Origin of the sequence: Intestinimonas butyriciproducens (assembly GCF_004154955.1) — a bacterium.
Taxonomy (GTDB): Bacteria; Bacillota; Clostridia; order Oscillospirales; family Oscillospiraceae; genus Intestinimonas; species Intestinimonas butyriciproducens.
This window is the reverse complement of the sequence record NZ_CP011524.1, coordinates 1,187,254-1,302,596: the sequence shown is the minus strand read 5'-3', so window position 1 is coordinate 1,302,596 and position 115,343 is coordinate 1,187,254. Positions and strand designations below refer to the sequence as shown.

Genomic DNA, 115,343 nt, shown 5'->3' with positions numbered 1-115,343 from the left:
AGGGTATCCTGGCGTTCGGGGCGGAGGTAGCGGGAGCTGATCTGCTGTCCGTCCACCTTCATCTCCTTGAGCGCGTACCCCAACAACGGACAGCGGGCGGGCACCAGGCGGTCCATCTTCATATTGACGCCGCCCCGGCGCGCCAGATACTCGCGTGAGATCCACTCGGCGGAGAAGCCGATCTGATAGACGCCGATATGCTGGTTGGGGATCAGCACATAGCGGGTATTCTTGCAGCGCAGGATCTGTTCCAGCAGCAGGTTGGCCTGACGGACCCGCTTGCCTGTGGCAAAGGGCCAGTAGGAGCCCACGCCCTCGCTGGCCAGCTTGGCGCTGCCGCTGATGCTGGGATTATTGAAACCGCGGGGCGCCACCAGACGCCACATCCAGGCCAGAGCCGGCGGGATGATATGCATCAGCCCCATGATGCCGTAGCTGGGATGCTCTTCCGTGGCGGGGGGCATGCGGACACCAAAGCTCCGCACATCCACCTCTACCGGCTTGTTTACGATATGCTGGATGGTGCGGCGGGGAATGATGACTCTGGGGTTGGGACAGGGGGTACCGTCGGAATCCAGCGTGTGCTCCCAGAGGAGGCAGGTGGCCCTGGGCACGCCCTCAATGTTGAAGAACATCAACGGCTCTTTCGTGTGGATGGAGATGCGCTCATAGAGCGGGTCGGACCCGTACTCCGTGATGCCGTCCACCCGGATGAACCAGCCGTCCTCTCCGTCAAAGAGGGCCAGCTTTCCGCTCTTGCTTTGAAATCCAGGCTGGCAGATGGCCATATCATCGGTGACGGGCTCAATGGTACAGGTGTCGCTCATGCTGATGTAGGTTTTTTCTCCGGTCTCTATATTGGTCCCCAGCAGAACACGGCCGTCGGCAGCTCTCTGCACATCCTGGAGCAGCTCGCTTTTGCCGCCGCCGGAGGCCCCTTCGTGCATCATCACCATTTCATTTTCGTATGGGGTTATGATCCGGGCGGCGGAGGCGTGCGCGGTGACCCACCCCTCCTGCTCCCCTATGTCCAGCAGCACGCTGTAGATCCCTTTTTTGGCGGAGGGACCTGGATACAAATTGTAGGCAAATATCTCATGCAGGTCCGGATGGCGGCTGTGGACCACCACCTGCTTGCCTGCAAAGTGTGTGTGCCGGAAGGGCGGGGCCACATAGATCACGGAGCGGGGCTTGAAGTGGTCCACCTCCTTGGCATTCACAAAGGCCTGGAGCTGCGAGAGGGCAAAGGCAAAGAAAGCCGCATTCCGGGGGCAGACCAAAATAGAGTCATAGCCATAGTCATAGCCGCCGGCCTTGAAGGGGACGATGATCAGCTCCTGCCGTGCCAGCCATCGGAAGGTCTCCACCCGCAGGGCGCCGAAATCGTAGCCATAGACATCCTCAAAGCGCGGCTTGTCGGTGGGCTCTTCATCCGCCACCCGCATACAGTCCGGGTCCCGACGGCGCATATAGTCCTCCATATAGTTGACCACCGCGCCGTTTTTGCAACGAATCACGGTAGCCTCTTTCACCGGCTTGCCGTTCACATCATAGAGCACCTCAATCTTATCGGTATGCCCGTTGCCGAAGATGAGCTCGTACAGCGTTTCCTTGCTGTCCGGTACGATCACGCTGGGGCTACTGTTGATGATTTCGGTCAATTCAGGCGTAAAAGTGAATTTTTCCAGCAAAACATTCATTTGAATGGCGCCTCACTTTCATTTCGCTCTTCGTTTACCATCGAAGCAAAGTATCATTTGAAACTAACTTTACCGTAAGATGCACGCTTTGTCAAGGGGAGCACCGCAAACTTCCGTTGCTTCCGCGTGTAAAATTTTCGGTCCTTGCAAGGGGTTTCTTTGCCGCACCGCAAAATCCCATCTGGACCGCACCAAAAATTTTCTTTCCCTTTTTGCAATATAGGGCTTTGACGGTTTCATAATCCCGTCTCTATCTATGCGTCGGCATGGAAAAGCGTCCCGTCTCTTTCCAAGAGACGGGACGCCCCGGTGTTCTATAGGCTTTTACGCGCCGCTTTTTACAGGATGGCCTCCATATCCCGGACGTGCACCGCACACCGCTCCTTCCACCTGCCCCGCAGGTAGACCGTACCGCTGATGATCACGCCAAGGACCCACCCAATGGAGTAGGACCAATAGAGCTCCTCCGGGCCGAAAAAATGGGCCAGCAGATATGCCGCCGGCACCCTGGCCGCCCATAGCGCCACGACGGAGGAGAGCATGGGGACGATGGCCGCTCCCGCACCCCGAAGCGCATTGTTGATGGGATACATAATGGCCATTAGAAACATGGGGCTCACCACCCGCAGCAGGTAGGCGCGCCCGGAGGCGACCACCAGTGGGTCCGTGTTGAAAAGCATGATCAGACGATCCGCATTGAGCACGACCAATGCCGACATGACAAGGCATACTCCCACGCACAGAAGAATCGCCTTGCGCACTCCCTCCCGCACACGGTCCAGCCGATCGGCGCCCACGTTCTGTCCCACATAGGTCGTAACAGCCAGACAGAAGCTGTCCACAGGCATAAAGGCAAAGGTATCCACCTTGTTGGCCGCCGAAAAACCCGCTGCGAACTCCGCGCCAAAACCGTTGATCAGGGCTTGGAGCACCAGGATCGCCACAGAAAACTGGCACTGCTGGATACCAGAGGGGACACCCAGCTTCAGTACTCGTTTCAAAAGTACGTTGTCCACCGAAATATGCAGCGGCCTGATGGCGATAAAATCATATTTCCGGTTGACGTAGCACACGCCGAAGATCCAAGAGCAGAGTTGGGCGACGATGGTGGCAAAAGCCACGCCGAAAACGCCCCAGTCAAACACAAGGACAAACACCAAGTCCAGAACGATGTTCACCACGCAGGCCGTGGCCAGAAAGAGCAGGGGCGTCTTACTGTCCCCCAGGCCCTGGAGGATACCCGCATTGATGTTGTAGCCCAGGCTTCCGATGATACCGGCAAAAATCACTTGGAGATAGACATGGGCCTGATCGTATACATCCGCGGGCACCCGGATCAGGTGGAGGATCGGCCCGGAGATGAGCACCCCAAAGAGCGTCAGCGGGACGACGCTCACCATCACCGCCCCATACACCGTGTTCACAGACCGCCGGACGGCCTCCCGGTCCCCCGCACCCATAAACTGCGCGATTACCACGCTTCCGCCGATGGAGAGCCCCATAAAGAGAGAGGAGAGCAGGTAAATGACCGGGAATCCGATGCCCACAGCGGCCAGTGCGGTGGTACCTACGAAGTTGCCCACCACCCAGGAATCCACCATGTTGTAAAGCTGCTGGAAAGCATTGCCCGCCAGCAGCGGCAAGGAAAACCGCACCAGAAGTCCCAGCGGATCCCCCTGCGTCATATCGACCGCTTGATGCTGTTTCGGCAAACGCTCCTGCCTCCTCTCTTTCCCTATCTTTTAAGATGATCCTCCTTGTACCGCTGGTAAATGATTCGCAGGCCGTCCAGAATCAGGCGGCCGTCCACTGTGTCGATCAGGCCCGTATTGTCCGCGATCAGGCGTGCCAAGCCTCCGGTGGCGACCACGTGGGCGTCGGGCGCGCGCAGTTCCTCTTTGGCCATCCGGATCAGATACTCCATGGCTCCGATGTAACCCAGCACCGTCCCGGCCTGGATCTGCCCCACCGCAGTACAGCCCAGCACAGTCTCCGGCTTTACCAACTCCACCTTGGGGAGCATAGCCGCCCGCATAAAAAGCGCGTCGGCGGAGATGCGAATCCCCGCGGTGATGCATCCGCCCATATAGGCGCCCTCACGGTTGACCGCATCCACGGTGGTGGCTGTCCCAAAGTCCAGCACCACCAGCGGCGCACCGTATTTCTCCAGCGCTGCAATACAGGCCACGGAACGGTCGGCGCCCAAACGCTCATCCCCGCTCACGCCATAGGGAAGGCCGGGGTCCACATCCTCATCCACGATGATGGGCGTTTTTCCAAAATACTTCACCATGGCATTGGTGAGCGTATGCATTACCTGGGGCACCACCGAGGCAATGATGACATTCTCCACATCCTCGGTTTTGAGCCCGAATCGCTGAAAATACTCCCAGGCGGACAACCCGATCTCATCGGAAGTCCGGTTGGTGTCGGTCATGAGACGGAAGCTCCCGGTGAAGGTCTCCCCCTCAAACATGCCGAACACCATATTTGTGTTCCCCACATCAATCGCAAGCAGCATTTCAAATCCCACCTCTTGTCGGAGCAGTCGCTCCAGCCGTTATCGTTCAGGTGCTATTCCGACAGTATAGCACATTACCTCTCCATTTTCCAGAGAAATTACGCCATACGTGGCACCGCGGCCCCCACAGCTCCCCGGATTCAGCATCCACAGGCCGTCCACCTGTTCGCAGTAGGGGATATGCGTGTGCCCAAAAAGGAGGATATCCGCCTCCGCCTCCCGGGCGGCATAGGCTGCGGAGGCATAGGTCAGCTTGACATTGTAGCGATGGCCGTGCATCATGAGGATCCGTTTCCCCTCTACGCGTAAAATGCGCTGATCCGGTGTCTCGGTAAAGCCGTCACAGTTGCCGCATACGTTCTGGATGGTCTGCTGGGGGAAGCGGCGCTGGATCTCCTCGATGTCCCGGCAGAGGTCGCCCAGGTGGAGGACCAGTTCCGGGTGCTCTCGCCGCATGACGTCCTCCATATTGGAGACCGCCCCGTGGGAATCAGAAAAAACGACGATTTTCATATCAGTCACCTTGTTCTGAAAGTCACATATAATACTTTGAGCCCATTCATAGAATCAATGGAGGGATATCCTATGGCAAAACAGCAACAGCCCGGAAATGTCCTCAACAGCCCTCAGGCCGCCAAACTGCTCAAGGATAAGGCGGCTGTGGAGAGTTTGGTCAAATCTCCCGACACACAGGCCCTTATGACAATGCTCAACCAGGGAGGCGGTCTGAAAGCGGCGGCCGAGGCTGCCATGAAGGGCGACGCCTCCCAGCTCCAGGGACTTTTGAACCGTCTGATGCAGGACCCCAACGGGGCCAAGGTAGTGGAACGCATCAACAAATCCGTTCCAAAATAAGGCCGCTGGCCGGCAAAGCGTTGCATTGACAGGAGGGAATGTCCATGGCCGACGAATTCGCGGATAAACTGAATGCCGTCCTCGGGAATCCTGAGGCCATGGGTCAGATCATGTCCCTCGCCCGCTCCCTCACCGGGGACAGCGGCGATGAGGGAGGCTCTCAGCCCCCAATACAGCCGCCCGTGGAGTCTATGCCCGCCCCTGCGTCCCCCGCCTCTGCCGCGCCCTCCACACAGCTTCCGGACCTCTCCGGTATCATGAATATGCTGGGCGGTCTCACGGGCGGGGGCGGGCATCAGGGGGGGGGGCCCACCTCCAATCCCCTGGCCGCTCTGGGGGATCTGGACCCCCGGGTCCTGCAGGCCGGGATGCGGCTGCTCTCTGAGCTGGGCAGCACCGACGACAGGAAAACCGCTCTTCTTACCGCCCTGCGCCCCTTTGTCAAAGAGGAGCGCTTCGCCAAAGTAGACCGCGCCATTCAGGTTGCAAAACTGTCCCGTGTGATCCGGGTGGCCTTCCAGCTCTTCAAGGAAGGAGGCGGACAAGAGCATGTATAACCGATATATCCCAAACGGCACAGCCTATACCCGTGTTCAGGAGGAGGACGCGCCTCCGTTCCGCCATCCCGGTCCGGAAAGCAGTCCCGTACCGTCCCCGGAGCCCCGCCGTCAGGCGGAAACGCCGCCGCCCCGCGCGGAGGAGGCGCCCCGCCATGATGGGAGGAATCCCCATCAGGAGCATCAGCAGAGACAGCAGCCGCCGCCCACATGGGGGGCGGCGGTCGGCGATAAAAAGCCCTCCTGGCTCTCGGGACTCATGAAGAGTTTCAAGCTGGACGATCTGGATACAGGAGACATCCTCCTGCTCCTCATCATCCTTTTCCTCTTTATCGACGGCGACGATCTGGAGATGGTCATAACCCTGGGGCTCCTGCTTCTCCTTGGCCTGGGGGGCAAGGACAAGAAGGATCAGCCTGAGTCCGGTTCATAGAGGACCGTTCCGTCGGGCAGCGTAAAGTTTCCCTCCTGTTGCAGGACGTCCGCTTCTGTGGAGGTCATACTCAGGACGATCTGTCCCTCCTTCTCCGTCTCCGCGCCCACCAGCAGCCCATTGTCTGTGGAGATCCAGTAGCGTTCCAGATAGCCCAGTTCATCTATGTCGGTTTCCACATAGATGCAGGACATCCCATCCCGCTCTCCGAATCCGGCCTCCACGATGCGCTCCGGCTCCAGTTCCAGCACCTCTTCATAGGTGGGGATGTGCTGGGCAAGGTCGGCTCCCCGCTCATCCACCGCCCAGCTCTTCACACTATTATTTCCCCCATACCACCGGTAGAGCATGCCCTTCCCCGTATCCTTGTCCAGGTATATAATGGTGTACTGCAGCCCCATGGCGCGCAGCGGCTGTGCCATCTCAACCCGGGTCCACGCTCCGTCCACCCATACCTGGGCATAAAAGCTGCCGGTCGTATCGCCGCCCGTGGCCACCTCAATGGTAATGGCCCGATAGTAATTTTCCGGGCGCTCCAGCGTGGCAATGACGCTCTGGACCGTTTCAGGCGTCACATCCACCGGGAGAAAGCCGCCTCCTGCCGTGGGGTCGTCCGCGCTCTGTTCTCCAGAATCGGTGATTACAGGCGAGGGCAGGACAATCTCCGGCTGGTCCCCCGAAAAAAAGTTGAGCCCAAAGCTGGAAAGGATGGCAACCACCATCACCAGGGCGATGAGCAGTGCAAGGAACACCTTGTTCTTCTGTTCCATGCCCATTCACCTCCCTTTCCACCGGCTGGGGGCTATTTCTCCCCCGCTGTGAGCCCATGGATTCCACTGGTCCCGCCGCTTACGACCGACCGCTGCGGCATTCACGTCCCGAACATCTCCGGCGGCTCTCCGCGCAGCCCGAATTTCCACTCGATGGCGTCCGCGATGCGCCTGCACGCATGCCCGTCGCCGTAGGGATTCACCGCATGGGCCATACGCTCGTAAGCCTGCGGTTCCTCCAGGAGCCGCGCCCCCAAGCGAAAAACGGTCTCCTCCTCCGTCCCGGCCAACTGAACGGTACCGGCCGCAATGGCCTCGGGCCGCTCGGTCTCCCGCCGCAGGACAAGCACCGGCTTTCCCATGGCTGGCGCCTCCTCCTGCAGTCCGCCGGAGTCGGTCATAACCAGGTAACACCGCGCCATCAGATTGTGCATCTCCTCCACATCCAGAGGATCGATGAGATGGATGCGCGGATGGCCGGCCAGATATTTTTCCGCCGCCTCCCGCACCACCGGGGAGAGATGGACCGGATAGACCAACTCCACCTCCCCGTGGCTCTCCGCCAGACGGCGCAACGCCGTCATGATGTGCTCCATGGGCGCCCCGTAATTTTCCCGTCTGTGGCACGTCACCAGGATCACTTTTTTTCGGTCATAGTCCAATTCATTGAGCAGTCTTGTTGAAAAGTGATAATCCTTTACAACAGTGGTTGTCATTGCATCGATGACTGTGTTCCCCGTAATGAACACGCCATCTGCAATGCCCTCCCGCGCCAGATTCTCCCGGTTGGCCCTGGTGGGACAGAAGTGCAGGTCTGCGATATCTCCCACCAGTGTCCGATTCATCTCCTCTGGAAAGGGAGAATACTTGTCATAAGTCCTCAGTCCCGCCTCCACATGCCCTACCATGACCCGCTGGTAAAAGGCCGCCAGCGCGCCCGAAAATGTGGTGGACGTATCCCCGTGGACCAGAACCAGGTCGGGCTTTGCCTCCTGAAGGACCTGCTCCACGCCCAGCAGGCACTTACTGGTAATGGTGGAGAGTGTTTGCCGGGGTTCCATGATATTGAGATCGTACTGCGGCGTGAGTTGGAAAATATGCAGCACGGAGTCCAGCATCTCCCTGTGCTGGGCGGTCACACAGCACAGGCTCTCAACGCCCGCCCTGCCCTCCAGCTCCTTCACCAGCGGCGCCATTTTGATGGCCTCCGGCCGGGTGCCGAAGATGGTCATCACACGGATTGTTTTCACCGCTCTTCCCCCTTGTCGGCCGTGTCCGGGGACTCCGCTTTGTCCTCAGAACGGCGCTTTTCATTGTTGCTGAGGAAAATACGCCCCGATACCGCACCCGCGGCGCAGAGTGCCAGCAGCAGCAGCATGGCCTTCAGCTCTCCGCTGGTGGTGAGCACCACCGCGCACAGGCCCAGAATGGCGCTGATGATATAGAGTACGGCCACGGCCTGCTTCTGGTTAAAGCCCATATCGATGAGCCGGTGGTGCACATGGCTCCGGTCAGGGTGCATGGGGCTCTGTCCGTGGGCGATCCGGCGGATAAATGCAAAGCAGGTGTCGAAAATGGGCAGGCCCAGCATAAGAAAAGGCACTGCGAAGGAGATGATGGTATAGAACTTAAAGAGGCCCTGGATGGACATGACCGCCAGGACAAAGCCCAGGAACGTGGACCCGGTATCTCCCATAAAGATTTTTGCGGGATTCAGGTTATAGGGGAGAAAGCCGATGCATCCCCCCGCCAGTGCGGCCATAATGACGGCTACCGGCCCATCTGCCACCGCCAGGGAGATGACCAGCATGGTCATAGAGCTGATGGTGGAGACACCGCAGGCCAGTCCGTCCAGCCCGTCGATCAGGTTTACTGCGTTGGTGATGGCCACGATCCATAAAACGGTGGCGGGCACCGCCAGCCAGCCCAGATCCCAATAGGGATTGGGTGAGAGTACGTTGGGATTGGAGATGATCTGGATCACATTTCCAAAGTGGACCGCCACCAGGGCGGCCACAATCTGGACCAGCAGTTTGAATTTCGCCCCGAGGGCATAGATATCGTCAAAAATACCCAGGACCACGATGATCACGGCCCCCAGCATCATCCCCTGGAACTGAGGGGTGATCTCCACATAGATAATGGCGCTGAGGATAAAGCCGAAGAAAATCGCCAAGCCGCCCATCCGCGGGATTGGATGGTCGTGCATCCGGCGGCTGTCCTTGGGGACGTCCACCGCCCCCACGCGGAACGCCAGGGCACGGACCACCGGCGTGGTGATGAGGGCCACCACCATAGCGGTGACCAAGGCCGCGGCCACCCAGCCGATGGCCTGCAAATCAGTATTCATTGGTAAACCTTGCTCCTTTTTGGACGGCAAAGGCCGCGTTCCGCCTCAGCGGGCCACGAAGCCCACCTTTTTATAGACTTTCCGCAGCGTCTTGTTGGACACATAGCCCGCCTTCTCGGCGCCTGCACGGTAGACGGACTCCAAATAGGACTTGTCGGCCAGAAGCCGTTCAGTCTCCTCCCGGATAGGGCGGAAGAGCTCCACCACGGCCTCTCCCACGGCGGGCTTGAACGCGCCGTAGCCTTTGCCGTCGAACTCCCGCTCGATCTCCTCATAGGTCTTGCCGGTGGCGGCCGAGTAAATGGCCATCAGGTTGGCCACGCCTGGCTTCTCCGCCCGGTCATAGCGCACACACCGCTCCGTATCGCTGTCGGTGACCGCCTTTTTGAACTTGCGCATGATGTCCTCCGGCTTTTCCAGCACATAGACGCAGCCGTTGGGGTCCTTGTCGGACTTGGACATCTTGTTCCCGGGGCTGGTAAGGGACATCACCCGCGCGCCCACCTTGGGGATAAAGGGCTCAGGGATCCGGAAGGTCTCGCCGTAGACACCGTTGAAGCGGTTGGCAATGTCGCGGCAGATCTCCACATGCTGCTTCTGATCCTCTCCAACAGGCACCAGATCGGCCTGATAGAGCAGGATATCGGCGGCCATAAGGGCGGGATAGGTAAACAGTCCCGCATTGATATTGTCGGCGTTCTTGGCGGACTTGTCCTTGAACTGGGTCATGCGGGAAAGCTCCCCGAACATGGTGTAGCAGTCCAGCACCCAGCCCAGCTCCGCATGGGCGGGGACGTGCGACTGGATAAAGATGGTGTTCTTCTCCGGGTCCAGGCCGCAGGCGATATAGGCCGCGATCTGTGTCAGCGTCCGCCGGCGCAGGTCCGCCGGATTCTGACGGACCGTGATGGAGTGGAGGTCCGCCAGCATGTAATAGCACTCATATTCATCCGACAGCTTCACCCAGTTTTTGATGGCCCCCAGGTAAGAGCCCAGTGTCAGTTCACCGCTGGGCTGAATGCCGGAGAGGATGACTTTTTTCTGATTCTCATTTTCCATATTGCACACCCCTAAAAAGGTCGTCTGTACACAGTTGCATACTAAGGTATCATACCACATCCATCATTGCTTGACAAGTTTTCCCCGCACGATTAAAATGGAGGGACATCAGGAAGCTTTTTGGAGGAATTTACTTTGGACAGACAGTGGTTCGACGATATGGAGTCCCGCATCCCCCGCGGCGAGGTCCGCACCCGCTTCGCCCCATCCCCTACCGGCTATATGCACGTGGGCAATCTGCGCACCGCCCTTTACACCTGGCTCATCGCCCGCCACGGCGGCGGCAAGTTCATTCTCCGCATTGAGGATACCGACCAGGAACGCCTGGTGGAAGGCGCCACCGAGGTCATTTACGCCACACTGCGCAAATGCGGCCTCAACTGGGATGAGGGCCCGGACTTGGGGGGCCCTGTCGGCCCCTACATCCAGACCCAGCGCCGGGATCTCTATGGAAAGTATGCTCAGCTTTTGCTGGATACCGGTCACGCCTATCGGTGCTTCTGTACCAAGGAGCGGCTGGACGCCCTCCACAATGAGAATGGCCTCGGCGGCTACGACGGGCATTGCCGGACCCTTTCTCAGAAAGAAATAGACGAAAAACTCTCCGCCGGTGTTCCCTATGTGATCCGTCAGAAGATCCCCCGCGAGGGGCATACCACGTTCCACGACGTGGTTTTTGGCGACATCACCGTGGAAAACGCCACTTTGGACGACCAGGTCCTGATCAAATCCGACGGATTGCCCACCTATAACTTTGCAAACGTGGTGGACGACCACCTTATGGGGATTACCCACGTGGTCCGGGGCTCCGAGTATCTCTCCTCCGCGCCCAAGTATAACCTTCTGTACGAGGCCTTCGGCTGGGAGGTGCCCACCTATATCCACTGCTCCCCCGTCATGCGGGACGCCCATAACAAGATGTCCAAGCGGCATGGCGACCCCTCCTATGAGGATCTGCTGTCCATGGGCTTCCTCTCAGAGGCGGTGGTCAACTATGTGACTTTGCTGGGCTGGTCCCCCAGGGGCGAGAACGTGGAGCGGGAGTTCTTCACCCTGGACGAGCTCTCGGAGATTTTTGATATCGAGGGGATCTCCAAGTCCCCCGCCATCTTTGATCTGGAAAAGCTCAAATACTTTAACGCCAAGTATTTGCGGGCCATGGACCCCGAGCGTTTCTACGCCGTTGCCGAGCCCTATCTCAAAAAGGCGGTCCAAAACCCGGCCATCAACCTGAAGCTGATCGCCCCCCTGGTCCAGCCCCGCTGCGACACGTTTGCGGACATCGCCCCTCAGGTGGACTTTTTTGACGCCCTGCCGGACTACTCCACCGAGCTCTATGTCCACAAGAAGATGAAGACCACCGAGGAGAACTCCCTGGAGGCCTTAGGGGAAACCATCCCCGTTCTGGAGTCCCTGGAGAGCTGGACCTATGAGGCCATCCATGACGCCCTGATCGGTCTGGCGGAAAAGCTGACCCTCAAAAACGGCCGTATCATGTGGCCGGTCCGTACCGCCCTCTCCGGTAAAGCGGTCACCCCCGGCGGCGCAGTGGAGCTGTGCCAGATCCTAGGCCGGGCGGAGACGCTTCGCCGCCTGAAAATCGGCAGGGACAAGCTGAGCAGATAACCCTTATCCCGCCCTCCTTCCCGCTGGGGATGTTTCCGGTGCAGGAGTCGGGTGTTCCAAGTGATATGGTAAGGCCGCCGTCCTCCGGACGGCGGCCTTTTTCTATTTTGTTCACATAAAACTGCTACATTTTATACAAATTCTCTTCCATTTCCCATTGAAAAGTGGTATACTTTAACCACAAAGGACATTGGGATCCAGAATGGATTTGGCTGTTTTGCCAACCGCATACAGAAAGGAGTATTTCTATGCTGACGCTGCTTCAGTCCGTTTTTTACTCCGGTATCTGCCTGGTTCTATTCGCCCTCCTGTTCTTGCCCGCCCTAGTGAGCTTGGTCGTCTGCGCGGTCTACTTTCTCTCCGACCTCTTCCAGCGTTTTCAGGGGCGGGGCTGGCCGCAATGACCGCCCCTGTCCGGCAGGGCAAAGGGAGACGGCCTTTGTCGCGATCCGCTCTGAGAAGGCCCTGTCATGCTCCACAAAGACCATGGTGGGCTGGCACTCCAGCAGCAGGGACTCGATCTGCATTCTGGAATAGACATCGATAAAATTGAGTGGTTCGTCCCACAGGTACAGATGGGCGTCCTGACACAGGCTGCGGGCAATGAGGACCTTCTTTTTCTGTCCTCCGCTGTAGTCCGCCATGTCCTTTTCAAACTGCGCCCGCTCAAAGTCCAGCTTCCGCAGTATCGCCTTGAAGAGGCTCTCGTCAATCCCGCTCTCCCGCGCAAAGCTCCGCAGATCCCCCCGCAGGAAGGCGCCATCCTGGGGGACATAAGATACCTTGAGTCCCCCTGCGCGCCACAGTGTCCCGGTGTGTGGAAGCTCCTGACCCTGCATCAGCTTCAGAAGGCTGGACTTGCCCGCTCCGTTGGGCCCCTGCAGGGACACCCGCTCCCCCCGTTCCACCGTGAAGGAGACCTCCCGGCACACAGGCCCGGAGCCGTAGTCCGCGCTCAGCCCCTCCGCCTCCAGCAGCCTCCTCTGGGGGTGACGCAGCGGGTGGAGCTTCAGCTCCTCCGCCGTCTCCAGATCTTTGAGGAGGCGGGACTTCTCCTCCGCCGCACTCCGGCGCCTCTCCTCCACCGCTTTGGAGCGTCTCATCATCTTGGCCGCTTTATGCCCAATGAATCCGCGGTCCGGGCGAAGGCCGGAATTCCGGCTCCCCCGTTTGGTTTTTTCTGCCGCGTCAGACCAGGCGGCCGTCCGCCGGGCCGCCTCATCCAACCGCCTGACCTCTTTTTTCAGGCGGTCCTGCTCGGCCAGTTCAAATTGGTCCTGGCGCGCTCTGTTTTCCCACCAAGTAGAAAAATTCCCTTTCTGTACCTCCAGCCCGGTGCGGTTGAACACCAGCACATGGTCCACGCAGCGATCCAGGAAAGCCCGGTCGTGCGAGACAAGGATGAAACCCTCTTTGCGGGCCAGATAATCCGCCGCAAGCTCCCTGCCCGCCATGTCCAGGTGGTTGGTGGGCTCATCGATCAGGAGGAATCGGTGATCCCGCAGAAAAAGCAGTGCCAGCAGGAACCGTGTCTGCTCTCCGTTGGAAAGCGTGCGGAAGGGGCGGTACAGCACCCCCTCATCCAGCTCCAGCATCCGCAGCTCCCGCAGGAGCCGCCACTGCTCCAGACCCGGGCGGAGCACCTCGGCCACCGCCTGTCCATCCTCTTCCGGATCCGGGAGCGCAAAGGGGAAATAGTCGAACCCTTCGGGTGCAGAGATCGTTCCGGTATACACTCCCTCTCCCATCAGGAGCCGCAGGAGGGTAGTCTTTCCCCTCCCGTTGCGCCCCAGGAACCCCAGCCTCCAATTGGTGTCCAACTGAACGGACACATCCTCAAACACCGGGTCGCAGCTGCCTTCATAGGTGAAGCTCAGATGCGAAATATGGATCAAAGACATCAAGATCGCCCCCAAAAGCATAAAAATAGGCGCGGAGCGGCCACGCTCCGCGCCTATTTTTGATGCAATGGCGCAAAACGTGAGAGGAGCGCAGTCGCTTGCCGACGGGCACAGGGAACCCGGCGGCCACGGCCGCCTGTCCAAACTGTGCAGCAGTTCAGCAAGTTATTTGCGCATCTTCCCACCTCAAATCCTGTTTTTTCTTTCTCATCCTAACACCGAGGAATAGCTTTTGTCAATCGGGTTATTCTACAGGATACGAGTAAACTATGCCGGAAATGAGGAGGCGTTTTTATGAGACAATGGACCTGGGGACGGCGCTGGACGGTCCGCGCAGTCAGCTTTCTGCTGGCCGCCTTCGCCGTACTGGGCGGCCTGGCCATCCAGGGGCACCAGAAGGCGGCGGCCTATCAGCGCTATCTCGCCAACAGCCGCCGCCACGCCTTTGCCGAGCTGTCCACCGGTCTGAACGAGCTGGATGCCGATCTCCAAAAGGGGATCTACGCCACATCTCCCGCCATGCTCACCTCCCTATGCACACAGATCTTCGGGAAAGCCATGTCCGCCCAGATGGCGCTGGGAGAGCTGCCCTACGGCAGCATTGAGCTGGAACAGACGGCCGCGTTCCTTGCCAAGACCGGAGACTATGCGGCGGCGCTCTCCCGGTCCGCTGCAGTCAACGGCGGCTGTACGGAGGAGGAGCGTGAGGGGCTCCGCGGCCTTTCCGCCGCCGCCTCGGCCCTCTCCGCCCAGGTGGCCGCCCTCCAATCCGACCTGTGGGCCGGTGCGGCCACTCTGGAGGATGTGGAGGCCGCCGAGGCCCGCCTCTCCGCCGCCGAAGGCGGCGGGCAGGAGGTGGCCGGCTCGGTCTATCAGACCATTGAGAGCGACTTCCCCGAGCTTCCCTCCCTCATCTATGACGGTCCCTTTTCCGAACACATCGCCGGACGTACCGCCCGGGTACTGGAGGGGCGCCCCATCGTCACACAGGACGAGGCCCGCCTAGCGGCCGCCAAATTTCTTGACTTGAAGCCCGACATCTTTACCCTGGTCTCCGCCGGGGAGGGCAAGCTCCCCACTTATGGCTTTTCCGCTGCCGTGGATGGAGGCGAACTCTATGTGGAAGTGACCCAGGCAGGCGGACTCGTCATGCAGGTCATCAGCTCCAGAGCCGCCGGGACCCCTGTCCTGTCCCGGGAAAAGGCCGTGGCTAAGGCCATAGAGTTTCTGGAAAAACGCGGCTATCCCGCGATGCGTGAGAGCTATTTCATCGACCAGGGCGGCATACTCACCATCAACTTCGCTGCGGTTCAGGATGAAGTGATCTGTTATCCGGACCTGGTAAAGGTCTCCATCGCACTGGATACCGGCCGGGTGGTGGGGTTTGAGTCCGAGGGCTACCTGATGAACCACACCCTCCGCAGTTTTCCGGTGCTCTCGGTCAGCGGGGAGGAGGCCCGCGGCGTGGTCTCTCCCGCCCTCACCGTGCTCTCCCAGCAACTCTCTCTCATCCCCACCGGCGGAGAATATGAGGTCCTCTGTCACGAGTTCAAGTGCCGCAGCGAGGAGGGGCAGCATATTCTGGTATACGTGAACGCACAGACCGGCCAAGAGGAGAAGATATTGATCCTTCTGGAAGACGAGAGCGGCACGTTGGTCATATAAAAGAGGAGGGCCTGCCGCAGCTTGCGGCAGGCCCTCCTCTTTATAGGTCTTTTTCGTAGTAGTAATGCCCATAAGCCCGGACGCTGGGTTCTACCTTTCCGATCAGCCGATAGCCCATCTTTTCATAAAACCCGGGCGCCTGGAATCCGAAGGTGTTGAGCTCTACCCGCCTGGCCCCCTGTCGTCGGCCCTCCTCCTCCACGTGGGAGAGGAGCCGCTGCCCCAACCCCTGGCCCCGGCGGCTCTCCGCCACCCAGAGGACATCCACCATAATCAGTTCTCCGATCCGAAACGTATCGGTCCCCGCGATACAGGTCCCCTTATCGTCCCGAATAGCAAAGGAGAGGTCCTGAACATCGCCGCAGAAGCCCGCGTTATAGGCTCTGAGGCCGGTGTGGACCACCTCTGCGTCCGCTTCACTGGCGGGCACGATCCTCTCTTCCATTTCTCAATCCTCCAAATCAAAGGGAGGCAGTTCCCGGCTCTGGGGCACCGCATCCCCCTCGAACTCCAGTTCATCCGGTACGGGCTCCGGAGCGGCGTCCACCAGCCCCTGCTTGAACTGCATCTCCTGCCATTGCTCCTTGGTAATGAGCAACTGCCGCGGCTTGGAGCCCTCAAAGGGGCCTACGATCCCCTTCTCCTCCATCTGATCCACCAGCCGGGCGGCGCGGGAGTAGCCCAGCTTCAGGCGGCGCTGGAGCATGGAGACCGATGCCTGCCCCGTCTCTACCACCACCTCAATGGCGGCGGGAAGGAGCTCATCGTAGTCGTTTCCCACCTCTTCGGGGGCCGAGCCTCCCACCCCCTTGCCCTGCTTGTCCTTTTCGGCGGCGTGCTGCTCGATCTCGTGAATGACCTCTTCGTCATACTCGGCAGTGGATTGCCTCTTGATGAACTCCACCACGGACGCCACCTCCTCATCGGAAATGAGACAGCCCTGGACACGGAGAGGCTTTCCGGAACCCAGCGGGAAATAGAGCATATCGCCGCGGCCCACCAGCTTTTCCGCCCCCGTGGTATCCAGAATGATGCGGGACTCCAGCGCAGAGGCCACGGCAAAGGCGATCCGGCTGGGAATGTTCGCCTTCATCAGGCCGGTGATGACATCGGCGGAGGGCCGCTGGGTGGCGATGATGAGGTGCATTCCGGCGGCACGGCCCATCTGGGCCACCCGGCAGATGGATTCCTCCACCTCCTTGGCGGCCACCAGCATCAGGTCAGCCAGCTCGTCGATGACCACCACCACCTGGGGCATCTTTTCCATCCCCTCGGTCTTGGCTGCATGGACATTATAGGACGCCAGATCCCGGACACCCACCTCGGAAAAGGCCCGGTACCGCTTCATCATCTCGCTGACCGCCCATTGCAGGGCGCCCGCCGCCTTCTTGGGATCGGTGACCACGGGAATCAGCAGGTGCGGAATCCCGTTGTAAATACCGAGCTCCACCATCTTGGGGTCCACCATGATCAGGCGGACCTCCTCCGGCGTAGCCTTGTAGAGGAGTGAAATGATCAGGGAGTTGGTACACACCGACTTACCGGAGCCGGTGGTACCGGCAATCAGCAGATGCGGCAGCTTTGCGATATTGCCTACGATGCAGTTTCCGCCGATGTCCTTGCCCACGGCAAAGGCCACCTTGGAGGCGTGATCCCGGAATGCCTTGGAGTCGATGACCTCATGGATATGGACGGGAGAGACCAACTTGTTGGGCACCTCGATGCCCACCGTCGCGATCTTGTCCGGGATGGGGGCGATGCGCACGCCGGTGGCCCCCAGCGCCAGGGCAATGTCGTCGGCAAGGTTGGTGAGCTTGTTGAGCCGGACGCCCTGATCCAGCTCCACCTCGTACCGGGTGACCGAGGGGCCGCGGGTCACGTCTGAAATCCTCGCCTCGATGCCGAAAGAGCGGATCGTATCGGACAGCCGCTCCTGGTTCATTTTCAGCTCATTCTGCGCGCTGGTCCCCACCTCGCCGCCGCCCTCCGTCAGCAGAGAGACCGGCGGATACTGGTAGGCCGCAGGCACAGCCTCCACCATGCCTTTTTCAATGTCCCGGCTCACCTCGGCCGCCGCCGCCCGCGCCTCCTTGGGCGTCACCTTCTCTACGGCCGGTTCCCGCTCGATCTCCGGCATCGGGGGGACCTCCGGTTCGGCCTGAACAGGCGCTGGGGGCTCAGCGGCTGCGGGTTCCGGCACAGGGATCGGCTGCACCTCAATCCCTGCCTCCTCGGACGCGGGGGACTGCGTCTCGGGTGCCGCCTCAGGTGCTTTCGCATCCATGGGCTTTCCGCCGGTCAGCACCTGGTCGGGCGGCAGCACGCCGGCTTTCCGATTGAAAAACCGCTCTTTTTGGGGTGTGAAGGGGCGTTCAGGGTGTCGCTCAGGCGGGGGGACCGGTCCGTCATCCACCGGGATATCAATGGCGGCGCGTCGCCGCTCCTCCACCGGAACCGGCTTTCGCCGCGCCGGCTTCGGCTCAGGCGTCTCCTCTTCCTCTTCGTATTCGTACACAGGACGGGGGCGGTTCCGGAACGCATCCACGATGTCCACCACCGACAGGTGAAAGGCTCCCAGGAACATCAGGCATTGTCCCAAAATGAGAATGACGCCGCCGCCAACTCTGCTGAATACCAGCACCAGCGTCTCGGCAATGAGACCGCTCACCACACCGCCGCACTTGACCTCCAGCCCTTGGGTCCAAAGTCCCTGTATCCCCTCCAGACCCATGGCGAATTCCCCCTTGTAGAGGAAGAGGTGCAGAATCGCGCCCATGACCAGCGGGGTCAGAAGGGCGCACCACAGCCGCAGCCGTACGGGCCGCCCCCGATGGAAGGCCAATATGTAACTGGCCACCGCCAGCATGGGCGGCACCAGCCAGAAGCCGTAACCGAAGAGTCCCTTGAGCAGGCTGCAAAAGAGGTCAATGAAGAGGGCCTTGATGTTGAAATAACCGAAGGCGGCAAAGAAGGCCAGCAGCAGACAGACCACTGCCCCCACCTCCCGGCGGATGGGCTTGGGCTGAGGCGCAGCCGACGACCGGCGGCCCCCGCTCCCCTTCCGGGCCGTGGCGCCGCTTGTCCGCTTTCCGGAAGAGGAGGCAGCGCGCTTCCCTCCTGTGTTCTTCTTTTGTGTAGAGGCCATGGAATCATCCTTTCAGGGGCCGGCGGCCGCGGATCTGCCGTGGCCGCGCTGTGATTTCATCTTTATTTTACAAAAAAGCTGGCAACCAGGGAGATCAGGCCCACCGCCCAGCAATAATAGGCGAATTTTCCGAATTTACCTTTGTCCGCCAGCAGGTTTACCAGCCGGATCGCAAAGTATCCCACCACGCCGGAGACCGCCATGCCCACCAGGTACATGGGCAGCAGCTCCATCTGAAAGCCGCCCTCCTTTGCCACGTCGATGAGCTCCAGCAGATTGGCGCCGAACACGGCGGGCAGAGACATCAGGAAGGAAAAGCGGACGGCGAAGCTGCGCTCAAAGCCGCAGAGCATCCCGGCTGAGATGGTGGAGCCGGCCCGAGAGATGCCCGGCAGAGTTCCCACCGCCTGCGCACAGCCCACCAAGAGCGCGTCTTTTATAGTCGCAGTTCTGGCTGTCTTTCGGCCCTGTGCGACCCGATCGGAAAAAAACAGAAGAAAGCCGGTGGCTATGAGGGCGACGGAGACGAAAATCACGTTGGTAAAAGCAGCCTCCACCTTGCTTTTCACGGGCAGGACCGCGAACAAGGGCAGGGTCGCCACAACGATCATCAGCACCAGACGACGGGCCGGCGGGGGCGGCGCGGCCCTGCCGCCCTTTTGGGAAAACAGAGATCCGATTCCCAGGAAAAACTCCCGGATCATATCCACAACATCCTGCCAGTAGTAGACGCATACGGCCACCAGTGTTCCAAAATGGAGCAGCACCGTAAAGAGGAGGTCGGTCTCCTCCGGATTCTGTCCGCCGAAAAAATACTGGAACAGGGCCAGGTGGCCGGAGCTGGAAATGGGCAAGAACTCCGCCACGCCCTGAAGAAAGCCCATGGCAACGGAAAACAGGTAACTCACAACGGTTCCCCCTAGGTAAATAAAGTCCCGCCGGACATGTCCGATGGGCATACAAAAGTATATTACCACACGGGGCAAAACATTTCCAGCATTTTATGCGGAGCTCCCACACGATTGGGAGGCCCCGCCTGCCTGACCATCCGAAGGAGCTCGCGTGTCCTGCCTGCGCTGCCGCGCGCCGGGCTCACACGCGGCTTTTGCCAGACCCCAGAGGCGTCTGCTTTTCCCGCCGCTCCTCTTCGATCATGCCGTGCAGGCACTCCAGCGCGTCGGCAAGGCCGCCGATGCGGTCGATGAGACCCAACTGCACCGCCTGCTCTCCATAGATCACGCTGCCTATGTCGGCCGCCAGTTCCCCCGTCTGGAGCATCAGCTTCGTAAAGTCCTCCCGCTTCACGCGGCTATTACGGGTGACAAACGTAATGATCCTGTCCTGGATCCGTTCGAAATAGTTAAAGGTCTGGCTGACACCGATGACCGTCCCGGACAGGCGGACCGGGTGGATGGTCATGGCCGCGGATGGCGCAATGAAGGAGACCTTGGCCGACACCGCCAGGGGCACCCCGATGGAATGCCCGCCGCCCAGGACCAGGGAGACCGTGGGCTTCCGCATGCTGGAGATGAGTTCTGAAATGGCAAGCCCCGCCTCAATGTCTCCCCCTACCGTGTTGAGCAGGATAAGCAGTCCGTCCACCTCGTCGCTCTCCTCCACCGAGGCCAGCAAGGGCATAACATGTTCATATTTTGTGGATTTGCTGGTGGGGGGCAGGATCTGGTGCCCCTCGATCTGTCCCACAATGGTGAGCGTGTGGATGGTCCCCTTTTCCGTTTTGATGGTGGCGGAGCCCATATCCACGATCTGCTGCTGCCGGCTGTCCCGCTCCTCGGCGTCCTCTCCCCCGGTCTCCTGCCTCTGTCTGGTCTCGTCCATAGAAAAACCTCCCAAATCTCATTTGGGTCAGTTTGTACCGTTTTGCGAAAAAATAACCGCCGGCGGTCTATGAAAAGGGCGGGCCGTTTTTCGGCCCGCCCTTTCAGCGCTACTTGTCATCCAGAGGAAGGGGCTCCGGCGCCTTACAGCCGGTACACTCCCGGCAGGACTGGAGGAGACGCTCCAGTGCCGCGTCGTGCTCAGCAAACTCGGCGCGCACCTGCTCCAGCGCCCTGTCCACCCGGTCCATCTCGCCGGAGGCATGGGTAATGGTGGCATCCACATCTCCCCGCAGGCGTCCGTAGCCCGCCTGCACTTTATACAGGATCTGTTCCGCCGCCGTACGGACCTTTTTCGCCTTTTCCTCGGCCTGGCTCTCAATGGCCCTGGCCCTCTGGTGGGCCTCCAGCTCAATGGTGGCGGTGCGGTCCTTGAGCTCCGCATAGGCCTTCGCGCCGCTCTCCCACCGGGCCGCCTTGTCCTTAAGGGCACCCAGTGCTTCCCGCAGCTCCGCCAATTCCCGGCGCACCTGCTCCAGATCGGACTGGGCGCTCTCCAGAGAGGCGCTCTTTTCTGCCTCCGCCTTCTGCAGCCGCTCCAGGTCCCGCTTCAGCACATCCTCGCGCCCCTTGGCGGCATCGGCCTCTCTGCGGGCAGCCTCTCCGGCCTGTTTGGCCTCCTCCGCCTCTTTTTGCAGCGCGGCGACCCGTTCCTTGGACTCCCTTGCGCTGGACTCGATATAGTTCAGGACGTCCTGACGGTTAAACCCGCCCACAACGGCGGTCCGAAAGGAGTTTTCGGCTGGATTCATAGGACGTTACCTCCCGTTTCTTCTGATTTTGCTATTTTACCACATTTCCCGCCCCAACTCAATGTTTTCTGCGGGATTTCCTCGTTGCGGTAAGAATTGACCCCCTCCTTTTTTTATGATATAATCAAGCGATTTGCATGGAAACAGGGAGGACCAGAGGTATGTGGGTCTCGGATAAATGGCGCGACTATGAGCTCATCGACTGCGGCAGAGGGGAAAAGCTGGAGCGATGGGGAGACTGCATCCTGGTGCGGCCCGATCCCCAGGCCATCTGGGACACTGCCAGAGAGGACCCGCTGTGGCGCCGTCCCGACGCCCGATATGCCCGTTCCTCCACCGGAGGCGGCCAGTGGGAAAAGAAGGATGTGCCCCAGCAGTGGAAGATCGCTTATCGGGACCTCACCTTTCAGGTCAAACCCATGAACTTCAAGCACACCGGCCTTTTCCCTGAGCAGGCCGCCAACTGGGATTTCTGCATGGAGCGCATCCGCAAGGCAAACCGCCCCATCTCCGTGCTCAATCTTTTTGCCTATACCGGCGGAGCCACCGTGGCCTGCGCGGCCGCGGGGGCCTCGGTGTGCCATGTGGACGCCGCCAAGGGCATGGTGAGCTGGGCCCGTGAGAACGCCAAGCTTTCCGGCTTGGAGGGCGCGCCCATCCGCTGGATCATCGACGACTGCGGCAAGTTTGTAGAGCGTGAGATTCGACGGGGCCGACGGTACGATGCCGTCATCATGGACCCCCCCTCCTATGGGCGCGGCCCTTCCGGCGAGGTCTGGAAGCTGGAGGACAACCTCTATCCCTTTGTGGAGTTGGTGGCGGGCGTACTCTCCAAAGAGCCCCTTTTCTTTCTGATCAACTCCTACACCACAGGGCTTGCTCCGTCGGTGCTCACCTATATTTTGGAAACGGTGGTCACAAAGCGCCACGGCGGCCATACCGACAGCGGTGAGCTGGGGCTCCCCGTTACCGACAGCGGCCTGGTCCTTCCAGCCGGGGCCACCGGGCGCTGGGTGGCCGACCGCTAGGCTGCATATCCGGCAGGTCCCCATTCCATCAAAGGAGTCTTTTTATGGGCAGTATCATTCAAACACAGGACCTTCACTTCTCCTACACCACTGCCGAAGGCGTCTCCCCCGTGGTGCTGGACGGCGTGAATCTGGAGATCGAGGAGGGGTCCTTTGTCGCCGTGCTGGGGCATAACGGCTCCGGCAAGTCCACATTGGCCAAGCATATGAACGCCATTTTGCTGCCGTCCGGCGGCAAGGTATTTGTCAGCGGCATGGATACCGCCGACGACAATCTGCTGCTGGATATCCGCCGCACGGTGGGTATGGTCTTTCAAAACCCGGATAACCAGATCGTCGCCAACGTGGTGGAGGAGGACGTGGCTTTCGCCCCCGAAAACCTCGGCATCCCCCCCGCCGAGATCCGCCGGCGCGTGGACGACGCGCTGAAGGCGGTGGGTATGTATGAATTTCGGGAGCATGCCCCCCATCTGCTCTCCGGCGGCCAAAAGCAGCGGGTCGCCATTGCCGGCGTCATCGCCATGCGCCCCCGCTGCATCGTGCTGGACGAGCCCACCGCCATGCTGGACCCCGTGGGCCGCAAAGAGGTCATGGATACCGTCAAGCAGCTCAACCGGAGGGCCGGCGTCACGGTGGTCCTCATCACCCACCATATGGACGAGGCCGCCCAGGCGGACCGCCTGGTGGTCATGGCCGGCGGCCATGTGGTGGCGGACGGCACACCCAAAGAGGTCTTTGCCGACGTGGAGGGCCTTAAGGCCGTGGGGCTCACCGTCCCCGAGACGGTGGAGCTGTGCTATGAACTCCGGCAGGAGGGGCTGGCGCTGCCCCTGGACGCCCTCTCCGACGAAGAGTGTGCCCAGGCGCTATATCGCCTTCTGGAGAAGGAAGGAGCGAATCCCCCATGCTGAGCGACCCAAGCTTTCACCCGCTGGCCGGAATCTGTATTATCCTTTTTCTAACATTTATATTTGTATTTACCATTTGCGGCTACACCTTTGAACTCTATCTCTCCCTAGGCGCCAGGATATTCTTCAGCCTGATTCTCACCGCTGTCGGCGGGCTTATCGCCGCTCTTTGGCGGCGTGTCCGCCTCTTGGAAGCCCAAATCTCCTCTCTGCGTGAATGCGTGAATCAATTGGAACAACCGTAACCACTGCGCATTTTCTCGTTCTAGGGCGCGACCCATATCCGGGCGTGCACCACTATAACGTTAGGACTGATTTCCTTTGGAAGCGATCATTCAGACGGAAAAGCTCAGCCACATCTACTCCGCCGGCACCCCTTTCGAGCACGGCGCCCTGGTGGATGTGGACTTCACCGCCTACCGCGGGGAATATCTCGGCATCATCGGCCGGACGGGTTCCGGCAAGTCCACTCTGATCCAGCATTTGAACGCCCTGCTGAAGCCCACCTCGGGCCGGGTCCTCTTCGAAGGGCGCGACATCTGGGAGACCAAGGAGCGCACCCGCCAGACCCGCTTTCAGGTAGGCTTGGTCTTTCAGTATCCGGAGTACCAGCTCTTTGAGGAGACGGTTTACAAGGATATCTCCTTCGGCCCCCGCAACATGGGGCTTGACGAGGCGGAGATTGACCGTCGGGTCCGGGACGCCGCAGCCTTTGTGGGGCTTGCCGACCCGGTGCTGGAAAAGTCCCCCTTCGAGCTCTCCGGCGGCCAGAAGCGCCGGGTCGCCATTGCCGGCGTCATCGCCATGGAGCCCGCCGTTTTGGTGCTGGACGAGCCCACCGCCGGTCTGGACCCTGTGGGCGTGGAATCCATTCTGGGCAACATCCGCGACTATCACAGGGCCAAAAACGCCACCATTATCCTGGTCTCCCACTCCATGGAGGAGGTGGCCCGCACTGTGGACCGCCTGGTCGTGGTCAGCGGCGGGCGTATCCCCTTCTCCGGCCCGCCCAGAGAGGTCTTTGCTCACGGGGATGAGCTGGAAGCGATGGGTCTGGGCGTTCCCCAGGTGACCCGGGTCTTCCACCGGCTCAAGGCCATGGGCGTAGACGTCGATCCCTCCGTCTATACCATCGAGCAGGCCAAGGCCGCCGTTCGCGACTGCCTGGCCCGAAAGGGGGCGAGGTAATGGCGCTGAAGGACATTACACTGGGCCAATACTTTCCTGGCTCCACCGTCATCCACAAGCTGGACCCCAGGACCAAGCTGCTCTTCGTGGTGCTCTATATCGTGGCCCTCTTCACCGCCAAGGGACTTCTGGCCTATGGGCTCCTTCTGGCGGTACTGGCCTGCGCCATCGCCGTCTCCAAAGTGCATCTCAAGACCATTCTGCGTGGCATGAAGCCGATCCTTTTCATCATCGTGCTCACCGCCATCCTCAATATCTTCTACACTCCCGGCGACCCCATTTGGCAGTGGAAGTTTCTGAAGATCACCGTGGAGGGTCTGTGGGCCGCTTTCTTCATGATCCTGCGCATCACCCTTCTCATCACCTGCACCTTCCTGCTCACCTATACTACCTCTCCCATCATGCTCACCGACGGCCTGGAAAAGCTGCTGGGCCCCCTCAAAAAGGTTCGGGTCCCCGTCCATGAGCTGAGTATGATGATGTCCATCGCCCTCCGGTTCATCCCCACCTTGATCGAGGAGACCGACAAGATCATGTCCGCCCAAAAGGCGCGGGGCGCCGACTTCGACACCGGAGACCTCCTCCAGAAGGCCAAAGCCCTGGTCCCCCTGCTGGTCCCCCTCTTTATCTCTGCCTTCCGGCGGGCCGACGAACTGGCCGTGGCCATGGAGTGCCGCTGCTACCACGGCGGCGAGGGCCGCACCCGCCTGCGTCAACTCAAGTTCGAGGCGCGGGATTATCTCACCCTGGTGGGGAGCGCCGTCCTGGTGGCCGTCGTCATCCTGCTGCGCCGCACGACGCTTTTTTGACGGGAGGCGCCATGCAGGAGAGAAATATTGCCCTGAAATTGATGTACGTGGGCACCGCCTACCACGGCTGGCAGGTGCAGAAGAACGCCGTCTCCGTGGCCGAGACGCTGGAAAAGGCCCTCTCCACGGTGGTGTGCCACCCCGTCAAGTGTACCGGGGCGGGGCGCACGGACGCCGGCGTCCATGCGGAGGTGTATATCGCCAATTTCCACACCCGTTCCTCCATTCCTACGGACCGCATCCCTCTGGCGGTGAACACCCGTCTTCCCGACGATATCGTGGTGGTCAAGGCCACCGAGGTACCGGAGCATTTCAACGCCATTGGGTCCTGTCTCAGGAAGGAGTACACCTACCGCATCTATAACTCCAGGCTGGGAAATGCTTTTTATGTCAACCGAGCCTGGTTCTATCCCAAACATCTGGACGAATCCATCATGCAGCGCGCTGCGGACTGCTTTGTGGGCACCCACGACTTTTCCGCCGTCCGCGCTGTGGGCACGGAGGTCAGGTCCCCGGTGCGTACCGTCCACTACTTCAACATCACTCGCACCGGCGATCTCATCGAGTGCCGGGTATGTGCCAACGGGTTCCTCTACAATATGGTACGGGCTATGGTGGGTACCTGCGTTTACGCCGCCGAGGGCAAGTTTGCCCCCGAGGACGTGAGCGCCATCCTGGAAAGCAGGAATCGGACCGCCGCCGGCCCCACCGTCCCACCCGGCGGACTCTATATGACCCAACTGTGGTACGACGAAGACGTACTGTAATCCCGCCGCACAGGAGCGCATAACATGGAAGAGCTGAAGCCGGTCCCTCCGGCGCCGAAGAAAAAACCGAACATTTTTGTCCGCCTGCTGGCCTTTCTGGTCACACTAGCCCTTCTGCTGGGCGCGGTAGCGGCGGTGGTCTACCGTGACAGGCTGAACTTCGATTCCATCAGGCGGTGGTTCGTCTACCGCTCTCTGGAGAAGAGCGATTCGGGCCAGACTGAGTCCTTCCAGTATGACAGCGCGGGCAAGGGCGGTTATTCCCAGGTGGGAGACGATCTGTTGGTATGGTCCACTGCCGGGGTGCGGCTCTACTCCTCCGGCGGCGTTGAATACCTCAATGAATCCCTCACCCTCAACAGGCCCGTGGCGGATACCTGCGGCTCGGCCGCGCTGATCTATGACGCGGGCGGCAATGTTCTCCATACTTACGAGGACCGCTCCACTTCCTTCGTCTTGAACACGGAGCAGGGACACGAGATCCTCTCCGCCCGAATGGGCCCCGGCGGCTCCTTCGCGGTCACCACCCGGGAGTCCGGCTATAAGGGCGTGGTCACCGTTTACAGCAGCGGCGGACATCCGGTGGTGGGCATCCGGATTTCCACCCGGTTTGTGACTGACGGCCTCCTCTCCGACGACGGCAAGACCGTGGCCGTACTCACCGTGGGACAGAATGAGGACGTATTTGAAAGCGGTCTGGATCTCTATGCGCTGGATGGCGACGTCCCCTTCGCCTCCTATTCTCTGGGCAACAACGCCATTCTGGACCTCCGTGCCGACGGCTCCGCCTTTTGGGCGTTGGGTGAGAGCAGTCTCTCCGTGGCCCGGGCCGACGGTTCCGCCGCCGTACACTACGACTATGCCGGGCGCTACCTCAAGGACTACGCCTTGGATGGCGATGGCTTTTCCGCCCTGCTGCTGGGTAAATACCGTGCCGGCAGCGGCGCCGCGCTGGTCACAGTGGGCGCTGACGGCCAGGAGCTGGCCTCTCTGGACCTGGAGGACCAAGTGCTGGACCTGGACGCCTCCGGCCGCTATGTGGCCGTGCTCACCGCGGCAGGGCTCACCCTCTATACCAAAGATCTTCAGCTCTATGACGCGCTGGAAAATACCATGGGCGCCCGCAGCGTGGTCCTCCGCAGCGACGGTACCGCCTTTCTGGTGGGCGGCGAGACCGCCCGGCTCTATATTCCGGGCTGATCCGTCCCAGTTCCTTCCCCTTTCGATCGATACCGAGGTGTAATCATGACAACCACTGCGATCCTCTTTGACGTCGTTATCCTGCTCATCCTCGCCGGTTTCGCCCTCCACGGGGCGTCCCGCGGCCTCCTGCTATCCCTGTGCGGCCTGGTTGCCGTCCTGGTGGCCTTCATCGGCGGCAACTTTCTTGCTGATCTGCTGGCCCCCAAGGTGGCCGACTACCTGGAACCCAAATTTGCCTCCGCCATCGAATCCCGGCTGGAGGAGCAGATGCAGGCGGCCCTTCCCTCCTCCGACGGCGCGCTCCCCGAGGCATCTGTTGACGTTCCCCTCGCAGACATCCTGGATATCCTCAAGGATATGGGGCTCTATCAGAGCGCGGTGGACGCCATCGACAAGGCGGTGGAGCAGGGCATGACCGACGTGGCCGCCAGCACGGCCGCCGCCGTGGCCGCTTCCATCGCCGAAACGGTGGCCTACATGATCCTCTTTGTCGCCGGCTTTGTGATCGTCCTGGTGGCCTGGACCGTGTTCAGCCACGCCCTGGATCTGGTCGCCCGCCTCCCCGGCCTCCATTTTCTCAACAAGACCGGAGGGGCGCTCCTGGGCCTCGTCAAGGGCTGCGCCATTCTCTTCCTGTGTGCGTGGGTAATACGCTACCTGGGACACATCATCCCCGAGGAGACGGTGGAGCAGACCACCCTTCTCAAGTTCTTCCTCACCACCAATCCGGTGGCCTTGATCTTGGGCGCCCGCGCGGCTTGATCCCTTGTTCAAGACCTGTAAGCGCATCCGATCGACGGGTCCTTTCCCGCTCCCAGACTGCCCGTCGGTCAAAACGCCCGGTAGCCGGCCATTGTCCCGGTTCTCAAACATACCCTAAATGTTTTCACACGAAATTCATCACTAGTTCACAATTCCATGCTACTTTAGCTACACTGGAGGGTGTATGCAGTGCGACCCATCCTCCAAAAGGAGTAACAAAATGCAGCCTACACTTTGTTCCCGATGCCATAAAAACGTGGCCGTGATTTTCGTCACACGCATCGAGGGCGGAGAGACCAAAAACGAGGGTCTCTGCCTCAAGTGCGCCAAGGAACTGGGAATCAAGCCCGTGGAAGATATGATGCAGAAGATGGGCATCAACGACGAGGACCTGGAAGGTCTCACCAACGAGATGATGTCGGCTTTTGGCGGCGCTGAGGGTATGGAGGGTCTTCTCCCCCAGGAGGACGGCGATCCCGACGAGGACGACGAGGGCCGGACCGCCACGTTCCCCTTTCTCAATAAGCTTTTCGGCGGGCAGCCGCCCGCCGACTCCGGCGGCCCCGCTCCCGGCGGGGAACAGACCCGCCAGCAGCGGGAGGAAAAGCCGGGCAAGGACCGCGCGCCAAACGGAAATTTTTGGAGAACTACTGTATCTCCCTCACCAACCGCGCCCAAGAGGGCAAGCTGGACCGTATCGTCGGCCGCGACTCCGAGCTGGAGCGGGTGGTCCAGATCCTGAATCGCCGTCAGAAAAACAACCCCTGCCTCATCGGCGAGCCCGGCGTGGGCAAGACCGCTATTGCCGAGGGGCTTGCCCTGCGCATCGCGGAGCGGAACGTCCCCTACAAGCTGTTGGACAAGGAGGTCTATTTGCTGGACCTCACCTCTCTGGTGGCGGGCACCCAGTTCCGTGGGCAGTTCGAGAGCCGGATGAAAGGACTCATTGAGGAGATCAAGAAGCTGGGCAACATCATCCTGGTCATCGACGAGGTCCACAATCTGGTGGGCGCCGGCGATGCCGAGGGCTCCATGAGCGCAGCCAATATCCTCAAGCCCGCCCTCTCCCGGGGCGAGATCCAGGTCATCGGCGCCACTACCCTTACCGAGTATCGCAAATACATTGAGAAGGATTCCGCCCTGGAGCGGCGTTTCCAGCCTGTTATGGTGGATGAACCCTCCCTTGAGGACTCCGTGGCCATCCTCAAGGGTATCGCCCCCTACTATGAGAACTACCACCATGTGACCATCTCCCCCGAAATGTGCCGTCTGGCCGTTACGATGTCCGAGCGGTACATCACGGACCGCTTCCTCCCCGACAAGGCCATTGACCTCATCGACGAGGCCAGCTCCGACGTAAACCTCCACAACAAGGCCCTCACCCGGGTCATGCAGATCGACAAGGAGCTTGCCGACATCGCCAAAGAGCGGGAGGTCATGCTGGCGGCCGCCAATGACAAATCCGGCGAAGCCTTTGACAAACTCCGCCGCAGGGAGACCACCCTTCTCCAGCAGAAGGAAAAGCTGGACTCCACCCCCAACGACGCCGAGCCCGAGCTCCGGCAGGCCAAGCTGACGGAGCTCCAGCAGCAGCTCAATCTGGTGGCACAGGAAAAATCCAACCTGGAGCGGGCCAACAGCGAGCGCGCCTACCAAAGGCTGGCTGTACTGAAGAGCCAGGAGCTCCAGCTCAGCGCAGAGAAAGACGGTCTGGCCGACCAGTGCACCCCCGCCCTCACGGTGGAAAACCTGGCCCGGGTCATCGAGCTGTGGACCAAGATCCCCGCCAGCCAGATCCAGGAGCAGGAATACGAACGCCTGGCCCACCTAGAGGAGCGGCTCAAAACCCATATCATCGGCCAGGACGAAGCCGTCCATGAGGTGGCCAACGCCATCCGCCGCGGCCGGGTGGGCATCGCCTCCAAGCGCAAGCCTGTCTCCTTCATCTTTGTAGGCTCCACCGGCGTGGGAAAAACCGAGCTGGTCAAGCGCCTGGCACAGGATATGTTCAATTCCCCCGAATCTCTCATCCGTTTGGATATGTCGGAGTTTATGGAGAAATTCGCCGTCAGCCGTATCATCGGCTCTCCTCCGGGCTATGTAGGCTACGACGAGGCCGGCCAGCTGACCGAAAAGGTGCGCCGCAAGCCCTACTGCGTCATTCTCTTTGACGAAATTGAGAAGGCGCACCCGGATGTCCTCAACATCATGCTCCAGATCCTGGACGACGGTCATATCACCGACGCCCAGGGGCGTGTGGTGAACTTTGAGAATACTGTCATCGTCATGACCTCCAACGCCGGCAGCGACAAGGGCATGGGGTCCCTGGGCTTTGGCCGCACCGCCAATGAGCAGGGCAAGGACAAGGCCATGAAAGCTCTGGAGGGCTTCCTGCGTCCTGAGTTCATCAACCGCGTGGATGAAGTGGTCTATTTCAACCGCCTTACGGAGGGGAACTTCAAGTCCATCGCCCGGATCATGCTGGGCGAGCTCACCGATAACCTCAGGGAGAAGGGGATTTCCTTCTCCTGGGACGAGAGCGTGCTGGAGCACTTGGTCAAGACCTCCTACTCGGTGGCTTACGGCGCCCGAAACCTGCGCCGGCAGGTTCAAAAGGACTTGGAGGACCCCATCGCCACCAAGATCATCGAGAGTTATATGTCCCCCATTACCCAGTTAAAGGCCTCCGCCAATGACAGTAAAATCGAACTGTTGGCGCTGTAACCAGCTCTTTCCGCGTGGCGCACGGCCCAGCGGTCTTTCACTTGTGTGAAAGAGGGCCCCGGATCATAAGGTCCGGGGCCCTCTTGCTATTTTCGTTCGATATCCAGGATCAGGGTCTCCAGCCCCTGCCGCATGGCATAGGTCAGGGTATACATGGTCCCGCCCAGCGTCATGCCGTCGTAGGCTGCGATCAAAAGTCCGGCGTGGTCGACCATGTACCGGTCCCGGCGCTGCATACAGCCGGAGGTGTACCGGTGCTGGACCATGGTCTCAAAATCGCACTGCTCCATCAGTCTGAAATAGCGGCTCCGGTCCCGCTCCCGCCAGCGGGCCGCCTGCTCCTCACAAGGGATGGCGGCCTCCAGCGTGATGCCCGGACGGCGGCTCCGCAGCTCCAGCACGGCCTCGCAGAAGTAGAGGTCACACCCCCGGGCCATACCACAGATGAAATGTCGGTACCCACGATTGTATACCTGCGTCAATTCCCCCTCCAGCCGCCTTTTCAGCGCCAGACAACGGGGATCGGACTCATTCTCCCCCCATGGAAGTTTGTCCGGCCTGTGGCCGGTAAAACAGCAGCTCTGCTCTCTCTTCACATCATACCTCCCGGGGCGCCCCGCCCTTATTTTGTTTCTTTTATTCTAGTATATCCCGGCTGGCAAGTCAATGTTTATCGAACATTTGTTTTTCAAAAATACAAAAAAGGGGGTTGCATTTTTGCCGGACCCATGTATAATAAAGGAAGAGAAAACAACTGAATCGAAAATGTCTTCAGGGCAGGGTGAAAATCCCGATCGGCGGTATAGTCCGCGACCTGTGTTTCTGCACAGTTGATCCGGTGGAACTCCGGGACCGACAGTGACGCGCTTTGAATCGGCGGCGCGAAGTCTGGATGGAAGAAGATGTGTTAAAACGCGCACCTTTCCCCATGTTTGTTTTTAACACCTGGAAGACATTCCGTCTTTCAGGTGTTTTCTACTACATGGGGGCGCGGCCGGGAGAAAAGGCCGCGCCTGAAAGGAGCGCATATTTTTATGTCCGAACCCACCCTGACCAAAACCAGCGCCCGTCCCGCAATGAACACCAGGACGGTCACCACCCTGGCCATGCTCTCTGCCATCGCCTATGTGGTGATGCTGCTCTCCAAGCTGCTACCCAGTGTCAACGGTTTCCTGGATTTCGATTTCAAGGATGTCATCATCTGCATCGGCGGCTTTACCTTTGGCCCTGTGGCCGCCGCCGCGGTGTCCATTGTGGTGGCCTTCGTGGAGATGGTCACCATCAGCCATACCGGTCCCATCGGCTTCGTCATGAACGTGCTGGCCACCTGCAGCTTCTGCTGCACCGCTTCTTTCGTCTATAAGCGCCGCCACACCATGCGGGGCGCAATCCTGGGGCTGGGGCTGGGCGTACTGATGCTGACGGGCGTGATGCTGCTGTGGAATTACCTCATCACCCCCATCTATCAGGGCCTGCCGCGGGAAGCTGTGGCCGCCATGCTGGTGCCTGTCTTCCTCCCCTTCAATCTGGTCAAGGGCGGCATGAACATGGCCACTACCCTTCTGCTCTATAAGCCCGTGGTCACCGCCCTGCGCCGCGCCAATCTGATCCCGGCCTCCGAGCACTCTCAGCCCCGGCGCTCCAGCGCGGGCTATCTGCTCTTCTCCCTGGCCCTGATGGCCACCTTTGTCCTGCTGGCGCTGGTGCTGATGGACGTCATCTGAAAAATGCAGCTCCCCACAAATGGTGGGCCCGACCGCAGTCGGGCCCACCGTTTTTGTCTTGCCTATCTGGAGTTTTTTGGTATAGAACATTCGTTTGACCATTTCTCGTCTTTGTGCTATACTCTTACGGGGAGGGAGCGCCATGGAGCGGACCATACTGCACTGTGATCTCAACGGATTTTATGCCTCGGTAGAGCTACGGGACCGGCCCGACCTCTGGGACAAGCCGGTGGCCGTATGCGGAGATCCGGAGAGCCGGCACGGCATTATCCTGGCAAAAAACGAAGCGGCCAAACGCTTCCAGGTCAAAACGGCGGAGACCATCTGGCAGGCCCGGAAAAAGTGTCCCGGCCTCATTCTCCTTCCCGCCCACCATGAGGAGTACCGCCGGGTCTCCCGACGGATCAACGCCATTTATGAGCGCTATACCGATCTGGTAGAGCCCTTCGGCATCGACGAGAGCTGGCTGGACATCACCGGCTCCATGCACCTCTTCGGCGGTGACGCACGGGATATTGCAGACAAGCTCCGGGCGGTGGTCCGCCGGGAGGAGCGCCTCACCATCTCGGTGGGCGTCTCCTTCAACAAGGTCTTTGCCAAGCTGGGCAGCGACATGAAAAAACCCGACGCCACCACGGTCATCACCCGGGCGGACGTACCGGCCAAGGTCTGGCCCCTTCCGGTCACGGACCTCCTGTTTGTCGGCCGTGCGGCCGACAAGGTGCTCCAGGAATATGGCGTACGCACCATCGGCGATCTGGCGGCCTTCGGCCGTGAGGGGCTGGTCCGCCTGCTGGGCAAGCAGGGAGGGCAGCTCTACGACTACGCCGCTGGATTGGAGCATAGTCCGGTCACCCGCGCCGGGGAGTCCCCTCCCCCTAAATCCGTGGGCAACGGCATTACGTTCCGCCGCAATCTGCTGGGATGGGAGGACATCCACACCGGCGTAGCCCTCCTTTCGGACAGCGTGGCCATGCGCCTGCGCAAATATGCGCTGAAATGTTCCACCGTACAGGTGACCGTCCGGGACCCAAATTTCAGGGATATCTGCCGCCAGAAACGGCTGGGCTCTCCCAGCTATGTTTCCCGGGATATCAGCCGCGCGGCGATGGCCCTCATCCGGGAGGCCTGGAACCCCAAGGCACCTATACGCGCCCTTACCATCACCGGGCAGAATCTGGTCCCCGAAGGGGAGGTCACAGAGCAGCTGGACCTGTTCCGCACCGACACCACACCCCAGCGGCAAAGGCGGGAGCGCTTGGAACATACGGTGGACGGGATCCGCAGCAAATATGGCAAGGCGTCCATTCTTCCCGCCGCCACAGTGGGCGAGGACATCGATCATCCTCCCGGTCACGCCGGGAGCATCCCTCCCCCGGGCGGCAGCCGGGGGAGGGATGGACATTGAACCGGGCGGAGGGGAGGCAAATTGCCTCCCCTCCGCCCGGTTCAATTAAAATCTTTCGCAGAGGTGGAAATCAGCACGCCCCGTTTCTCCTCAGGAGATCTGGTAGCTTCCCCGCACCAGGACCGTCGCGTCACTGCCCGCCTGGAGCCCCCGGCCCTCTGCGGTGGAAAGATAGAGGTGGTTGGGCTGTATAGCGCCACCGCTTGCCAGGGTAGCTCCATCGGTGGAGTCGATAAGCCCCGGCGCCGAAGCCGCCACACAGACGGCGCTCCCGCTGCGGAGCAGGAATTCACAGCCCACACCGCCCAGCAGCTTCTGCCCGGCCTTCACCGTCACCACGGCAAAGACGGCGGAAGAGGACGCCGTTCCTCCGCCGGCGGCGGCCAACTGCTCCTCCATATCCTTTTCATACTGGGAAATGGAGGCGTTGAGCTTGTCCACCAGGGCCTGCTCCCTCGTGTCCAGCCTGGCGTCCACCTCTTTGAGAATGGCGGGCGTATTCACATCGTTGAGATAACTCAGGGTGACCAGCGGGTCTGTCTGGGTTCCGGCTGCGGCCCCGAGCAGGAGCGACAGGGCGCCCGATACAGCGACTGCGGTCAAAACGGGGTTCATTGGCTTTCTCATATGTAACCTCCAAGTCAGGGGCAGAGGGGGCCGCCCGCCGGGGACGGCCCTTTCTCCTCATACCAATTGTTCGGGGTGCAGGCCGAAGCTCACTGCGATGGCGGAATCCACCTGATGCATCAGCTTGTCGTCCAGCCGACCCATCTTCTCTCTCAGCCGTTTTTTATCCAAAGTCCGGATCTGCTCCAGCAGGACCACGGAATCCTTGGGCAGGCCGTAATTCATGGCGGCCAGCTCAATGTGCGTCGGGAGCTTGGCCTTGCCGGTCTGGGATGTGATGGCGGCGGCGATCACCGTAGGGCTGTGCCGGTTGCCTGTGTCGTTTTGGACGATAAGGACCGGACGGACACCCCCCTGTTCGCTGCCCACCACAGGGCTCAGATCGGCGTAAAAAATGTCACCGCGTTTCACGCTGTTATCCACTCATGCTCACACTCCGCTGGAAGATAGTTACCAGCGTCACCTCAGGCGGAAGCCTATGTAACGCCGTCACTATGATTCTCCCACGGGGCGGCGGGATTTATACACTTGTCTTGAAATATCAGGAAGCGGATGGTCTTCCCGCCGCCTGCCCGATGCTATGCCTCCCGGTCCATTGTATGCGCGCCAGGCGCTTGGGGACCCTATTCTCCCCTATAGACCCTCGGCACACGGGGGGACACGTCGCACAGGAGCTCGTACGGAATGGTGCCTGCCAGTTCCGCGCCCGCTTCCACCGGCGTCTTGTCCCCGTAGAGGGTGGCCACATCACCGGGGACCACGCCGGGAATGTCCGTGACGTCCACCATGCACAGGTCCATACAGACCCGTCCCACCAGGGGGGCTCTCCGCCCCCGGAGCTCCACTGCAAGTCGGTCGGAGAACAGGCGGAAAAAACCGTCTGCATAGCCCACCGGCAAGACCGCCAGCAGGCTGTCCCGTTTCAACGTGTGGGTGCGGCCATAGCTCACCTGTGTACCGGCGGGCAGCGCTCTGACAGCCGCCACTCTGGATTTGAGGGAGAGCACTGGTAGCAGCGGACAAGTGTGCTCCATATCCGGCGCCGGATAGTGGCCGTAAAGGGCGATGCCGGGGCGAATCATATCCAAGTGGGTACAGGGGTAGTTTAACACAGCGGCGCTGGCCGCGCAATGGCGAATCTCAAAGCGCACGCCCCGGGCGGCGAGCTTGTCCAGCGTATCGAGAAACCGTGTGAACTGGCACATGGTGTATTCCTCGCTGCCGTCGGCATCGGAAAAATGGGTAAAGATTCCCTCCGCACGCAGGCCGGACAGCGCGCAGATCCGGGCAATGTCCGCCACGGAGGCGTCCATGGACGCCTCGTTGCAGAGAAAGCCCAGCCGGGACATGCCCGTGTCCACCTTGAGGTGGACCTTCAGCGTCCCGCCCCGGGCCTCGGCGCCGCGGGCAAAAGCCAACCCGGTCTCCACATCCCCCACCGTCTGGGTGAGATCCCGGTCCAAGAGCTCGCCGGTATACTCTGGCGCAGTGGGGCCCAGGATCAGGATGGGCGTCCTCACCCCCGCCTCCCGAAGCTCTACGGCTTCATCCAGGCAGGCCACGGCCAGGTAGTCGCACCCCAGCTTCTCCAGCTTGCGGGCCACGGGGACCGCCCCGTGGCCATAAGCGTTGGCCTTCGCCACCCCTAAAAATTTGCATTTGGGCCCCGCCAGCGCCCGCAGCGCCCGGTAATTGTGCTCCAGACGGGAGAGATCGATCTCCGCCCACGTCCGCTTCTGTACATCGTCCATTTCTCTGGCCTCTTTCTTATGTCGTCATGCTGAATTGTGTAAAAATACAGGCCACGATCCGGGCCCCGTCTGAGAGGATCTCCCCTTGTTTCAGGGCATGGGTGCCCGCATCGAACCACAGGGAGACCTCTGTTCCCGTGCCGGGCTGTACCTCCGGGTCTCGGCAGACCACTTTGAGGCACTCGCTCTCTCCCACCGTCTCCAGGGCGCTCTCCGCAATGAAGCCCTCCCTGGCACAGCGGAGCAGGGCCGGAGCCGCGCTGAGCGGAGAGAGCCCGGTATCGTCCAGCGGCCCTGTCTCCAGGCTCACGCCGTCGAACTCCAAGAAGGTCTCCTCCCCGCTCAGCCGCGCGGTCACACCCGCCACTTCCTCAGGCGCGACTACCGCAAGCGTGGTGTCCCCGTCCTTCTGATAGCTGAGGTCCAGGGTATATGTGTAGACTCTTTCCCCATAGTCTGCGGTGACGTCCATCCGGGCGGTACAGCCGGACATAGAGAGGTAGTCTGCCCGGATGTCCAGCGCCAATTCATCGGTGTTGTTGCCTGTTCCCGCTTCTCCGCCGCAGGCGGCCAGCAGGCACAGGGTCATCATTAGTGCGCACACAGTTCTCTTGCGCACTTTTTTCTCCTCCTGAATCGTTTTGACCTGCGGGATGCCTCAGGACCGGCGCTCAAAGGTCTTCATGACCAGAGGCAGCCGCTCGATCATATCGCTGGGCGTCATACCATACTCCCCCAGCTCCCGGGCGCACAGGTCACCCGCCATGCCGTGGAGGCATACCGCCATGGGGATCGCCTCCCGGGCCGTCAGCCCCTGCCCCAGCAGAGAGATGATGATTCCCCCCAGTATGTCGCCGCTGCCCCCCTTGGCCATGCCCGGATTTCCCGTGGTGTTGATATAAGCCGTGCCGTCGGGGAAGGCCGCGATGGTACGGTGTCCCTTGAGCACCAGCGCGCAGCCGTGCTCCGCGGCGAACGACCTGGCCGCCGCCAGCCGGTCCCCGCCGGAAAGATCTCCGCCGATGCGGACAAATTCTCCGTCGTGGGGCGTGAGCACCGTGAAGCTGCCGCCGCGGGCATCCAACACATCTATATGTCCCTCCAGAGCGTTTATGCCGTCGGCGTCCAGCACCACCGGCAGATGGGTACTCCTGAGGATATGCCGCACCACCGAGGCCACGCCGTTCCCCCGCCCCAGTCCCGGACCGATGAGACACACATCGCAGGTATCCAGACGTCTGAGGGTCTCCTCCGTCGCCTCCAGAGAGAGCATTCCCTCTTTCCCGGATGGGAGGGGGTGGGCCATGGCCTCGTCCAGTTTGGCGGCCGCAATGGGCCAGAGAGGGGCGGGTACGCCCAGGGACACCAGCCCCGCGCCGGTGCGCACCGCCGCCCGCGCCGCGAACACAGGGGCGCCACTGTACCCCACGCTGCCCCCCAGAATGTAAACCTTTCCGTAGTCTCCCTTGTAGGAGTCCCTTGCCCGGCGGGGCAGATGGATGTCGCCGGGCCCCACGGCCCGGAGCGTCTCGTCCAGCCCCCGGATCAGCCCGGCGGGGATGCCGATGTCCGCCACAGTCAGACGTCCGCAGCACAATCCCCCCTGCCCCAAAACATGCCCCGCCTTCGGGCAGGTAAAAGTAACGGTCTCGTCGGCTTCCACGGCGACCCCGAGGATCCGCCCCGTGTCGGCCTCCACCCCGCTGGCAATGTCCACCGCCACCACGGGCACAGGGCAGGTGTTCATCATCTGCACGGCGGTGTAGGGGTTTCCCCAGAGAGGCGTATTGAGCCCGATACCGAACAGAGCGTCCACCATCACGTCGCACTCCAGACACCAGGAGGCAAAGGCGGCGTCCGGCGCAAAGTCCTCCAGCGCGCCGCCCGCCTTCCGGAGACGACTCTCCATCTCCCGGCAGTCAGGGGTCATCTTCTCCCGCTTTCCCACCAGAAAGGCCCGGACCTCCAGCCCGGCCTCCATCAGGAATCGGGCCGCGGCCACGCCGTCCCCTCCATTGTTTCCCGGCCCGCAAAAAACAGCGGCCCGGCCCCCCCGCCTCCGATTCACCAGAGAGATGCATGCCTCGGCCACGGCCTTTGCGGCGTTCTCCATCAGCAGTGTGGAACAGATCCCTCGGTCCTGAATGGCCGCGCGGTCGATCTCTCTCATCTGCGCGGCGGTTGCGATCAGCATAGCCATATCTCCTCAGTCAGCGTTCTTTTCTTGCACAGGCAGCGCCCTCCGGTCGGGGCGGCGCGCTCCCCGTTGCCTGACATTGTACCACTCGGACGCGTATTTGTCTAACTCCGTATGAAAAACCATCTTGCAATTTTCCCGCCAATGTGATATAAAAGACAATTGTAAACGCGAGGAACGGGAAAATAGCGTCAAACCGCCGCCAAGAGAGGTCTGGTCACCGGCTGAGAGCCAGACTGCGGACGCTGCGCTTGGTTCGCCCGGGAGCGGCTGCGGGGAAAGACGTGGACGGCTGCCCGCCGTTAGAGGGGGTTGAGTGCGCGCCGGGTGCGGTGCGAATCGTGGGTGGTACCGCGGAAGGTTTGCCTTTCGTCCCTTGTATGGGATGAGGGGCCTTTTTTATTGTGAAAATACGCAAAGGAGCTGCGATTTTATGAAGGAAAAACTGGAACAGATCAGGCGCGAGGCCCTTGCGGCCCTCTCCGAGACCAAGACGGCCCAAGACTTGGATGCGCTGCGGGTCAAATACCTGGGGAAGAAGGGTGCGCTCACCGCCGTCCTCAAGCAGATGGGCGGCCTGTCCGCCGAGGAGCGGCCCATTATCGGTCAGCTCGCCAACGAAGTGCGTGAGGCCCTGACCACCGCCCTGGAGCAGGAGCAGAAGCGGATCGAGAAGGCCGCCCTGGACGCCCGGCTGGAGCTGGAGCAGGTGGACGTGACCATCCCCGGCAAGCCTGTGGAGCTGGGCCACCGCCACCCCATGTATATCGCCCTGGACGAGATCAAGGATATCTTCGTGGGCATGGGCTTCCAAGTGCTGGACGGCCCCGAGGTGGAGCTGGCAGAATATAACTTTGACAAGCTCAACGCACCTGAAGGGCATCCCTCCCGCGACTGGTCTGACACCTTCTACTTTGATCAGGACAGCCGGGTGATGCTCCGCTCCCAGACCTCTCCCATGCAGGTGCGGGCTATGGAGACCATGCCCCTGCCCATCCGCATCATCGCCCCCGGCCGCGTCTACCGGAAGGACGAGGTGGACGCCACTCACTCCCCCATGTTCCATCAAGTGGAGGGCATGGTCATTGACAAGGGCGTCACCATGGCCGACCTAAAGGGGACGCTCAACACTGTGATGGAGCAGCTCTACGGAGAGGGCACCGTCACCCGTTTCCGCCCCCACCACTTCCCCTTCACCGAGCCCTCCTGCGAGATGGACGTGCAGTGCCACAAGTGCGGCGGTGCCGGCTGCCCCACCTGCAAGGGCGAGGGCTGGATCGAAGTGCTGGGCGCCGGCATGGTCCATCCCAGAGTGCTGGAGATGGCCGGTATCGATCCCGAGGTCTACAGCGGCTGGGCCTTCGGCATGGGTCTGGAGCGGCTGGCCCTGCGGCAGTTCAAGATCGCCGACATGCGGCTCATCTTCGAAAATGATGTGCGCTTCCTGGAGCAATTCTGAGATACCGAGGCCGGCGCGGCGGACCTACATCCGGTCCGCTCTGCGACTATGGACGATAAGCAAGGAGTTTTGACATATGAAATTATCCCGTGAATGGCTGAACGAATTCACCCCCGTCTCGGCCCCCGACCGCGACTTTGCCGAGGCCATGACACTCTCCGGCTCCAAGGTGGAGATCACCGAGGTGGAGGGCGCCGAGATCGAAAACGTAGTGGTGGGCAAGGTTCTCTCCCTGATCCGTCACCCCAATTCCGACCACATGTGGATCTGTCAGGTGGACATCGGCGGGGCCGCCCCGATACAGATCGTCACCGGCGCACAGAACGTCCGGGAGGGCGACTTGGTGCCCGTGGCCAAGGACGGCTCCACCCTCCCCGGCGGAGTCCACATCACCGCAGGAACGCTCCGCGGAGAGGCCTCTGTGGGCATGCTCTGCTCCTACAAGGAGCTGGGCATGACCGACCATGACTGGCCCCTGAGCATCGTGGACGGCATCTTCATTTTAAATAGCGACCCCGACCTGAGCGCCAGGGACCTCCGCCCCGGCGACGATCTTCGGGCGGCCATCGGCTATCACGACCACGTAGTGGAGTTTGAGATCACCCCCAACCGTCCCGACTGCCTCTCCGTCATCGGTCTGGCGCGGGAGGCGGCCGCCACCTTCGGCACCCCCCTCACCCTCCATACGCCGGAGGTGAAGGGCGGCGGGCCCGGCGCCCTCCGCGACTTGCTGGACGTGGAGACTCCCGATGCGGACCTGTGCCCCCGGTACACCGCCCGGATGGTACGCAACGTAAAGATCGGCCCCTCCCCCCTGTGGATGCGCCAGCGGCTGCGGGCCATGGGCGTGCGTCCCATCAACAACATCGTGGACATCACCAACTACGTCATGCTGGAGTATGGCCAGCCCATGCACGCCTTTGACTACCGCTATGTAAAGGGCGGAAGGATCATCGTCCGCCGTGCAAAAGACGGCGAGACTCTCACCACCCTGGACGGAACCCCCCGCAAGCTCAATCCCAGCATGCTGGTCATCGCCGACGCACACAGGGCTGTGGGATTGGCTGGCATCATGGGCGGTCTGAACAGCGAAATTGTAGACGACACCGTGGATGTGGTCTTTGAGTCGGCCAACTTCGACGGCACTACCATCCGCCGCACCGCCTTGTCCTTGGGTATGCGCACGGAGGCCTCCGCCAAGTACGAGAAGGGTCTGGACCCCATGAACACCCTCCCCGCCGTAAATCGCGCCTGCGAGCTGGTAGAGCTCCTGGGGGCCGGCGAAGTGGTGGATGGCGTCATCGACATTCTCAATCACGTTCCTCAGCCCACCGTTCTGGATCTGGAGCCGGAAAAGATCAACGACCTGCTGGGTACCGACGTCTCCGGCGAAGAGATGGCCTCCATCCTCCGCAAGCTGGATTTCCAGGTGGAAGGAGACCGCATCACCGTCCCGTCCTGGCGTGGGGACGTGCTGACCATGGCCGACTTGGCCGAGGAGGTGGCCCGCTTCCATGGCTACAACCGCATTCCCGTCACCCTGATGCGCGGAACCACCACCCAGGGCGGCTATTCCCCCGCGCAGCGCCTGGAGCGGCGCCTGGGACAGACCTGCCGCAGCGCCGGCTACGACGAAATCATCACCTACTCTTTCATCTCTCCGACCTATTATGACAAGATCGGCTGGGCGCCGGAAGATCCCCGCCGCCGCAGCCTGAAAATCCTCAACCCCCTTGGAGAGGACACTTCCATCATGCGCACCACCACTCTGCCCTCCATGCTGGAAATTCTGGCCCGCAACTATAATTTCCGCAACAAGAGCGCGCGGCTCTATGAGCTGGGCAGGATCTATCTCCCCAGGGCCGACGGCCTTGCCGACGAGCCCAAGGTACTCTCGCTGGGCGCTTATGGGGACATAGACTTTTTCGGTCTCAAGGGCGTGGTGGAGGCTCTGCTCCACAGCATACGGGTTGGGGGCGTATCCTACCAAGCCTGCCGCGACAACGCCTCCTACCATCCAGGCCGCTGTGCCACCGTCTGTGTCGGCGGGGAGCAGATCGGCGTCCTGGGGCAGATCCATCCCACCGTATGCGCCAATTATGGCGTGGACACCGCGCTCTACTGCGCCGAGCTCTCCTTCGAGGCCCTCATGCGCTTCCAGGGGCCCGAGCCGGAGTATGTCCCCCTGCCCAAGTTCCCCAGCGTAGCCCGGGACATCGCCGTGGTCTGTGACGCCTCTATCCCCGTGGCCACCCTGGAAAACTGCATCAGCCGGGGCGCCAGGGGCCTGCTCAAGGAAGTAGAGCTCTTCGACATCTACACCGGCGCTCCCATCCCCGCGGGCAAAAAGAGCGTGGCGTTTAACCTGACTCTCCGCTCCGATGAGCGCAGCCTCACCGCCGCCGAGGCCGACGAGGACGTAAAGAGCGTGCTGGAGCTGCTGCAAAAGGAACTGGGCGCCGTTCTTCGCTGATCCGGACCTCTTTTTCATTTTTTCATTTGTACAAATTCCTCCAGTGCCCCGACGCATGCGCCGGGGAGTCCTTAATTAAACATAAATTTTCTTCTTCTCCCCTTTACACCATGCGTAATTTCAGCTACAATTGGTAACAGTAACGGGCAGTGCCCCAGGAGGTGTACCGACGTGAACCAGCAAATGGATTTTACGCGCAAATTCAATCTGAACGAGGACAAGGGCGACGAGATCAAGGCCATTCTGACCTCTGTGTACAACTCGCTCCAGGAGAAGGGGTATAACCCCATCAATCAGATCGTCGGATATATCCTCTCCGAAGACCCCACCTATATCACCAACTACAACAACGCCCGCTCCCTCATCCGCCGGCTGGACCGGGATGAGTTGCTGCAAGAGCTGGTGAAGAAGTACTTGGCCGATTAGGGCTTGTCTGAACATTGCCGACAGGCCGAGTTCCCTTGCCACCGGACCTATTGCAATATACAAACAGGCCTTGGGCTTTGCCTGTGCGTGAGGGGAAGGTTTTCTTTCCCGCCGTGCCGCCCTTCGGACTTTGCCGGCAAAGTCTCTGCGTTCGGCTTCCTTGTGAGGATAAAAAATCGCCCCGTCCGCTGGACGGGGCGATTTTTTATCCTTGATACCGCTCACTGCTCACCCATGAGCAGATACATGACCGCCTTCTGGGCATGGAGGCGGTTCTCCGCCTCGTCAAAAATCTCATCTGCGTGGGCTTCGAATACCTCGGCGGTGATCTCCTCTCCGCGGTGGGCGGGCAGGCAGTGCTGCACCATGGCCCCGGGGTGTGCCGCCTTCATCAGCTCCGCGTTGACCTGATAGATCCCCTCAAAGGCCAACCGGCGCTTCTCACGCTCCTCCTCCTGCCCCATGGAGGCCCACACATCGGTGATGATCACATCGGCGCCCTCCGCGGCCTCCCCGGGGTCCCGGCAGAGGGTAAACTTGGCGTCGGTGACCGTCTTTGCAAAGTCCAGCACCTTGGCATCGGGATCATAGCCCTCCGGGCAGGCCACGGACACGTCCATGCCGCATTTGAGGCCGCCCACAATCAGGGAGTTGGCCATGTTGTTGCCGTCGCCGACAAAGCAGAGCTTCAGCCCTTCCAGGCGGGTCATCCGCTCCCGGACGGTCATGAGATCGGCCAGGACCTGGCAGGGATGGGCGAAGTCCGTCAGTCCGTTAATGACGGGAATGGAGGCGTATTTTGCCAGCTCCTCCACCTCGTCCTGGCCATAGGTGCGGATCATGATGCCGTCACAGTACCGGGACAGGACCCGCGCGGTGTCCTCGATGGGCTCCCCACGGCCAATCTGGCTCTCCTTGCCGGAGAGGAAAAGGGCGTGTCCCCCCAACTGATACATGCCGGTCTCGAAGGAGACCCGGGTGCGGGTGGAATTCTTCTCAAAGATCATGGCCAGCGTCTTGCCCTGGAGATAGTTGTGGGTGAGGCCATGCTTCTGGTTGTACTTCATCTGGTCGCCCACATTGAGAATCCTAGTGATATCCTCCCGGGTGAGGTCCAGCAGCTTCAAAAGGCCTTTCTGCATCTTACATTCCCCCCAGCGTCTGCTTCATGATGGCAAGGCCCTTGTCCATTTCGTCCTTGGTGATGGTGAGCGGCGGTAGCAGGCGAAGGGCGGGGCCCGCCGTCAGCACCAGAAGCCCGTTTTCCATGAGCTGCACCGCCACGTCCCGGTTGGTCCGGCCGGGCTTCACCTCGATACCGATCATCAGTCCCAGTCCCCTTGTCTTCCCCAGACACGGCAGCTCCAAGGATTCAATGGCCCCCCGCAGATAATTTCCCTTGTCGGTGATCTCCCCCATCACATCCTCGCTGAGAATTTGCAGCGTCGCCAGCGCGGCGGCGGCGCAGACGGGGTTGCCGCCGAAGGTGGTGGCATGGGTGCCCGGCGTAAGAACGCTGCGGCACTTCTCGCTGACCAGAAAGCCGCCGAAGGGCAGCCCCCCTGCAATGCCCTTGGCAAAGGACACCGCATCGGGCAGAATACCGTACTGCTGATAACAGAACAGAGTGCCGGTGCGCCCGATCCCCGTCTGGACCTCGTCCACCAGCAGCAGCCAGTCCCGCTCGGCACAGAGGACTGCCAGATCGTGGACAAAGCCCTGGTCCAGCGGATAGACGCCGCTCTCCCCCTGGATCAGCTCCAGCATGACCGCGCAGACGTCGTGGCCGGAGACCTCGGCGATCCCATCCATGGTGGGCTCGGCAAAACGGAACCCATCGGTGAACGGGAAGAAATAGTTATGGAATACATCCTGGCCAGTGGCCGACAGAGTGGTGACGGTGCGGCCATGGAAAGAATTTTTCAGGGTGAGGATGGTCCCTCTCCCCTTCCCGTACTTGTCGAAGGAATATTTCCGGGCCAGCTTGATGAGGCCCTCGTTGGATTCCGCGCCGGAATTGGCGAAAAAGGCCGCCGACATGCCGGCCCGGCGGCAGAGCTGTTCGGCCAGCTGGCCGCAGGGCTGGGTATAGAAGAGATTGGACATATGCCCCAGCCTGGCGGCCTGGACGGCGATGGCGTCCACCCATTTGGGGTTGGCGCAGCCGATAGAGTTCACCCCGATGCCGGAGGTGAAGTCGATATACTCCCTGCCCTCCGCACTATAGAGCGTAGCGTTCTTGCCATGGTCGACGTCTACCGGGAAGCGGGCATAGGTGTTGAGGACATATTGGTCGTCCCGGGCTTTGATGGTCTGAAAATCCATGATATCACCTCACAGAAGCATAGTGCCGATGCCCTCGTCGGAGAGCATTTCGATCAGGATGGAGTGGGGAATGCGCCCGTCCAGAATGTGAGTGCGCTCCACTCCGCTGCGGACCGCCTCCACACAACAGTCCACCTTGGGGATCATCCCCCCTTGAATGATCCCATCCTTGACCAGTCCCGGGACCTCCGGGAGCTCCACCACATGGATGAGCGTCTCTTCGTTCTTGGGGTCCCGCAGCAGACCCCGCACATCGGTGAGAAGGATGAGCTTTTCCGCGTGGAGGGCCACCGCCAGCTTGGCGGCGGCAGTGTCGGCGTTGATGTTGTAGGCCGTCTCCCCGTCCACACCCTGGGCCACGGTGGACACCACCGGAATATAGCCGTCGGCCAGAGCGTCCTCTACGATGGAGGGGTCCACCTGGGTGATCTCCCCCACCAGGCCGTAGCGCTCGCTGAGCTTCCGGGCCTGGAAAAGCCCGGCATCCATCCCGCACAGGCCCAAGGCCCGTCCGCCCATGCGGTTCAGGGTGGCCACCAAGTCCTTGTTCACCTTGCCGCACAGCACCTGCTGCACGACCTCCATGGTCTCCTCATCGGTATAGCGGAGGCCGTCCACAAACCTGGACTCCTTGCCGATCTTCTTCAGCATGGCGGATATTTCCGGCCCGCCGCCGTGGACCACCACCACCTGGATCCCCACCAGATGGAGCAGGATGATGTCGCTGATGACGGCTTTGCGCAGCGCTTCGGAAATCATGGCGTTCCCGCCGTATTTGACCACCACGGTCTTACCGCTGTATTTTTGAATGTAGGGGAGCGCCTCGGCCAGGACCTGTGCGCGCTCCACATGGGAACTGGACATTTTTTGTACGCCTCCATTGACCGCGGGCGGCCAGGGCCGCCCCCGCGGGGATCTCTCTTTCCCGGGGCTCTCCGCCTCTCAGGTTCTGTAATCGCCGTTGATCTTTACATAGTCGTAGGTGAGATCGCAGCCCCAGCAGGTGGCCTGCTGGTCGCCCTCGTGGAGGTCCACATCGATGACCACCTCATCCTGGCTGAGGATCGTGGTGGCCTGCTCCTCGTCGAAATCCACGCCGGCACCCTGCCGGCACACCAGCACCTCGCCCACCACAGAGCGGAACTTCACATCCACAAACTCCGGGCGGAAGGGGGCCTTGGAGTAACCCATGGCGCACAGCACCCGACCCCAGTTTGCGTCAGAGCCAAACATGGCGGCCTTTACCAGAGAGGACCCCACCACGCTCTTGGAGAGCCGTTCGGCGCTCTCCTCGCTGCGGGCGTTCCGCACGGTGCAGGTGATGAGCTTGCTGGCCCCCTCGCCGTCGGCGGCAATGCTGCGGGCAAGCTGCTCAAAGACGCTGTAGAGCGTCTTATAGAATACGGTATAATTGTCGTCCTTCCACTCAATAAGGGGGTTCTCCGCCATACCGTTGGCCAGCACCACGCACATATCGTTGGTGGAGGTATCCCCGTCGATGGTAACGCGGTTGAAGGTACGGGGAACGATCTCATGCAGGGCGTCGGAGAGCATCTCCTGTGTGACGGCGCAGTCAGTGGTGACAAAGCAGAGCATTGTGCCCATATTGGGATGGATCATGCCGGAGCCTTTGGCGATGGCCCCGATGGTGACAGTCTTTCCCCCCACCATGCAGGAGACCGCCAGCTCCTTTTTCACGGTATCCGTGGTCATAATGGCGTTGGCGGCCGCGTCGGAGCCATCCTTCGAAAGCTGTGCCGCCGCCTGGGGCAGCCCCTGCTCAATGGCGGCGATGTTCAGCTCCTGCCCGATGACGCCGGTGGATGCCACCACAAAATCACCGGCCTTCAGACCCGTGGCTGCGGCGGCCAGCTCACACATCCGCTCCGCGTGCTCATGGCTGTTGGGGGCACAGGCGTTGGCATTGCCGGAATTGGCCACGATGCCCTGGGCCTCTCCGTTTTCCAGATGGTCCATGGTGACATACAGCGGGGCCGCCTTCACCCGGTTGAGGGTGTACACGGCGGCGGCGGTGCACTCCCTCTCCGAGAGGATGAGGGCCAAGTCCTTTTTGCCCTCCAGCACCTCGGGCATTTTGCTCATGGGGGGCTGATTGCCGTCCCCCTTGCCCTTTTTGACGCCGCAGTGGACGCCGGACGCTTGGAATCCTTTAGGGGCGGTGACTCCGCCGGGAAGCATTTTCATATCCATATCCTCCTCATCACAGGGCAAGCCCTGCGGTTTCATCAAAGCCGAGCATCAGATTCATATTCTGAACCGCCGCGCCGGAGGCTCCCTTGCCCAGATTGTCAAAACGGGCCACTACGATGGTCTGCTTCTCATGCCCCCAGACGGACAGCTCCAGCCGGTCCGTTCCAGCCAGCGCATTGGCGGCCAAAAAACTGCCTTCCTTTTCAAAGGGCGCCACGCGCACCACCTGCTGGTCCTCATAATACCGGGCCAGGATCTCGCAGAGATCCTCCGCCGTGGGCTTACCGGTGAGACGGGCGTTGTGGAGCATCAGGCAGGAGGCCATGCCCTTATAATAGTCGTCCACGATGGGGCAGAACACCGGCGGCTCGTCCAATCCGGAGAGGGCCTTCATCTCCGGCAGATGCTTATGCCGGAGCGTGGTTCCATAAATGCGCGGGCTATCAAGCGCCTCGCCCTTGCCCTCCCCCTCATATTCGGCTATCATCTTTTTGCCCCCGCCGGAATAACCGGTGAGGGAGTAACATGTCACTGGGTAATCCCTGGGGAGCACACCCGTGGCCACCAGAGGGGCGGCAGCGGAGAGAAAGCCGGTGGCGTGACACCCCGGGTTCGCCGTACGCTTGGCAAACTTCACCCGCTGACGCTGCCCGGCCAGCAGCTCCGGAAAGCCATAGACCCAGCCGGGCGAGGTGCGATGAGCGGTAGAGGCGTCGATTACCTTTGTGCGGTCGTTCTCAATGAGCGCCACAGCCTCTCTGGCCGCGGCGTCGGGCAGGCACAAGAACACCAGATCCGCATCATTCAGGAGCTTTTTCCGCTCCTGCGCGTCCTTGCGCTTTTCCGGATCGATGCGCAGGAGCTCGATATCCTCCCGGCCGCCCAGGCGCTCATATATCTGGAGCCCCGTGGTCCCCTCCTGGCCGTCGATAAACACTTTGGGTCTCATTCCGTCCTCGCCTCTACAAACTCCTTGATGTGCTCGATCTGCGTTTTGACCGAGTCGGGCGCGGGACCGCCGTAGACTTTGCGGCCTCCCACGCATGTCTTGAGCTCCAGCGCCTGGTATACATCGGGCCCAAAGGCCCCGGAGACCGACTGGAAGTCCTTCAGCGGCAAGGTGTCCAGGGTCTCCCCCGTCTTGATGCACATATGCACCAGCCGGCCAACGATCATATAGGCGTCCCGGAAGGGAAGCCCCTTCTTCACCAGATAATCGGCGCAGTCTGTGGCGTTGATAAAGCCGCCGGCAGCCGCCTTCTGCATGTTCCGGTTCTTTACTGTCAACGTATCCACCATGGCGGCAAAGACGGGCAGGCACTGTTCCACTGTATCGATGGCGTCGAAGACGGGCTCTTTGTCCTCCTGCATATCCTTGTTATAGGCCAGGGGCAGACCCTTCATGATGGTGAGCAGCGTAATGAGGGAGCCGTAGACCCGGCCCGTCTTGCCCCGGACCAGCTCGGCCACATCCGGGTTCTTTTTCTGCGGCATGATGGAAGAGCCGGTGGAATAGGCGTCGTCCAGCTCCACGAATTTGAACTCCCAGGAGCACCAGAGGATGATCTCCTCCGAAAAACGGGAGAGGTGCATCATGAGGATGGACAGCGCCGAGGTAAACTCAATGGCAAAGTCCCGGTCGGACACGGAGTCCAGAGAGTTGTCGGTGGGCTTCCGGAACCCCAGGGCCTGGGCGGTCTGGAACCGGTCCACCGGATAGGTGGAGGTGGCCAGGGCACCGGCGCCCAGCGGACACTCGTCCATACGCTCCAGGCAGTCCTCCAGCCGGGTCACATCCCGCTTGAGCATGTTGGCATAGGCCATCATGTAGTGGGCAAAGGTGGTGGGCTGTGCCCGCTGGAGATGGGTATAGCCAGGCATCACGGCATTCAGATTGGCCTCCGCCTTTTTAACCAGTACCTTCTCCAGGTCCAGGATCATGCCGACGATCACAGGGATCTCCTTTTTTACATAGAGCCGGAAGTCCACAGCCACCTGGTCGTTCCGGCTGCGGGCGGTGTGGAGTCGCTTGCCCGTGTCGCCGATGCGGGAGGTGAGCTCGCTCTCAATGTTCATGTGGATATCTTCGTTCTCCTCGGAGAATTCCACTGCCCCGGCCTCAATGTCCTTGAGAATCGCTTGGAGACCCTGGATAATCTTTTCCGCCTCATGCTCCTCGATGACGCCCTGTTTTCCCAGCATGGTCGCATGGGCGATGGAGCCCGCAATATCCTCCTGATAGAGCCGGGCGTCAAAGCTGATGGAGGAATTGAAATCGTTGACCGCCGTATCGGTCTCCTTCTGGAATCGTCCTGCCCAAAGTTTCATAGCAACTATCACTCCAAATAAACAGAGACGGAACGCATAAATGCGTTCCCTACGATTTTTGTAGGGAGCGGATTCACCCGCCCCGTCTCCGAAAGATGTATTTGATTTACTTCAGCTTGCCCTGCTCCCGCAGCGCCTGGACCGTGTCGGGCAGTCCCCAGAGGTTGATGAATCCGGCGGAGTCTTTCTGGTCATAGTCACTCTCCTCAAAGGTGACCAGATCCTCGGAATACAGGGTCTCGGGAGAGGTGACGCCGGCGGTGATGATATTTCCCTTATACAGCTTGAGCTTCACGGTACCGGTGACGTGCTCCTGCGTTTTGGAGGCAAACGCGCTCAGGGCCTCCCGCAGCGGCGTGAACCACTTTCCGTTGTAAACCAGGTCGGCAAAGTCCACCGCCAGCTTGCTCTTCATATGGGCGGTGTCCTTGTCGATGGTGATCATCTCCAGCACCTCATGGGCGCGGTAGAGGATGGTGCCGCCCGGCGTCTCATAGACGCCCCGGTCCTTCATCCCTACCAGACGGTTCTCCACGATATCCAGCAGGCCGATACCGTTGGCGCCGCCCAGCTCATTGAGCTTGCGCACCACGTCGGATGCCTTCATCTTTACGCCATCCACCGCCACGGGCACACCCTGGGCAAAGTCGATGGTCACATAGGTGGGCGCATCGGGGGCCTGGACAGGGCTTACACCCATCTCCAGGAATCCGGGCTTCTCATACTGGGGCTCGTTGGCGGGGTCCTCCAGATCCAGGCCCTCATGGGAGAGGTGCCACAGATTCTTGTCCTTGGAATAATTGGTCTCACGGCTGATCTTCAGGGGGACGTTGTGGGCCTCGGCATAGTCGATCTCCTCATCACGGCCTTTGATATCCCACTCCCGCCAAGGTGCGATGATCTTCATCTCAGGCGCAAACCGCTTGATGGCCAGCTCGAACCGGACCTGGTCGTTGCCCTTGCCGGTGCAGCCATGGCAGATGGCATCAGCGCCCTCCTTTTCGGCGATCTCCACCAGACGCTTGGCGATGATGGGCCGGGCGAAGGCGGTGCCGAGCAGGTAGTCCTCATACTTGGCCCCCATCTGCATGGAAGGGATAATCACCTCGTCCACCATCTCGTCGGTCAGGTCCTCCACATACAGCTTGGAGGCCCCCGTCTTGATGGCCTTCTCCTCCAGACCGTCCAGCTCGGTGCCCTGTCCCACGTCGCCGGAGACGGCGATGATCTCAGGGTCACCGTAATTCTCTTTCAGCCAGGGAATGATGATGGATGTATCCAGTCCGCCGGAATAGGCGAGAACTACTTTTTTGATCTTTTTCTGCTCAGCCATGGTGAAAACCTCCGTGTCCTTCAAATGTTGTGGCTAGTGTACCACGTCTTGCTGTAAAATGCAAGTAGCAACTCGCATAAATATGCGAGTTGCTACCTATTTTTCTGATTCAATTTTACGAACTTGCGCATAATATTCAAATATTTATGAATATTCATGATGCGTGCATCTTCTGTCCCTACATATGGAACCTCCGCCGCGCCTCATCCCTGAGGGCAGGGCGGTGGCGGACGACCAGCAGAGGGATGATCAGGGCAATGCAGACCGTTGCCACCACGATGGACCAGCCCGGTTCATAGCTCCCGCCCATCCAGCGGTCCACAAAGAGTTCGATCCCCACCACAAAGAGGCCGACGGCGCCGATGATCAGCGTAACGCTGCTGAGAATGGAGCGACCGCGGCTGAGGATCAGTCCCAATGCGGTGACGATGGCTCCGCCGGTCAGTATGATGGGCAGGGCCAGCCCCAGAAACCACCGCTGTCCGTGGAGGTCGATGGAGATCAGATAGACATATACCCCCACCGCGCAGGAGTCCAGCAGCAGCCGCACCCACAGGGGCATCCCCCGCAGAAGGAGCGGCGGCACCAGCCAGAGCCACAGCATCACAGCCGCGCCAACGACGTAAAGGGACCAGGGCCGCCCGGAGTGCAGGAAGAACAGGTTGAGCACCCCGCACAGCACGGCCACCGAGGCAAACATCGCGGAGATGAGCAGGGCCAGTTCCTTTTTGCTGGTGGGCTGCACCTCCTTCCGTCGACTGGGGAAGGGCGGCGGAAGCTCGGCATCCACCGGCTGATTGGGGTTCTGGACCGGCGTGTGACAGAGCGGACATGCTCTGGCCGTGGCGTCCAGCTCCACACCGCAGTTGACGCAGTAGGACATGGTTTCACTCCTCCCGATTGGAGATCACCTTGACATGGATTCCCTCCCGCACCAAGTGGCGGAAAAAATCCCGCTCCACTTCGGACTCCTTCACCGTACCGGCGAAGGTGATCTCCATGGTATTGCCGAAGCTGAGGGAGGCGCAGTTGGCCCGGGGCGTGTAAGACTGGCCCAGAATGACCTCCATGCGCTGGATGTGGGGCTCCATCACCGCCGGCACCTGAAAGGCGCCGGGGTTGGTGAAGGTGGTGGAATAGGGGTGGCAGCCCGCGATCTTGTAGCTCACCGCCATGGCCAAATTTTTCAGCGGGGCGGGGACGATCTGAAGCAGGCGGTTCTTCTGGAGCATCACGTTGCGGGTGATCACCGCCTGCATTTCCTGGCGACTGATGTGCAGACGCATATGGTGATGGACTTGGGCGACAATCTCAGGAAAAGTGTAATCGCCCAGCTCGGGATCGATGGATGGCCGGACCGTCAGGATGAAGTTCCGCAGCGTTTTGGACGGAAAGTGGGGCCGCAGATTGATGGGGACTGCCAGAGCCACAGGCAGCTCTCTCCGCCGCCCCTCCCGGCGCTGCTTGGCCAGTATGGCCTCGATAAGCACCGCCGCCAGATACTCCGTCACCGACGCGCCATAGCCATGGGCCGTCTCCCGGAGCTTGTCCAGTGGCACCAGACCCATGGTCACGTTCAGCGTGTAAAAGGGCTCCGGCGTACCATTCCCCTGATAGGCCCGCCGATCCCCCATCCCCTTTCGGACCCGGGACTTGGCATAGCGGAAGTAGGCATCCTCCTGCTCCTCCCGCGGGGGCGGCTCATCGATGTCCAGGACCCCGTCGGTGTTGGGGATGTCGTGCCCCAGCTCTCGGAGATAGACGGCCAGCAACGTACGAAGCAGCGTCAGGGACCCGGCTCCGTCGGCCAGGGCGTGAAAGACCTCCAGCGAGATCCTGTGTCCATAGTAAAAAAAACGGATGAGCCAGCCATCATCCTCTCCAAAGCGCACCGGCTGGCATGGATTTTTCATATCCTCCTTGACAAAGGGGCCCGGCGCGCCGTTGGGCTCAAAGTAATACCAGAAGGCGCCCCGCTTAATGCGGACTCGGAATCCCGGGAACCGGGGCAGGGTCTTGTCGATGGCCCTTTGCAGCGCCTCGGGGTCCACCAGCTCTGTCATCACGGCGGAAAAACGGTAGATCGCCGAGTAGTTCTCCTTTTGAATGGCGGAGTACATCATGGCCGCATTGTCCAGCTTGTACCAAACCGGCTTCTGCCTCTTCTCCCTCGGCATCCGACCGCGCCTCCTCTCCGTTCACGGATGGTATTTTATCACAGCGCGGACGCGAAGACAAGGAGAACTGCGGGAACTCCCTATCTGGATACTGCCCCATCCCTTAACCTTTTGTTCGTAAGCGGCAGGGGGTTGCACATTAATTAAAGTGTTCTTGACTATTACAATACCCCTTCGAAGTTTAGCTATCTTGTGTAAAACAATTTACAATTTTGATAATTTGGTCTACATCCCCATCCGTCAGCTAAAGATTTAGCGGCAGTGTAATAATATGCCGAGAAATTTCATGGGCATGAGGGCAGGTGCCATGGTCATAGGCATACATAGCATACTCCGTGTTATCCCGGTAGTGCACACCACCATAGATTTCGTGCTTTGCCAGCTCGTCCAAAAGGGCATCGCGATCAGGCACCGCAATTTCATAAGTATGGTAAGAACACTCGTCCGCGTGAGGCGCGCTGATAATTTGAATGTTGGGATTTCCGGCAAAGGCGTCATTGGACTGCTTAACCGCTTTGCGGCGAAATATATTTTCCTCATCCAAATATTTAATTTGTACCAATGCGATGGCCGCCATAATTGAATTTCCGTGATCTTTTTGTCCCACGTACTCTACGTCATATTTCCACTTATAGGTGCCCTTCTCTCCTGTGCGGGCATAGGTGTCTTTATTGATACCCAGCCAGCCCAATTTACGGGCAATGGCGTCATACTTTTCGTCAGCAAAGCAAATCATACCACTATCGGCAGTGGACAAATTTTTTACTGCTTGGTAAGAGTAGACAGCCACATCTACGCCCTCCCAAGTTCCTGGGCGGACACCGTTCACTTTTGTGTGAAGAAATGCGGAGATTTGGGAGCAGGTAACTGTAATCAGCGAACCGCTTGTGCTACAACCGTTTCCTGGGCGGCAAATTGCTGAAGCTGTATGATTTTGGGGCTTTTACAGCAATTGTGCGCCCGACAAATAACACTTCCAGTTATTACCTGACACAAGCTAAAATCAATCAGCATTTTATGCCGCGCAGAGAAGATCATTCCCCTGGGAAGAAGCAAAAGACCGCTTAACCAGGTAAATTACAGGTTGACCTTGCAAACAATACAGACATTTCAACCGTATCATCAACAGCCAGAAACATCTGCTCAACAACTGTTTCCATTGTAATCTCACCGACTGGTACATTCGCTTCGCCGCTTTGAATCCCGATGACTATTTCTTCGTGCGTTCCGAAAGTATATGTCAGGCCAGTCACTATAAAATAAGCCGTGAAGTTAGCCAGTAATATACTCCCCAATCGATTCCAGTATTTCTTTTCCTTCATCTCCAATAATTGCCTTTCCAGCTCACCGGTAGTTTTTGGACCAGCACTTTTTCTCCAGTCGCCTTTTATGTATTTATCTCTTTACCATATTCGACGAATGTGCCCTTCTATCCTTGCTGTTTCGATACAGTCTGCTACCGAAACTACTGTTTACCGTTTTATTTTCCAAAGTGTTCTTTTCAAAACAGCAAGCCAGACTCGTTTGCCCAAACAGACCGCCCGTATCCAAAGTTTCTGCAATGTATAAAGCGGCAAGTTGCTTTCCGGCTGACGACTGGTGCCGCACTGCTGCAGCTGCTCCAGCAGCTCCATGGCAGTCCGCTCAATCGAATAAGTCTCTCCCGCTAGCCGTAAACAATTTTCCTGCATGGACTTGCGCAAAACGCCATCCTCCACCAGACGCGAGATGGCAGCAGTCCATGCGTTTTCTGTATCTTCACACAGTAAGCCGGTCACTCCATCCTCTACCGCATTAGAATAAGGGATCACGTCAGAATAAATTCCAACGATTCCAAATCCGGCATACTCCACCAGCTTGTTGCAATGCTTGCAGCGGTGAAAGGCTGAATCCGGCATGGGTGCCAAACCAATATCCCAGTGCAGTTCCTTCATCAGAGACTGATACTCGCTGTAAGCATCCAGATAAGGATACGTTTTTAATTCCAGCCGCTTCGACAATTCTGTCTCGGGTCCGAAAATCTCCACGATCACTCGTTCCGGATATTTCCGAATGACCGTCTCAATCGCTCCGCCGAGGATCTCATCAAGATCCTTTCCGCGATCCGCAGATCCGGCAAAGCCAATATGCACGCGTCCGTCTTGGTGCGGTGTTATTTCCGTGACCTGCATTACAGACGGTTCAATGACCCGGAATACCCGCGAAAACCGCTTTCCGTATTTGGCTAACAGCACCTCGGACGGAGACATAAAGCAGTCACAGAGAGACATCATTTGTTTGATCTGCTCCCGAACTGAAGGATTCTGATAATAACGCGCGCTTGAAATATAGGAAGGAACATTCAGCAGATCATCATCCAAAACATAAATCAAATATTTCCCGGCTTTGCGGCATTGCTTTGCAAGCCATACATCCTGTAGCGAATCATTTCGAATAAAGAGCACGATATCTGCCCGTAATACATCGTCTTTTGTTATATCCGCAAAACGCTTCGCCTCAAATTCAACAAATCCATGCTCGCAAAGATACTGTAATTGTACATAGCCGCAAAGATAAACAGAGGGAATGAGTGCTGTATAGACCAACATAATCCTTTTAGGTTTTGTCGACATCAAACGCTCCTTCCCTCCGAAATCCGGATTGTATTATTTTGCAAAATAGTCGTAGGCAGCGCACACCTGCTTACGGAAAGTATCTCCGGCATAGGTATCCAGGCAATACGCTTCCGCTTGCTCCGCTGTTTGTTTCCGCAGCTCTGGCTGTTGATAGAGCATGGCAATTGTGTCATACCACTGTCCCTGCCTGCAGAGGAAGCCAGTCTCCCCCTGACGGATGGAATGCTCATATGTATAGGTGGGGGTTGCTACGGTCACCGTATCCACAGCAGCAGCCTCGAAAAATTTAAGCTCAGACTTGCAGTTGGTGAAGGTGTTATGCACCAGCGGAACGATATTCACATCCACCTGAGCAACAAGACGCTGAAGCTCCATGAAATCGACCAGAGGCGTAAATGTAATCCTTTTCTTCTGGATCATGGGCTGCATCTCTTGGGGAAACTCCATAAAACCGACTACCTGCAGCACCATTTCAGGATAATCCTCCAGCAGCTGCAGCAGTTCCCGATATACCATCCGAAAGTCGTTGATATGAGACGGGGTGCCGCTGAAGTACCCGATGGTAAATGGTTCGCTGTTGTTCTGCTGGCTCTTCTTCTTCCGGCACTGCTCCGAAATCCGAAGCTGCTCTTCATTCAGCGAGTTGATGATGACCTGATAGGGTTTGCCGAACCGCTCACTCAGCTTTCCGCCCAAAAACGGGTTCGTGGTAATGAATCCGTCTGCCAGTATCGCGGCCGCTTCATTACGGGCAACATATGCAAACCAGAAATCATAGTCTACCTCTGCTCCAAAGTGGACGTTGAGCGTGTTGGTCAAAAGAGGCAGATACTGCGTGTTACAGACTAAGTCATCTACGTCGAACAGCACCGGAATACCCGCTCTTTTCGCTCTACCAACGAGGTTATTCAGCGGATAACTCCACTTCACACGAGTCAGGACCAGAAGTCGGCACTTTCCCAGCAGCTTCTCCACGGCATCCAGTTCATGCATGAAAAAATACACGCTTTGCCACGAGCCACAGCTTGTGATTTGATACACATTGTAGCAGCGATAGCGGAAAGTAGACGTATCCTCCCGCTCATACACCATCAGAGCAACATTTCTGCCTTTGTTGACGGCGGAAAGCACGGTCTTGATCCTCTGCTCCAACGGAATGTTCCAGGGCTCCCGGTTCACAGGCAATTCACATGTGATCTTATACATTCTCGCACGCCTCTCCCATAAAGGTCATGGTATCATCCAATACGGCGCTCCAACTGCGCGGAATCGTATTGCTCTCGTAGTTCTGCTTTCTGTGCTCCATATCCTTTGCCAGCGCCACAGCCTTCTCAAAGCCCTTCATAAAGGCTTCCTCATCCAGATCGGCCATAATAACATTCCGGCACATATCAAATGTCTGCTTATTGAGCATTTTATTGGTCAGTACCACACCGCCGGAACTGGCCACATCAAATGGCGGATAGCTGGGGTGCGGCGTATACATCAGGCACAGACCCAAATCTACATCAGTGAGGAATTTTGCGTATTCCGTCCAGGAAAGCTGTCCCATGTTGATTGAGTCTTTTCCCGTCGAGAAGTGAATGACCGGCGCATTCTGTCCGACACAGTAGACATCCCATTCCGTCAGGTCAAGGACGCCGCGATCCACCGCCTTTTGCAGCAATTCAACACCCACGGTATAAAGATTGCGGGGGTTATTGGGACGCGCATAGAAAAACAGTTTATATTTTTTCTTGTCTGCGAACGCCTTCTTGCTGTACAGCTCACTCGGAAAGGCCGGTTCGAAATAGCAGCCGTGATCGGTGATGTGAGGATTGTTTTCAATGAAATAATCCTTCAGATAGTGCGAGTTGATAATGTAATCAATGTTGGGATCCTCCATGATCTTCTCGCACAGCAGCCGCTCACCGCCGTAATTGTAGAAGAAAGTTTCCACTTCTTGAATAATGTAAAAGAAACGCGGACGGATCGTAGTATTTTTGATCGCTTCAGCGCTCCACCAGGACGTCGCAAAGAACAGATCGTTGGGGCTGATCTCCATACGAAAATCTACAGGTTTATTGAAACGTTCATAATCGCTGTAAAAGCTCAGCTTCCTCGCCGGCTGAACCCCGCTGATCTTCATGATATTCGCGTAATTCACGGGATTTGTCTCGGTATTTCGGGTAATGATACGCAACTCATAATCATAGCGGTTTGCGAACTCTGTTGCTACGATCAGTGCCGTCGCCACGCCGCCCAGCAAAGAGGATGCATCGATCGTGTCCGTCACTAGATTAAGCCGCTTTACATCCTCATCGACCAAAATCGTCTGAATACCATCCACCGGATTTCCAGTAGTAGGATTCCTTCTGATATTTGTGGGCGAAACAGCAGGCATCTGTATTACAGGCTGAAGCTGCGGCTGCGGCTGTCCGGTCAGTTTTCGCTTGATCTTTTTCAGAGTCTCGCGCAGGCCAAATGCTCTCAGTGAAGAAAATACTTTTTTTATCGGTCTGAAGAAAACCTTTTTCAAAATATCTACGATGACTCGTCCCGGCTTCGTCAACTTCCAAAACGTACTGGTCGAGATCACACGATAAGCCTCCGCGACCTTTGCGGCCTCCTGGCGCTCATAAGCAACCAGATTGCTGTAATCTTGAATTTCCGCATTGCGCGCGTCGACTTCCTGCTGCAGGGCGAGCAGCTCCTTTTGGAGCGTCTCCGTATCAGCAGCAAAGCGATCTGACTGCTCTTTCAGCTCACGGACAGCCTGCTCCTGCTCCTCCTTCAGCTCACGGGCGGCCTGTTTCTGCTGCTCTCTTTGCAGCTGTTTTTCTGCTTCGGCCTCTGCCTGCCAGCGTTCAAATTCCTCATTGCGTTCACTGAGTTCTTTCTCTTTTTGCCGGAGGTCTGCCCGCAGTTGTTCTCCTTTATCCAGCACTTCTTCCACGGACTCGCAAAAACGCATCCAGCCGTCCTGCCCTAGCGGCAGAATTTCCGCACTGAGTTCAAGATATTGGTGCTGCTGATCAAACTCTTTAAAATATATCTGGGGATCGTTAGGTTTGCACGCCAATACATCGTCCAGAACCGTACCATTGCAGTACTTTACCGGCACAAACATATTCTCGGTTCTGGCGTTGATATTCCAGACCAAACACCCCATTCCCTCCACAGGGTCGAAGCGAACCGCTTTGCATCCTTGGGGCAGGGAAATTCTCTGCGAAAATCGAACGCCCATTTCGGTTAGAAAGGAAGTGCAGAATTTCTCGCTCATTCCGCTCCCCATGTCAAAATATACCTTGCTGATCCATTCCTTGTTTTTCATCGCAGGACTGCTTTCGCAGCGTGCGATAACACGCTCATAACTCTCCACCTGCCGCAACCAATCCGACTTCTTCACGAAGCAAGACGCATAGGCGGTTATATAGGTCGGCCGATATGACAGATCATTTAAAAATCCATTTTGGGCAAACAGGCAGGCCCAATACTCCTTTTGCTGAACATTTACATGCGTTTCTTCTTTAAAATCATTGGGTGTTGATGAGAAAAGAATGGTATCAGACAGCGTGCATAAGTTTTGAATCGCCTTTTCGCCTTCTTCCGCATGCAGATGCTCCAGGACTTCAATCGTTACCACCAAATCATACTTTTGCGGCAGCTCCTTCGGCAGCGACTCGGTGATCGATCCCACGACGCAATACGGCCGTATATCTTCGCGCACTTTGGAAATCGCATATTTCGATATATCGATTCCATACGCTTCTACACCCCGGTCACGCAATGCTGCGACCAAATATCCCATCGCGCATCCGGCGTCAAGCACCGTCCGCGGATGAAGATCGCGTACGATCCGATCCGCTATCGCGCCAAAAAAACTGACCCAGTAGTCTGCCTTTTCATACGCAATCGGACCGCAGCAATTGTGATAGTAATCAAAATTATAAGTTTCACTCATCCGTCATTTCTCCCCGCTTCATACGCATCGCAAACTTCCTGCGTATTTCCATGCATTTTTACCTGCCCGTGATCCAACCAGATGACCCGATCGCACATCTCCCGAATTTGCTCCAAGCTATGCGATACAAACAGCACGGTTGTGCCGCCGCCCATCATCTCTTTCATCCTCGCTTTGCTCTTTTCCTGAAAGTCGGCGTCGCCCACAGCCAGAATCTCATCTACAATTAAAATATCCGGATCCACCACGGTTGCAATGGAAAACGCCAAGCGCATCAACATTCCCGATGAATAGTTTCGTATCGGCACATCAATGAATTTACCCAGCCCTGAAAACGCTACGATCTCATCATACTTGGCTTTCAGGTATTCCTCGGAATAGCCCAGAATAGCGCCGTTGAGAAAGATATTTTCCCGGCCGGTCAGGTCAGTATCGAAACCGCTGCCAAGCTCCAGCATCGGAACAATATTCCCATGAACCTCCAGTTCTCCACCGGTGGGTTTCAGAATGCCCGAAATGACTTTTAATAAGGTGGATTTGCCCGCACCGTTATGGCCAATGATGCCGATGACCTCTCCTTTTTGCACTTCAAAGCTGACATCCTTCAGTGCCCAGAATTCTTCATACTTGATTTTGCCCTTTATCAACTGCACCATATATTCCTTGATGCTCTTGATGCGGTCATAGGTCATCATATAACACATGGAGATATTTTTTGCACGAATTATCATGAGTCTTACACCTTAACCAATTAAATATTGAGCACAAATCGATCCTGCGTTTTCTTGAATACCGCGGCACCAATCAACAGTGGAACTATCGAAGCGATGAGGGCCAGTGCATATGCCTTCGGTTCAGGGGAGACACCGTTAATCAGAATAATCCGGATAAACCGAATAATGTGATATAATGGATTGCACTTAAACAGCAACACAAACTTTTCCGGTATGATGCTCTCGGGGTAAAAAATCGGTGTTGCGTACATCCACAGCATACTCAAAACACCCCACAAAAATTGAGTATCCCGAAAGAATACCATGGCGGCTGCCAGCAGCATACCAATGCCCAGCGCCAGCGCAAACAGGCAGAAAACACCAAACGGCAATAATAGGATAGCAGGACGTATCGGTGTCCGCGTAATAAGTAACACCACCAGCAACGGTATCAATGACAGTCCAAAGTTGATTGAGGATGATGTTACCCGAGTCAGTGGGTAAATATATTTCGGCACATATACTTTCGTGATCAGCGAAGCATTACCTACAATGGAAGTCAAAGACATAGTCGTAGCTTCGCTGAAAAAGCTGAAGCACACAATACCAGTCAGTAGATACACCGAGAAATTTGGGATGTCTGACTTAAACAGCGTGGAGAACACGATGTACTGCACCATCATCGTCAACAGCGGATTTAGAAAGCTCCACAAAATGCCAAGTACTGATCGCTTATATTTGGTTTTAAAATCCCGGGAAACCAACTGCTTCATCAGATAACGATATCTGGTAAACGCCGCACAGACATTCAGCATCATCCTCTGTTTGCCGCGTTTCAGTCCATTTACCAAATAGCCGCAGTAAACCAACAGGCAAACCAATACAGCACCTGCCAGATACCAATAGTAAGTACCAAACCATAAATGTTCCCGGCTGCGGATCACCATGCACAGGGCGCCATCCATCGCTGTTCCGTTGACATAGACCCTCTCCGTTTCAGACAGCTGCACAGTTACCTGGTTCCGAACCGTGGACATAGTATTGCCGCTGTATAGGGTCACTGCATTCCCGGGTACACACTCTGGTGCAGTGATACGCAGTTCTGCCGTATGATTCGGCAATTCGACCGTCGGTTCAAAAGAAATATTAAATTCAGCGTTGTCTGCCATCGCAGAAATATCGAAGCTCTGGCTTGCCAACACTTGTCCATCAGAACAAACTTCAATGGCCAAGTTCCCGCTGTTCTGCCGGGCATAAGTGCCTCCCCGGAAAGTCAGGCTCGCCAGTTCTTCTCCTTCTACAGAGATTTGCTGCGTGAGGACTGTATCTTTTGTAATCTCCCCCACTGGATTGCTTGCCGTCAGCATATCCGAGGAAATATCCCGATAGCGCAGCTGATCGCCGCCAATCCAATAAAACAGTATCGCCAGGGTCACGTACGCTGCCACAACCATGCAGCAGCCTTTTTTTAACGATTGTATACTCATGCGTTTTCCGTTATCTCCTTCAGATATCGCTTCAACGCGTTGTGCCACCGAGGAAGGCATACAAATCCTCTTTCTTGTAGCTGCTCCTTGCTCATTCTGGAATTCAACGGCCGGACGGCCCGGGTGGGGTATTCACTGGTAGGAATCGGATGCACAGTCACCTGTTTTCCCTCCAGTTCAAAAATTGCCTTAGCAAACTCCGCCCAGGAACAGGTTCCCTCATTAGTCACATGGTAGACACCATATTTCTCCGTCTGCACCATATCGCACAGCAGAGGCGCCAGATCCGCTGTATAGGTCGGAGAACCAATCTGATCCGAAACCACATTCAGCTCCGTTCTGGTTTCAGCCAGACGGAGCATCGTTTTCACAAAGTTATTCCCGTTTTTCCCGAACACCCAGGAGATTCGAACGATGAAATACTGCTCCAACAGGCTCTGCACAACCAGTTCTCCAGCCAACTTACTTCTGCCGTAGGTATTCACCGGCCCCACTGGGTCTGTCGGCTCATAGAACTTCTCGCCAGTTCCGGGAAACACATAATCCGTGGAGATATACACCATCTTCACGCCCAGTTCCCGGCACGCAGCGGCAACATTCCTGGTGCCATCCACATTGACCGCCCAGCACTTTTCCTGCTCATCCTCTGCTAAGTCCACCTTGGTATAAGCCGCACAGTGGATGACGGCATCCGGCTGAAACTCCCGCATCAGGGCTTCAACCGCGGCCTTGTCCACAATATCCAAGTCCTTGGAAGCAGTTCCCAGATGCTCGATATTCCGCTTGGTCAATTCTTTGCAAACGTCATAGCCCAGTTGGCCGCTGACGCCTGTCACCAAAACTTTCATACCATACCTCATATATAATTCTTCCGTGCCAGCTGTATCGTCTTCATAAACAAGCTGTCCGGAACATATTTCAAAACCATTTCGGAAACGGACGGAAGGATGCTGAACCGCCGGTATTTCCATACCAGCCTAGTCCCGCCGTGATGTTCCCAGTTTTGCTTCCTGGCCCGCGCCCAGACAAGCGCATCATTGATTGTCTGTTTTAATTCCTTGCTGCACGGGAAATAGTCTTTCAGCCATTGCATCCTTGCTAACATCAAGTCGATCCGCACTTTTCCATAGCTGGCTTTGTCCTTCACGCCAGCCATTAAATTTGTCTGGTTTCCGGCGTGGAGCCGGTAATTTACCAACTGCTGCGGCAACGAAATGACTTCTCCCCGCTCCGCGCACCACAGGGCAATATAATGATCATGCACCATATACGGGCAAAATGGAATCGCTGCTTTAGCCATGGCAGCTTGTACCAACATCGTACATCCTGTTACAAAGTTAGAAACCAGCAAATCCTTGGCGAGGCCCTTGCCACTCATGAACTTATGATGTCTTCTCACCTTTGTAATGCTGTCCGCAGTCTGATCACCGTTGCTGTCGATGATGTGCATATCCGAACAAACCAGCAAGGCGCCGCTTCCCGTAATGGTCTTTTCCAGCACCTCCAACTTTTCCGGCAGCCACACATCGTCCTGATCGCAGTAGGCAAAGCAATCGCCCTCCGCCTCCTGCGTCAGCCGCTCAAAGGTGCCGTTGGAACCCAGGTTTTCCTCGTTGCGCCTGATCTCATAGGGAAACGCACGGATACAGTCCTGCACGCAGGACTGTATCTCCTCAAACGGCACCGCGGGAGAGCAGTCATCCCGAATATAGAGTTTTAGGTTTGGATATGTCTGTGCATTTAGCGACAGCAACTGTTCTTTCAACCAGTCCATGCGTGGCTCATAGACCGCCATGAGAACAGAAATCTGCGGTTTGCCAGTTTTCATACATCCGTTCATAGTAGTTCTAATCCTTTACCCTCTCCGAAATGTTCACATGAGAAGATGTCAAAAAGTCCGGCGTTTCTTGGTCATTCATCTTCCCATAGACATGAATGATCAGCTCATCCGGTATCGTCCTACAATGGTCGGAAATGTTTACCGTCATTTTCCATGTGCCGTCACTGCTTTTCTCCGGGCAATACCATACCAGATCATCCTGGTCGTCTGCCACACTCCAAATCGGAAACAATATCTCATCGTAATCTCCGGCCTGACTGAGAGAAACATCAACGGTTTTTCCGCCTTCAGAGACTGTTGCCTCAAGATGGTACGGCGGATACTGTGATACATACACACTCGTTGCCGCAATCCGCTTCTCTGGCTTAGTATCACCGGTATATGCGTGGATCAAATAAGTACCCTTACTGCCGTGCTGCGTCAGATTAACAGTGCAGCGCCACTCCCTGGCCGCTTCATTATACTCGGCCTTATACCATGTCAGATCATCTTGGTCATTTTCTTCACTCCACACAGGGAACCATATATTCGCACTCTCATCGTCTGTTTTCAAAACAACATTTAGAGTGCTGCAATTCTCCGAAACACTCCCTGAAAGATATTTTTCACTCAGTTGCACAGCAATTTCATCAGAACCTTTCACCGCAGTATACGCCATAAGCTTTTCATAAAAGTCTGCATACTGCTCCTCGTTCAGTCCTTTAATTACTGCTCCCTTTGTGCTCACCACAAACGATGGATGATGGTATATCGTGTCATATTCTATCCCCGTCTCAGCAATCGAAGCGAACAAACTACTTCCAAGGAAATAATTTGGGGCAGACATATCCAGATAATCCAATACAGTTGGCGCCAGATCCAACGAGTTCCGTCCACATGCATTGAAAGCCTCCGCCTTCACTCCCTTATGGTAAATACATAGTGGGATCTTATCCAGCGTTGGTAACTGTCTCTCATATTCGGAAAATGTCTTCAAAAAGTCATCATCTTCATAGGTTGCATGATCTGCCGTAAAAACGATCACTGTATCATCTAAGAGCTCGCTTGCTTTGAACCTCTCCAGGAATTTGCCGAACTGAACGTCTGTATTATAAAATTTGTTTAGCAGCGCGTCTTTTCCGTCCCCATACTGTTCATGCGGGCTATCCAGAGACACATGTGTTCCAAATGTGTAGATTGCTGCGAAAAACGGTTGTCCAATTTGATGCTGGTCCATCACAGTATCAAACAGCAACTCATACGCATCTTTGTCTTGAATATAAATATCCATCGTTCCTGCTTCATTGGCAGAAACTTCACCCGTAATCAAATCGTCAAACTGAAAGCCTGCCAGATAATCCGAAAACTCTACATTTGATGGCTCAGTATTGATAAAGGATGTGTGATATCCGTTTTCCTTGAAGATGCTTTGCAGCGAAATCAGTCGATTACTGTCCAGATCATCAAATTGATATCCAGAATAAAGCTGCCCGATCAAGCCTCTGAAAGTCGCGAACGAATGGTTATAATAGTTCTCGAAATGCAACGATTCCGATTCGAATTGCCGCACATTGGGCATAATGTTCCTGTCATCCAATATGACATTCCTCGATAAGCCCTCTGTAAATATCAGGATCACATTTGGCTTTTCGGGCAATTCATCCGGTTTCTGCATTCCATTTTCAATTCCCGACCTGTAAAACTGCATACTGTCCGAGGTCAGATTTTCAATCTGCGATACTGTGTTTTTATAGTCTTTATAGCTAACTGCAAGCTGACACAAGTTGTACACGGGTGAATATTTTCCTTCAAATACGCTCACAGAAACAACACTAATCACTATGATCAAAGCTGATCCGGCCATCATCGCGTTCTTTTTCATCGGAAACTCCCTGCCCGGAATCAATGTGCATATCACCAACGGTATCGCAACTAGGATATAGTCTCCGAACTTTCCTTTCAAATCCCGAAACATCGCAAGGTTTGTCACCATGATGAGCGATGTAAATGAACCTCCAAACTTCATTACAATGGTCTGGAGATTATAAATAAGCAGCAATAGAAAATGCGCAATATGTCCAATTGTTTTTTTGTATGCAAGCAATATATTCGAGAGTAGGATAATCGCGCACAACTCGAGCAGGCTTAATGCAAAGTAATATGGGTCCTTGTTAGAAAAGTAGGTATAAAAGGTAATTATAATCGAAAAACCATATTTAATCGCCAATGGCAGATATTGTTTGATACGTCCATGCTGATCATTTGTTTTACTATACATTTTAACAATCCGTCCATCGACTCTTAAATTCTTAATGTTAGAATAGTACACAAGCTGGATCTAGATATTTCTGCACATTCAGGCTCAGCAGCTGCTCCCGCAGCCAGTCCATCCGGGGCTCATACACCGCCATCAGAATGGCGATTCGGGGCTTACCGGTTTCCGTACATCCGCTCATAGTAATTCTGATACTCTCCGCTGATGATGTTCTCCCACCACTCCCGGTTCTCCAGGTACCACCGGATGGTCTTTTTGATGCCGTCGGCAAACTTCGTCTCCGGCAGCCAGCCCAGCTCGTTGTGGATCTTGGTGGGGTCGATGGCATAGCGCATATCGTGGCCCTTCCGGTCCGTCACATGGGTGATCAGGCTCTCTGGCTTGCCCAGCTCCCTGCAGATCAGCTTCACGATGTCGATATTTCGCATCTCGTTGTGGCCGCCCACGTTGTAGACCTCACCCACACGGCCCTTCCGGACGATCAGATCGATGGCCCGGCAGTGATCCTCCACATACAGCCAGTCCCGGACATTCAAACCCTCGCCGTATACCGGCAGGGGCTTATCCGCCAGGGCGTTGGCGATCATCAGCGGGATCAGCTTTTCGGGGAAATGATAGGGGCCATAGTTGTTGGAGCAGCGGGAGATGGTCACCGGCAGGCCATAGGTCCGGTGGTAGGCCAGCACCAGCAGGTCCGCTGCCGCCTTGGAGGAGGAATAGGGGCTGCTGGTGTGGATGGGGGTCTCCTCGGTAAAGAACAGATCCGGTCGGTCCAGAGGCAGGTCGCCGTAGACCTCGTCCGTGGAAACCTGATGATACCGCTGGATGCCGTATTTCCGGCAGGCGTCCATCATGACGGCGGTGCCCAGGATATTGGTCTGGAGGAACACCTCCGGGTTCTCAATGGACCGGTCCACATGGCTCTCCGCCGCAAAGTTAATGGCCACATCGGGATGCTCTTCCTCAAAGAGGCCGTATACCGCCTCCCGGTCGCAGATGTTGATCTTACAGAACCGGAAGTTGGGATGCTCCATGGCCTCTTTCAGCGTGGACAAATTGCCCGCGTAGGTCAGGCAGTCCACGCAAACCACCCGGTCCTCCGGGTGGTTTTTCAGCATATAGTAGATGAAATTGCTTCCAATAAAGCCGGCGCCGCCGGTCACGATCACAGTCATAGCGTCCTCCTTAAAAGCCGGTTTCGGCGTCCTTCAGCCAGGGGGAATTCTGATCTTTTTGGGACAAAATGGGGTTCTCAATACCCCATTCAATGGCCAGTTCCGGGTCATTCCAGCGGATGCCGCCGTCAGCCTCCGGCGCATAGTAGTTATCCGCCTTGTACAGAAACTCCACATGGTCCGTCAGCGTCACAAAGCCGTGGCCGAAGCCCCGGGGGATCAGCAGCTGCCGCTTGTTTTCTTCAGACAGCTCCACCGCCACCCACTGCTTGTATGTGGGGCTGGCGGGCCGCAAGTCCACCGCCACGTCCAGAACGGCGCCCCGGGCACAGCGCACCAACTTGGCCTGGGCCTTGTCCCCCTTCTGGAAGTGAATGCCCCGCAGGGTCCCCTTCACCGTGGAGGAGGAGTGATTGTCCTGCACGAAATCGTAGAACAGCCCCGCCTTTTCAAACTCCCGTTTGGAGTAGCTCTCCATAAAGAAACCCCGGTGATCGCCGAACACCTTGGGTTCTACAATGACCACACCGTCAATTTTTGTCTTGATAAAATCCATGATGCACCTCAGTAGATGTACTTGCCGCTGGCCACGTTATGCAGATGCTTGCCGTAGGGAGATTTGCCGTACAGGGCGGCAGACTCCTCCAGCTTTTCCTTGGTGATCCAACCGTTTCGATAGGCAATCTCCTCGATGGCAGAGATCTGGATGCCCTCCCGGGATTCGATGACCCGGACAAACTCCGCGGCTTCCGCGAGAGAGTCCACCGTGCCGGTGTCCAGCCACGCATAGCCTCGGCCCAGCGTAATGACATTAAGGGCGCCCTCTTCCAGATAGATGCGGTTCAGGTCCGTAATCTCCAGTTCCCCACGGGCGGAGGGCTTCAGCGCCTTGGCACGCTCACAGACTTTTTTGTCGTAGAAATAAAGCCCAGTGACAGCGTAGTTGGACTTGGGCTGGCCAGGCTTCTCCTCAATAGACACCGCACGGCCTTCCTTGTCGAACTCCACCACACCGAACCGTTCCGGATCTTCCACATAGTAACCGAACACTGTGGCACCGTCTTCCTGAGCCACCGCTTTCCTTAGGTGGGCAGTCAAACCGGCACCGTAAAAGATGTTGTCGCCCAAAATCATGGCACACCGGTCATCACCGATAAACTCTTCACCCAAGATAAATGCCTGAGCCAAGCCGTCGGGGGAAGGCTGCACCTTATAGGAAAGCCGAATACCAAATTGGCTGCCGTCCCCCAGCAGACGCTCAAAATTCGGTAGGTCATGAGGAGTAGAGATAACAAGAATATCCAGAATGCCTGCCAGCATAAGCGTGGACAGCGGGTAATAAATCATTGGTTTGTCATAAATGGGCAACAACTGTTTGGATGTGACCATCGTCAGCGGATACAACCGCGTCCCACTGCCACCAGCCAAAATGATGCCTTTCATCGACCTTCCCCCATTTTTGTATCACCTAAAAACTGCAACCTTTAATAAATGTGTCAAAAGTATAACGGGCATGATGATAGTATAGCATATATTTCGAAGAGATCATAGACTTTTTTTTTCCAAAAAGAAAGGCCACAGGAAGAAACCAGTGGTTTGCTTTATTTGATTACTTATGCGTTTTAAATTATTCTTTTAAGAACAATGTATCCAAGGATACTTCATCTATCCAGAAGTTTCGTCCCAGCGTAGCTCTGCTCCTAAGGGTTTACACCTCCCATTGAGGCAAAAGGGATATTTCTGCAAGTGCGTCCAACTTGCCTTCCAAAAATATGGGTGCAAAATGACATCGTCATATGGTAGAATACTCTCTACAGGGGCGGAGCAAGTTTGTCCTCGGTCCGCTCTTTGGGGAGGATCTTATGAATAAAGAACACACCAAGTTGAAAAAACTGGCCGTCCGCACCCCGGAAGAGCGCCAGGCCGCCGAGCAAAAGCGGACCACAGCCGTCATGGGCGCCCTGAAGGCCGTCCACTCTGCCGCCTCCCCCGACTCCATGGAGCCGGAGGACCTGGAGCGCCAGCGCAAAGGCCAGGAGCTGCTGGGGCGTCTCATAGCCCCCATGGTGGGGCTGAGCTGGGAGCCTTTTGACCTGGAGGGGATGCCTGCGGCCTGGGTCCGCCCGGAGCGGGGCCACGACAAACACCGTGTGGTTTTATACTGCCATGGCGGCGGCTATACCAGCGGCAATCTGGGCTATTCCCGTATTCTGGCCTCCAAGCTGGCCAATGTCACCGGATATGAGGTGCTCTCCTTTGAGTATCGCCTGGCCCCCGAGCACCATTTCCCCGCTCCGTTGGAGGACGTCACAAAGGCCTGGGACTACCTGATGCACCTTGGCTATGGCGCACGGGACATCGTGGTGGCCGGCGACTCCGCCGGCGGCAATCTGGCCCTGGTGCTCACTATGCTCCTCAGGGACGCCGGCCGGCTTCTGCCCAGACGGCTGGTGCTGATGTCCCCCTGGACCGATATGACCGCCAGCGGGAAATCCTATCGCGAGCGTCGGGACGCCGATCCCATGATCACCATGAACTATATCCAGGCCGTCCGTGCCGCCTACGCCCCCGGGCGCGAGCTTTCCTCGCCTATGCTCTCTCCTCTCTTCGGGGATTTCGACCGTTTTCCTCCCGTCCTCATACAAGTGGGAACCAATGAAATCTTAATGTCGGACTCGGTCCGCCTACGGGACCGCCTGGTACAGGCGGGCATCCCCTGCCGTCTGGAAGTCTGGCCGGATATGTGGCATGTCTTTCAGATGTTCCCCATGAAAAAGGCCTCCCAAGCGATGGACAGTGTGGGCCGTTTCCTTCTGGAGACATGAGCACAATAGACTTTGCATCCAAAATGAGCGCGAGGCCCGCAGAATTCTGCGGGCCTCGCGCTCATTTTCTCATTCCGCCGGCGCGATGCTGCCCAACTCCAGCACGGGGGTATCCCCCAGAAAGCCGGGCCGCCCCTTGGCCTCCTCTATGGTCCTGCAGAAGTAGGCGTAGAGGTCTGACTGCCGGTATTCTGTGTAGGGATAGCTCTCCAGGGGATAGTCATAGTCCAGGGTGAGATATCCTTTTTCTTCCAGCCCCAGCAGCATGGCGCCGGTCTCCTTCACCCACTCCATGGACTCCTCCGGGCCGCGCAGATAGACCGGCGCCAGAGCCACCGAAGAGAAGTCGTCCTCCCGGCTGCTCTCTATCAGGAATCTCGCCACCGGCAAAAAGTGGTGGTGTTCCAGCTCGTGGAGGAAAGCCGTCTGGGCCTCCGTCAGCCCTCCTCCGTGAGGATGCAGGGAATGGTGTTCCTGGTGGTGCCCACAGCTGCAGTTGCAGTGCTCCTGGTGTTCATGCATAGGGATTCTCCTTTTTTGTTTTTTCCATCATACCGGCCTTTTCTCCCGCTGTCAAGGCGCCTGAGACGCGAGGCCACGGTCCGAAGCGGCTTTCGCCTGCGGGAGCCATCCGTTTTCACCGGCGGTCCCCTTGACATAGCCCGCAGGCCATGGTATGATAGCCGTCCTCTCAGTCCTCCTACTCTTATTTTTCTAGGAGGTGTTTTTTTTGATCTCACATTGGAAACGCAAGTTCGTGGTGTTATGGGTGGGCCAAGCCTGCTCCATCTTTACCAGCATGCTCTCTCAGTATGCCCTCATCTGGTATCTGACCGACCGGACAGGCTCTCCCGCGGTACTCTCCATGGCCATGCTGTGCGGCATGCTTCCCCAAGGGGTCCTGTCGCTGTTCACCGGCTCCTTTGCCGACCGGTTCGACCGCCGGTATATCATGGCCATTGCCGACGGAGCCATCGGCATCGTCTCCCTGTTCCTTGCGCTGGCGGCAGCGGGCGGGACGCTGTCCACCGGTCCCATTCTTCTGGCACTGGCCCTCAGGAGCGTGGGCAGCGCCTTTCACAGCCCATGTATTCAGGCGGTCACGCCTCTGCTGGCGCCGCCCGACGCCTTATCCAGATGCGCCGGCTGGTCCCAGGGGATTCAGACCGTATCCATGCTCCTCTCTCCGGCGGCGGCCGCAGTCCTGTACGATTTGGTCGTCCGGGGAAGCCTCCCCCTCTCCGCCGTTCTCCTGCTGGACACGGCGGGCGCCGCCTTTGCTGTCCTGGCGCTGGCCGCCGCCCGCCTCCCCGTCCTGCGTGTGGGAGATCCCGGCCGCAGGCTCCGCATCTGGCGGGACACCCGGGAGGGCTTCGCCATCCTCCGCGCCAAGCGATGGCTGTGGGAACTTTGCCTCATCTGCGCCCTTTTTTCTGTGGCCTTTCTTCCGCTGTCCGCTCTCTTTCCCCTCATGAGTATGGACTATTTCGGCGGAGATTCCGCCGCGGCCGCCCTTGTGGAAACGGCCTTCTCCGTTGGGATGCTGACGGGCTCCGTCATTCTGGGCGTCTGGGGCGGTACAAAGGATAAAATCGTCACCATGGTCGCCTCAGAGCTGGTTCTGGGTGTGGTTCTGGTGGCTGCCGGGCTGCTGCCGCCCACCGGTTTCTGGGTCTTTGCCGGGCTCTCCCTGCTCATGGGGCTCTCATGTCCCTTTTTCAACTCTGAATTCATGGCCTTGATCCAGGAGAAAGTGGAGCCGGAATACCTGGGCCGGGTGTTGGGCCTCTCAGGCGCCATCATGACACTGGCCTCCCCTCTGGGCCTCGTGGCTACGGCTCTTTTCGCCGAATATACCGGCATCACCGTATGGTTTCTCATCGGCGGAATCGTCACGTTGGTCTGCGGCGGGCTCACCCTCGCCCTGCCCGCCGTCCGGACATGCGACCGGGCATAAGGCCAACCCCTCCGGCTAAGCCAGAGGCCAGAGGCTTGAGTAGGCCCTATAAGGGCCTACTACCGACAAAGCCCTTAAGGAGCCCCGAAATGTTTGCCGACTGCGTTTCTTTCTTGGGCCACCTTTTAAGGGGTTTCTTTACGCCTTCTTGTTCTCGCGCCCCGTAAACGGGTCAACAAACTCTTTTAAGCCTGGTCTTCTATTTGGTCCGAGGCCGACTGATTACGGATTTACTCTGCTATCTGCTTTTTATTCTGTCCCACCGTATCTATATAATATCCTCTGGCCCAAAAGTGCCGGTTTCCATACTTAACATTCCAAATTCGCATGCCGATCAAATGTCATCAAGGCTGCTTCTCCCGTTCAAATATCCCATTATCTGCGATATACTATATTTTTTAAGCTATTTTTACCCCCGGCATAGACGCGGCATGTCTTTGGTACCGCCAATTCAAAAAAGGCCCGCCGCTCCGATGAGGAGCGGCGGGCCTTTTCCAGTTTTCTGTTATCCTGTCAGCCACCCGCCGGAATAAACGGCTCATCTGTCCCCTCGCCGGGCGTCACCGTGGGCGATGCAGCCGGCGGCACAGGCGTGACTTCCGGTGTCTCCTCGGCTCCTCCGGAGGGAGTCGGCGTGGGAGTGACCTGGGCGCCGTGATTGGGCCAGGTGCTGGGGTCAAAGGGATTAAAGTTGTTGTAATCCTCTACGCTGTCAAAGTCCTCCACCCCGGGCCAGGTGGTCGGATCATAGGGATCGATCTCCACAGGCGTGGTTTCCTTCGGCTCTTCCGTGGACTGTGCGGTGGTATGGACATCGCAGTAAGCCGCCGCGCCAAGGGCATCCAGATGCCCGGTGGTGAATTCATTGTCTTTTACGGTGACCGAGGCTGCGGCCCCCTCCCGGGCAATGTCCAAGATGCTGACCACCCGCTTGCTCTCCTCCGGGCAGAATTCTCCGGCCAAATGGTACATGCCGGTGGGCTCTCCACTGGCATTCAGCAGAGGGGAATCCAGGCAGACGGTCCGGTCCACGTGGACGTCGCAGAACTCGGCGGGCTCGTCCCCCCGGACAAAGGTGAGGGTCGTCAGCCGTGCGTCCTCCCCCACCCGCGCATCGTGGCGGCAGGCATCGGTGGGCAGAAGCCCGCTGTCCAGACAGACGGTCTTCTGCACCAGCCCGGCTGCGGGCTCCGGGAAGCTGGCGTTCTCCAGTCCCTGGTGGATCGCGCTCATCACCTTGTTCCAGATCACGGCCGACTGCTGCTGGAGGGATGAACTCATCCGCTCCGGCTGATCGTAGCCGCTCCAGACCGCCGCAGTATAATAGGGCGTGTAGCCCGCGAAATAGAGGTCCTTCCGGCTGCTGGTGGTGCCGGTCTTACCCGCCATGGTCATGCCGTCGAAGCGGGCATAGGTGCCAGTACCGTTGATCATGGCGTTGCGGAGCATATAGTTGATATACCAGGCGGTGGAGTCCTTCATGGCAATGGAGCTCTCCTGCTCATTATCCAAAAGCACAGTCACACCGTCGTCCGCCACCACCTTGGTGTAGGTCCTGGGGGCGATATAGACTCCGCCCCTGGGGAAGGAGGCATAGGCCGCCGCCATTTCCAAGGTGGTGATACCATCGGTAAGACCGCCCAGGGCCAGCGGCGCGATGTCGATGTCGGAGTACACCGTTCCGTTGGACTCGCGCCGGATCACCAGATGATCCGTGCTGAAGCCGAGGTTCTGGGTCAAAAAGTCAAAGGAAAGCTGAGGGGTGATATAGTCCCCCATGATCTTGACCGCCAGTGTATTCACCGAGTTCTGGAGTCCCGTATACACATTGGTCAGGCCCCGGTAGGCGCCGAAGGAGTTCACAGGCCAGGCCGCGCCGTTGGTGCCGTTGTTGTTGTAGGGTGAGTCGTCAATGACGGTAGCCGGCGTGATCAGGCCGTATTCCAGCGCCGGCGCATAGACCGCCAAAGGCTTGATGGCCGAGCCGGGCTGCCGCTGGGAGAGGGCGCGGTTGAGCAGCAGGCTCCCGCTCTTTTCTCCCACACCGCCCGCCACAGCGACCACATTCCCGGTCTCATTGTCGATAACGGTAATCGCCGACTGGAGCTGCTGGCCAGTGCTGGAGTCATGGTTGAAGTTCTCCAGATTCTGATACACCTCATCCACACAGGCCTGGACCTTGGGATTGAAGCAGGAATAGATCTTCAGGCCCCCGCTGTAGACCATCTGGGTGGCCACCTGTTCTGACCAGTCCTGGCTCGCCTGGAGGTCGGCGATGACATCCCGGATGAGCTGATCCTCGTAATAGGTATAGGCCGTAGTGGATTTTTCACCGTCTCCCCGGACAAAGACCAGCTCTTCCGCCGCAGCGGCCGCCTTCTCCTCCTCGGTGATATAGCCCAGCTCACACATCTTGTAGAGGACCAGTTCCTGCCGCTCTTTGTTGCGCTCCTTGCTTCGCTCCGAGATATAGGGGTCGTAGGCGGAGGGGTTGTTGGTGATACTGATGAGGCTGGCGCTCTCGGCAAGGCTCAGTTCAGACACCGGCTTGCCGAAATAGGTATAGGAGGCGGTACCCACACCGTAGCAACTCTCTCCCAGATAGATGTAGTTGAGATACATCTCCAGGATTTCCTCCTTGGAGTAATTCCGCTCAAATTCCAGGGCCCGAAAAATCTCCAGGATCTTCCGCTTCACCGTCACCTCGTCGTTATCGGTCATGTTTTTGATGAGCTGCTGGGTCAGAGTAGAGCCTCCGTAGGTGTCCTTCATACCCAGGAACATATTGACGAAGGCACCGGCGGTCCGCTTCCAGTCCACACCGTGATGGGTCCAGAACCGCTCATCCTCAATGGATACGACCGCCGCGATGAGGTGTTCGGGGATCTCGTCATAGTCCACCAGCACCCGGTTCTCCTCGCCGTGGAGGGTCCGCAGTTCTTTCTCCTCGCCGGTATCCGGATCGGTATAGTAAATGGTGGAGGACAGGTTCATAGTGAACGCCCGGGCGTCCACATAGGTCTGGGGTAGGATCACCGTTTTGATGTAGACCGCTGCAAAGCAGGCCAGGATAGCGCCGGTGGTGATGGCGATCAGGAGCAGGGTGCCCAGCACTTTTCCCACCCCGAGGGCAACGCCTGCGCCGCTGACCCTGCGCTGTCTGCGCCGCCGGTGCGTCTCCCCGCCCGCGCTGCTGTTGTGATTCGTCGTTTCTGCCAAATGAAAAACCTCCGTTCCCGGCCCGCGGGCCGCACGGTCATCTGTATGTCTTCTCCGTCCATCGCTCCCCCCGCCACGCCACAGCGGCTGGGGATCATACGAACCTGCCCTTGGCGCGAAGCGGCGCTCCAAGGGCATGACGATTATCATTATAGTAGAATTTTCGTCATTTGTCCACCCTAATATTTTACATTTTTTGGTCTTTCAGGCATTGATAAAAATTTGGCGTGTCCCTCTCTTGCATTTTTCCTGCGCGGAGGGTACAATAAGGCCAGACAAAAGGAAGGACGGTGTCCAATCCATGAGTGAAGAATTCGGCGGCAATTTCGTCAGCCTGACCGATGAGGACGGCAACGAAATCGAGCTTGAGCACCTGGATACCATTGAGTACAACGGCTCGGTCTACATGGCCTTTTTCCCCGTGGAAGAGGCCGACGAGGAGGGCGAGGCTCCCCAGGATGAGGATGAGGAAGCCGGTCTTATCATCCTGAAGGTGGTCATGCAGGACGGCGAGGAACAGCTCTCCACACTGGACAGCGAAGAGGAGCTGGAGGAGGTCTATCAACAGTTTATGGAGTCCCTGTTCGAGGAAGAGGACGGGGAATAGACGGGCATTCCCAAGTTTCTCCTGCTCGGTGCGTGATGGTTTCTTTTTAAACCCACATCTCTGAAACGGGACGCCCCCACTCGTGCCGTGGATTGCAGGCCTCCCGGCGCGCCCTTTTGGGGCGCCGCCGGAAGTTGGAAGCAGTAAAGCGGCGCGGAGGCGACCCACCTGCCATTTCGTGCAGGTTTTAATCAGGGCCACACGGCCAGAGCGGGAGATTTTCATAAATGACTGTCCGCCCTTCTCATCGGGAAGGGCGGATTTTTATTGTCCGGACGGCGCAGAATAACCGTGAACAAACTGTAAAAAGTGCGCGGGTCGAAGACCGTGCCGTGTGTCCCAAGTAAAAGAGGGGAAATCCATGTAAGCGGTGGAGAACGGCCCCCGTTTTCATGTTCTCTCTGGCCTTCCGTGGGGAAGGGGCACCCTTTTCAGGATTCCAAAAGGCTGCAAAGGCCCATTTTTGATGTGACGCGCAGGTGTGCGAAAACCACCTGATTTGCCTGTTTTCCGCCTGTAGACACCAGATTGGGACTTGCAAGCCGCGGCGCTTTCCTGTATAATGCAACATTGAGTCACAAGCATTTAATGAGAGGACTGAATATTGAAATGAGCGCTTCCAGAGAAAAGAAACAGCGCCAAGTCTCCACTGCCAACGGCCCCAGCGACAAGCAGCGCCGTGAAATGGAGGAGGCGCAGAAGGTCCGCAGCAAGACCATCCTCTATACGGTGGTGGGCATCGTCATCGCAGTGCTGGTCATCGCCCTCCTGGTGTGGAACTCCGGCATCTTTGAAAAGAACAAGGTCGTCGCCACCGTGGGGGACCAGGATTACACCGTCACCGAACTGGGCTTCTATTTCTACCCCAGCTATAACTATATGGCCAATCTGTTCGGCGGCACTGTGGACGCGGATACCGCCGCCTCCATCCGCCAGCAGGCCCTCGACTCCCTCCATCAGTACGCCGCGCTGTACACCGCTGCGCTGAAGGACGGCTACACCGTCGACGACAATATCCAGGCTCAGGTGGACGGCTCTGTGGAGCAGATCCGCAACTATGCCGCCCAGAACGGCACCACTTTCTCAGTCTATCTCCGCAGCTCTTACGGCCCTTATATGACGGAGAAGGTCCTGCGGGAATGTCTGACCCAACAGGCCGTGGCCAACGCCTATTACAGCGACCACGCAGACTCCCTCACCTATGACAAGGCCCAGCTTGAGAGCTATTACGACGAGCACAAGGACGAGCTGGACAGCTTCACCTATTCCGCCGCCTTCATCAATGGAGAGGCCGTCTCCTCTACCGATGCCGACGGTAACACCGTCGATCCCACCGACGCCGAGAAGGCCACCGCCATGTCCGTGGCCAAGGCCACAGCGGAAGATCTTGCCCAGCAGGCAGAGGCCGGCGGCGATTTCGACGCGTTGGCGGAGGAGTTTGCCGGTCGGGACGACAAGTCCTCCTTCAAGGCGGAGACGACCGCCCTCGGCTCCGCCTTGACCAGCGCGCTCAATGCCGACTGTACCGCTTGGCTCACCGACGCCGCCCGCGAGAGCGGGGACATCACCACCATCGAGGTTGCCGATAGCGGCTACTGGGTGGTGAAGTTCGTGGACCGCTTCCTGAATGAGGACAGCTACGGCAGTGCGGATATCCGCCACATTCTGGTGCTTGCCGACGTGGCCGACGGCGAGACCACACCCACGCAGGAGGCTATGGACGCCGCCAAGGCGGAGGCACAGCGCATCCTAGATGAATTCGCCGCCGGCGAGCAGACGCCCGAGACCTTTGGCGAGCTGGCAAAACAGTACTCCGAGGACCCCGGTTCCAAGGATAACGGCGGTCTCTACGCCGGCGTGACACCCACCACCTCCTTCTTTACCGGCTTCCTCGACTGGATCTTTGCCGACGGCCGTCAGATCGGAGACACCGGTCTGGTGGAGAACACACAGGAGGGCCAGAGCGGCTGGCACGTCATGTATTTGCAGGATCACACCGTGGCCTGGGCCGCCACCGCCAACAGCACGCTGAAGAGCAATGACCTGAGCGCCTGGCTGGAGGAGCTGCAAGCGACCTACGCCATGACCACCAACGACGCCAACGCGGCTCTGGTGGGCTGAGAACATCGCTTTTTCCCCGGAGGCCTCCGTCTCCGGGGAAAGTTTTATTCTGCGGGGCCGGACGGGAGGCGCTCGGACCGCCTTGCGGCGGCACAGCCGCGGGCCCGCGGCGTGCACGGCCGGGCAGCCGGCCCGCGAACACGTAGATTTCATCTGCTTCTGTCGCGCATGGATGCGCGCGAAGCTTTCTTTAGGAGGCTTTCTATGGACGACCGCTTTCTTCGTATCCAAATGCTTCTGGGCAGCCCTGCCATGGAGCGGCTCGCCGAGGTCCATGTCTGCGTCTTGGGCCTCGGCGGCGTGGGGAGCTGGTGCGCCGAGGCGCTGGCCCGCTCCGGCGTCGGAGCGCTTACCCTGGTGGATCAGGATACCGTGGACCGCTCCAATCTGAACCGCCAGGCCGAGGCGCTTGAGTCCACCCTAGGTATGCCCAAAGCTGAGGCGATGGCCGCCCGCGTGCTGGATGTAAATCCCCACTGCCGGGTCAGACCCATCCGCGGGCGGTACGAATCCGCTTCCCGCGAGGCCTTTTTCTCCGTCAGGTACGACTATGTGGTGGACGCCATCGATTTGGTCTCCTGTAAGCTGGACCTGATCGAAACCGCACTAGCCCGAAACTTCCCCATCATCTCCGCCCTGGGGACCGGAAATAAGCTGGACGCCTCCCTTCTGCGGGTGTCCGACATCTCCAAGACCGAGGGCTGCCCCTTGGCCAGGGTGATCCGCAAAGAGCTGCGTGCCCGCGGGATTCACCACCACAAGGTGGTCTGGTCTCCTGAGGAGGCCCGCAAGCCAGATCAGCCCGAGGCGCCCCCTCCGGGCCGCCGCAGCGTCCCGGCCAGCGCGGTGTGGGTCCCCGCCACGGCGGGGCTTCTGCTCGCCGGCGAGGTGGTCATGGACCTGACCGGAATCCGATAAAAGGAAAAATCCCGTGGATCGCGGCGGGCCGTCCCGCCTCATGTCCCTGTTTCTCGTATAGCGGACCATACACTCCCCCCCTCGGCTGTCTCTGTACCCCATCCGCGGCCCCGAGCCGCAGGGCGCTTGGCGCCGTATCACTGCCAGAGCCTCGTGAAACGCGGACACAGGCATAAAAACATCCCTTCACTGGCAAACTAAAGCCAACGGAGGGATGTTTTTTATGTCTAGGAGACAGGTCTGGCTTGCCCCTGCCGTAGCCGGTGGGCTGGCGGGGATTGCCAACGGCTTTTTCGGCGGAGGAGGAGGAATGGTCCTGGTGCCTCTGCTCACCGCGCGGTGCGGTCTGGACCAGCGCAGGGCCTTTGCCACCTCAGTGGCCATCATTCTGCCCTTATGCGCCCTCTCATCGGTGATCTATCTCTTTCGCGGCGGCCTCGACCTGGCGGTGGCCCTCCCCTATCTGGCCGGCGGGCTGGCCGGTGGCTTTCTGGGCGGACGGCTGTTTCAAAAGCTGAATATGGACTGGCTGCGCCGCGCCTTTGCCCTACTCATTCTCTACGGCGGCTTCAAGTCGCTCTTCGGCCTGTGAGCTGGTTGATGTCCGCCCTGGCCGGAGCCGTGACCGGCGTGCTCTCCGGCTTCGGCGTGGGCGGCGGCACACTGCTGCTGATCTATATGACCGCCTTTGCCGGTGTGGAGCAGCACCAGGCACAGGGGATCAATCTGCTCTATTTTCTCCCCACCGCCGCCACGGCCCTGCCCGCCCACATCAAAAACGGCTATGTGGACAAGAAAACGGCGATGCCCGCCATCCTCGCCGGACTGGCTGGCACCGCCGCTGCGGCCTGGGTGGCAACCACCCTGGACGTTCATTTGCTGCGGCGCTTTTTCGGCGCCTTTCTGATCTATATCGGAGTACGAGAGCTGTTCCGCCGCCCCAGAGCTTAGAATCGCCTGCAATCAGACGAAAAACTTCTCCACAACGGTCTCTTCGATGTATTTCGCCTTGACCGCTTTCACCTTTGCCATGTTGGGATTGGCCACGTGGCCGCTCAGGCACTCTTTATCCCGCCACTTTTCCAGCAGAAAGAGATTCCCATCGTCCTCCTCAGGAATGAAATAAGCATACAGGAGACAGCCCTCTTCGCTTCGCACGGCCTCCAGCAGTCCGCTCTCCCGCATCTCCCTGAGAAAGTCCGCCCGCTTACCCGGTTTCATGGTGTACGTCACATTGTTTACGATGCTTCCCTTTTCCATTTCTGATTGCTCCTTTATTTTATTTCTCAGGCTCTGTATGCCTCAGCAGGGTGCGCGCGCTTTCCGTCAGCCCTGCGTCCGCTTCCTCGTCAGATATCCCTCTAAGATCAGCGACGCCGCCACCGCATCCACGGTTTTCTTATGGCTCTTCATTTTTTTCCCCGCTGTATGGAGGATATCGTGGGCCTCGATGGTGGTCCGCCGCTCATCCCACAGCACCGGCTCCAGCCCCGTTGCTTCCCGGAGCCGCTCGGCAAAGCCGCGATATCGCTCCGCCCGCGGCCCCTCTGTGCCGTCCATGTTCCGGGGGAACCCCATAACCAGCTCTTCCACCCCATACTCGCCCGCCAGCCGTGCCACCTCCGTCGCCACAAGGTCCGGCTTCCGGCTCTGGATGACGGTGGTATATCCCGCCAACAGCCCCGTAGGGTCTGAAACGGCCACGCCTGTTCTGGCATCTCCGTAGTCAATCGCCATGATCCGCATCTGATCACACGTCCTTTCCCTATATCACTATAGCGTCTTTCCCGTTTCCCTGTCAATCTCCAATTTCCCGCTTGACTTTCTGAAAAGCCTGTGATAATCTATCTATACCTATGAAAAAGGGCTCTTTTTTTGTGCGCATTTTTACGGTGTAATGGGCACAAACCCTTCCCCTCCTCAGGAGGACATAGGGAGGCAGACGATGCCGAAACCTACCGTGTTTTTAGATTGGGCGCGCAGACGCGCGTCTTGGGGAAAACGCTGCTGGGATTCGGTATAGCCGGACCCCGGCATTTTTGTTGGGTCCGAACGATTGAAGGAGGTGCCGAAACATGGCAAAAGCCGGTGCGCGGGTGAAGATCACCCTCAGATGCTCCGAGTGCAAACAGCGCAACTACGTCACCAATAAGAACAAGAAGAACACTCCCGACCGTCTGGAAAGAAACAAATACTGCCCCTTCTGCAGGAAGCACACGCTCCACACCGAGACCAAGTGATGATCATTGCGGAAGTGTCACAAGAAAGAAGGGTGAAACTGTATGTCTGAGAACGAGAAGATCGAGAAGACCGGCGCGGACTTGGAGGCTGCTCAGGCCCCCGCAAAGCCTGCCAAGGCTGCGGATAAGAAAGCTGCCAAGGCTGACAAGAAGGACGCCAAGCCCGGCTTCTTCCAGCGTATCGCCCGGTGGTTCCGCGAGATGAAGAGCGAACTGAAGAAGGTCGTGTGGCCCACGCCCAAGCAGACCGTCAACAACACCGTGATCGTCATCATTTGTGTCATTGTCGTCGGTATCTGCATTTGGGTCTTCGACTGGCTGGCCGGTGAGATCGTCAGAGCCCTGCTCCGCCTGTTTGGAAAGGTTTAAGGGGCGCGGATCATGGCTGATAGCGCGAAGTGGTATGTGGTCCACACCTATTCCGGGTATGAGAACACCGTAAAAGCCACCATCGAAAAGCACGTGGAAAACCGCAACATGCACGACCTGATCCATGAGGTCAAAATCCCCCTGGAGACTGTCACCGAGATCACCGACAACGGTCCTAAGACCGTGGAGCGCAAGGTGTTCCCCGGCTATGTGCTGGTAAAAATGGTGATGACGGACGAGACGTGGCACCTGGTACGCAATGTGCGGGGCGCCACCGGCTTCGTGGGCTCCGGTAACAAGGCTATCCCCCTCACCGAGGAGGAGATCGCCGCCCTCGGCGTGGAGAAGCGCGAGGTCGTGGTCTCCTATCAGGTGGGCGACACCGTAAAGATCACCGACGGCGCCTTGGAGTCCTTCCTGGGCACGGTCGAAGAGATCGATCTGGATCACAGCAAGGTCCGCGTGGTCGTGTCCATGTTCGGCCGGGAAACCCCGGTGGAGCTAGAGCTCGATCAAGTGGAGCTGATCCAGCAGTAAGTTCCGGGCGGCCAAAGTGCCGCCGCGCTACTCCCCCGAATCTGTATGGCCGGCCCCGGGCCGGTCGCTCCCCCAGCACGTGGGAGGGATCTGAAACAGGGTCCCGTCCAACCACATTCATTCGTAGGAGGTGCTCATTGTGGCACAGAAAGTAACTGGTTACGTAAAACTGCAGATCCCGGCCGGCAAGGCGACTCCCGCTCCTCCCGTTGGCCCCGCTCTGGGACAGCACGGCGTCAATATCGCCGCCTTCACCAAGGAATTCAACGAGCGGACCAAGAACGATGCGGGCCTCATCATCCCCGTCATCATCACCGTCTACGCCGACCGTTCCTTCACCTTCGTCACCAAGACCCCTCCCGCTGCCGTCCTCATCAAGAAGGCCTGCGGTATCGAGTCCGGCTCCGGCGTACCCAACAAGACTAAGGTCGCCGTTCTGAAGAAGGACGATCTGCGCAAGATCGCCGAGACCAAGATGCCCGACCTGAATGCCGCCACCATCGAGGCGGCCATGAGCATGGTCGCCGGTACCGCCCGCTCCATGGGCGTGACCGTGGAAGAGTAAGGGAAGGAGGTAGAAACGATGTTTAGAGGCAAGAAGTATACCGATTCTGCCAAGCAGATCGACAAATCCATGCTGTATGATACCGCCGACGCCATGGAGTTGATCGTAAAGACCGCTCCGGCCAAGTTCGACGAGACCGTGGAACTCCATGTGAAGCTGGGCGTTGACTCCCGTCATGCCGACCAACAGGTCCGTGGCGCCATCGTGCTGCCCCACGGCACCGGCAAGACGCAGCGCGTGCTGGTCTTTGCCAAGGGCGACAAGGCCGAGGCCGCCAAGGCCGCAGGCGCCGATTTTGTCGGCGAGATGGATATGGTCCAGAAGATCCAGTCCGAAAACTGGTTCGACTATGACGTCGTGGTCGCCACTCCCGATATGATGGGCGTGGTTGGCCGTCTGGGTAAGGTCCTGGGCCCCAAGGGCCTGATGCCCTCCCCCAAGGCCGGCACCGTGACCCCCGATGTGGCCAAGGCCATCACCGAGATCAAGGCCGGTAAGGTCGAGTATCGTCTGGACAAGACCAACATCATCCACTGCCCCATCGGCAAGGTCTCTTTTGGTGCGGAAAAGCTCACCGAGAACTTTACCGCTTTGATGGGCGCTATCATCAAAGCCAAGCCCGCCGCCGCCAAGGGCCAGTATGTCAAGAGTTGCGTCGTCGCCTCCACCATGGGCCCCGGCGTAAAGGTCAACGGCGCCAAGCTGATGTAACCCTTTTGGGGAACATCCCCGCGCAGGACGACAAAAAATCGGTCCCGGACAGGTTTTGCTTGACAAAGCCTGTCCGGACTGATATAATGTTTTTTGTATTCAGAGACAGCAGGTGGCTTTGCGCCATAATTCCTGCCGAGAATGCAGTATATGTGTTTGCTTATGCTGTTTTGTGTCTTTGGATGCAAAGCAGCATTTTGTTTTGTTTTTTCCGCCGGTGCGGAAAGAACGGGCATCTACCTGCTGTAGATTTTTTCTGGAGGTGAATTCCACATGCCTAACGCAAAGATTCTCAGTGAGAAGCAGGCCGTCGTGGCCGAGCTGACCGAGAAGCTCAAGAGCGCCGCCAGCGGCGTTCTGGTGGACTACAAGGGTATCACCGTGGCTGAAGACACCGCCCTGCGCGCCGAGTGCCGCAAGAATGAGGTGGACTATGCCGTTGTGAAGAACACCCTGGTCCGCTTCGCCATCAACAGTGTCGGTATGGAGGAGATGGACGGCGCCCTCAACGGCACCACGTCCCTGGCCGTCAGCCATGAAGATCCCATCGCTCCCATGCGCGTCATCAACAAGTTTGCCAAGCAGTTCAACGGCTCCAAGTTCGCCATCAAGGCCGGCTTCATGGACGGCAAGGTTCTGTCCCTGGAGGAGATCAACGCTCTGGCTGAACTGCCCAGCAAGGAGGTCCTGCAGGCTCAGGTCCTGGGCACTATGCTGGCTCCCATCACCAGCCTGGCCATCGTCGTGAAGGCCATCTGCGAGCAGAAGGGCGGCTCTGTCGAGGCCCCCGCCGCGGAGTAAGCTCCGCACCCATTTTACTGATTTGAAATGTAATTTTAGGAGGTAACATATCATGGCTTCTGAGAAAATCACTGCCCTCATCGAAGAGGTTAAGGGTCTGACCGTTCTGGAGCTCTCCGAGCTGGTTCACGCTCTGGAGGAGGAGTTCGGCGTGTCCGCTGCCGCTATGGCCGCTCCCGCTGCCGGCGGCGCTGCCGCTCCCGCCGCGGAGGAGAAGACCGAGTTTGACGTGGTGCTGGCTGAGATCGGCGCCGAGAAGATCAAGGTCATCAAGGCCGTCCGCGAGATCACCGGTCTGGGCCTGGCCGAGGCCAAGGCTCTTGTCGAGTCCGCCCCCAAGGCCATCAAGGAGGGCATCTCCAAGGACGACGCCGAGGAGCTGAAGAAGAAGCTGGAGGACGTCGGCGCCAAGGTGGAGCTGAAGTAAGCTTTTTTCTCATTGGAAAACGGGCCGCGTACCTGATCGGTACGCGGCCCGTTTCTTTCTCAAAGGACCTTTTCGCTTGTCAGCGCGTCCAATATGAATGACTGAAGGCGCACGCCCACCTCTCTCTGATAGGGCTCCCCGGTGAGCTCATTGTTGGAGATGATCCGCAGCCCTATACAGGGTGTCCCAAAGCGATGACAAAGCTGGTATGAGGCAATGCTCTCCATATCCTCACACCGCTCTCCCGCGTGCTCCCGCAGCCAGAGGATGCGGTCATGCTCCCGGTTGAATATATCCCCGCCGCCCAGACGGCCGGATGCTTTTCCCCCTCCGGCATAGGCTGCGGCCTCAAACCGGGCCAGCCATACCGGGTCCGAGGCATAGACCAGCGGCTCCGCCCCGTCGTAGGGATCATGGAACTCCCATTCCGACGCATCATATCCCTCCCCCCGCCCGCGCGGAGGGGTTTTCAAATTGTGGATGTGGATGCAGCTCTCCCCCACCACGATATCCCCCACGTGGAGGCTCTCACAGTGGGAGCCGGCAATCCCCTGATTGATCACCACCCGGGGATGAAACTTCTCAATGCCCACCGCTGTGGCCCCCGCGGCGTATATAGTGCCGATCCCCGTCCGGCTCACGGTCAAGTCCAGCCCCTGGAAGTCTCCCCTCCAAAATTGGAACCCTCCCCAGGAAAAGGCCTCCGGGTGCTCCAGGCGGGAGACGAGCCAGTCCGTCTCCACTTCCATGGCCCCCTGGATCAGGACCGGCCCGCTCATTGCGATCTCTCCTCTCTCTTTCGGTCCACCCACTGGCTCCCCTGCAAAGACAGCCACGCACAGGAAAGGCCCACCGCACAGCCCACCAGCACATCACTGGGAAAGTGGACGCCCACATAGAGCCTCGAAAAGCCCATCAATACCGCCTGGGCAATGCAGAGTCCCTTCAACCACCGCTTTTTCGCATAACGGGCCCAGGTCGCTCCGGCCGCAAAAGCGGCGCAGGTATGGCCTGAGGGGAAGGAGTTGGGATCATGCTCCGCTACCAGACGTGTGAGCCCCTCTACCACCAGCCAGGGCCGCACGCGCCCCACCAAGTGCTTGAGCACAATGTTGGTGCACAGCAGCCCGAACAGCATGGCCACTAGGGCCCAGAACCCGGCCCGCCTCGTCTTGGGGAAAAGGAGCATTCCCCCGGAGACCACCAGCCACACGAGTCCCGCATTCCCCAGTTGTGTAAATGCAGAAAAAAAGGTGTCCAATACGGGACACCGTAGCCATTCCTGTATCCAGAGCAGGGCCGCCTCATCCAAGGCTTGGATCATTTCCAGCATGAGTTCCCTCCATATCCGTCGATTTCCTTTTTGTTCTCCAAACAAGAGAAGGGCGGGGGCAGGCCCCCGCCCTTCTCACTTCGGCAATCATGCCGCCGGCGTCTCCGCCGTGCAAGTGGTGATCACACCGTTGTTGAGCTCAAAGTGGACCGTTTTGACAATGTGGGTCTTGCCGATCCGGACCTCCTGGGTACCCACCTCATTGATGACATTGTTCACCACGTTGGCCTTGATGGTGAAGGTGAGGTCCAACGTGTCGTCGTTTACCGGGAAGGTTAGCTTGTTTCCGTTCACATCCGTCATGGTGAGCCCGTCGTCATGGGGCGCGTCCGTTACGCTCATCACCCAGGCGTCCACCATGGAGCCATTGGCCATGAGCTGGTCGCCGGTGCCGTTCTCGCCGGGGACATAGGCCTTGATGCCCTCATAGACCTCGGGGTCCACCCCCTTGACCTCTACGGTATAGGTGAGGACCGTGTGCTGCGCACCTACCGCGCCGTCCTTGGACAAGACCTTGAACACCACTAAAACAACCGCCACCAGCAGCAGCACAATGACCAACAGGTCAATGATATTCAGCTTCCCGAAGAGCTTCCCCTTCTCGTCCACCACTTTCATGTCGCGCCTCCGTATTTCTTTTCTTTGGCAGCGTCCGGCATTTCCGTTGACCGGACCATGCAAGCATTGTATAATATTTTCAGTTATGATTCAAGTACTTTTTGGAGGCCATCATGAAAGTCATCCATCTCATCAGCGGCGGTGACAGCGGCGGCGCGAAAACCCACGTGCTCTCCCTGCTGCAAAATCTCTCCCGGACCATTGACGTGACGATGGTCTGTTTTTTGGAGGGCCCCTTTGCCCAAGAGGCTCGGGAACTGGACATTCGCACCGAGGTCTACCCCGGGCGGAACGTCCTGCACACCCTGCGCCTGCTCCAAAAAAAAATCAGGACTGAGGGATACGATCTCATCCACTGCCACGGTGCCCGCGGCAATATGATGGGCGCCATGCTCCGCCGCTCCACCGGTCTCCCTGTGGTCACCACCGTCCACTCCGATTACCGGCTGGACTATTTGGGCCGCCCCTTCTCCCGTATCAGCTACGGCACGGTAAATACCATCGCCCTGCGCTTTCTGGATTACCGCATCGGCGTCTCCGATGCCATGGTGGACCTGCTGATCTCACGGGGATTTGATCCGGACAAGCTCTTTGCCATTTACAACGGCATCGACTTTACCCTGCCTCCTCCCGCCATGGATCGGACGGCCTATTACAGGTCCGTGGGACTGAACGCCGATGACGACTCTGTGGTAGTGGGGATCGCCGCCCGCCTCAATCCGGTCAAAGACATCGCCACGTTGATCCGCGGCTTTGCCCGGGCACACGCGTCCTGTCCGAACCTCCGCCTCCTCATCGCCGGAGACGGCGAACAGCGCGCCATGCTGGAGGGGCTGGCCCGGGACCTCGGTGTAGCCCCCTTCGTCTGCTTCGCCGGCTGGATCTCCGACACCAATACCTTTTACCAGTCCATCGATATCAATACCCTCACCTCCCTCTCCGAGACCTTTCCCTATGCTCTCACTGAGGGCGCGCGCGCCTGCCTGCCAACCGTCAGCTCCAGAGTGGGCGGCGTCCCCTATCTCATCGACCACGGGGTCAACGGCCTTCTGTTCTCTCCCGGCGACGCCGATGAGCTCGCCCGCCACCTGATCACACTGGCCCGCGACCCCGTCCAGCGGCAGCATTTGGGCTGCCGCCTGCGTCAGAAAGGCGTGGAGGAGTACTCCCTGGAATCTACGGTCAGACGCCAGCTTGAGATCTATCAGATCGTGCTCCGCCGGAAGGACCGCAGAGGCACTGTGGGCCGCCGGGACGGCGCCTTGGTCTGCGGCGCCTATGGGCGCGGAAACGCCGGTGACGACGCCATTCTGGAGGCCATCGTACGGGAGCTCCGGCAGATTGATCCCGACCTTCCGGTCTGGGTCCTTTCCAGGCGCCCGGACGAGACCCGCATGACCTACCGCGTCAACTCCATCTATACCTTCGGCTTCCCCAAATTTCTCCGGCGCATGGGCAGGACCCGGCTCTATATCAACGGTGGGGGCTCCCTCATGCAGGACGTCACCTCCCGCCGCTCCCTGTGGTTCTATCTCTTCACCATCTCAGCCGCCAAAAAGCTGGGCAACCGGGTGCTGATGTACGGCTGCGGCATCGGCCCCATCCACTATCCCTCCAACCGCCGCCTGTGCGCCAGGGTTCTGGAGCGCAACGTGGATATGATCACTCTCCGGGACACCCACTCCCTTACCGAGCTGGAGGACATGGGCATTAACCACCCCGAGGTCCTCCTCTCCTCCGATCCCACGGTGATCCTTCCCGCCGCGCGGCCGGAGGTCATCGACGGCATGCTGGAAAGCCGGGGCCTGGATCCCAAAGGCAGATATATCGGCTTTACGCTGCGGCCCTGGCCCGGCTACGAAGAAAAGGCGGAACTCTTTGGCCGGGCGGCCGACTATGCCTGGGAAACTTACGGCCTCACCCCGGTTTTTCTTCCCATCGAAAAACGGCTGGACGTAGGCGCATGTCAGAAGGCCGCCGCCCACATGAAAGCCCCGCACTATATTTTTGAGGACACCGGTGCTTCCGACCACACCATCGGGCTCTTTGCACGGATGCAGGTGGTGGTGTCCATGCGCCTCCACGCCCTGGTGTTCTCCGCGGGCCAAGGGGTCCCTCTGGTGGGCGTGGTATACGATCAGAAAATCAGCTCCTTCCTGAATTACATTGGACAGGACCTCTTCACCGATCTGAACGACGTGACCTATGAGGGGCTCTGCGCTCATATCGACGCGGCGGTGAAGCGCATCGGAGACACGGAGTTTTTGTCCGGCGGGGTGGACCGGCTGCGCCAGGTCGAGCGCTGCAACAGCCAGGCGGCCGAGAAGCTGCTGCGGCTGGGCCGCTGATCCTGTTTCCGAGGTGACTCCCTTGAAGCCATATATCGTTCTCTCCACCGAGCCGTGGAGATCCACCCCCACCCGGACCCAACAGCTCACCACTCGTCTTCGGGACGGTGAGGTTCTCTTTTTCGAGCCGTTCCATGGAAACGGGCCCGGGCACAAGGCCCCCGGACGGCGGGTACGCCCCAATGTGACCGTCTATACCCTGCCCCCGGTCCGGCCGCTCCCGGAACAGGCGGAGCTACTCCGCCGCCGGCTGTGGCGTAGGCAGGCCGACTTCATTCAGAGGACGGCCTCCCGGCATCGATTTCGGGACGCAGTCCTCTGGACCACCTGCCCCGATCAGGTCCATCTGCTGGACTTTCTCTCCTTTCAGGGCCTGATCTACGACTGTGACACCGACTGGTCCTCCCTTCCGCTCCAATGGGAGGGAGACCTAGCTGCTGAGGCCGATGTGATCTTCGCCGCCTCCCCGGGACTCGTGGACCGGCTTTCCCCCTGTAATTCCAATATCGCTCTCCTTCCCAACGGGGTCAACTATCCCATGTTTGCCCGAACCGGCCTGGACGTGCCGCCGGAACTGCGGGATATCCGCGGCCCTGTACTGGGTTGGGTCGGCGGTCTCACCCCGGATCTGGATCTGGCCCCTGTGGAGTACGCGGCCGGGGAACACCCCGACTGGACCTTTGTGCTGGTGGGTCGGGTGGGGGAAAATCCCCGGCTAGGCTACCTGGAGGAGCTGGGCAACGTACGCCTGACGGGCCGCCGCCCCATGGTGGATATCCCCGACTATGTGGGCCGCTTCGACGTTTGCCTGGACCTGCGCCGCCGGCGCCATGAGGACAGCGACGTGACGCCCCGCCGCATCTATGAATACCTCTCCACCGGAAAGCCCATCGTCTCCCTGCTCTCCCCCGACCAGGTGGAGGAGTTTCCCGACGTCATCTATAGCGCCCACACGCTGGAAGAATACTGCCGCATGTGCGAGCGCGCCCTGACCGAGGACCCTGCCTGGGTCTCTCCCCGGCGACGGGACTATGGCGCCGCCGCCGCCTGGTCCCGCCGGGCCGAAGAGGTCCGTCGGATTCTCAAGGCCATTGGTTTGGCCTGACCTGCGCTCCCCTCTTCTCCGCCTGGAGAACAAAAAGAATTCTTTACAATCCCTCCACCCCTTTTTTACCCCTGCTTGTACAAGCATACGAAAATGTTTCTCCGCCCTTGCAATCCCCGGCGAACTTCGATATATTTAAAACAATATGGGACGGGGGTGCGATGATGACCATCTCAGCCAGTATGGATCACTGCGGCGGGTTTTTCATGCTTCAGGGCACCAATGCGTCCACTTCAAACGAGTAGCCAATCCAGGCCATCCGCATATCGGATGGCCTGATTCTTTTTTTGTTTATCTAAAAAATATGTATTGGGAGGTTCCTATGCGTAAGAAAGTCGCCGTGATCATGGGCTCCGACAGCGATCTGGAGACCATGAAACCCTGCATTGCCCGGCTCAAATCCTTTGATATTCCCGTCGAAGTCCGGGTCATCTCCGCCCACCGCACCCCCGCCGCCGCCGAACAGTTCGCCTCCGCCGCCAAGGAAAACGGATTCGGCGCCATCATTGCCGCCGCCGGGAAGGCTGCTCATCTGGCCGGTGTTCTGGCGGCCTACACCACTCTGCCCGTGATTGGCGTACCCATCAAGACCTCCTTGATGGGCGGCTTGGACTCTCTCCTCTCCATGGTGCAGATGCCCAAGGGTATTCCTGTGGCCTGTGTGGCCGTGGACGGCGCGGACAACGCCGCCATCCTGTCCGCCCAGATGCTGGCCCTCTCCGACAGCGATCTGGCGGACCGTCTCACCCGGTTTAAATCCGATATGGCGCAAGAGGTCGCCCAAAAAGATCAAAAAATGCAGAGGGAGGAATTTTGATATGGCTTACGAAAAGAAAGAGCAGCTCTATGAGGGCAAAGCCAAAAAGGTCTACGCCACCGATGATCCCGAGGTGGTCATCGTCTCCTACAAGGACGACGCTACCGCTTTCAACGGTCTCAAAAAGGGGACCATCTCCGGCAAGGGCGCCATCAACAACCGCATGACCAACAACCTGATGCGCCGCTTGGAACACAAGGGCGTCCCCACCCACTACGTGGAGGAACTCAACGACCGTGAGACCGCCGTAAAGAAGGTCTCCATCGTTCCTCTGGAGGTCATTGTGCGCAACATCTCCGCCGGCTCCTTTGCAAAGCGCTACGGCGTGGAGGAGGGCATCGTGTTCGATGAACCCACCTTCGAATTCTCCTATAAAAACGACGATCTGGGCGATCCCCTGCTGAACACCTCCCATGCCCTGGCTCTGAAGCTGGCCACCCGGGAGGAAATTGCCCTGATCCGCAAATACACCATGATGGTTAACGATCTCCTCAAGGGCTTTATGAAAGAGATCGGCATCGACCTGGTAGACTTTAAGTTGGAGTTCGGCAAGACCTCCGACGGAACCATCGTGCTGGCCGACGAGATCAGCCCCGACACCTGCCGCCTGTGGGATGAAAAGACCCATGAGAAGCTGGATAAGGACCGCTTCCGCCGGGATCTGGGCGGCGCCGAGGAGGCGTATGAAGAGGTCATGCGCCGTTTGATGGGGGAATAAATGGCCAAACTCCATGAAGAATGCGGCGTCTTCGGTGTCTGTGTGCCCGATCCCCGGGAGCGGGACGCCGCCTACACCGCATACCGCGCCCTGTACGCCCTCCAACATCGTGGTCAGGAGTCGGCCGGCATCGCCGTGCGCCGTGGCGGGCAGCTTCTCCTGCGCAAAGCGCCCGGCCTAGTGCCCGAGGTCTTCGATAAAAAGGCCCTGTCGGACCTCTCCGGCGCCGACGCCGCCATCGGCCACGTGCGCTATGCCTATGACGGAGCAGAGCGGGACACCTTCCGCGCGCAGCCCCTCCTGGTGCGCCACGCCGCCGGGGATATGGCCCTGTGTTATAACGGCAAGCTGGTGAATGCCCGCCAGCTCCGTATGGAATCCGAGACCCGGGGCGGTATCTTCCAGACCGGCACCGACGCGGAGATCATCTCCCACATCATCGTCCGGGAGCACCTGCGGACCAACACCACGGAGGACGCCATCCTCAACGCCATGCACTATATGATCGGGGCCTACTCCCTCATCGTGTTGGACGGCAAAAAGCTGATCGCCGCACGGGATCCCAACGGCTACCGGCCCCTTTGCATCGGCAGGGTGGGGGGCTGCTGGTGTGCCGCCTCCGAATCCTGCGCCTTTGAGGCGCTGGGGGGCGAGATGGTCCGGGATGTGGAGCCGGGTGAAGTGGTAGTCCTCACGGAGGACGGCCCCGTAAGCCGCAATGTGAACATCCTGGCCCGCCATGCCCTGTGCTCCTTTGAACTGATCTATTTCGCCAGACCCGACAGCGTTATTGACGGCGTCTCTGTGGATCTGTTCCGCCGGGAGGCCGGTCGGCGCCTGGCCCGCCGCAGCAGTGTGGAGGCCGATATCGTGGTGGGCGTCCCGGATTCAGGGCTCTCCGCCGCCCAGGGCTTCGCTGAGGCCTCTGGCATCCCCTACGCGATGGGCCTGATGAAAAACCGCTATATCCCCCGCACCTTTATCCAGCCTACGCAGGGCCAGCGTGAGCAGTCCGTGCGCATCAAGCTTAACGCCATGGGCTCCACGGTCCGGGGAAAACGGGCCATCCTAGTGGACGACTCCATTGTGCGGGGCACCACCTCCGCCCGGCTGGTAAAGCTCCTGCGGGATTCCGGCGCGGCGGAGGTCCATTTCAAGGTCTCCGCCCCTCCTTTCCTGAATCCATGCTATTTCGGCACCTCGCTTCCCGACTGCCGGGAGCTGGCCGCCCACGGTCGCACGGAGGAGGAGGTCTGCTCCCTCATCGGCGCGGACAGCCTGCAATACCTCACTGTGGAGGATATGCGTGCTGCGGCCTCCGGTCTCCGCTGGGGCCATTGCGACGCCTGTTTTACCGGCGATTACGCCGTACCTGTGCCCCACGGCCACTGACGCCCCGCGCAATCCCTGCAACCATTTTTTCGCGCTTAAAATAAGGAGGTCCCGCTATGTCTATTTCCAGATCCGATGCCTACGCCGCCGCCGGTGTGGACGTGACCGCCGGCTATGAGGCCGTTGACCGTATCAAGCCCCTGGTGGAGTCCACCTATATTCCGGGCGTCATCGGCACGCTGGGCGGCTTCGGCGGCCTGTTCGCCCCCGACGTATCCGGTATGAAAAAGCCCGTGCTGGTCTCCGGCACCGACGGCGTGGGCACCAAGCTGAAGATCGCCTTCCTCACAGACAAGCACGACACCGTAGGCATCGACTGCGTGGCCATGTGTGTCAACGATATTGTCTGTTCCGGGGCGCGTCCCCTCTTTTTCCTGGACTATTTGGCGGTGGGGAAGAACGTGCCCAGCCGCATTGAGGCCATCGTCTCCGGCGTGGTGGAGGGCTGCCGCCAGGCGGGATGTGCCTTGGTGGGCGGTGAGACCGCTGAGATGCCCGGCTTCTATCCTGAGGACGAGTATGATCTGGCCGGCTTCTCCGTGGGGCTGGCCGACCAGGAGCATATGCTGGACGGCTCGTCCATGGCGGAAGGCGATATCCTCATCGGCCTCGCCTCCTCCGGCGTCCACTCCAATGGTTTCTCCCTGGTCCGCAAAGTCCTGAACGTCACCAGGGAACGCCTTGCTCAGCCGGTGGCCGAACTGGGCTGCACCCTGGGCGAGGAGCTGCTCAAGCCCACCCGTATCTATGTCAAAGCTGTCCAGTGCCTCTTGACGCATGGCGTCCATATCCGTGCCATCAGCCACATCACCGGCGGAGGGCTCTATGAAAACGTGCCCCGCATGATGAAGGAGGGGCTCACCGCCCGGATCGAGACCGCCTCCTTCCCCGTCCCCCCCATCTTCGGCCTCATTGCCCGGGAGGGTGCTGTTTCGGAGCGGGATATGTACAATACCTTCAATATGGGGGTAGGCCTGGTCCTCGCCGTTCCCAAAGAAGAGGTCGGACTTGCCAAGGATATCCTCTGCCGCGCCGGGGAGCGGGCCTATGTCATCGGGTCTGTGGTCGGGGGCGGCGAGGGCGTGGAACTGGTATGAGCGGAAAGCGCATCGCCGTTCTGGTCTCCGGCGGCGGCACCAATCTCCAGGCCCTCCTCGACGCACAGGCCCGGGGGGAGATCCGCGGCGGTGAGATCGCAGCCGTTCTCTCCTCCAAAGAGGGCGCCTATGCGCTGGAACGGGCCGCAAAGGCCGGTATCCCCGGTTACGTCGCCGCCCGGAAGAGCTTTCCCGACAACCGTGCCATGACACGCGCCATTGTGGACCGGCTCCAGACGCTGGACATCGACCTTGTGGTGTTGGCCGGTTTTCTCCATATCCTCACCGAGGAAATGGTACAGGCCTACCCCAACCGGATCCTCAATGTCCATCCCGCCCTGATCCCCTCCTTCTGCGGGGCCGGCTGCTATGGTCTCCATGTCCATGAAAAGGCCCTGGCCTACGGTGTCAAGGTGACGGGCGCCACCGTCCATTTTGTCACCGAGGAGCCCGACGGCGGCCCCATTGTCCTCCAAAAGGCGGTGGATATCCGGGAGGACGACACCCCTGAAACGCTCCAGCGCAGGGTCATGGAGGAGGCCGAATGGCAGCTTCTCCCCCGGGCCGTCTCCCTTTTCTGTGAGGACAGACTCTCCGTGGAGGGCCGGCTGGTCCGGATCCGGGATTGAACCCGTCTGACTTATATGGAGGTTTTGCTATGTACGACCTGTTTTCCTATCTCTCCGGCAACCCATACCCCGGCCGCGGTATCCTGCTGGGCTGCTCCGCCGACGGCCGGCGGGCAGTTATCGCCTACTTCATCATGGGCCGCAGTGAAAACAGCCGCAACCGCGTTTTTGAAATCACCGAGGACGGCATCCGTACCAAGGCGTTTGACGAGTCCAGAATGACCGACCCCTCCCTGATCATCTACCACCCCGTCCGGGTGGTGGACAGCACCACCATCGTCACCAACGGTGACCAGACCGACACGGTGGCCGATGCCTTCCGCAGCGGCGGGAGCTGGGTCCGCGCGCTGCGCACCCGGGAGTTTGAGCCAGACGGTCCCAACTATACCCCCCGCATCTCCGGTATGGTCCGCCCCGACGGCTCCTATCGCCTGGCCATTCTGAAATCTGCGGATGGAGACCCCGCCTGCTGCCGGCGCTTTTTCTATGAGTATGACGCTCCAATTGCCGGCCAGGGCCACTTTATCAGTACTTACCAGACCGACGGCGACCCTCTCCCCTCCTTTGAGGGAGAACCCAGGACCGTAGAGCTGGGCGATGAGACCGCCGCCGCCCTTGCGGATCGTCTCTGGAACAGCCTCAATGCCGACAACAAAGTCTCGCTTTTCGTGCGCACCATCGACTTGACCACCGGGCAAACCGACACCGCGATCAAAAATAAGCATCAGGGGGAGTAAAGGATGACGGAACTGGAACTGAAATACGGCTGCAACCCCAACCAGAAGCCCGCACGCATCTTTATGGAGTCCGGAGATCTGCCGCTACAGGTCCTCAACGGAAAGCCCGGCTATATCAACTTTATGGACGCCCTCAACTCCTGGCAACTGGTCCGGGAGCTCAAGGCCGCCACCGGCCTGCCCGCCGCAGCCTCCTTTAAGCACGTCTCTCCTGCCGGCGCCGCCGTGGGCACAGAGCTCACCGACGTGGAGCGCAAGATCTACTTTGCCGAGGGTATGGAGCTCTCCCCTATTGCCTCCGCCTATGTCAAGGCCCGGGGCGCCGACCGGCTGTGCTCTTACGGCGACTGGGCCGCCCTCTCAGATGTCTGTGACGAGCAGACCGCCCGCTATCTGGCCCTGGAGGTCTCCGACGGCGTCATCGCGCCCGGCTACACCGACAAGGCCCTGGAGATCCTGCGCACCAAGCGCAAGGGCGGCTACAATGTGGTTCAGATCAACCCCGCCTACGTCCCCAAGGCCATCGAGCACAAAGACGTCTTCGGCATCACCTTTGAGCAGGGCCGGAACAACTTTGAGATCAGCTCCGCGCTGCTGGAGAATATCGTCACGGAGAACAAGACCCTGCCTGAGGCGGCTAAACGGGACCTGGTGCTCTCTCTCATCACCCTCAAATACACCCAGTCCAACTCCGTATGCTATGTCAAAGACGGACAGGCCATCGGCGTGGGAGCGGGCCAGCAGAGCCGTATCCACTGCACCCGTCTGGCCGGCGGCAAGGCCGACAACTGGCTTCTGCGCCAGCATCCCAAGGTCCTCGCCCTCCCCTTCCTGCCTGGGATTCGCCGCCCCGACCGGGACAACGCCATCGACGTCTACATCTCCGACGAATATGAGGACGTGCTGGCCGAAGGCGTGTGGCAGAATACCTTCACTGAAAGGCCCCAGGTGCTGACCGTTGAGGAGAAAAAGGCCTGGATCGCCCGCCAGACCGGCGTAAGCGTGGGCTCCGACGCCTTCTTCCCCTTCGGCGACAATGTGGAGCGGGCCCGGAAGTCCGGCGTCTCTTATATCGCTCAGCCCGGAGGTTCCATCCGCGACGACCACGTCATCAACACCTGTAACAAATATGGCATCGTCATGGCATTTACCGGGATGCGGCTCTTCCACCACTAAAGCCATGGGGGATCGGGCCCGTGGTCTCGACGCCACACAGCTCAAATATCTGGCCTGTGGGGCCATGGTGATCGACCACATCGGCATGCTTTTCTCTCCGATGGCTGCCGTTGCCGGCCCCGGCGATCTGCTTTTCTACCTCTTCCGATATGTGGGCCGCCTGGCCTTTCCCATCTTCGCCTATTTTACCGCCGAGGGCTGTCGGAAGACGGGGAATTACCGCCGCTACCTGCTGCGTCTGGGCCTCTTCGGTGCCTTCACCCATATTGTGGCTTTTGGCGCCACCGGCGGGCAGAGCGGCAGCGTCATCGCCACCTTTTTTCTCTCAGCGCTGGGGATTTGGTTCTACCGCCTGCTGCGCGAGAGGGGTCTTCCTGCCGTCCCGGCCCTGCTTCCCGCCCTGGCCCTGGCGGTCTTTGGCCAGCTCGCCCATGTGGACTATGGTTCGGCTGGCGTATGCGCCGTCACGGCTCTCTATCTCTGCGGCGAGCATCCGAGGCGAAAGCTCCTCTGTCTGAGCGCGGCCATGGCCGCCACCTACCTGATCCACTATCCGCTGGAGATCTTCTTCCAGTACGAGATGTGGCTGGGTTTTCACACCTATCTCCCCTGGCTGCGGAGCTTCTTCCTCCCTTTCAGCCTGCTCTATACGCTCTGCTCCTGGACGGCGCTGCCCCTTCTCTCCCTCTATAACGGTCAAAGAGGCTCCGGCAGCCGCTGGTTTTTCTACTGGTTCTACCCGCTCCACATGGCGGTCCTCTACGGCCTGAGCACGCTCATTCCCTGACGGTCCGTCAACCCTTTACACAAAGATGGGAGGTCCTCCTCAGTTATGAAAGTACTCGTCGTAGGCGGCGGCGGCCGCGAACACGCCATTGTCTGGGCGCTCTCCAAAAGCCCCAAGGTCACTCAGCTCTACTGCGCGCCCGGAAACGGCGGCATTGCCGCCCTGGCCGAATGTGTCCCCATCAAGGCCACCGACGTGGAGGCCATGGTGAACTGGGCTGTGAAAAATGCCATGGACTTTGTGGTGGTGGCCCCGGACGATCCCCTAGCCCTGGGCATGGTGGATGCTTTGGAGGCGGCCGGTATCCCCGCCTTTGGTCCCCGGGCAAATGCCGCCGTCATTGAGGCGAGCAAGGTATTCTCCAAGCATCTCATGACAAAATATCATATCCCCACCGCCAAATATCAGGCCTTTACGGAGCTGGACGCCGCCTTGGACTATATCCGCCGGGAGGGAGCCCCCATCGTGGTCAAGGCGGACGGCCTAGCGCTGGGCAAGGGCGTGGTGGTGGCGCAGACCGTGTCCGAAGCAGAGGAGGCCGCACGCGCCATGATGGCGGACGGCAAATTCGGCGCTGCCGGAGCCAGGGTGGTGGTGGAGGAGTGTATGACGGGCCCAGAGGTCACGGTGCTCTGCTTCAGCGATGGGGAACATTTGGTCCCCATGCCCTCCTCCCGGGACCACAAGCGCGCCTTCGACGGGGACTCAGGCCCCAACACCGGCGGGATGGGTGCCATCTCCCCCGCCCCCGGCTATACGCCTGTCCTGGCTGCGCAGTGCATGGAGGAGATTTTCCTGCCTACCATCGCGGCACTGAAGGCGGAGGGCCGTCCCTTCCAGGGCGTCCTCTACTTCGGTTTGATGCTCACACCTCAGGGACCCAAGGTGGTGGAGTACAACGCCCGCTTTGGCGACCCGGAGTGTCAGGCGGTCCTCTCCCTGCTGGAGAGCGATCTGATGGATATTTTTCTCGCCTGCCGCGCAGGGACCCTGGATCAGGCTGATATCCGCTGGCGGGACGGCTCTGCCTGCTGTCTCGTTCTGGCCTCCGGCGGCTACCCCGCCAAATATCAGACCGGTTACCCCATCTCCGGTCTGGACCAGGCCGGAGAGACCGCCACAGTCTTCCATGCGGGCACCAGACGGGCGGAGAACGGAGCGATTCTCACCTCCGGCGGCCGGGTCCTGGGCGTCACCGCCGTGGGCGACACCCTTGCCTCCGCCATCGACTCGGCCTATCGCAGCGCGTCGCACGTCTCCTTCCAGGATATGCACTTCCGCACCGACATCGGGCGGACATTCTGAACAGTATCGGCGGCTCCGGGTTTTCCCGGAGCCGTCTGGCTGTCGGCATTCCGCTCCCGGCCAAACTCTTCTGAATGATATGGGAATGCGCAGGTCCGCCGTTCCCTTTTTCCCGCCGCCCGTTTTGTGCGGTTCTCTTTCCCAATATGCTGAATACCTTGTAAGGAGCTCGGAGGGGTTTTGTTTGAAGAAAATATCCGTTTTGGAAATCGCCACGGTCTTTACCGGCAGCTTTTTGGGGGCCGGCTTTCTCTCCGGTCAGGAGCTGCTCCAGTTCTTCGGTGTCTTTGGAGGATACGGCCTGGCCGGCATGGTGCTGGCCATCGCCGCCTTCTGTCTCTTCAGTCTTCTGGTGATGGACATCGCCAAACGCACCGGCAAAACTGAGTTTGACCGCATCATCGTCCCTTGGGAGCTGCCCTGGCTCCGTGGGATCGTCAGCGGCGTCTTTCTCTTTTTCCTCTTTGATGTGATGGTGGCCATGATTGCGGGCGCAGGTGCCCTTCTGGAGCAGGTCTTCGGCCTCCCCGCCATCGCCGGAGACGCCGCGATCACTCTGCTGGTGCTGGCTGTGGCCCTCACAGGGGCTGCGGGGATGCTGGCCTCCTTTAACATCGTGGTGCCCCTGTTGGTGGTAGCCGCCATCGTGATCGGTGCGGGCGCCTGCCTCCGGCTCCCCATGGGCCCCATCGAAGCCCGTCCGTTTGCCAGCGGCAACCCCCTGCTGGGAAACTGGTTCTTTTCAGCGCTCTCCTTCATCTCCTACAACATGATGGCGGCCGTCTCCATTCTGGTCCCCCTCACCGAGGGGATGGAGGAGAAGAGGACCATCCACAAGGGGCTGGCCGCAGGCGCCGTGCTCCTCACCCTCATTTTTGTCTGCATTCTCCTTCCCATGATCCTCTTTCATGCTCTGGTGGGGGCGGCGGAGCTCCCCATGCTGTCGCTGGCCTATTCTCTCACACCGGTACTGGGGCTTATCTACGCGGTACTTCTTTTTGCCGGGATGTTCACCGCAGCCCTTTCCAGCCTTTTCGCCATCACCACCCGCGTCCAGCAGAGGACCGGAGGCGCGCTGATCTCCAGGCGTTTTATTTCCCTCCTGTGCGCCCTTGCTTTTGTGGGAAGCATCTTCGGTTTTAAAAATGTGGTCAGCTTCGTCTATCCCATCTGCGGCTATATCGGCTTTTTCGCCCTGGCAGGCATTCTGCTCCACTTTTTCCTCCTGCGCAGGTCCGGCGTCGGTGCGGGGAACTGAGCTCACGATCACATGGAGACGCAGCCGGAGCGCGTACGCATGGCGGGGGACATCTGTTTTCTGAAGTCATCGCCGTGCCACGCTCAAAAGGCCGACCGCCCTGTCCCCCGACACAGACAAGCCCCTTTCCCCAAACCGGGGAAAGGGGCTTGTCTGTCGTCGCTTTTAAAGTGAGCACCCTTCCGCCGGCGTCGGCCCTGGCCGGAGCGCTTCACGGTGCCGGGTCGCCGCCCTCACAGCAGGGATAAAAGAAAAGACCGCACAGGCACAGGAAAATCAATCGGTCAATCCATTCCCTTCCGTTTCTATCCCTTCCGAGCGTCCAAAACAGCCACCCACCTTTTTAGAATTTCTTAACCGAGCCTATGCAGAAGCCGCCGCACCGCAGAGCCGGTACGGGAAAACCCAAGACTTGAAGCTGTACGCAAAGGCGTTTAATTTCTTGCAGGATAAGAACATCACTTCCCTTTTGCAGTTGCAGGAGGTCGTGTCGGAGATGAAAAAGCGGTCCAGGAATACCAACGGCGAAATCAAGCAGACCGAATTGACTTTGTACCAGACCGCCGAGCGTTATCTGAAAGAGCATTTAGGGAAAGGCAATGTGCTGAAGCTGAAAGCATGGAAAACCGAGGTTTCCGACTTGTCCGAAAAGAAACGCCGCTTGTATGAAGATTTGCAGACTTTGAGAGCCGAGGTACAGGAAGCTGAAGCTGTAAGAAGTGCGTGGAACAGGCGATACAGCCGGAGCAGAGCAAAGAAAAGGCGCAAAGCAAATGGCGGGATATGGAATTGTGATTGTGCCGGAAAAATGCTGCAATAACAAATATCTGCTTCATCCCGTACCCGCCGCCGGACATATCCCTCCTCCTTTCCCCGTAAACTTGTGGGGAAGGGGGTGTCCACTTGACCGTCTCATTCGGCTCTTTTCTCTCCCAGCTCTCCGACCCTGCTCTGCAGTGTGTGGTGTTTTTGACCCTGTGCGTCATCCTGGTCAACGGATGGACCGATGCGCCCAACGCCATCGCCACCGCCGTCTCCACCAGAGCGCTTCCTTTCCACACTGCCGTCCGGCTGGCCGCAGTGTGCAATCTTCTGGGGGTGACCGTGATGACCGCCTTCAACGCATCGGTTGCCGAAAGCATCTATACCATCGCCGACTTTGGTGGAGACGTCCGCGGAGCACTCTGTGCGCTGTGCGCTGCTCTCTGCGCTATTGTCCTCTGGTCCGCCGCCGCATGGGTCTTCGGCATCCCCACCAGTGAGAGCCACGCGCTGGTGGCCGGTATCACCGGCGCCGCCGCCGCCCGGCCCGGCGGCCTGTCCAACGTGCAGGGCGATACCTGGTTTCGGGTCGTCCTGGGCCTTGTCGTATCCGTGATTCTCGGCTTTCTCCTGGGGCGTCTCTGCGGCTTTCCCGCCGTCCGGGACAGCCGCCGGAGCCCGGCCTTTTACCGCAGAGCTCAGACAGGGGGAGCCGCGGCCATGGCCTTTTTTCACGGCGCTCAGGACGGACAAAAGTTCATGGGCGTTTTTCTTCTGGGCGTGGCGCTGGCCCAGGGACGCCGGGATACCGAGACCTTTCTGGTCCCCATGTGGCTTATGGTTCTGTGCGCCCTCACAATGGCCCTGGGCACCTCCCTGGGGGGAAAACGGATCATCGACACGGTCGGCCATGAAATGGTGTGCCTGGACGCCCGCCGTGGATTTGCCGCCGACTGCGCCGGAGCACTCTGTCTGCTACTGTGTACGCTCTGCGGTCTCCCCGTCTCCACCACCCATACCAAGACCGCAGCCATGCTGGGCGTCGGCAGTTCCGTCCCCGGCCATCCTCCTGACTGGAAGATCGCCCGCTCCATCGTCCTTACCTGGCTGCTCACCTTTCCCGGCTGTGGCGTGATCGGTTATTTTATGGCCCGAATCTTTCTTTCTTTTCTCTAAAAGCCCTTTTCATTTGTCAAAAAAGCGTATATAATAGATGCGCTGTCTCGGCAGCCCGGGCAGAGTGGTCCGGTTTACAATTGAATCGACGGAGGAAAGACCATGGAAAGATTAGTCGGCACTGTATCCAGGGGTATCCGGGCCCCGATCATCCGCGAGGGAGACGACATCGCCCAAATCGTTGTGGATAGTGTTCTGGCCGCATCCGCGCAGGCGGGTTTCACACTGGGTGAAAAGGATGTCATCGCGGTAACGGAGGCCATAGTGGCCCGTGCGCAGGGCAATTACGCCACTGTGGATCAAATTGCCGCCGATGTGAAGGCCAAATTTGGAGATCACACAATCGGTGTGGTGTTCCCAATTCTGAGCCGCAATCGCTTTGCCATCTGCCTCAAAGGGATCGCCTCCGGTGCAAAGAAAATCGTGCTCATGCTCAGTTATCCCTCCGACGAGGTGGGGAACCACCTGGTAGACTTGGACCTGGTGGATGAAAAGGGTGTGGACCCCTATCGTGACGTCCTCAGCGAGGCCAAATATCGTGAGCTTTTCGGTTATACCAAACACGTTTTCACCGGCGTTGACTATATCGAATACTATAAGGACCTGATCCAGAGCTGCGGCTGCGAGGTGGAAGTGGTCCTGGCCAATGACTGCCGTGTCATTCTGGACTACACCAAACACGTGCTTTGCTGTGATATCCATACCCGCACACGCTCCAAGCGTCTTCTTAAGAAGGCTGGCGCCGAGCTTGTGCTGGGCCTTGACGAACTCATGACGACGCCTGTAGACGGCAGTGGATGCAACGAGCGTTACGGCCTGTTGGGCAGCAACAAGGCCACGGAAGACAAGATCAAGCTCTTCCCTCGTGACTGCCAGGACGTTGTGGAGCGCATCCAGGCCGGTATTCTGGAGCAGACCGGCCAGCACGTAGAGGTCATGATCTATGGTGACGGAGCCTTTAAGGACCCGGTGGGAAAAATCTGGGAGCTGGCCGACCCTGTGGTCTCTCCCGCCTACACCAGCGGTCTGGAGGGACAGCCCAATGAGGTCAAGCTCAAATATCTGGCGGACAACGAGTTTGCCGATCTTTCCGGTGACGCGCTGAAGGCGGCCATCTCCGACTATATCCGCAACAAGGACGCCGACCTCATGGGAAAGATGGTCTCTCAGGGTACCACTCCCCGCCGTCTCACCGATCTCATCGGTTCTCTGTGCGACCTCACCTCCGGCAGCGGCGACAAGGGTACCCCCATCGTGCTGGTCCAGGGCTACTTTGACAATTATACCAAGTAAGAGCGCCTCTCTTTCTCTTGCGCCTGCGGTTTTTCCGCAGGCGCTTTCTGTTTTTCCAATTAAAAATCCCCGGGCTTACAGCCCGGGGATTTTTACCTATGTGCTCTCAAACGCGTCTTTCAGTTTTTTCAGCGCCTTTTTCTCTATGCGCGATACATAGGAGCGTGAAATACCGCTTTGCGCGGCAATCTCCCGCTGCGTTTTGGGCGGCTGGTTATTCAGCCCATACCGCATGGTGATGATCATCTTCTCCCGGTCGCTGAGACACCGCTCCACATACTGCCGGACCTGGATACAGGAATCTCTTGCGTCCAGATTCTCCAGCATGTCGTCGTCCACACTGATCACATCCATGAGAGAGAGGGAGTTTCCGTCGCCGTCGCCGTCCAGCGTGTCCGAAAGGGACACCTCCCCCTGCAGCTTCTTCTGGGATCGGAAATGCATCAGGATCTCGTTTTCAATACATCGAGACGCATAGGTGGCCAAACGCACGTTCTTATCCGCTTTGAAAGTTGAGATCCCCTTGATGAGCCCAATGGTGCCGATGGAGATGAGATCGTCCTGGTTGCTGGACTGGGTGTAGTACTTTTTTACAATATGGGCGACCAGGCGCAGATTGTGCTCGATCAGGACGTTCCGTGCCTCTAAGTCTCCGGCTGCATAACGCTCCAAGTACATCCGTTCCTCATCGGCCTTCAGCGGCCTTGGAAAAGAACCGCCTCCATCCGACACCCGGAGGGAAAAAAACAGACTGTTGAGCATGAGAAGAATCCATGCTGAAAGCATACGAGTATCGCCTCCCGCTTTTTGTTTTCTGTCCGTCCCTTCACTCTATTCCCGCTGCGGCACGTCCTATGAATAGAGAACGTGGAGCACCCTCCAGGACCCGCTCCCGGAGGACGCTCCACGCTCTTTATTCTTCGTGTTTCCCTTCTGCCCTCGCTCCTCCGCCCGTATATGCGGCTACGGCCAGGAGGACGGTGATCGGAACCGCCAGCACGGTGCCAAAGCTCCCCGAGAGTCCCTGCATGATGGCGATACCGATATTATTGGAATTGATGATCTGCAAATATGGTAAGTCGTAGGCATAATCCAGCAGGAGCATGCTCACGCTCCCTCCTGCGAAGGCCAGGATCAGTGTATTGCTGTCGGTCCCCATCATGTCCCGCCCCACATGTATCCCTGCCCGGAAGAGGTCCCGCCTGGAAATCGCCGGATTCTGGGCATGGATCTCACCGATTGCGCTTCCGATAGACATCGCCACATCCATGACCGCCCCCAGACTGGAGATGAGGAGACCGGAGAACAGAAGACCTCCCACCTGGATATCGGCCACGTTCCATAGAGTAAGCAGGCTCTCGATATCGGAAACATTCCAGCCGCTGATGCCTGAGGCCATGCTGAACAGCGTGGCGGCGACGCCTGCAATGATGACGCCCGCTATGGTGCCGCCGGCCGCGACCAGCGTCTTTTTTGTGGGACCTCCGATGAGATAAAGAGTGACCACCGTGGTGACTACACACACCAGCACCGCCACCCAGAAGGGCGAAAAGCCCCGATAGACCAGCGGCAGGTACACAAAGAGAATACACAGGAAGGTGAATACCAGTCCCAGCGCACCTTTGATCCCCTGCTTCCCCCCCACCAGGCAAAGCACCAACAGATAGAGCGCGGCAAACAGATAGATCACTCCGCCCCGGTCCTGCGCATATACGGTGGTAATGATGGACTCGCCCGCCACGCTCTGCAGGACCACCACCTTCATTCCCACCGTGCACCCCGCGCCAAAGAGATAGCCTGAGCTGCTGGTCGTCCGCATCTCCTGACCGGCCCGCACACCTGTGGTCATGTGCACCATGACCACTTGCTCTCCCGTACGGCTTCCGTCCGGCTGGAGGTTATCCTGCAATATTTCGGTGACAATCCCTTTCTCAAAGGTCTGCCCCTCCCGGACCACCAGAGGTACCCGCTCCACCTGGTTGATAAAAATGGTGACGACCACAAGCAGGGCCAGCAGCGCCAGTGGGATGCCCCAGCGCAGGAAAAACGCTCTCAGTTTCAAAATGTTCAGCCTTTCTGCGTGGAAGGAAACGGACCTTCCACCGGCACGCGGACCGGCGGAAGATCCGTCTCTCCCCTCTTTCTTTCGGGCGGCCCGTCAGGCTCCCACGGCCACGCCCAGCGTGGTCAGGAAGGAAGCGGGCACATAGTAATTGCCGTTCGCCAGCATGGCGGCAGTAGAGACGGCCTGGCCGTCCACGGTGAGGTCCAGCGTAACGGCGGCGCCCTCCGCGGCGGAGGTTTCGGGGGCATTACCGGTATAGGCGGTCTTGGTCTCAATGACTACGCCGCCGTTCCAGCTCACATCAAACTGATTGGCGCTGCCGGTCACAGAGGCGGCCACATCCCGCAGGCGGTAGTAGGTTTCGCCGCCCACAGCCAGGGAAGCGACGGGGACCGCGGCGGAGGCGTCCTTCTCGATGGCGAAGGTCTCGTCGATCTTCTCCGCCTTGCCGCCGTCGGTGATCTGATAGGTGTCGATGGAGCAGCTGGTCTCAGTCATGTTGATGACGGAATAGCTGGGCAGCCAGTTCTGGCTCCGGTTGGCGATGTAATCCTGCTGGGCGGCGATGAGTTCGTAGAACTTAGAGCCGGAGGCAGAGTTGGCGGACATATAGAGGATGCCCTTGGGATTCACCACCGTATTGCCGGTGGTGGACTCGATGGTATAGCACCGGTTGTCCTGCTGGAAGGCAGTCAAAAGAGCGGAGCCGTCCGCGTCGCCCTCCTCAGGGGAAAGGGGGATCTGGGTGGAGTTGGTAATGTCGTAGGCATGATCCCAGTCATAGTCGCTCCCCTCCGCATTGAGCTGGAACTCATAGTTGTTGTGGGTCTGACCGTCGCCATAGAGCAGCTTGCTGCGGCTGTAGGTATGATCGTGTCCCTGAAGCACCATGTCAATATCGTACCGATCAAAAACAGGGGTGAGCTGGGTACGCAGGATCATACCGTCCGTGTCGGAGTGATCCAGTCCGGTGCCGTAGATGTCCTGGTGAATCGTGACCACGCGCCAGGCGGCATCCGGGTCAGAGGCCACGGCCTCTGCGATGGCCTTCTCATGCTCAGCCACATTATAGTTGTTGGTGTTCAGCACGATGAACAGCCCGGGGCCGTAGGAATAGTAATAGTCGCCTCCGGCCTGGGTCGCCCCGTACTCCGTGGCGTTGGGGTTATAGAAGTGATACATATAGTCGGGGTTCAGAGAATCGTGGTTGCCGATGGTCGTGGCCACAGGCAGGCGCTGGAGCGCCTGGGGATTCAGATAACCCGCATACTCCTCCTCCTTGGGTTTGCCGGTCTTGTTGACCTGGTCGCCGGCGGAGATGATAAAGTTGATGCCGGGATTCTGCTCGGTGGCGATCTCCAGCGTGCGGTTCCAGCCGAAGCTGTCGTTTCGGGCGGCGGTGTTGGCAACGCCCGCATCGGCCGCCAGACTGTCCATCCCCTGGGGCTGTCCCTTGGAGGCGCCGATCTGGGGGTCTCCCACATAGAGCATCTTTATGCTGGAGAAACTGCCGGTTTTATACTCCACCGGTTCGGTCTCCACACCATTCTTTTCCACGGTGTAATAATATGTGCTGTTCTCTGCCAATCCGGTAACGGTAACATGGTTATAGACATAGGCCACTCCATCGGTCAGGCTCTGGTCCACATCGGCGGATATGCCGGTGAACGCTGTGAGCCGGGCCTTGTCGGCGCCAAAGTGTACCACCGGTGTAGCCGCCTTGCCGTCCTCCACTTTGCTGTACCACGCAAAATTCAGCTCGGTCTCATTTTTGCCCGGGGTCAGAGACACCTTGGTGTAGTCCGTGGCGACGGATGCCCATGACTCAGTCCATGCTTTCCAGGCCTCGGAGCCGCCTACCGTACTGCCGTCGTTGTAGTGGACCGTAGCCGCTAAAGCCGGCGCGCAAGCGCCTACCAGCAGCGCACCGCTGAGAACACTGGCCAAGACCTTTTCCCGTGTCTGCATTTTTGATTACTCCCTTGTCTCAATTTGCCGGTTCCGTGCCGGGCAGCCGCCCCTCCCGGAACTGCGAAGTCGAGTATAGCACCCTGAAATTCCAGTCTCAAGGGACTTTGGCAAAGCTTTTCTCATATTTTATCCCTCCCTTACACAGCAAAAATCCTGAGACGTACTATGTAAAGGGTAAGTTAACCACCCAATACATTACGTTGGCTGACGGCTCATTTGTGGCAGAATGGCAGAAGCTGGAGGGGAGGCGATTGACCAGCAGGAGAAAGCGGATTGGGGAGCGTCTGGGGATACCCTGGACGCTCTTTCTTTATAGGCTCCCGGCTAAGGGCGTACTTACTCACCACCGCCGCTGGCAGGTGGTGGTATGGCCTGCGGCCATCGTGCGCCCTCCTAGAGGAACTGGGACGGGACGGCTCCGCCATCAGCTTTCCCCTGCCAGTATATACAGCAGACGCCAACGGCGGCTTGTGCATCGAGCGCCGCTGCGTCGATGCACTGGGAGCTTGGGGGCCGCCGGCCACCAACAAGCTGCGCCGGGTATATACCGGCGCATTGCTTGCCACTACTATCATAACCTATCAAAGGGGTTGAATGCCGCTCGGTTTGGTGGTACACTTTGCTCATGCCAATTCGACAAATCATATTTTTTAGAGGGAGTACTCTAATTGTGTACAAAGAATTGATTTTAGAATTAACGCAAAACAATGAGTATGTAAAGATACAATCGCCTTGTACCGGAGAAGAAATTGAGAAAGCAGAAAAGGCAGTCGGCTACCCCTTTCCGAAAGAGCTACGGGAACTTCTTTATGAATTGGACGGGGACAAATATCTTCTCTTGTCTGCAAAGGAGATACTCGCGCAAGCCATATTAAACAGAGAAACTCAAGAAATGTACAGCGATGAAGAATTTGCGAAGGAATTAGACAAGTTTATCTTTTTTGCTACAAACGGCTGCGGGGACTATTATTGCTATCATGCAGACTCTGACGGAGTTATTGATGAAAACGCTATCTACATTTGGGAACACGAAATGTTTTGTTGGAAACAAGTAGCCGCAAGTATGGTGGAACTTATTACTCGGTATTATCATGATGAAATTTAATGGGCATACAGTTTCCAGTTTGTCGGGGGATTTCATCTTTTGGGTGAAATCCCCCTTGACAAATGCTCTCTTGTGATGGTGTACTCCTGATTTTTGCACGACAAGATACGTTCCCCGTCCTCCATAAATCCGATCACATAGTATTCATGGAAATGGTTCGGAAAAGGCTGTGCAATGCCCTCAAAACGGTAAGCCTCAATGTGGAGTTCGTCATCGTAGACCACCGTTCGCACTTCTTTTTTCATACGGTGTACCTCCTTGCCCGTCCCATTATAACAGCCTGGGGATTGTGCTGGCTTGTAAAATATCTTCATTTTTGTGCGTGACGGAGCAAACGGCGCAGGGATGGGCCAACCAATCCCTGCGCCGTTGTATGGCTGCTATGCCCTCTGCCAGAGCAGCATATTGTCTTCAAATAGAGTGTTCACCCTGCCGTTGTCTTTCAGCCACGCTAGATAGGAGCGGACGGTGCTGCCCACCAAAACATACTGTTCAAAGTTCATGGTAAGCCCGTAGTCCGCAAACAATTTTTGCAGGATCACTTCAAAGCAAAGCGGTTCTCGGCAGATGCCGGTGATTTTATCCGCAATCTCCAACACCTTGTCGATGTTATACTGTGCCAGCTCTGTCACATCCTCGGAGGCGGCAGCGTGGGCCGGAACGAACATTTTTGCCCGCAGGGATTTGACCATTTCCAGCGTGTTCAGATAGGCGGCAACATCATAGATGAAGCCGATCTGATACTTGTCCAGCGTTTCCCGGCTGGACAGGCAATCCGCCAGATAGACCACATCATCAGGCGTCCGAAAGCCTACCATATCAAAGAAATGTCCCGGCAGGGGGATGATCTCAAAGCCCTCCGGCAAGGATTCTTTGGTCAGCTCCTGGGCGTCGCTCTCCTGGGCCATGAGGAATTTGTGCCGCAGCTCCTTACATGGGTAGCCGCCATACAAAAAGGACGGCTCCAGGATGGGGTGATGGGTAAAGGCGCAGTCAATCCCTGGAGCGTAAATCATGCACCCGGTCTGGCCCTGCAAATACTTATTGCCGCCGATGTGGTCAGCGTTGGAGTGGGTGTTGTAGATGGCGGTAAGCCGCCAGCCGTTGGCTTCCAGAAGTTTCCGCACCTTACGCCCTGCGTCCTTATCGTTGCCGCTGTCAATCAGGCAAACGTCCTGCTTGTTCAGCTTCACCAGCCCAATTTTTGCTGGACTTTGGATGTAGTAACTTTGCTCTGAAACCTGGATCAATTCATACATGATGACAGCCCTCCTTTAGTGGCTCGGATAAAAGATTGTGTTATAGACCGCGCACCCGCTCTCGGACAAATTCTGATAGGCATGGGGCATATCGGCCCGGTAACGGACAGCCTGTTTCTCACCAACATCCACCGTTTTGTCTCCCAGGACAAGCCGCAGCGTCCCGCGCAGAACAAAGACGTGTTCCTCCACACCGTCATTGTGCTTGTCCGAGGAATGGCGGCAATCTGGGTCAAATTCGATGTAGAATGTTTCCACGCTCCGCACCGGGTCATAGGTGAATAGAGGATAGGCCCGCATTTTTCCGCCGTCCCCTAAAATCACATTGGCCTGATCCGGGCTGACGATGGTGTATTCAGCTTGTGGCCCTTCCAGGAAGTAGGACAACGGCGTTTTCAGTCCCGTGGCGATCTTCCAGAGTATTGTCATCGTGGGGATGGACTGACCGCGCTCGATTTGGCCCAACATGGGCTTGCTTACGCCAGTCAGAGCCGAAACATCATCCAGAGACATAGTTCGGGTGTTGCGGAGGCTTTTCAGCTTCTCACCAATTTTCAAATTCATAGATTCCATTGCTATAACCGCCTTGTATGTTTTTGCATCTTTAAAACTTGTTATAGCATATACCCAAAAGTGAGGAAAGTCAACACGATTAACAAGCCTTGCTCAATCGCTCACTTTCTGGCCCTGCACATTCCGGCAAGCAATGCAAGTGTGGCCACACTTGCGATTTTGCTTGTTGGGGACCTCCCCAAACCCGGCGGAGCTTCGGGACAAATTGTCCCAAAGCTCAGTTGTTGCGTCACAGCCCCTATCGGGTCTGCCCCTTATTTCCGGCCCCAGAAATGTGGAACATATATGCCCAAATCGGGGGCGAGGAATGATATTATATACCCCACCCCAAAATCACGCCTTGGAGCCCTTGCACCACAATGGGTCAGAACACAAAAAGCTAACAGATGCACCCCTGATTTTAAGCGTTCAACCCAATCCCCCCGCCCTTGCCCAATCATGGGCAAGGGGGCGGCTCTGAAGGATATACCTTACTTTGGGACAACTTGTCTCAGACGGATCAACTTCAAGGCAAAAGAAAAGTGCCGGACTCAACCGCAAGGGTTAAGTCCGACACTCTTTTTGACCGTTCCCGTTTGACAGATGCCATAAGTTTCAGTATTTTAGGCTTACTGTCTTATGAGCACCCAGCTAAGCCGGTGGGTTTTTATTGCAGGAAAAGGGGATCGCTTTCTACGCCCTGACCTCAGCGGTGCCGGCGGAATCCCGATTCCTCACATAGGTCTGGACCACAAAAAGCACCAAGCAGGCCGCGGCAAAGATCACGCCCACCGGGTAGGCGATGGAGGTAGAGAGTTGAAACCCCTCAGGCGCCTGCAGGATGTAAGTCATGGAGACCGCGGACATAAAGGTCGCCGGCAAAGCCGCCATGAAGCAGCACACGGGTGGGTAGCCGAACCGGAAGAGAAACACTGCGCCGGTCCACAGCACCATCATGGCCAGCGTCTGGTTGGACCAGGAGAAATAACGCCACAGGATATCCCAAGGCAGCGCCGTAGCAATCACCGCGCCCACCACCAGCAGGGGGGCGGACAGCGCGGCGCGCTTTTTGACGCTGGACTGGTCGATGTGGAACCAGTCCGCGATGGTGAGCCGTGCGGAGCGAAAAGCCGTGTCACCTGAGGTGATGGGGCAAGCGATCACGCCGATCATGGCCAGCACGCCGCCCACCGGGCCCATCAGTGTAGTGGAGATCTCATAGACCACACCGCCCTGTCCCAGTGCGTCGATGGCATCGGACAGCGGCCCCACACCGTTATAGAAGGTTACACCGGCAGCCGCCCAGATCAGGGCAATGATACCCTCTGTTACCATGGCGCCGTAAAACACGGTACGCCCCTCCTGCTCAGAGGTGAGGCAGCGAGCCATGATGGGGGACTGTGTGGCATGGAAGCCGGAGATCGCGCCACAGGCCACGGTGACAAACATCATGGCCCACATAGGCAGTCCTTTGGGATGTACCACGGAGAACGCGGCGGCTGTCAGCTCGGGCAGCTCATAGGCGGGGTTGATCAGGATCGCCCCCGCGATCCCCAGCGCCATGATGATCAGGCAGATGCCGAAAATCGGGTAGATCTTTCCGATGATCTTGTCGACGGGGAGAAACGTTGCCAGCAGATAGTAGATCAGGATGACCGCCAGCCAGAATGATGTGCCGACGACAGGCGGAGTGAGCATACCGATCAGCTTGGCGGGGCCCACGGAGAAGTTGACGCCCACCATCACCAGCAGGACCACGGAAAAGACACGCATGATGAAGGTCATGACCTTCCCCATGTAGATACCCACAAGTTCAGAGATGGACTTGCCATCATGCCGCTCGGACATCATGCCGGACAGGAAGTCATGGACTCCGCCGCCCAAAATGGTCCCGAACACAATCCAAAGGTAGACCACAGGTCCCCAGCACGCGCCCGCCAGCGCGCCGTAAATGGGACCCAAACCCGCGATGTTCAACAGCTGGATCAAATAAATTCTCCATGTCTTCATGGGAACAAAGTCCACCCCGTCCGGATGGGCCACTGCGGGGGTTTGCCTGTTGTCCACGCGGAATACTTTTTCCACCAACTTGCCGTAGGTGAAAAAGCCCACGACCAGCAGGACCAGGCAAGCAAAAAATGTGATCATAGAGTTCCCTCCTTTTTTCTTTCCGGCTCCTTCCACAAAAAGCCGGTCCCAACGCACAAAAAGCGCCTTCCGAAAGCTTTTATTCTTTCGTTATTCGCTTTTCCGGCTTTTAATTATAGGCATATGAAAGTGGAAGTCAAGTAACAGGGTGTCGAAATTATGAGGTACAAACCATATATTTTCAGCAAATTTTTTGCCGCTTCCCTCCTCCCATTCCGTTCTCTTCTGTCTCTTTTCTGCCGCATTCAAAAATTTCACGGTAACCGCCGGAGAACGCTCAGATTCCCCCGGCGTCTCTGCCTCCTGTTCCATTTTCAAACCGTATATCCGCGTGGCTTCCCCTATCCTTTCTATGCACCAGCCATCCGACCGGAAGGATTTTTTCCGTTCCCCATAAAGCCCATGATAAGAGCCGGGCCTTTCGAAAGAAAAAGGTCCGGCTCTTATCGCAAAGCGCGGGGTCAAACAAGTTGAAGGATCCGTGCGCCGCTCGCCACCAGAAAGCAGACCACCATGCCGATCCCCGTAGGGATGGCGAAGGAGAGCAGCGTCCACTTCATACTTTTGGTCTCCTTCCCGATGGTCATACAGGTAGTGGAACAGGGCCAGTGCATCAGGGAAAACAGCATCGTGCACACTGCGGTCAGCCAGGTCCAACCGTTTCGGACCAACAGCTCATGCAGCGCCCCCAAATCGTCCAGTTCCAGTAGGGTTCCGGTGGAGAGATAGCTCATGATGATGATGGGAATCACGATCTCGTTGGCCGGGAACCCCAAAATAAAGGCCATAAGGATCACTCCGTCCAACCCCAGAAGCCGGGCAAAGGGGTCCAGGAACCCGGTACAGTGGGCGAGCACACTGACGCCCCCCACCTGCACATTGGCGCACAGCCAAATGACAAGGCCCGCCGGAGCGGCCACTGCTACAGCCCGCCCCAGTACAAAGAGGGTCCGGTCCAGCACCGACCGGGCGATGACCTGCCCCACTCTGGGCCTGCGGTAGGGCGGCAGCTCCAGGGTGAAAGAGGAAGGCACGCCTTTCAGTATGGTGGCGGACAGGAGCCGGGACACCCAGAAGGTCATGACCACGCCCAGGAGGATGACGCCGGTGAGCATAACGGCCGCCAGCAGCGATTTTCCCGGGCCGGCGTTCACCCCCACAAAGAACATGCTGATAATCGCAATGAGGGTCGGAAATACACCACCAATTCTGGGGAAAATTGGTTCCTGAATACGACGAATAGATGGCCGATAGCTCCCTATTCGCCGTATATAAAAATATCGAAGTCCCTCCCGTTCCACTCACATTTCTGAACGATCAGCCGAATCAGGGTCCGCTTTTCGTAGACGGAGGCTGAGGCAAAATTCTCTTTGAATACGGCCAGGGCCCGCACCAGCATATCCAACTGGATTGACCGCTCCTCCCCTGCGTCTAAGCCTGTTCCCAGCTCTTTTTTCGCCCGGACAAGCTCCTGCATTTCGGCATCCAGGACGGCGGCCTTATCATTGAGCCGCTTTACAACAGCCGGGTTCATATCCTCTCCTGCCAGCATATCCACCAGTCGGTTGATTTCTTGGTCGCAAGCCTGGATTCTTTTTTCCAACCGCTCCCGGGGGTCCTCACCCGTATCGCTTTTTATCGTTCGTTTCAGCTTTTCGAGCCGCTGGCAGAGCTCAGAATTTTGATTTTCGTAATTCATTAAGTATTCGCAGACCATGTCATCCATCTGCGGCCCGTTTAAGTTGGGACAGTCACAGCGGTTCAACTGCATCTTATCACTGCATATGTAATCGAAAACCTTTGGGTTGTTGGAGCGCCGCTTTGCAAACATACGGCTTCCGCATTTCGCGCAGTAAATCATTCCCGACAAAAGAGAATAGTCGTTGTGCATGACAGGCGGTTTTGAACCGTCTGTTTTGTTTTCCTCAAAGAGCCGTTGGATGGAGACCCATTCCGTGCCCGGTATCTGTCCCTTATGCTTCCCCACCGCGATGATCCATTTATCTATGGACTGCCGAGGCGCATGTCCCTTTGTGTAGTCCCGTTTATTGTACGAAAGCAGCCCCCGCCCGTCCTTGCAATCCTCCTGGTCGAAGCAGACCACTGCGTCACGCTCGACAAAGTACGCCCGCGCCGCTTCATCGGCTATGCAATATACCGGGTTCTGCAAAATTTCCTTGATACCTAATAGCGAAAAGTCCTTTCCCGTTCTCGATTTGATATTCTGAGAGGCAAGATATTTCCTCACCCCATTGACACTGTGAAAGGCAATCATTTTCTGGTAAATCAGCCGAACGATTCCCATTTCCTCCTCGTTCACCTTCAGCTTACAGGAGGTTTTCATTTTTCCGTCGATGATGACCTCCTGTACCTTTTCCGATGAATAGCCCGTGGGCGTCTGACCGCCCAGCCAACGTCCCATTTTGGCAAGCATCAGCATATTATCCCGGACCCGCTCGGCAATGGTTTCCCGCTCCAGCTGGGCAAATACGCTGGCAATATACATCATAGCTTTTCCCATAGGGGTACTTGTGTCAAACTTTTCTTTGATACATACAAAAGCAATATCACGGTTATTCAGATTTTCAATCAGGCTCGCAAAGTCCCCTACATTCCTGCTGATACGGTCCAGGCGATAGCAAACGATGCAGTCCGGCTTATGCTTTTTGATGTCCTTCATCATCTGTTGAAATTGAGGTCTGTCCAGACTTTTTCCTGAAAAACCCTCATCCTCATAAACCGTAATATCGGCTTCGGTTGCACCGGCAAAATTGGAGAAAATATAGGCTTTACACATCTCCACCTGGTTCTCAATAGATTCCCCCTTCCCCGTATAAACTGACTTGCGGGAATAAATTCTAAAATCCATGTTTTTCACATCTTTTCTTTATATTTTTTAACTATTTTATACCTGTTTCTTAATTAGATTATATCATATCCCCCTATCATGTGCAAAAAATGGCGAAACGAGGCCGTGGTCACGGACATACCGCCTCACATGTAAGGATGTGCCATCCATGAGTACCTTTGATTATTTCTATGGCGGAGAGGCGGAACAGTACAGCTTCTACCGCATCCCCCGTACCCTGATCATCGGGGAGCGGTTCAAGGGCGTGTCCACCGACGCCAAGCTCCTGTATGGTCTCATGCTGGACCGTATGGGCCTGAGCTTCAAAAACGGCTGGCTGGATGACAACGGGCGTGTATTCATTTACTATTCCCTGGACGACATCCAGACTTCCCTGGGCTGCGCCCACCAAAAGGCTTGCAAGCTCCTGGCGGAGCTGGACACAAGCAAGGGGATCGGC

General features: G+C 58.3%; 108 protein-coding genes, 1 other RNA gene, 3 pseudogenes, 1 riboswitch and 1 other annotated feature (2 of these 114 only partly in view). Of the genes and pseudogenes, 52 read left to right on the top strand and 60 right to left on the bottom strand.

The features are described 5' to 3' along the window. The 4 genes from SRB521_RS06395 to SRB521_RS06380 all read right to left on the bottom strand — a co-directional run. A protein-coding gene (locus tag SRB521_RS06395; protein WP_116721979.1) for a DUF4914 family protein crosses the window boundary here: on the bottom strand, window positions 1–1,700 show its 5' portion. 175 nt of this gene lie to the left of the window's left edge; the window shows 1,700 of its 1,875 coding nt (coding positions 1–1,700); the start codon lies at window positions 1,698–1,700; its stop codon lies beyond the left edge, outside the window. A 338-nt stretch (window positions 1,701–2,038) separates the two neighbouring features. After that, window positions 2,039–3,412: an MATE family efflux transporter gene (locus SRB521_RS06390; protein WP_242943932.1), complete on the bottom strand. Its 1,374-nt coding sequence runs from the start codon at window positions 3,410–3,412 to the stop codon at window positions 2,039–2,041. A 23-nt stretch (window positions 3,413–3,435) separates the two neighbouring features. Continuing rightward, window positions 3,436–4,221 (bottom strand): type III pantothenate kinase, encoded by a 786-nt coding sequence (locus SRB521_RS06385; protein ID WP_075704124.1) that lies wholly within the window; start codon window positions 4,219–4,221, stop codon window positions 3,436–3,438. A gap of 39 nt (window positions 4,222–4,260) precedes the next feature. Beyond that, complete coding sequence (locus SRB521_RS06380) at window positions 4,261–4,734, bottom strand: metallophosphoesterase family protein (protein WP_033116436.1); 474 nt, start codon at window positions 4,732–4,734, stop codon at window positions 4,261–4,263. Window positions 4,735–4,806: 72 nt separating this feature from the next. Between SRB521_RS06380 and SRB521_RS06375 the strand changes: the two genes are divergently transcribed. The 3 genes from SRB521_RS06375 to SRB521_RS06365 are packed head-to-tail and all read left to right on the top strand — an operon-like array spanning window position 4,807 to window position 6,066. After that, the gene (locus tag SRB521_RS06375; RefSeq protein ID WP_033116435.1) at window positions 4,807–5,076 is read left to right on the top strand and encodes a hypothetical protein; all 270 of its coding nucleotides are present in this window, start codon (window positions 4,807–4,809) and stop codon (window positions 5,074–5,076) included. A gap of 44 nt (window positions 5,077–5,120) precedes the next feature. Next, window positions 5,121–5,633, top strand: coding sequence for a hypothetical protein (locus tag SRB521_RS06370; protein ID WP_075704125.1), 513 nt, complete (start codon window positions 5,121–5,123; stop codon window positions 5,631–5,633). Beyond that, entirely contained in the window at window positions 5,626–6,066 is a 441-nt protein-coding gene (locus SRB521_RS06365; RefSeq protein WP_052082531.1) for a hypothetical protein, read from the top strand. Before SRB521_RS06370 ends, SRB521_RS06365 begins: the two co-directional genes overlap by 8 nt. On the opposite strand, the gene SRB521_RS06360 is transcribed toward SRB521_RS06365, so the two are convergent. From SRB521_RS06360 to trpS, 4 genes are all read right to left on the bottom strand, one after another. Continuing rightward, the gene (locus tag SRB521_RS06360; RefSeq protein WP_033116821.1) at window positions 6,045–6,836 is read right to left on the bottom strand and encodes a hypothetical protein; all 792 of its coding nucleotides are present in this window, start codon (window positions 6,834–6,836) and stop codon (window positions 6,045–6,047) included. The two genes, SRB521_RS06365 and SRB521_RS06360, sit on opposite strands and share 22 nt — an antisense overlap. A 101-nt stretch (window positions 6,837–6,937) precedes the next feature. Then, window positions 6,938–8,086, bottom strand: coding sequence for a non-hydrolyzing UDP-N-acetylglucosamine 2-epimerase (wecB, locus tag SRB521_RS06355; protein WP_075704126.1), 1,149 nt, complete (start codon window positions 8,084–8,086; stop codon window positions 6,938–6,940). Continuing rightward, on the bottom strand, window positions 8,083–9,186 hold the full coding sequence (locus SRB521_RS06350; RefSeq protein WP_075704127.1) for an MraY family glycosyltransferase: 1,104 nt from the start codon (window positions 9,184–9,186) through the stop codon (window positions 8,083–8,085). The genes wecB and SRB521_RS06350 overlap by 4 nt, the downstream gene beginning before the upstream one ends. Before the next feature lie 45 nt (window positions 9,187–9,231). Next, a complete protein-coding gene (trpS, locus tag SRB521_RS06345; protein WP_058117947.1) occupies window positions 9,232–10,245 on the bottom strand; it encodes a tryptophan--tRNA ligase in 1,014 nt (337 codons plus the stop codon). A 159-nt stretch (window positions 10,246–10,404) separates the two neighbouring features. Between trpS and gltX the strand changes: the two genes are divergently transcribed. Further along, window positions 10,405–11,871, top strand: coding sequence for a glutamate--tRNA ligase (gene gltX, locus SRB521_RS06340; RefSeq protein WP_116722086.1), 1,467 nt, complete (start codon window positions 10,405–10,407; stop codon window positions 11,869–11,871). A 323-nt stretch (window positions 11,872–12,194) separates the two neighbouring features. Here the strand turns inward: gltX and abc-f are convergent, their stop codons facing one another. Next, window positions 12,195–13,772 carry a ribosomal protection-like ABC-F family protein gene (gene abc-f, locus SRB521_RS06335; RefSeq protein WP_075704128.1) on the bottom strand — a complete coding sequence of 526 codons (1,578 nt, stop codon included), beginning with the start codon at window positions 13,770–13,772 and terminating at the stop codon, window positions 12,195–12,197. 294 nt (window positions 13,773–14,066) lie between these two features. Between abc-f and SRB521_RS06330 the strand changes: the two genes are divergently transcribed. Beyond that, window positions 14,067–15,437, top strand: coding sequence for a PepSY1/2 domain-containing protein (locus SRB521_RS06330; RefSeq protein WP_075704129.1), 1,371 nt, complete (start codon window positions 14,067–14,069; stop codon window positions 15,435–15,437). A gap of 40 nt (window positions 15,438–15,477) precedes the next feature. On the opposite strand, the gene SRB521_RS06325 is transcribed toward SRB521_RS06330, so the two are convergent. From SRB521_RS06325 to SRB521_RS06305, 5 genes are all read right to left on the bottom strand, one after another. Next, window positions 15,478–15,882: a GNAT family N-acetyltransferase gene (locus tag SRB521_RS06325; protein ID WP_058117949.1), complete on the bottom strand. Its 405-nt coding sequence runs from the start codon at window positions 15,880–15,882 to the stop codon at window positions 15,478–15,480. 3 nt (window positions 15,883–15,885) lie between these two features. Next, the gene (locus SRB521_RS06320) at window positions 15,886–18,582 is read right to left on the bottom strand and encodes an FtsK/SpoIIIE family DNA translocase (RefSeq protein ID WP_116721978.1); all 2,697 of its coding nucleotides are present in this window, start codon (window positions 18,580–18,582) and stop codon (window positions 15,886–15,888) included. A gap of 62 nt (window positions 18,583–18,644) precedes the next feature. Continuing rightward, a complete protein-coding gene (locus SRB521_RS06315) occupies window positions 18,645–19,490 on the bottom strand; it encodes an undecaprenyl-diphosphate phosphatase (RefSeq protein ID WP_058117951.1) in 846 nt (281 codons plus the stop codon). A gap of 184 nt (window positions 19,491–19,674) precedes the next feature. After that, window positions 19,675–20,421: a ClpP family protease gene (locus SRB521_RS06310; protein ID WP_058117952.1), complete on the bottom strand. Its 747-nt coding sequence runs from the start codon at window positions 20,419–20,421 to the stop codon at window positions 19,675–19,677. 109 nt (window positions 20,422–20,530) lie between these two features. Further along, a complete protein-coding gene (locus tag SRB521_RS06305) occupies window positions 20,531–21,232 on the bottom strand; it encodes a hypothetical protein (RefSeq protein WP_058117953.1) in 702 nt (233 codons plus the stop codon). Between the two features lie 161 nt (window positions 21,233–21,393). On the opposite strand from SRB521_RS06305, the gene SRB521_RS06300 reads away from it, so the two are divergent. The 10 genes from SRB521_RS06300 to SRB521_RS06260 all read left to right on the top strand — a co-directional run bounded on the left by SRB521_RS06300 (window position 21,394) and on the right by SRB521_RS06260 (window position 30,621). Further along, the gene (locus tag SRB521_RS06300; RefSeq protein ID WP_116721977.1) at window positions 21,394–22,260 is read left to right on the top strand and encodes a class I SAM-dependent methyltransferase; all 867 of its coding nucleotides are present in this window, start codon (window positions 21,394–21,396) and stop codon (window positions 22,258–22,260) included. Between the two features lie 44 nt (window positions 22,261–22,304). Then, window positions 22,305–23,171 (top strand): energy-coupling factor transporter ATPase, encoded by an 867-nt coding sequence (locus SRB521_RS06295; protein WP_116721976.1) that lies wholly within the window; start codon window positions 22,305–22,307, stop codon window positions 23,169–23,171. Further along, window positions 23,165–23,413 carry a hypothetical protein gene (locus SRB521_RS06290; protein WP_058117956.1) on the top strand — a complete coding sequence of 83 codons (249 nt, stop codon included), beginning with the start codon at window positions 23,165–23,167 and terminating at the stop codon, window positions 23,411–23,413. Before SRB521_RS06295 ends, SRB521_RS06290 begins: the two co-directional genes overlap by 7 nt. Before the next feature lie 76 nt (window positions 23,414–23,489). Continuing rightward, on the top strand, window positions 23,490–24,356 hold the full coding sequence (locus tag SRB521_RS06285; protein ID WP_033116800.1) for an energy-coupling factor transporter ATPase: 867 nt from the start codon (window positions 23,490–23,492) through the stop codon (window positions 24,354–24,356). Then, window positions 24,356–25,165, top strand: a complete 810-nt coding sequence (locus tag SRB521_RS06280; protein WP_058117957.1) for an energy-coupling factor transporter transmembrane component T family protein — start codon at window positions 24,356–24,358, stop codon at window positions 25,163–25,165. Before SRB521_RS06285 ends, SRB521_RS06280 begins: the two co-directional genes overlap by 1 nt. 11 nt (window positions 25,166–25,176) lie before the next feature. After that, entirely contained in the window at window positions 25,177–25,932 is a 756-nt protein-coding gene (gene truA, locus SRB521_RS06275; protein WP_033116798.1) for a tRNA pseudouridine(38-40) synthase TruA, read from the top strand. Between the two features lie 24 nt (window positions 25,933–25,956). Next, window positions 25,957–27,132 (top strand): DUF5711 family protein, encoded by a 1,176-nt coding sequence (locus SRB521_RS06270; RefSeq protein WP_058117958.1) that lies wholly within the window; start codon window positions 25,957–25,959, stop codon window positions 27,130–27,132. A gap of 45 nt (window positions 27,133–27,177) precedes the next feature. Next, on the top strand, window positions 27,178–27,897 hold the full coding sequence (locus tag SRB521_RS06265; RefSeq protein ID WP_033116796.1) for a CvpA family protein: 720 nt from the start codon (window positions 27,178–27,180) through the stop codon (window positions 27,895–27,897). A 220-nt stretch (window positions 27,898–28,117) separates the two neighbouring features. After that, the gene (locus SRB521_RS16320; protein ID WP_207216004.1) at window positions 28,118–28,639 is read left to right on the top strand and encodes a hypothetical protein; all 522 of its coding nucleotides are present in this window, start codon (window positions 28,118–28,120) and stop codon (window positions 28,637–28,639) included. After that, window positions 28,537–30,621 (top strand): ATP-dependent Clp protease ATP-binding subunit, encoded by a 2,085-nt coding sequence (locus SRB521_RS06260; protein WP_207216003.1) that lies wholly within the window; start codon window positions 28,537–28,539, stop codon window positions 30,619–30,621. Before SRB521_RS16320 ends, SRB521_RS06260 begins: the two co-directional genes overlap by 103 nt. An 86-nt stretch (window positions 30,622–30,707) precedes the next feature. On the opposite strand, the gene SRB521_RS06255 is transcribed toward SRB521_RS06260, so the two are convergent. After that, complete coding sequence (locus SRB521_RS06255; RefSeq protein WP_075704135.1) at window positions 30,708–31,217, bottom strand: SLOG family protein; 510 nt, start codon at window positions 31,215–31,217, stop codon at window positions 30,708–30,710. Window positions 31,218–31,384: 167 nt separating this feature from the next. Further along, window positions 31,385–31,529: riboswitch (FMN riboswitch) on the top strand. 126 nt (window positions 31,530–31,655) lie between these two features. On the opposite strand from SRB521_RS06255, the gene SRB521_RS06250 reads away from it, so the two are divergent. Together SRB521_RS06250 and dinB are read left to right on the top strand one after the other, a co-directional pair. Continuing rightward, window positions 31,656–32,345 (top strand): ECF transporter S component, encoded by a 690-nt coding sequence (locus SRB521_RS06250; RefSeq protein ID WP_242976547.1) that lies wholly within the window; start codon window positions 31,656–31,658, stop codon window positions 32,343–32,345. A 142-nt stretch (window positions 32,346–32,487) separates the two neighbouring features. Continuing rightward, window positions 32,488–33,753: a DNA polymerase IV gene (gene dinB / locus SRB521_RS06245; protein ID WP_075704136.1), complete on the top strand. Its 1,266-nt coding sequence runs from the start codon at window positions 32,488–32,490 to the stop codon at window positions 33,751–33,753. 90 nt (window positions 33,754–33,843) lie between these two features. Here dinB and SRB521_RS06240 read toward each other — a convergent pair whose 3' ends face one another. From SRB521_RS06240 to SRB521_RS06220, 5 genes are all read right to left on the bottom strand, one after another. Continuing rightward, window positions 33,844–34,380 carry a hypothetical protein gene (locus SRB521_RS06240; protein WP_075704137.1) on the bottom strand — a complete coding sequence of 179 codons (537 nt, stop codon included), beginning with the start codon at window positions 34,378–34,380 and terminating at the stop codon, window positions 33,844–33,846. A 57-nt stretch (window positions 34,381–34,437) separates the two neighbouring features. Beyond that, on the bottom strand, window positions 34,438–34,803 hold the full coding sequence (locus tag SRB521_RS06235; protein WP_033116791.1) for a type II toxin-antitoxin system PemK/MazF family toxin: 366 nt from the start codon (window positions 34,801–34,803) through the stop codon (window positions 34,438–34,440). A 200-nt stretch (window positions 34,804–35,003) separates the two neighbouring features. Beyond that, a complete protein-coding gene (gene alr / locus SRB521_RS06230) occupies window positions 35,004–36,131 on the bottom strand; it encodes an alanine racemase (RefSeq protein WP_075704138.1) in 1,128 nt (375 codons plus the stop codon). A 16-nt stretch (window positions 36,132–36,147) separates the two neighbouring features. Beyond that, the gene (locus SRB521_RS06225; protein ID WP_227151635.1) at window positions 36,148–36,750 is read right to left on the bottom strand and encodes a hypothetical protein; all 603 of its coding nucleotides are present in this window, start codon (window positions 36,748–36,750) and stop codon (window positions 36,148–36,150) included. A 39-nt stretch (window positions 36,751–36,789) separates the two neighbouring features. Then, the gene (locus SRB521_RS06220) at window positions 36,790–38,325 is read right to left on the bottom strand and encodes an NAD(P)H-hydrate dehydratase (protein ID WP_116721975.1); all 1,536 of its coding nucleotides are present in this window, start codon (window positions 38,323–38,325) and stop codon (window positions 36,790–36,792) included. A gap of 436 nt (window positions 38,326–38,761) precedes the next feature. On the opposite strand from SRB521_RS06220, the gene pheS reads away from it, so the two are divergent. The 3 genes from pheS (at window position 38,762) to SRB521_RS06205 (ending at window position 42,686) form a co-directional block, all read left to right on the top strand. Continuing rightward, on the top strand, window positions 38,762–39,787 hold the full coding sequence (pheS, locus tag SRB521_RS06215; RefSeq protein ID WP_033116787.1) for a phenylalanine--tRNA ligase subunit alpha: 1,026 nt from the start codon (window positions 38,762–38,764) through the stop codon (window positions 39,785–39,787). 76 nt (window positions 39,788–39,863) lie between these two features. Further along, on the top strand, window positions 39,864–42,260 hold the full coding sequence (gene pheT, locus SRB521_RS06210) for a phenylalanine--tRNA ligase subunit beta (protein ID WP_116721974.1): 2,397 nt from the start codon (window positions 39,864–39,866) through the stop codon (window positions 42,258–42,260). Between the two features lie 183 nt (window positions 42,261–42,443). Beyond that, window positions 42,444–42,686: an IreB family regulatory phosphoprotein gene (locus SRB521_RS06205; protein WP_075705495.1), complete on the top strand. Its 243-nt coding sequence runs from the start codon at window positions 42,444–42,446 to the stop codon at window positions 42,684–42,686. A gap of 221 nt (window positions 42,687–42,907) precedes the next feature. Here SRB521_RS06205 and argF read toward each other — a convergent pair whose 3' ends face one another. The 22 genes from argF to rfbA all read right to left on the bottom strand — a co-directional run bounded on the left by argF (window position 42,908) and on the right by rfbA (window position 68,530). Then, on the bottom strand, window positions 42,908–43,828 hold the full coding sequence (gene argF, locus SRB521_RS06200; protein WP_116721973.1) for an ornithine carbamoyltransferase: 921 nt from the start codon (window positions 43,826–43,828) through the stop codon (window positions 42,908–42,910). A 1-nt stretch (window position 43,829) separates the two neighbouring features. Next, entirely contained in the window at window positions 43,830–45,011 is a 1,182-nt protein-coding gene (locus SRB521_RS06195; protein ID WP_116721972.1) for an aspartate aminotransferase family protein, read from the bottom strand. Window positions 45,012–45,020: 9 nt separating this feature from the next. Beyond that, entirely contained in the window at window positions 45,021–45,875 is an 855-nt protein-coding gene (gene argB, locus SRB521_RS06190) for an acetylglutamate kinase (RefSeq protein WP_116721971.1), read from the bottom strand. A 78-nt stretch (window positions 45,876–45,953) separates the two neighbouring features. Continuing rightward, a complete protein-coding gene (gene argJ, locus SRB521_RS06185) occupies window positions 45,954–47,216 on the bottom strand; it encodes a bifunctional glutamate N-acetyltransferase/amino-acid acetyltransferase ArgJ (protein ID WP_075704143.1) in 1,263 nt (420 codons plus the stop codon). A 16-nt stretch (window positions 47,217–47,232) separates the two neighbouring features. Then, window positions 47,233–48,171, bottom strand: a complete 939-nt coding sequence (gene argC / locus SRB521_RS06180) for an N-acetyl-gamma-glutamyl-phosphate reductase (protein WP_116721970.1) — start codon at window positions 48,169–48,171, stop codon at window positions 47,233–47,235. Beyond that, complete coding sequence (gene argH, locus SRB521_RS06175; RefSeq protein ID WP_116721969.1) at window positions 48,168–49,550, bottom strand: argininosuccinate lyase; 1,383 nt, start codon at window positions 49,548–49,550, stop codon at window positions 48,168–48,170. The genes argC and argH overlap by 4 nt, the downstream gene beginning before the upstream one ends. 106 nt (window positions 49,551–49,656) lie before the next feature. Then, window positions 49,657–50,883, bottom strand: a complete 1,227-nt coding sequence (locus SRB521_RS06170; protein WP_075704145.1) for an argininosuccinate synthase — start codon at window positions 50,881–50,883, stop codon at window positions 49,657–49,659. 178 nt (window positions 50,884–51,061) lie between these two features. After that, complete coding sequence (locus SRB521_RS06165) at window positions 51,062–51,766, bottom strand: DUF6320 domain-containing protein (RefSeq protein WP_075704146.1); 705 nt, start codon at window positions 51,764–51,766, stop codon at window positions 51,062–51,064. Between the two features lie 4 nt (window positions 51,767–51,770). Continuing rightward, window positions 51,771–53,060, bottom strand: coding sequence for a hypothetical protein (locus SRB521_RS06160; protein ID WP_075704147.1), 1,290 nt, complete (start codon window positions 53,058–53,060; stop codon window positions 51,771–51,773). Between the two features lie 244 nt (window positions 53,061–53,304). Continuing rightward, window positions 53,305–53,889 (bottom strand): DegT/DnrJ/EryC1/StrS family aminotransferase, encoded by a 585-nt coding sequence (locus SRB521_RS06155; RefSeq protein WP_075704148.1) that lies wholly within the window; start codon window positions 53,887–53,889, stop codon window positions 53,305–53,307. Between the two features lie 235 nt (window positions 53,890–54,124). Continuing rightward, window positions 54,125–54,382 carry a hypothetical protein gene (locus SRB521_RS06150; RefSeq protein WP_165366586.1) on the bottom strand — a complete coding sequence of 86 codons (258 nt, stop codon included), beginning with the start codon at window positions 54,380–54,382 and terminating at the stop codon, window positions 54,125–54,127. 150 nt (window positions 54,383–54,532) lie between these two features. Further along, window positions 54,533–55,648: a glycosyltransferase family protein gene (locus tag SRB521_RS06145; protein ID WP_165816295.1), complete on the bottom strand. Its 1,116-nt coding sequence runs from the start codon at window positions 55,646–55,648 to the stop codon at window positions 54,533–54,535. Between the two features lie 57 nt (window positions 55,649–55,705). Then, window positions 55,706–56,881: a glycosyltransferase gene (locus SRB521_RS06140; RefSeq protein WP_116721965.1), complete on the bottom strand. Its 1,176-nt coding sequence runs from the start codon at window positions 56,879–56,881 to the stop codon at window positions 55,706–55,708. After that, the gene (locus SRB521_RS06135; RefSeq protein ID WP_116721964.1) at window positions 56,874–59,618 is read right to left on the bottom strand and encodes a rhamnosyltransferase WsaF family glycosyltransferase; all 2,745 of its coding nucleotides are present in this window, start codon (window positions 59,616–59,618) and stop codon (window positions 56,874–56,876) included. Before SRB521_RS06135 ends, SRB521_RS06140 begins: the two co-directional genes overlap by 8 nt. After that, window positions 59,615–60,313 carry an ABC transporter ATP-binding protein gene (locus SRB521_RS06130; protein ID WP_242976546.1) on the bottom strand — a complete coding sequence of 233 codons (699 nt, stop codon included), beginning with the start codon at window positions 60,311–60,313 and terminating at the stop codon, window positions 59,615–59,617. The genes SRB521_RS06135 and SRB521_RS06130 overlap by 4 nt, the downstream gene beginning before the upstream one ends. A gap of 56 nt (window positions 60,314–60,369) precedes the next feature. After that, window positions 60,370–61,866 carry an ABC transporter permease gene (locus SRB521_RS06125; protein WP_243647720.1) on the bottom strand — a complete coding sequence of 499 codons (1,497 nt, stop codon included), beginning with the start codon at window positions 61,864–61,866 and terminating at the stop codon, window positions 60,370–60,372. Continuing rightward, window positions 61,815–62,666 carry a dTDP-4-dehydrorhamnose reductase gene (gene rfbD / locus SRB521_RS06120; protein WP_116721962.1) on the bottom strand — a complete coding sequence of 284 codons (852 nt, stop codon included), beginning with the start codon at window positions 62,664–62,666 and terminating at the stop codon, window positions 61,815–61,817. The genes SRB521_RS06125 and rfbD overlap by 52 nt, the downstream gene beginning before the upstream one ends. Window positions 62,667–62,674: 8 nt before the next feature. Next, the gene (locus SRB521_RS06115; protein WP_165816294.1) at window positions 62,675–63,646 is read right to left on the bottom strand and encodes a glycosyltransferase; all 972 of its coding nucleotides are present in this window, start codon (window positions 63,644–63,646) and stop codon (window positions 62,675–62,677) included. A gap of 19 nt (window positions 63,647–63,665) precedes the next feature. Continuing rightward, window positions 63,666–65,915 (bottom strand): GBS Bsp-like repeat-containing protein, encoded by a 2,250-nt coding sequence (locus tag SRB521_RS06110; protein ID WP_116721960.1) that lies wholly within the window; start codon window positions 65,913–65,915, stop codon window positions 63,666–63,668. Window positions 65,916–66,067: 152 nt separating this feature from the next. Continuing rightward, window positions 66,068–67,087, bottom strand: a complete 1,020-nt coding sequence (gene rfbB, locus SRB521_RS06105; protein ID WP_116721959.1) for a dTDP-glucose 4,6-dehydratase — start codon at window positions 67,085–67,087, stop codon at window positions 66,068–66,070. Between the two features lie 10 nt (window positions 67,088–67,097). After that, window positions 67,098–67,643, bottom strand: a complete 546-nt coding sequence (gene rfbC, locus SRB521_RS06100; RefSeq protein WP_116721958.1) for a dTDP-4-dehydrorhamnose 3,5-epimerase — start codon at window positions 67,641–67,643, stop codon at window positions 67,098–67,100. 8 nt (window positions 67,644–67,651) lie between these two features. After that, entirely contained in the window at window positions 67,652–68,530 is an 879-nt protein-coding gene (gene rfbA, locus SRB521_RS06095; protein ID WP_075704160.1) for a glucose-1-phosphate thymidylyltransferase RfbA, read from the bottom strand. A gap of 419 nt (window positions 68,531–68,949) precedes the next feature. Between rfbA and SRB521_RS06090 the strand changes: the two genes are divergently transcribed. Continuing rightward, the gene (locus tag SRB521_RS06090; protein ID WP_075704161.1) at window positions 68,950–69,912 is read left to right on the top strand and encodes an alpha/beta hydrolase; all 963 of its coding nucleotides are present in this window, start codon (window positions 68,950–68,952) and stop codon (window positions 69,910–69,912) included. 69 nt (window positions 69,913–69,981) lie between these two features. Here SRB521_RS06090 and SRB521_RS06085 read toward each other — a convergent pair whose 3' ends face one another. Next, entirely contained in the window at window positions 69,982–70,434 is a 453-nt protein-coding gene (locus tag SRB521_RS06085; protein WP_075704162.1) for a hypothetical protein, read from the bottom strand. A 208-nt stretch (window positions 70,435–70,642) separates the two neighbouring features. Here SRB521_RS06085 and SRB521_RS06080 point away from each other — a divergent pair, with 208 nt between their 5' ends. After that, window positions 70,643–71,869: an MFS transporter gene (locus SRB521_RS06080; protein ID WP_033116769.1), complete on the top strand. Its 1,227-nt coding sequence runs from the start codon at window positions 70,643–70,645 to the stop codon at window positions 71,867–71,869. Window positions 71,870–72,007: 138 nt separating this feature from the next. Here SRB521_RS06080 and SRB521_RS16460 read toward each other — a convergent pair. Beyond that, window positions 72,008–72,266 (bottom strand): annotated as a pseudogene (locus tag SRB521_RS16460) (transposase); the annotation flags it as partial. A 116-nt stretch (window positions 72,267–72,382) separates the two neighbouring features. Continuing rightward, complete coding sequence (locus SRB521_RS06070; protein WP_165366585.1) at window positions 72,383–75,088, bottom strand: transglycosylase domain-containing protein; 2,706 nt, start codon at window positions 75,086–75,088, stop codon at window positions 72,383–72,385. A gap of 301 nt (window positions 75,089–75,389) precedes the next feature. On the opposite strand from SRB521_RS06070, the gene SRB521_RS06065 reads away from it, so the two are divergent. The 6 genes from SRB521_RS06065 to SRB521_RS06040 all read left to right on the top strand — a co-directional run bounded on the left by SRB521_RS06065 (window position 75,390) and on the right by SRB521_RS06040 (window position 79,685). After that, window positions 75,390–75,695 (top strand): DUF1292 domain-containing protein, encoded by a 306-nt coding sequence (locus SRB521_RS06065; protein WP_033119317.1) that lies wholly within the window; start codon window positions 75,390–75,392, stop codon window positions 75,693–75,695. A gap of 15 nt (window positions 75,696–75,710) precedes the next feature. Then, a non-coding RNA gene (gene ssrS / locus SRB521_RS06060) (6S RNA) lies at window positions 75,711–75,916 on the top strand. Between the two features lie 388 nt (window positions 75,917–76,304). Next, on the top strand, window positions 76,305–77,816 hold the full coding sequence (locus SRB521_RS06055; RefSeq protein WP_075704164.1) for a peptidylprolyl isomerase: 1,512 nt from the start codon (window positions 76,305–76,307) through the stop codon (window positions 77,814–77,816). A 204-nt stretch (window positions 77,817–78,020) separates the two neighbouring features. Beyond that, window positions 78,021–78,734 (top strand): tRNA threonylcarbamoyladenosine dehydratase, encoded by a 714-nt coding sequence (locus SRB521_RS06050; RefSeq protein WP_075704165.1) that lies wholly within the window; start codon window positions 78,021–78,023, stop codon window positions 78,732–78,734. Between the two features lie 223 nt (window positions 78,735–78,957). Continuing rightward, window positions 78,958–79,326: a sulfite exporter TauE/SafE family protein gene (locus SRB521_RS06045; RefSeq protein WP_075705501.1), complete on the top strand. Its 369-nt coding sequence runs from the start codon at window positions 78,958–78,960 to the stop codon at window positions 79,324–79,326. Continuing rightward, window positions 79,323–79,685 (top strand): sulfite exporter TauE/SafE family protein, encoded by a 363-nt coding sequence (locus SRB521_RS06040; protein ID WP_075704166.1) that lies wholly within the window; start codon window positions 79,323–79,325, stop codon window positions 79,683–79,685. The genes SRB521_RS06045 and SRB521_RS06040 overlap by 4 nt, the downstream gene beginning before the upstream one ends. Before the next feature lie 12 nt (window positions 79,686–79,697). Here the strand turns inward: SRB521_RS06040 and SRB521_RS06035 are convergent, their stop codons facing one another. Next, window positions 79,698–79,994, bottom strand: coding sequence for a putative quinol monooxygenase (locus SRB521_RS06035; RefSeq protein ID WP_033119313.1), 297 nt, complete (start codon window positions 79,992–79,994; stop codon window positions 79,698–79,700). Window positions 79,995–80,060: 66 nt separating this feature from the next. Then, a complete protein-coding gene (ruvX, locus tag SRB521_RS06030) occupies window positions 80,061–80,480 on the bottom strand; it encodes a Holliday junction resolvase RuvX (protein WP_058117985.1) in 420 nt (139 codons plus the stop codon). 329 nt (window positions 80,481–80,809) lie between these two features. Between ruvX and rpmG the strand changes: the two genes are divergently transcribed. From rpmG to rplL, 7 genes are all read left to right on the top strand, one after another. Next, window positions 80,810–80,974, top strand: coding sequence for a 50S ribosomal protein L33 (gene rpmG, locus SRB521_RS06025; RefSeq protein WP_033119311.1), 165 nt, complete (start codon window positions 80,810–80,812; stop codon window positions 80,972–80,974). 42 nt (window positions 80,975–81,016) lie between these two features. Further along, on the top strand, window positions 81,017–81,343 hold the full coding sequence (gene secE / locus SRB521_RS06020) for a preprotein translocase subunit SecE (protein ID WP_033119310.1): 327 nt from the start codon (window positions 81,017–81,019) through the stop codon (window positions 81,341–81,343). 12 nt (window positions 81,344–81,355) lie between these two features. Beyond that, window positions 81,356–81,880 (top strand): transcription termination/antitermination protein NusG, encoded by a 525-nt coding sequence (gene nusG / locus SRB521_RS06015; RefSeq protein WP_033119309.1) that lies wholly within the window; start codon window positions 81,356–81,358, stop codon window positions 81,878–81,880. A 139-nt stretch (window positions 81,881–82,019) separates the two neighbouring features. Beyond that, window positions 82,020–82,445, top strand: a complete 426-nt coding sequence (rplK, locus tag SRB521_RS06010; RefSeq protein ID WP_033119308.1) for a 50S ribosomal protein L11 — start codon at window positions 82,020–82,022, stop codon at window positions 82,443–82,445. Window positions 82,446–82,463: 18 nt separating this feature from the next. Next, on the top strand, window positions 82,464–83,156 hold the full coding sequence (gene rplA / locus SRB521_RS06005; RefSeq protein ID WP_075704167.1) for a 50S ribosomal protein L1: 693 nt from the start codon (window positions 82,464–82,466) through the stop codon (window positions 83,154–83,156). A gap of 81 nt (window positions 83,157–83,237) precedes the next feature. Further along, window positions 83,238–83,365: a sequence feature (ribosomal protein L10 leader region), on the top strand. A gap of 64 nt (window positions 83,366–83,429) precedes the next feature. Continuing rightward, window positions 83,430–83,957: a 50S ribosomal protein L10 gene (gene rplJ, locus SRB521_RS06000; RefSeq protein ID WP_075704168.1), complete on the top strand. Its 528-nt coding sequence runs from the start codon at window positions 83,430–83,432 to the stop codon at window positions 83,955–83,957. Window positions 83,958–84,009: 52 nt separating this feature from the next. After that, on the top strand, window positions 84,010–84,384 hold the full coding sequence (rplL, locus tag SRB521_RS05995) for a 50S ribosomal protein L7/L12 (RefSeq protein WP_075704169.1): 375 nt from the start codon (window positions 84,010–84,012) through the stop codon (window positions 84,382–84,384). Window positions 84,385–84,443: 59 nt separating this feature from the next. Here the strand turns inward: rplL and SRB521_RS05990 are convergent, their stop codons facing one another. The 3 genes from SRB521_RS05990 to SRB521_RS05980 form a co-directional block, all read right to left on the bottom strand. After that, window positions 84,444–85,163 carry a 5'-methylthioadenosine/S-adenosylhomocysteine nucleosidase gene (locus SRB521_RS05990; RefSeq protein WP_116721955.1) on the bottom strand — a complete coding sequence of 240 codons (720 nt, stop codon included), beginning with the start codon at window positions 85,161–85,163 and terminating at the stop codon, window positions 84,444–84,446. Continuing rightward, window positions 85,160–85,717, bottom strand: a complete 558-nt coding sequence (locus SRB521_RS05985) for a phosphatase PAP2 family protein (protein WP_116721954.1) — start codon at window positions 85,715–85,717, stop codon at window positions 85,160–85,162. Before SRB521_RS05985 ends, SRB521_RS05990 begins: the two co-directional genes overlap by 4 nt. A gap of 87 nt (window positions 85,718–85,804) precedes the next feature. Beyond that, window positions 85,805–86,335 carry a DUF4330 domain-containing protein gene (locus SRB521_RS05980; protein WP_207735870.1) on the bottom strand — a complete coding sequence of 177 codons (531 nt, stop codon included), beginning with the start codon at window positions 86,333–86,335 and terminating at the stop codon, window positions 85,805–85,807. Between the two features lie 113 nt (window positions 86,336–86,448). Here SRB521_RS05980 and csaB point away from each other — a divergent pair, with 113 nt between their 5' ends. The 15 genes from csaB (at window position 86,449) to SRB521_RS05905 (ending at window position 102,935) form a co-directional block, all read left to right on the top strand. After that, a complete protein-coding gene (gene csaB, locus SRB521_RS05975; RefSeq protein ID WP_075704170.1) occupies window positions 86,449–88,683 on the top strand; it encodes a polysaccharide pyruvyl transferase CsaB in 2,235 nt (744 codons plus the stop codon). 13 nt (window positions 88,684–88,696) lie between these two features. Beyond that, on the top strand, window positions 88,697–89,788 hold the full coding sequence (locus SRB521_RS05970) for a glycosyltransferase family 1 protein (RefSeq protein ID WP_165366584.1): 1,092 nt from the start codon (window positions 88,697–88,699) through the stop codon (window positions 89,786–89,788). Between the two features lie 322 nt (window positions 89,789–90,110). Further along, window positions 90,111–90,605 carry a 5-(carboxyamino)imidazole ribonucleotide mutase gene (gene purE, locus SRB521_RS05965; RefSeq protein ID WP_033119301.1) on the top strand — a complete coding sequence of 165 codons (495 nt, stop codon included), beginning with the start codon at window positions 90,111–90,113 and terminating at the stop codon, window positions 90,603–90,605. A gap of 1 nt (window position 90,606) precedes the next feature. Further along, on the top strand, window positions 90,607–91,323 hold the full coding sequence (gene purC / locus SRB521_RS05960; RefSeq protein WP_033119300.1) for a phosphoribosylaminoimidazolesuccinocarboxamide synthase: 717 nt from the start codon (window positions 90,607–90,609) through the stop codon (window positions 91,321–91,323). After that, window positions 91,324–92,715, top strand: coding sequence for an amidophosphoribosyltransferase (gene purF, locus SRB521_RS05955; RefSeq protein WP_075704172.1), 1,392 nt, complete (start codon window positions 91,324–91,326; stop codon window positions 92,713–92,715). 56 nt (window positions 92,716–92,771) lie between these two features. Continuing rightward, window positions 92,772–93,812, top strand: a complete 1,041-nt coding sequence (gene purM, locus SRB521_RS05950; RefSeq protein ID WP_033119298.1) for a phosphoribosylformylglycinamidine cyclo-ligase — start codon at window positions 92,772–92,774, stop codon at window positions 93,810–93,812. Continuing rightward, window positions 93,809–94,441, top strand: coding sequence for a phosphoribosylglycinamide formyltransferase (purN, locus tag SRB521_RS05945; protein WP_033119297.1), 633 nt, complete (start codon window positions 93,809–93,811; stop codon window positions 94,439–94,441). Before purM ends, purN begins: the two co-directional genes overlap by 4 nt. 29 nt (window positions 94,442–94,470) lie before the next feature. Then, on the top strand, window positions 94,471–95,178 hold the full coding sequence (locus tag SRB521_RS05940) for an IMP cyclohydrolase (protein WP_075704174.1): 708 nt from the start codon (window positions 94,471–94,473) through the stop codon (window positions 95,176–95,178). A 3-nt stretch (window positions 95,179–95,181) separates the two neighbouring features. Continuing rightward, on the top strand, window positions 95,182–96,354 hold the full coding sequence (locus SRB521_RS05935; RefSeq protein ID WP_075704175.1) for a phosphoribosylaminoimidazolecarboxamide formyltransferase: 1,173 nt from the start codon (window positions 95,182–95,184) through the stop codon (window positions 96,352–96,354). Between the two features lie 4 nt (window positions 96,355–96,358). Then, window positions 96,359–97,141, top strand: a complete 783-nt coding sequence (locus tag SRB521_RS05930) for a TraX family protein (RefSeq protein ID WP_033119294.1) — start codon at window positions 96,359–96,361, stop codon at window positions 97,139–97,141. A gap of 45 nt (window positions 97,142–97,186) precedes the next feature. Beyond that, on the top strand, window positions 97,187–98,446 hold the full coding sequence (gene purD / locus SRB521_RS05925) for a phosphoribosylamine--glycine ligase (RefSeq protein WP_033119293.1): 1,260 nt from the start codon (window positions 97,187–97,189) through the stop codon (window positions 98,444–98,446). A 184-nt stretch (window positions 98,447–98,630) separates the two neighbouring features. Continuing rightward, entirely contained in the window at window positions 98,631–99,704 is a 1,074-nt protein-coding gene (locus SRB521_RS05920) for a YkvI family membrane protein (protein WP_116721953.1), read from the top strand. Window positions 99,705–100,116: 412 nt separating this feature from the next. Beyond that, window positions 100,117–100,524: a hypothetical protein gene (locus SRB521_RS05915; protein WP_129868815.1), complete on the top strand. Its 408-nt coding sequence runs from the start codon at window positions 100,117–100,119 to the stop codon at window positions 100,522–100,524. A gap of 83 nt (window positions 100,525–100,607) precedes the next feature. Then, entirely contained in the window at window positions 100,608–101,642 is a 1,035-nt protein-coding gene (locus tag SRB521_RS05910) for an inorganic phosphate transporter (RefSeq protein ID WP_033116997.1), read from the top strand. Window positions 101,643–101,744: 102 nt separating this feature from the next. Then, window positions 101,745–102,935 carry a coenzyme F420-0:L-glutamate ligase gene (locus tag SRB521_RS05905; protein WP_075704179.1) on the top strand — a complete coding sequence of 397 codons (1,191 nt, stop codon included), beginning with the start codon at window positions 101,745–101,747 and terminating at the stop codon, window positions 102,933–102,935. Between the two features lie 96 nt (window positions 102,936–103,031). Here SRB521_RS05905 and sigK read toward each other — a convergent pair whose 3' ends face one another. The 3 genes from sigK to SRB521_RS05890 all read right to left on the bottom strand — a co-directional run bounded on the left by sigK (window position 103,032) and on the right by SRB521_RS05890 (window position 106,968). Then, entirely contained in the window at window positions 103,032–103,721 is a 690-nt protein-coding gene (sigK, locus tag SRB521_RS05900) for an RNA polymerase sporulation sigma factor SigK (protein ID WP_033116999.1), read from the bottom strand. Between the two features lie 127 nt (window positions 103,722–103,848). Continuing rightward, complete coding sequence (locus SRB521_RS05895; protein WP_075704180.1) at window positions 103,849–104,997, bottom strand: YibE/F family protein; 1,149 nt, start codon at window positions 104,995–104,997, stop codon at window positions 103,849–103,851. 96 nt (window positions 104,998–105,093) lie between these two features. Further along, window positions 105,094–106,968 (bottom strand): purple acid phosphatase family protein, encoded by a 1,875-nt coding sequence (locus tag SRB521_RS05890; protein ID WP_075704181.1) that lies wholly within the window; start codon window positions 106,966–106,968, stop codon window positions 105,094–105,096. Window positions 106,969–107,641: 673 nt separating this feature from the next. Between SRB521_RS05890 and SRB521_RS05885 the strand changes: the two genes are divergently transcribed. Next, a complete protein-coding gene (locus SRB521_RS05885; RefSeq protein ID WP_075704184.1) occupies window positions 107,642–108,076 on the top strand; it encodes an SMI1/KNR4 family protein in 435 nt (144 codons plus the stop codon). 74 nt (window positions 108,077–108,150) lie between these two features. Here SRB521_RS05885 and SRB521_RS05880 read toward each other — a convergent pair. The 7 genes and pseudogenes from SRB521_RS05880 to SRB521_RS05850 form a co-directional block, all read right to left on the bottom strand. Then, window positions 108,151–108,321 (bottom strand): annotated as a pseudogene (locus SRB521_RS05880) (AraC family ligand binding domain-containing protein); the annotation flags it as partial. 135 nt (window positions 108,322–108,456) lie between these two features. Then, window positions 108,457–109,335, bottom strand: coding sequence for an MBL fold metallo-hydrolase (locus SRB521_RS05875; RefSeq protein ID WP_075704185.1), 879 nt, complete (start codon window positions 109,333–109,335; stop codon window positions 108,457–108,459). A 15-nt stretch (window positions 109,336–109,350) separates the two neighbouring features. Next, the gene (locus tag SRB521_RS05870) at window positions 109,351–109,899 is read right to left on the bottom strand and encodes a helix-turn-helix domain-containing protein (RefSeq protein WP_242976544.1); all 549 of its coding nucleotides are present in this window, start codon (window positions 109,897–109,899) and stop codon (window positions 109,351–109,353) included. Window positions 109,900–110,580: 681 nt separating this feature from the next. Continuing rightward, the gene (locus tag SRB521_RS05865) at window positions 110,581–112,035 is read right to left on the bottom strand and encodes a carbon starvation CstA family protein (protein WP_058118007.1); all 1,455 of its coding nucleotides are present in this window, start codon (window positions 112,033–112,035) and stop codon (window positions 110,581–110,583) included. Between the two features lie 90 nt (window positions 112,036–112,125). Then, on the bottom strand, window positions 112,126–112,347 hold the full coding sequence (locus tag SRB521_RS05860) for a hypothetical protein (protein ID WP_033117552.1): 222 nt from the start codon (window positions 112,345–112,347) through the stop codon (window positions 112,126–112,128). Window positions 112,348–112,496: 149 nt separating this feature from the next. Then, window positions 112,497–113,303, bottom strand: a pseudogene (locus tag SRB521_RS05855) (nucleoside recognition domain-containing protein); the annotation flags it as partial. Next, window positions 113,294–114,904, bottom strand: a complete 1,611-nt coding sequence (locus tag SRB521_RS05850) for a recombinase family protein (protein ID WP_116721950.1) — start codon at window positions 114,902–114,904, stop codon at window positions 113,294–113,296. The gene SRB521_RS05850 and the pseudogene SRB521_RS05855, both read right to left, overlap by 10 nt. Window positions 114,905–115,052: 148 nt before the next feature. On the opposite strand from SRB521_RS05850, the gene SRB521_RS05845 reads away from it, so the two are divergent. After that, window positions 115,053–115,343: the start of a DUF6017 domain-containing protein gene (locus tag SRB521_RS05845; protein ID WP_116721949.1), read on the top strand. The gene runs 648 nt beyond the window's last position; 291 of the gene's 939 nt are visible here — the first part of the coding sequence; its start codon is at window positions 115,053–115,055; the stop codon falls past the right edge of the window.

Coding starts and splice junctions, on each gene's coding strand:
- SRB521_RS06165 (WP_075704146.1), bottom strand. CDS start 51,766: ATGTCCTACTGCGTCAACTGCGGTGTGGAGCTGGACGCCACGGCCAGA.
- SRB521_RS06385 (WP_075704124.1), bottom strand. CDS start 4,221: ATGCTGCTTGCGATTGATGTGGGGAACACAAATATGGTGTTCGGCATG.
- rplJ (WP_075704168.1), top strand. CDS start 83,430: ATGCCTAACGCAAAGATTCTCAGTGAGAAGCAGGCCGTCGTGGCCGAG.
- SRB521_RS05940 (WP_075704174.1), top strand. CDS start 94,471: ATGTACGACCTGTTTTCCTATCTCTCCGGCAACCCATACCCCGGCCGC.
- SRB521_RS05870 (WP_242976544.1), bottom strand. CDS start 109,899: ATGAATTTGAAAATTGGTGAGAAGCTGAAAAGCCTCCGCAACACCCGA.
- purN (WP_033119297.1), top strand. CDS start 93,809: ATGAGCGGAAAGCGCATCGCCGTTCTGGTCTCCGGCGGCGGCACCAAT.
- SRB521_RS06170 (WP_075704145.1), bottom strand. CDS start 50,883: ATGGCTGAGCAGAAAAAGATCAAAAAAGTAGTTCTCGCCTATTCCGGC.
- sigK (WP_033116999.1), bottom strand. CDS start 103,721: ATGCTTTCAGCATGGATTCTTCTCATGCTCAACAGTCTGTTTTTTTCC.
- rfbA (WP_075704160.1), bottom strand. CDS start 68,530: ATGAAAGGCATCATTTTGGCTGGTGGCAGTGGGACGCGGTTGTATCCG.
- secE (WP_033119310.1), top strand. CDS start 81,017: ATGTCTGAGAACGAGAAGATCGAGAAGACCGGCGCGGACTTGGAGGCT.
- argH (WP_116721969.1), bottom strand. CDS start 49,550: ATGAAACTTTGGGCAGGACGATTCCAGAAGGAGACCGATACGGCGGTC.
- SRB521_RS05865 (WP_058118007.1), bottom strand. CDS start 112,035: ATGATCACATTTTTTGCTTGCCTGGTCCTGCTGGTCGTGGGCTTTTTC.
- truA (WP_033116798.1), top strand. CDS start 25,177: ATGCAGGAGAGAAATATTGCCCTGAAATTGATGTACGTGGGCACCGCC.
- SRB521_RS05930 (WP_033119294.1), top strand. CDS start 96,359: ATGGGGGATCGGGCCCGTGGTCTCGACGCCACACAGCTCAAATATCTG.
- SRB521_RS06310 (WP_058117952.1), bottom strand. CDS start 20,421: ATGGACGAGACCAGACAGAGGCAGGAGACCGGGGGAGAGGACGCCGAG.
- rfbB (WP_116721959.1), bottom strand. CDS start 67,087: ATGACTGTGATCGTGACCGGCGGCGCCGGCTTTATTGGAAGCAATTTC.
- SRB521_RS05905 (WP_075704179.1), top strand. CDS start 101,745: ATGGAAAGATTAGTCGGCACTGTATCCAGGGGTATCCGGGCCCCGATC.
- SRB521_RS06110 (WP_116721960.1), bottom strand. CDS start 65,915: ATGTATAGTAAAACAAATGATCAGCATGGACGTATCAAACAATATCTG.
- SRB521_RS05985 (WP_116721954.1), bottom strand. CDS start 85,717: ATGCTGGAAATGATCCAAGCCTTGGATGAGGCGGCCCTGCTCTGGATA.
- SRB521_RS06065 (WP_033119317.1), top strand. CDS start 75,390: ATGAGTGAAGAATTCGGCGGCAATTTCGTCAGCCTGACCGATGAGGAC.
- SRB521_RS06090 (WP_075704161.1), top strand. CDS start 68,950: ATGAATAAAGAACACACCAAGTTGAAAAAACTGGCCGTCCGCACCCCG.
- purE (WP_033119301.1), top strand. CDS start 90,111: ATGCGTAAGAAAGTCGCCGTGATCATGGGCTCCGACAGCGATCTGGAG.
- SRB521_RS06240 (WP_075704137.1), bottom strand. CDS start 34,380: ATGAGAAAGCCAATGAACCCCGTTTTGACCGCAGTCGCTGTATCGGGC.
- SRB521_RS06305 (WP_058117953.1), bottom strand. CDS start 21,232: ATGAATCCAGCCGAAAACTCCTTTCGGACCGCCGTTGTGGGCGGGTTT.
- SRB521_RS06375 (WP_033116435.1), top strand. CDS start 4,807: ATGGCAAAACAGCAACAGCCCGGAAATGTCCTCAACAGCCCTCAGGCC.
- SRB521_RS06320 (WP_116721978.1), bottom strand. CDS start 18,582: ATGGCCTCTACACAAAAGAAGAACACAGGAGGGAAGCGCGCTGCCTCC.
- SRB521_RS06195 (WP_116721972.1), bottom strand. CDS start 45,011: ATGGATTTTCAGACCATCAAAGCCCGGGACGACCAATATGTCCTCAAC.
- SRB521_RS06350 (WP_075704127.1), bottom strand. CDS start 9,186: ATGAATACTGATTTGCAGGCCATCGGCTGGGTGGCCGCGGCCTTGGTC.
- SRB521_RS06135 (WP_116721964.1), bottom strand. CDS start 59,618: ATGAGTGAAACTTATAATTTTGATTACTATCACAATTGCTGCGGTCCG.
- SRB521_RS06370 (WP_075704125.1), top strand. CDS start 5,121: ATGGCCGACGAATTCGCGGATAAACTGAATGCCGTCCTCGGGAATCCT.
- SRB521_RS06160 (WP_075704147.1), bottom strand. CDS start 53,060: ATGCCGAGGGAGAAGAGGCAGAAGCCGGTTTGGTACAAGCTGGACAAT.
- SRB521_RS06140 (WP_116721965.1), bottom strand. CDS start 56,881: ATGTATAAGATCACATGTGAATTGCCTGTGAACCGGGAGCCCTGGAAC.
- SRB521_RS05890 (WP_075704181.1), bottom strand. CDS start 106,968: ATGCAGACACGGGAAAAGGTCTTGGCCAGTGTTCTCAGCGGTGCGCTG.
- SRB521_RS06300 (WP_116721977.1), top strand. CDS start 21,394: ATGTGGGTCTCGGATAAATGGCGCGACTATGAGCTCATCGACTGCGGC.
- SRB521_RS06250 (WP_242976547.1), top strand. CDS start 31,656: ATGTCCGAACCCACCCTGACCAAAACCAGCGCCCGTCCCGCAATGAAC.
- pheT (WP_116721974.1), top strand. CDS start 39,864: ATGAAATTATCCCGTGAATGGCTGAACGAATTCACCCCCGTCTCGGCC.
- SRB521_RS05860 (WP_033117552.1), bottom strand. CDS start 112,347: ATGGAACAGGAGGCAGAGACGCCGGGGGAATCTGAGCGTTCTCCGGCG.
- SRB521_RS06280 (WP_058117957.1), top strand. CDS start 24,356: ATGGCGCTGAAGGACATTACACTGGGCCAATACTTTCCTGGCTCCACC.
- SRB521_RS06360 (WP_033116821.1), bottom strand. CDS start 6,836: ATGGAACAGAAGAACAAGGTGTTCCTTGCACTGCTCATCGCCCTGGTG.
- SRB521_RS06265 (WP_033116796.1), top strand. CDS start 27,178: ATGACAACCACTGCGATCCTCTTTGACGTCGTTATCCTGCTCATCCTC.
- SRB521_RS06270 (WP_058117958.1), top strand. CDS start 25,957: ATGGAAGAGCTGAAGCCGGTCCCTCCGGCGCCGAAGAAAAAACCGAAC.
- purF (WP_075704172.1), top strand. CDS start 91,324: ATGGCCAAACTCCATGAAGAATGCGGCGTCTTCGGTGTCTGTGTGCCC.
- SRB521_RS06045 (WP_075705501.1), top strand. CDS start 78,958: ATGTCTAGGAGACAGGTCTGGCTTGCCCCTGCCGTAGCCGGTGGGCTG.
- argC (WP_116721970.1), bottom strand. CDS start 48,171: ATGAGACCCAAAGTGTTTATCGACGGCCAGGAGGGGACCACGGGGCTC.
- alr (WP_075704138.1), bottom strand. CDS start 36,131: ATGGACGATGTACAGAAGCGGACGTGGGCGGAGATCGATCTCTCCCGT.
- SRB521_RS06325 (WP_058117949.1), bottom strand. CDS start 15,882: ATGGAAGAGAGGATCGTGCCCGCCAGTGAAGCGGACGCAGAGGTGGTC.
- purD (WP_033119293.1), top strand. CDS start 97,187: ATGAAAGTACTCGTCGTAGGCGGCGGCGGCCGCGAACACGCCATTGTC.
- SRB521_RS06115 (WP_165816294.1), bottom strand. CDS start 63,646: ATGAAAACTGGCAAACCGCAGATTTCTGTTCTCATGGCGGTCTATGAG.
- rfbD (WP_116721962.1), bottom strand. CDS start 62,666: ATGAAAGTTTTGGTGACAGGCGTCAGCGGCCAACTGGGCTATGACGTT.
- argF (WP_116721973.1), bottom strand. CDS start 43,828: ATGCAGAAAGGCCTTTTGAAGCTGCTGGACCTCACCCGGGAGGATATC.
- SRB521_RS06150 (WP_165366586.1), bottom strand. CDS start 54,382: ATGAAGGAAAAGAAATACTGGAATCGATTGGGGAGTATATTACTGGCT.
- SRB521_RS06050 (WP_075704165.1), top strand. CDS start 78,021: ATGGACGACCGCTTTCTTCGTATCCAAATGCTTCTGGGCAGCCCTGCC.
- dinB (WP_075704136.1), top strand. CDS start 32,488: ATGGAGCGGACCATACTGCACTGTGATCTCAACGGATTTTATGCCTCG.
- SRB521_RS06145 (WP_165816295.1), bottom strand. CDS start 55,648: ATGTTGGTCTATACAGCACTCATTCCCTCTGTTTATCTTTGCGGCTAT.
- purM (WP_033119298.1), top strand. CDS start 92,772: ATGTCTATTTCCAGATCCGATGCCTACGCCGCCGCCGGTGTGGACGTG.
- rplA (WP_075704167.1), top strand. CDS start 82,464: ATGTTTAGAGGCAAGAAGTATACCGATTCTGCCAAGCAGATCGACAAA.
- SRB521_RS06130 (WP_242976546.1), bottom strand. CDS start 60,313: ATGATGACCTATGACCGCATCAAGAGCATCAAGGAATATATGGTGCAG.
- SRB521_RS05980 (WP_207735870.1), bottom strand. CDS start 86,335: ATGAAAGTGGTGGACGAGAAGGGGAAGCTCTTCGGGAAGCTGAATATC.
- SRB521_RS06055 (WP_075704164.1), top strand. CDS start 76,305: ATGAGCGCTTCCAGAGAAAAGAAACAGCGCCAAGTCTCCACTGCCAAC.
- SRB521_RS06290 (WP_058117956.1), top strand. CDS start 23,165: ATGCTGAGCGACCCAAGCTTTCACCCGCTGGCCGGAATCTGTATTATC.
- SRB521_RS06205 (WP_075705495.1), top strand. CDS start 42,444: ATGGATTTTACGCGCAAATTCAATCTGAACGAGGACAAGGGCGACGAG.
- SRB521_RS05875 (WP_075704185.1), bottom strand. CDS start 109,335: ATGTATGAATTGATCCAGGTTTCAGAGCAAAGTTACTACATCCAAAGT.
- SRB521_RS06365 (WP_052082531.1), top strand. CDS start 5,626: ATGTATAACCGATATATCCCAAACGGCACAGCCTATACCCGTGTTCAG.
- argJ (WP_075704143.1), bottom strand. CDS start 47,216: ATGAAAATGCTTCCCGGCGGAGTCACCGCCCCTAAAGGATTCCAAGCG.
- nusG (WP_033119309.1), top strand. CDS start 81,356: ATGGCTGATAGCGCGAAGTGGTATGTGGTCCACACCTATTCCGGGTAT.
- SRB521_RS06380 (WP_033116436.1), bottom strand. CDS start 4,734: ATGAAAATCGTCGTTTTTTCTGATTCCCACGGGGCGGTCTCCAATATG.
- rpmG (WP_033119311.1), top strand. CDS start 80,810: ATGGCAAAAGCCGGTGCGCGGGTGAAGATCACCCTCAGATGCTCCGAG.
- pheS (WP_033116787.1), top strand. CDS start 38,762: ATGAAGGAAAAACTGGAACAGATCAGGCGCGAGGCCCTTGCGGCCCTC.
- SRB521_RS06035 (WP_033119313.1), bottom strand. CDS start 79,994: ATGGAAAAGGGAAGCATCGTAAACAATGTGACGTACACCATGAAACCG.
- SRB521_RS05990 (WP_116721955.1), bottom strand. CDS start 85,163: ATGAGCGGGCCGGTCCTGATCCAGGGGGCCATGGAAGTGGAGACGGAC.
- SRB521_RS05935 (WP_075704175.1), top strand. CDS start 95,182: ATGACGGAACTGGAACTGAAATACGGCTGCAACCCCAACCAGAAGCCC.
- rfbC (WP_116721958.1), bottom strand. CDS start 67,643: ATGGATTTTATCAAGACAAAAATTGACGGTGTGGTCATTGTAGAACCC.
- csaB (WP_075704170.1), top strand. CDS start 86,449: ATGAAAGTCATCCATCTCATCAGCGGCGGTGACAGCGGCGGCGCGAAA.
- abc-f (WP_075704128.1), bottom strand. CDS start 13,772: ATGTCTTTGATCCATATTTCGCATCTGAGCTTCACCTATGAAGGCAGC.
- SRB521_RS06220 (WP_116721975.1), bottom strand. CDS start 38,325: ATGCTGATCGCAACCGCCGCGCAGATGAGAGAGATCGACCGCGCGGCC.
- ruvX (WP_058117985.1), bottom strand. CDS start 80,480: ATGCGGATCATGGCGATTGACTACGGAGATGCCAGAACAGGCGTGGCC.
- SRB521_RS06295 (WP_116721976.1), top strand. CDS start 22,305: ATGGGCAGTATCATTCAAACACAGGACCTTCACTTCTCCTACACCACT.
- argB (WP_116721971.1), bottom strand. CDS start 45,875: ATGTCCAGTTCCCATGTGGAGCGCGCACAGGTCCTGGCCGAGGCGCTC.
- SRB521_RS06085 (WP_075704162.1), bottom strand. CDS start 70,434: ATGCATGAACACCAGGAGCACTGCAACTGCAGCTGTGGGCACCACCAG.
- purC (WP_033119300.1), top strand. CDS start 90,607: ATGGCTTACGAAAAGAAAGAGCAGCTCTATGAGGGCAAAGCCAAAAAG.
- SRB521_RS05850 (WP_116721950.1), bottom strand. CDS start 114,904: ATGGATTTTAGAATTTATTCCCGCAAGTCAGTTTATACGGGGAAGGGG.
- rplL (WP_075704169.1), top strand. CDS start 84,010: ATGGCTTCTGAGAAAATCACTGCCCTCATCGAAGAGGTTAAGGGTCTG.
- SRB521_RS06330 (WP_075704129.1), top strand. CDS start 14,067: ATGAGACAATGGACCTGGGGACGGCGCTGGACGGTCCGCGCAGTCAGC.
- trpS (WP_058117947.1), bottom strand. CDS start 10,245: ATGGAAAATGAGAATCAGAAAAAAGTCATCCTCTCCGGCATTCAGCCC.
- SRB521_RS16320 (WP_207216004.1), top strand. CDS start 28,118: ATGCAGCCTACACTTTGTTCCCGATGCCATAAAAACGTGGCCGTGATT.
- gltX (WP_116722086.1), top strand. CDS start 10,405: ATGGAGTCCCGCATCCCCCGCGGCGAGGTCCGCACCCGCTTCGCCCCA.